We start from the raw sequence: 113,442 nt of genomic DNA, 5'->3' as shown, positions 1-113,442 counted from the left end.
CGGAGGTGGTCGATATCACCGGCGTCGTGCTCACCAAGCTCGACGGAACGGCCAAGGGTGGCATCGTCTTCCAGGTCCAGCACGAACTCGGCGTTCCGGTGAAGCTGGTCGGCCTCGGCGAGGGCGCCGACGACCTCGCTCCATTCGAACCCGCTGCCTTCGTGGACGCGTTGCTCGGATAATTCGGCGCGACCACTATGTCCTACTCGTCGGTAACCGCTGTCGATTTGCTCTGACACGCTCCTCACGGCTGCGATGAAACGCCGGTGTACGCCAGGAAACGTGGTAGCAACACAACTGCCCCACGCGTTCACTTAGGCGAAACATCACATCATCACGGATGAAACACCGAATGAGGACCCTTCTGTGCAGGTCCAATTGCCGGAGTCGGCTGGGCCCGAGATGAGGAGGACATTAAGGTGGCTTTTCCCCTTACCGGTGCACCGGACACCGGTGACACCGCCTGGATGCTGGCCAGTTCAGCGCTCGTATTGTTGATGACGCCCGGCCTGGCGTTTTTCTACGGCGGCATGGTCCGCTCGAAGAATGTGCTCAACATGATCATGATGAGCATCAGCGCCATGGGACTCGTCGGAGTGCTGTGGTCGCTGTACGGATACTCGACCGCTTTCGGCGACAACAAATTCGGCGTGATCGGTGATCCTGCGCAGTTCTTCGGCCTCAAGGGTCTGATCGGCGGCAATTCGGTTGCCGAGGTCAAGGACGCCAGCGGCGCCGTCACCACTGCCGCGGTGAACATCCCGCTCGCGGGCACGATCCCCGCGACCGTATTCGTCGCGTTCCAATTGATGTTCGCGATCATCACGGTTGCCCTCATCTCGGGTGCGGTCGCAGACCGCTTGAAGTTCGGCTCCTGGCTGCTGTTCGCGGGCATCTGGGCCACGGTCGTCTACTTCCCGGTCGCGCACTGGGTCTTCGACTTCGATGTCAAGGATGCCGACGGCAACCTCGTGCACGAAGGCGGCTGGGTCGCGAACAAGCTGCTCGCGGTCGACTTCGCCGGTGGTACCGCGGTCCACATCAATGCCGGTGCGGCGGGTCTGGCCCTGGTGCTGGTGCTCGGCAAGCGCAAGGGCTGGCCGAAGACTCCGTTCCGCCCGCACAACCTGCCGTTCGTCATGCTCGGCGCCGGTCTGCTGTGGTTCGGCTGGTTCGGCTTCAACGCCGGTTCCGCGGTCACCTCGGGTGGTCTGGCCGGTTCGACCTTCATCACCACCACCCTCGCGACCTGTGCCGCGATGCTGGCCTGGCTGCTGGTGGAGAAGCTCCGCGACGGCAAGCCCACCTCGCTGGGTGCGGCCTCGGGTGTGGTGGCCGGTCTGGTCGCGATCACCCCGTCGTGCTCCTCGGTCAACGTGCTCGGCGCGCTGGCGATCGGCTTCGTGGCCGGTGCGGTCTGTGCGCTCGCGGTCGGCCTGAAGTTCAAGTTGGGCTTCGACGACTCGCTCGACGTGGTCGGCGTGCACCTCGTCGGCGGCATCATCGGCACCCTGATGGTCGGCCTGGTCGCCGCTCCGGAGGCGGGCGCGGGCAAGACGGGCCTGTTCTACGGTGGCGGTTTCGATCAGCTGTGGCGTCAGGCCGTCGGTGCCGGTGCGGTACTTGCGTTCTCCTTCATCGCGAGCCTGATCATTGCCTATATCGTGAAGTTCACCATTGGGCTGCGCGCCAGCGAAGAAGCCGAGTCGGTGGGCATGGACGAGTCCGAGCACGCTGAAACGGCATACGATTTCGCTGCTGTGGGTGGCACGGCACGTACCGCCGTCAAGGAGGCATGACGACATGAAACTGATCACCGCAATCGTCAAACCGTTCACTCTCGAGGACGTGAAGACCGGGCTCGAGCAGGCGGGTGTGCTGGGCATGACCGTCAGCGAGGTACAGGGCTACGGCCGCCAGAAGGGCCACACCGAGGTCTACCGCGGCGCGGAGTACTCCGTGGATTTCGTTCCGAAGGTTCGGGTCGAGGTCGTCGTGGACGACGCCTCGGTCGACAAGGTCGTCGAGGTGATCGTCGAGGCTTCCCGCACCGGCAAGATCGGTGACGGCAAGGTCTGGGTCACCCCGGTGGAATCGATCATCCGAGTGCGGACGGGCGAGCGCGGTACCGACGCTCTGTAAGCGGACAGTCGAAATCGAGCGGCGGCCCCGCTCCCACCGGATAGCCCGGTTGGGGCGGGGCCGTACGCATTTGGATGGACGGTGGTTGTGGGTAGTCACGAGCAAGACGGCAGACAGGTAACCGAGGAAGTCGGCGCGAACGTCTCCAATGGCGCGGCCGACCTGGTCCGGGCACGCAATCAATTGCTCGAGGGCGGGCTGCCCCGAAATCCGCGGTTGGACGCCGAATCCCTGCGTTCGGCGCTGGTCGATCTGTTCGAACTGTGGCTGACCACCAAGGGCACCGAACTCGGCATCAGCGGTGATAGCGGTCTGGCCGTGGTGGCCGTCGGTGGTCTCGGCCGCAAGGAGATGCTGCCGTATTCCGACCTGGATCTGGTGTTGTTGCACGACGATGTCGACCCGGCGCGGGTGGCCGAGGTCGCCGACCAGCTCTGGTATCCGCTGTGGGACGCCCACATCAAACTCGATCACAGCGTGCGCACCGTCCCCCAGGCGCTGCGCGTGGCCTCCGACGATCTCATCGCGGCGCTCGGCATGCTCGAGGCCAGGCACATCGTCGGTGATATGGAGTTGAGCAATCTGCTGATCGGCGGGGTGCGCCGGGAATGGCGGACCGGAATCCGTTCGCGCTTCGACGAATTGATCGAACAGGCCGAGACCCGGTGGCAGCGTAGCGGCGCGATCGCCCATCGCGCCGAGCCCGATCTGAAGAACGGGCGCGGCGGTCTGCGCGATATCCAATTGCTCGACGCGCTCGCGATTGCCCAGCTGACCGACGCCATGCCGGGGCTCGGTCCGGACGTGCCGGGCGGCGGTCTGAAACAGGCGCGTCGAAGGTTGCTGGATGTTCGCACGGAGTTGCATCGGGTGGCGGGCCGATCGCGCGATCAGCTGCGCGCCCAGGACGCCGACGAGATCGGTGCGGCGCTGCGCATCGGTGACCGCTTCGATCTGGCCCGCACACTGAGTGATTCCGCGCGGACGGTCAGCTACTCCGTGGACGTCGGCCTGCGCACCGCGGCCAATGCGCTGCCGCGCCGTGGCCTCGCGCGACTGCGCCGCATGCCGGTGCGCAGACCACTCGATGAGGGCGTGGTCGAACATGCCGGTGAGGTCGTGCTGGCGCGGGACGCGCGGCCGCAGCGCGATCCCGGACTGATCCTGCGGGTGGCCGCGGCATCGGCGCAGACGGGACTGCCGATGTCGGCGACCACACTGAATCGGCTCTCCGAGGATGCGCCGGAGCTGCGCGAGCCCTGGCCCAAGGACGCCCTCAACGACCTGTTGATCCTGCTCGGCGCGGGCCGCGGCGCCATCGACGCGGTCGAGGCGCTGGACCGAACGGGCCTGTGGGGCAGGCTACTTCCCGAATGGGGTGCGGTGCGCGACCTGCCGCCGCGCGATGCGCTGCACATCTGGACCGTGGACCGGCACCTGATGGAGACGGTCGCCTACGCGAGCGCGCTGAGCACTCGCGTCGCCCGTCCCGACCTGCTGCTGTTGGGTGCGCTGCTGCACGATATCGGCAAGGGCCGGGCCGGCGACCACAGCGTCGTCGGGGCCGAATTGGCCACCCACATCGGGCGGCGGCTGGGTCTGTGGCCCTCGGACGTGCGGACCCTGAGCGCGGTCGTGCGCCACCATCTGTTGTTGCCGGATACCGCGACTCGACGCGACCTCGCCGATCCGGAAACCGTGCAGTTCGTCGTGGATATCCTCGACGGTGATGTGCAGTTGCTGGAACTGCTGCACACCTTGGCCGAGGCCGATTCACTGGCCACCGGACCCGGAGTCTGGGGTGACTGGAAGGCCTCGCTGATCGGTGAACTCGTGCGGCGTTGCCGCCTGGTGATGGCGGGGGATCAGCTGCCCGAGCCGGAGCCGATCGCGCCGGAGCTGCTGGCCAAGGCCGCCGCGGGCGGGGTGCACGTCGATCTGCGGCCCGGCGAGGGCAAGTACATCTACACCGCCACGGTGATAGCACCGGATACGCCCGGTCTGCTGTCGGATGCCGCCGGGGTGCTGGCCTTGCATTCGCTGCGGGTGCTCTCGGCCACCGTCGGCGGCGAAGGTGCCTCGGCCATCAATACTTTCGTGGTCTCGCCGAAATTCGGCAACCCACCGGACGTCGGGCTGCTGCGACAGGAGTTGATCCGGGCGACCGCGGGCGATCTGGATCTGCACGCGCTGCTGGCCAAGCGGGAGCGCGAGGCCACCGGTGCCGGGCCGAGCCCGTACGCGCAGGCCCAGCCCCGGGTTATCTGGTCGGCCACGCCGACCGGTCAGGTGGTTCTCGAGTTGCGCGCCGAGGACCGGATCGGGCTGCTCAGCAGGTTGGCGGCGGTATTTGCCGATGGTGGTGCCGATGTGCGCTGGGCCAAGGTGGTGACCATGGGTTCCGCGGTGGTCGACGCCTTCGGCCTCGACCTGGGCGATGACACCCCGGAACGTCGTGAGGCCATCGAAAAGGCGATTATGGCAGTGGTCCCTCGGCCCGCCCCGAAGCCGCCGGAGGGTGCCGGCCCACCAGGCTCCAACTCGGTCTCCTGACGCGGCCGAAACACAGTTGCAGATCATTTGCTGAAAGCGTAGGCAGTCGGCCCCTCGCACCCTAATATCAGAGCGTCTGGCTATCGCGAGCATGAGGGGAGCAGGTCGGTGGCAATTGAAGTCGTTTCAGCGTCGATGATGACGAGTGACGAGACCACGCATATGGCGCGCTGCGTCGGCGGTGACCGATGGGTGGTCTCGTGGCTGCCCGGCCGGACACTGACCGGACAACAGGCTGTGACCGCTATGACGATTGCCACTACCGTCGACACCCACGAAGTGCCGACCCGAGCCGAATGGGCCATGCTCGACGATCTAGCGCTCGAGCTGGGCCTGACCGCCCGCGAGGCGGTATTCATGGTTGCTCAGGAGAACCACGACTACCGTAAAACGGCCAGACCACGTCGCCGTTCGCTGGAATAACCCCTCGAAGAGCGCACCGCTTGCGCGAACAGGTGGGCCGTCCCATTACCCTGGGATACCAAGTGACGTCCCACGAGATCAGGAGCGCGATCGGTGTTCGAATCCCTGTCCGACCGGCTTACCGGTGCCCTCAAGGATCTTCGCGGTAAGGGGCGTCTGTCACCGGCCGACATCGACGCCACCTGCCGCGAGATCCGCCTCGCCCTGCTCGAAGCCGACGTCGCGCTGCCCGTGGTGCGCGGTTTCATCGCGAAGATCAAGGAGCGGGCCAAGGGGGCGGAGGTCTCCGCCGCCCTCAATCCGGCCCAGCAGGTCGTCAAGATCGTCAACGAGGAACTCGTCGGAATCCTCGGCGGCGAAACCCGCCGGCTGACGCTGGCCAAGAACCCGCCGACGGTGATCATGCTCGCCGGTCTGCAGGGTTCCGGTAAGACGACCCTGGCGGGCAAGCTCGCGAAATGGCTGAAGGGGCAGGGACATCAGCCACTGCTGGTGGCCTGCGACCTGCAGCGCCCCGGTGCGGTGACCCAGCTCCAGGTGGTCGGTGAGCGCGCGGGTGCGCCGGTCTTCGCGCCGCATCCCGGCACCTCCATCGGCGGCGGCGAGAATCCGCTCGGCATTTCGGCGGCCGACCCGGTCGGGGTGGCCGAGGCCGGTGTCGCGGAGGCGCGCAGCAAGCAATACGACGTGGTCATCGTCGACACCGCCGGTCGCCTCGGTATCGACGCCGAGCTGATGGCGCAGGCCGCCGGCATTCGCGATGCGGTGAAGCCGGACGAGACGCTGTTCGTGCTCGACGCGATGATCGGTCAGGACGCGGTCAATACCGCGGAGGCCTTCCGCGACGGCGTCGGCTTCACCGGCGTCGTGCTCACCAAGCTCGACGGTGACGCCCGTGGTGGTGCGGCGCTGTCGGTCCGGAATGTGACCGGCTCGCCGATCATGTTCGCCTCCACCGGTGAGAAGCTCGAGGACTTCGACGTCTTCCACCCGGACCGAATGGCCTCGCGCATCCTCGGCATGGGCGATGTGCTGAGCCTGATCGAGCAGGCCGAGCAGGTCTACGACCAGCAGCAGGCCGAGGAAGCCGCCCGCAAGATCGGCAGCGGCGAGATGACGCTCGAGGACTTCCTCGATCAGATGCTCGCCATCCGCAAGATGGGTCCCATCGGCAACCTGCTCGGCATGCTGCCCGGCGCGGGTCAGATGAAGGACGTGCTCGCCCAGGTCGACGACAAGCAGCTCGACCGGGTGCAGGCGATCATCCGCGGCATGACCCCGGCCGAACGCGCGAACCCGAAGATCATCAACGCATCGCGCCGCCTGCGCATCGCCAATGGTTCCGGCGTCCAGGTCTCCGAGGTCAATCAGCTCGTCGACCGCTTCTTCGAGGCCAAGAAGATGATGGCCATGATGGGCCGCCAGATGGGCCTGCCCGGCGCCCGGCGCGCCAATGCGAAGAAGGGCAAGAAGGGTAAGAAGGGCGGCCGCGGGCCGACGCCGCCGAAGGTGCGCGGTGGATTCCCGGGAATGCCCGGTATGCCGGCCGGGATGCCTGATCTGTCCGCGATGCCTGCCGGGTTGGACCAGTTGCCGCCCGGACTCGAGGGGTTCGACCTTTCGAAGCTGAACTTCCCCAAGAAGTAGGGCCGCGTTCGCCGATTGCCGTTGCGAGGCAGCGGACGCGTCGAGGGCTGGTCTGCGCGTGCACTTTTCGCGTGAATCCAGCCCGCGGCACCGGGTTCCGTCGAACGTAGTCGAATGGTGGTCGCCCAGGCCGTATTCGGCCGCCTTACGACTACGCTCGGCGCACAGCCGGAGTGGGTGTGCGCGGGCGGGGTGCCGTCAAGGGGCGTGGGCAGTAGGTTGGAGGGGGCCCACGACGTCGAGGAGGTTGCTGTGCATCTGCGGGGTGTGGTTCTCCCTGATGACGAGGTGCGCGACCTGTGGGTGCGGGACGGACTGGTGTCGTTCGAGCCGGTCGCGGGGGTCGAAACACTGTGCGGCGCAGGGTGGATCGTGCCTGGGCTGGTCGATGCGCACTGCCATGTCGGGATTCGGTACGGCGGGGGAGATGAGGATCGGGACGGCGCGATCGCGCAGGCCGAGACCGAGCGGGACGCGGGTGCGCTGCTGCTGCGCGACGCGGGGTCACCGATCGACACGCGCTTCATAGACGAGCATGAGGGACTGCCCCGGATCATTCGTGCGGGCCGCCATATCGCCCGGCCGCGGCGCTACATCCGCGAGCTCGGCATCGAACTCGACGATGAGCGCGATCTGCCGGAGATCGTCGCCGAGCAGGCTCGTTTCGGCGATGGCTGGGTGAAGATCGTCGGCGACTGGATCGACCGGTCGGTGGGCGATCTGCGGCCGCTGTGGAGCGATGCGATCCTGAAGGAGGCGATCGACGCCGCGCACGCCAACGGCGCGCGGGTGACGGCGCACGTCTTCGGCGAGGACGCGCTGCCCGGGCTGATCAACGCGGGCATCGATTGCCTCGAGCACGGCACCGGCCTGACCGACGACACCATCGAGATGATGGTCGAGCACGGCACCGCACTGGTGCCGACACTCATCAATATCGACACTTTTCCCCAAATCGCGAACAGCGCAGGCAAATTCCCCACCTACGCCGCTCACATGCGCGATCTGCACGCGCGCGTGCGCCGCACCGTCGCCGATGCGCACGATGCGGGCGTCCCGATCTTCGCGGGCACCGATGCGGGCGGTTCCATCCGCCACGGCCGTATCGCCGACGAAATCGCCGCGCTGTCCAGGGCCGGGCTGTCGAAGCACGACGCCCTCGGCGCCGCATCCTGGAATGCCCGCACCTGGCTGGGCCGACCGAGCATCGAGGCCGGTGCGCCCGCGGATTTCGTTGTCTACCGGGAAGATCCGCGCATCAGCCCGGCCGCCCTGGCCGACCCGCAGTACGTGATCCTGCGCGGCCGCCTCGTTAAAACCCACAACCCGGTCACCGGCCATCGCTGACCGCGCAGGCGCGCACGGTCTCGGCGTGGCGATCGGGCGGATCCAATGCCACCGAGAGGGTGCGCTCCCGGCCGCCGGTGAGACCTCGCCGGGGGCTGTCGCCTGCCGGGTGGGCATCTTGCAGGGGTTGAAGCTGGTGTGCGACGACGCGGCGGCCCGTCCGGACAGCTGCTGCCCAGGTCAGCGGGTTGATGTGGACAACAGCCCCGAGGACGCGGCCGGGCCCGCGTAGGGTCGGTTCATGACCATTCGCCTCGGTTATCAGATGCCCAACTTCAGCTATGGCCAGCCGGTAAGCGAACTCTTTCCGACCGTGGTCGCGCAGGCCAGGGAGGCCGAAGCCGCTGGCTTCGACGCCGCCTTCGTGATGGACCACTTCTACCAGTTGCCGGGTCTCGGCGCGCCGAGCGACCCGATGCTGGAGTCCTACACCGCACTGTCCGGAATCGCCGCGTCGACCGAACGGATTCAGCTGTCGGCGTTGGTAACCGGCAATACCTACCGCAACCCCGCACTGCTCGCCAAGACCGTCACCACTCTCGATCTGGTGAGCGGCGGCCGGGCGGTACTCGGCATCGGGGCGGGCTGGTTCGAACTCGAACACCAGTCCTACGGCTTCGAGTTCGGCACCTTCACCGAACGATTCCAGCGCCTCGACGAGGCGCTGCGGATCATCACGCCGATGCTGCGCGGCGAACATTCGACCTTCGACGGCAACTGGTACCACACCGACAACGCCATGAACGAGCCCCGGCTGCGCAATGACCTGCCGATTCTGCTCGGGGGCGGCGGCGAGAAGAAGACCTTCGCGCTGGCGGCCCGCTTCGCCGATCACCTCAATATCATCTGCAACGCCTCCGAACTCCCGCGCAAGATCGAGGCACTGCACCAGCGATGCGCCGAAATCGACCGCGACCCAGCGACTTTGGAAGTCAGCTTCCTGTGCTTCCTGATGATCGACGAAGACGGTGACCGCGCGCGCAAGCAACAGCAGGATCTGCTGCGCGGCATCGGCGTCGACCTGTCCACCCTGTCAGAGGACGAGCGCAAGCAGACCATCGCCGACCGCCAATTCGTCGGCAGCCCGGCCGAAGTCGCCGAGCAGCTGCAGACCAGGGTGCTCGATCAGGGGGTGCAGGGTCTCATCGTCAATATGGTGACCACCGGCCACGAGCCGGGTGCCGTGGATCTCGCCGGTCGCACCCTCGCCCCGCTGGTCCGCTGAGCCGTTGGCCTGAGCGCCTATTTTTCGGCGGATCCTGCGCGCCAAAAGTTGCACGGTGATCGTCGCGTTGATGCACGCAGGCTGCCTGGCCGAAGAGCAGCGGTCCGGTGGATCTCGACTCGGACTCGAACCACACCAGCTTCGCGTCCGAGGACCTCGTGCTTGCCGTCGAGGTGTGTTCTCCCGGCGATACCCACGAGGAGCGCGATACGAAGATCGCCGGATATGCGGCCGCGCGCGTCCCGTACCCGTTGATCGTGGAGTTGCCCGAGGACAAGCCGGCATGCTTCTGGGGCTATCGGCTCGGTGAGAGCGGATACCGCTGGGAGGTATACGTTGCGGCGGGCGAGACGGTCGTGGCCCCGGGTCCCCTTCCGATCACCGCCAACACGTCGGAGCTGCTGAGGCGCCGTCTGCACCGCGATTTCAGGAGCGGGGGACCGGTCTGGCAGAATGGACCATCGTCCTTCCTGGACAAGTGTCAGCCCGTCTCCGGTTACGTACCGCGCGGCGGTCACACACTCCAAGCGCAAAACCGGGCTCGCAGACCGTGCGGGTCGCTGAATTGCGCCGTGACCAACCACTGAAAGGCAGATCAGCACATGGCTGTTCGCATCAAGCTCACCCGCCTCGGCAAGATCCGCAACCCGCAGTACCGCGTGGTCATCGCCGACGCCCGCACCCGTCGTGACGGCCGCGCCATCGAGAACGTCGGCAAGTACCACCCGAAGGAAGAGCCGTCGCTGATCGAGATCAACTCCGAGCGCGTGCAGTACTGGCTGGGTGTCGGCGCGCAGCCGACCGAGGCCGTGCAGCGCCTGCTGGAGATCACCGGCGACTGGCAGAAGTTCAAGGGCCTGCCGGGCGCCGAGGGCACCCTCAAGGTGAAGGCCGCTAAGCCGTCCAAGCTGGACCTGTTCAACGCCGCGCTGGCCGCCGCCGATAACGAGCCGGTCGCCGAGGCCGTCACCCCCAAGAAGAAGGCCGCCAAGAAGGACGAGGCCGCTGACGCGGCCGCCGAGACCGAGGCTGCCGAGTAATGTCCGCTGTAGTCGCCGATGCCGTCGAACATCTGGTTCGCGGCATCGTCGCCAACCCGGATGACGTCCGGGTCGAGCTGATCACCGGCCGGCGCGGACGCACCGTCGAGGTGCATGTCAATCCCGAGGATCTGGGCAAGGTGATCGGTCGCGGCGGTCGGACCGCGACCGCGCTGCGCACCCTCGTCGCCGGTATCGGCGGCCGGGGCATCCGGGTCGACGTGGTCGATACCGACGCATAGATGGAACTCGTCGTAGGCCGGGTCGCCAAATCGCACGGTGTGCGGGGCGAGCTGGTCGTCGAGGTTCGCACCGACGATCCCGACGCGCGCTTCGCGCCCGGTGTGCGGCTGCGCGGTCGGGCGGCGCGGTCCAACGAAGTCCGTGAGTTCACCGTGGAGTCGGCCCGCGAGCATTCGGGCCGACTTCTCGTGCAACTCGTCGGGGTCTCCGATCGCACCGCCGCCGATGCGCTGCGCGGCACGCTGTTCGTGGTGGACAGCGCGGATCTGCCGCCGTCGGAGGATCCGGATGAGTTCTACGACCACGAGTTGGAGGGGCTGTCCGTCCAGCTCACCGATGGCACTGTTGTCGGCGAGGTCACCGAGGTGCTGCATTCGGCCGCGGGTGAACTGCTTTCGGTGCGTGCCGCGGATGACGGCCGCGAGATCTTGATCCCGTTCGTCACGGCCATTGTGCCGACCATCTCGCTGGCCGATCAGCTCGTCGTCATCGATCCGCCCGAGGGATTGCTCGATCCCGAGTAGCGGATCGTTGATCCATCTCCCGCCGGAAACAGAGGACAGCATGAAACTCGATGTCGTCACGATTTTTCCGGAGTATCTGGAGCCGCTGCGAACGGCGTTGCTCGGCAAGGCCATCGACAAGGGCCTGATCTCCCTGGACGTGCACGATCTGCGTCGCTGGACGCATGACGTGCACAAGTCCGTCGACGATTCGCCCTACGGCGGCGGGCCGGGCATGGTCATGAAGCCGACCGTCTGGGGCGACGCCCTCGACGAGGTATGCCCCGACGACGCGCTGCTCGTGGTGCCCACCCCCGCCGGAGTGCCCTTCACCCAGGCCACCGCCCAACGCTGGGCGAGCGAGAAACACCTCGTATTCGCTTGCGGCCGTTACGAAGGCATCGATCAACGCGTCTTCGACGACGCGGCCCGCCGGGTCCGCGTCGAAGAGGTCAGCATCGGCGACTACGTCCTGATCGGCGGCGAAGCCGCGGTCCTCGTCATGGCCGAGGCCGTGGTCCGCCTGCTCCCCGGCGTGCTCGGCAATCAGCAATCCCACCAAGAGGATTCGTTCTCCGACGGACTGCTCGAGGGCCCGAGCTACACCCGCCCGGTCTCCTGGCGCGGCCTGGAAGTCCCGCCCATCCTGTTGTCCGGCGACCACGCCAAGGTCGCGGCCTGGCGACACGAACAGTCCCTCGCCCGCACCCGCACCCGCCGCCCCGACCTCTTGCCCAACCCCGACGCCTGACCCGAATCCGCCCACCAACCGTCCGTCTGCCGCGAGTGGTTCCCCCGCTGCGCACGGTTCGCCACGTCGTACGGTTCTTCCTGTCGCGCACGGTTTCGCCCGCTGCGCACGGAATGGCTGGCTATTCGCAGCACGCCGAGGATGACGTTGGCCGCGGCCGCCCACAGGATGACCTCCTCTTCGGTGGGGCGCAGCGGAACAGTCCAGTGGACCTGCCGGTCCGTTTCCTCCAGGCGAAGTTCCTTGTCCTCCCGCAGCGTGCTGCTGTCCATCGCGAGTGCGGAACCGTCGCGCAGCGGGAAACGCCATGCGCTGTCCGGGCCGCCGCGCCGTCCGATGACGTGGCCGCTGACGGCGTCGACGGTCTCGATCTCGGCGCCCTGCCGAACGGTCGCCCTATTGGCCCGTCCTCGGGTGAGGATGCGGCGATCGGCGACCTGTCGCTTCCACAGCAGCGCCCCTTTCGAGGTAGCGCCGGTCAGGGCAGCAAACCGTGGCGGCGGGCGGTCACCACGGCCTCGTGGCGAGAGTGTGCGTCGAGTTTGGTCATCGCATTGCGCAGGTAGCTCTTGACGGTCTCGGGGCCGAGCGAAAGGCGTTGGGCGGCTTCTTGATTGGTGCAGCCGAGCGCGATCTGGGACAGGACGTCGAGTTCGCGGCGAGATAGGCGCGGGGCGTCCGGAGGTGGGGCGCCGACCAGGACTCGGCTGAGGCGTTCGCAGACGGTATGCAGGCGTTCGCGCAGCCGTTCGTCCTCGGTCGAGCGGGCGACGCCGCGCAGTTCGGCATTGATATCGCGGAGTTCCTCGGCGATGGCCGGTGCGGTGCCGGGTGCGGGGGTCGTCATTTCCAGCAGGCGCAGGCGTCGGTCGACCTCGTCGCGGATGGTGATCTCGGTGGCCAGTCGACGGCTGGCCTCGACGACCAGATCGGCGGTGCGGTCGCCGAGGGGCGTGCCGCCGCGGTTGGCGGCGTAGAGCACCGCACGGGAGCGGTTGTCCACCACCACGGGCACCGCGACGACCGAGCGGATGCGTTCGCCGGAGACCGGGCCGTCGTAGTGGTGGGTGATCGAGGAGGCGCTGTAGTAGTCGGCGACCGAGGCGGGGCGGCGCATATCCATGACCCGGCCGCCGAGGCCGGAGGTGCGCAGCACGGTCAACCCGCGCAGGCCATTGGTGACAGTGCCGACGAATTCGGTGAGCAGCAATGCGTCGCCGTGCACCTCGCCGCCGAACACCACCGGCACACCCGCCTCGGTCGCCACCCAGCGGATCTCGGCGCGCAGCGCGTCGCCGTCGCGCGGCCGCAGCAGGGCGGTGGTGTGGGTCAAAAGACTCACCCCTTTTCGGGGGTAGTGCCGGACGTGATGTGACCCACATCCTATTGGAGACGAGGTGGCCTGGATCACCGATGAGGAGAGGCGAGATGACTGCGGACCTGAACGCGCGCGTGCGCGAGCTACTGGAGACCTACGACGGACCCGCGGCGAGCGCGGCAGATCTGCTGTGCGACCGGCATCCGGCCGACCGCGTCGCGTTCACCATTGTCGATCCCGACCTGACCTCGACCGACCTCACCTACGGCGAGTTGCGCGAACGCTCACAGCGATTCGCCGCCGCACTCGCCGACCTGGGCGTGGCACCCGGTGATCGCGTCGCCACCCTGATGTCGAAGTCCGCCGACCTGGTGGTCGCGCTGCTCGGCATCTGGCGGCGTGGCGCGGTCCACGTCCCGCTCTTCACCGCCTTCGCCGCACCGGCCATCGCGTTCCGACTCGAGGCGAGCGGTGCGACCATCGTCATCGCCGACGCGGATCAGGCGACCAAGCTGGCGCCGGGCGATGACATCCCAGCCGATCCGCCGTGGCGCGTCATCATTGCGGGGGACGGCCGGCCAGTCGCTGGCGTTCGGGCGGCCGATGCGATCGCGACGCAGTCCGATGCCGATGGGCGCGCACATGACTCCGCCGATGGGCAGGGAATGGACAATCCGACGGTCGCCGGGTCTACCGCCGACCAACCGGAGGCACCGGATCGGACGGTCACCGAGGCCACGGCCGAGGGCCGGCCGGCGGCATTGCGGTTCGCGGATCTGCTTGCCGCGTACTCCGCCGAGGACCCCCGAGCGGCGGCCGTGACGGTCGGCGGCGATGGACTGCTGGTGCAGCTGTTCACCAGCGGCACGACCGGCACCCCGAAGGGGGTGCCGATTCCGGTGCGCGCGCTCGCGGCATTCCACGCGTACCAGGAGTTCTCGCTGGACGTGCGCGCGGACGATATCTACTGGAATGCGGCCGATCCGGGTTGGGCGTACGGGCTGTACTGGGCGATTCTGAGCCCGCTGGCCTCGGGTATCCGCAGTCTGCTGCTGCACGCGGCCTTCTCCGCACCGTTGACCTGGCAGGTGCTCGATCGGTTCGGCGTCACCAACTTCACCGCCGCACCGACGGTCTACCGTGCGCTGCGCGCCGACAGTGCCGCTGCCCCAGCGAATCTCCGGCTGCGGCGAGCCTCCTCGGCGGGCGAACCGCTGACCCCGGATGTGGTCACCTGGTCGGTCGAAACGCTCGGCGTCGCGGTGCGCGACCACTACGGGCAGACCGAACACGGCATGCTCATCTGCAATTCCTGGCATGACGCGCTGCGGGTGGACGCGCCCGCGGGCTCGATGGGCCGCACGATGCCCGGATGGCATTGCGCGGTGCTCGCCGACGATGCCGATGTCGAGGCACCAATCGGCGAACTGGGTCGGGTCGCCATCGATACCGAACGCAGTCCACTGCTGTGGTTCCTCGGCTACCTCGACGCGCCGGAGCGCACCGCGCAGCGCTACACCGCCGACGGCCGCTGGTATCTGACCGGCGATGCCGGATCGCAGGACGCGGACGGTTTCTTCCACTTCTCGGCCCGCGACGACGATGTCATCATCATGGCCGGATACCGCATCGGCCCGTTCGAGGTCGAAAGCGTGCTGGTGCTGGACGAGCGGGTGGTCGAGGCCGCCGTGGTCGGCATGCCCGACGAACTGCGCGGTGAGGTGCTGGAGGCATTCGTGGTGCTGCGCAACGGTTTCGAGGGGAACGCCGAACTAGCGGCCGAGTTGCAGACTCTGGTGAAGCGAAAGTTCGCCGCGCACGCCTATCCGCGCAAGGTGCATTTCGTGGATGCGCTGCCCAAGACGCCCAGTGGCAAGGTGCAGCGATTCATCCTGCGGCAGCAGGGGGTTCGGTGATGTCCGCACTACCGAGTTACGCCTCCGGCACCGCGGAAACCCCGCTGCTCGGCGATACCATCGGCGAAGACTTCGATCGTATGGCCGCCGCCTACGCGGACCGAGAAGCATTGGTGGACTGTCCAACCGGTCGCCGCTGGACCTATCGCGAGCTGGCGGCCGCGATCGACGCAATCGCCACCGGACTATCGCAGCGAGGCATCGGCAAGGGCGACCGAGTCGGCATCTGGGCGCCGAACTGCGCGGAATGGTTCCTCACCCAGTACGCCACCGCGAAACTCGGCGCGATCCTGGTCAATATCAACCCGGCCTACCGCACCAGTGAACTGGAATACGTACTGCGCCAAGCCGGAGTGTGCCTGCTGATCGCCGCGCCGGAGTTCAAGATTTCGAACTATGTCGCCATGATCGAGCAGGTCCGGCCGGAATGTCCGGGACTGGAGCAGGTGCTCGTGCTCGGCACTCCCGAATGGGAGGCGTTGGCGCGGACCGATATCGACGCCGAACGTCTCGCGACGATCGCCGCGACGCTGTCCATGGACGACGCCATCAATATCCAATACACCTCCGGCACAACGGGCTTCCCCAAAGGGGCGACGTTGAGCCACCACAACATTCTCAACAACGGCTACTTCGTCGGTGAACTCTGCGGATACACCGAACAGGACCGTATCTGCGTGCCGGTTCCCTTCTACCATTGCTTCGGAATGGTGATGGGCAACCTGGCCAGCACCAGTCATGGTGCGGCCGTGGTGATTCCGGCACCCGCATTCGATCCGGTCGCGACCTTGGACGCGGTCGCGGCAGAACGATGCTCCTCGCTCTACGGCGTGCCGACGATGTTCATCGCATTACTCGCGGAGCTGGATTCGGGCAGGGATGTCGACCTGTCGAGCCTGCGCACCGGCATCATGGCCGGATCACCATGCCCGGTCGAGGTGATGAAGCGGGTGATCGATCGCATGGGCATGAGCGAGGTGTGTATCTGCTACGGCATGACCGAAACATCCCCGGTGTCGACCCAGACCCGTCGCGACGACAGCATCGACCGCCGCACCGCGACGGTCGGCCGGGTGGGACCGCACCTGGAGGTCAAAATCGTGGACCCCGCAACAGGTTTGACGGTGCCGCGCGGCGAACCGGGCGAACTGTGCACCCGCGGCTATTCGGTGATGCTCGGCTACTGGTCCGAACCGGAGAAGACCGCCGAGGCCATCGACGCCGCCCGCTGGATGCACACCGGCGATATCGGCGTCATGGACGACGACGGGTACCTCGCCATCACCGGCCGGATCAAGGATATGGTCATCCGCGGCGGCGAGAACATCTACCCGCGCGAAATCGAGGAGTTCCTCTATACCCACCCGGATATCCTCGACGCCCAGGTGATCGGCGTCCCCGACCCGAAATACGGCGAAGAGCTCATGGCCTGGATCCGAATGAAGGCCGGCACAACACCATTGGACGCCGACGCGGTCCGCGCGTTCTGCACCGGCAAACTCGCGCACTTCAAGATCCCGCGCTACGTCCACATCGTCGAGGAGTTCCCGATGACCGTCACCGGAAAGATCCGCAAGGCCGAAATGCGTGAGTTGGCTTCGGAACTGCTCGCATCTTCCGACCGTGACGACTGATTTCGTGAGTACATGGGTAACTCGTCGGGACGTCCAATACTGCCAAGAGCTCGACCGCCGGCCCGCGGTGCAAGTCTTCGAGCACCCACGACCGGCAAAAGGCCCGGGGAGGCGGGGGAGCGTGAGTTGTCCAAGTCCATCCTCGAGCTTCCGGACCAGCGCTGACACCCCTTAATTCGGGCCACCAGCGTGCCGGTTTACCTGGGCGTGGGCCGTTTGTCAGGTGGCAACGGTAGTGTCTCGGGCGTGACGACAGCGCCCGAGATCGCCAGTTCAGCGACGAACACCGACACGACCGCCGCCGCACCGGCCGCGACCAGAGCTCTGGCCAGTGTCGGCCGGCGCATCGCCGATGAGCTCGGCGTGCGCGAGAGCCAGGTCGGGGCCGCCGTCGAGCTGCTGGATGCGGGCTCGACCGTGCCCTTCATCGCGCGGTACCGAAAAGAGGTCACCGGTGGCCTCGACGACGCCCAGCTCCGTCAGCTCGACGAGCGCCTGACCTATCTGCGCGAACTCGACGAGCGCCGCGGCGCGATCATCGAATCCATCAAGGGTCAGGGCAAACTCGATGACACGCTGCTCGGGCAGCTGATGACCGCCGAGACCAAGGCCCGCCTAGAGGACATCTACCTGCCGTACAAGCCGAAGCGGCGCACCAAGGCCCAGATCGCCCGCGAGGCCGGTCACGAACCCGTCGCCGACGCCCTGATCGGCGATCCGACCACAGATCCGGCGCAGTACAGCGCCGAACAGCTCGACGGCGCCCGCGCCATTCTGGTCGAGCGTTTCGCCGAGGACGCCGACCTGGTCGGTGAGCTGCGCGAGCTGATGTGGAATCGCGGCCAGGTCAGCTCGAGCGTGCGCGCCGGCAAGGAGGAGGCGGGCGCGAAGTTCGCCGACTACTTCGAATTCAGCGAGCCGTTCAGCAAGCTGCCCTCGCACCGGATCCTCGCGCTGCTGCGCGGCGAGAAGGAAGAGATCCTGCAGCTGCAGCTGGAACCCGATACCGAAGAGCCGGAGCCGGGTGAGCGTTCCGTCTACGAGGGCCGCATCGCCCTGAAGTTCGATATCGCCGATCGCGGCCGGGCCGCCGACACCTGGCTGCTGGACACGGTGCGCTGGGCCTGGCGCACGAAACTTCAAGTGAGCCTTGGCATCGACACCCGCATGCGACTGCGTCAGGCGGCCGAGAAGGACGCCGTCGACATCTTCGCCGCGAACCTGCGCGACCTGCTGCTGGCCGCACCCGCAGGCACCCGCACGACCATGGGCCTGGATCCGGGCTACCGCACCGGCGTGAAGGTCGCGGTCGTCGACGCGACCGGCAAGGTCGTCGCCACCGAGGTCATCTACCCGCACAAGCCGCAGGGCCAGACCGAGAAGTCCCTTGCCGTGCTCGGTGCGCTGGTCGCCCGGTTCGGGGTCGAGCTCATCGCCATCGGCAATGGCACCGCCTCGCGCGAGACCGATGCCCTTGCCGCCGAACTGATCTCGCGCATTCCGGAGAACAAGCCGACCAAGATCGTGGTCTCCGAGGCGGGCGCGTCGGTGTATTCCGCGTCGGCCTACGCCTCGCAGGAACTGCCGGATATGGACGTCTCGCTGCGCGGCGCGGTGTCGATCGCCCGCCGCCTGCAGGACCCGCTGGCCGAACTGGTGAAGATCGATCCGAAGTCCATCGGCGTCGGCCAGTACCAGCACGACGTCTCCGAAACCCTGTTGGCCCGCTCGCTCGGCGCGGTGGTCGAGGACGCGGTGAACGCGGTCGGCGTCGATGTGAATACCGCGTCCGTGCCGCTGCTGTCGCGGGTGTCCGGCATTGCCAACTCGATCGCCGAAAGCATTGTGGCGCACCGTGATCAGCACGGACCGTTCCGCAGCCGCAGCGCGCTGCTCGACGTGCCGCGCCTGGGCCCCAAGGCCTTCGAGCAGTGTGCGGGCTTCCTGCGCATCCGCGGCGGTGACGATCCGCTCGACACCTCGGCGGTGCACCCCGAGGCCTATCCGGTAGTGCGGCGCATCCTGGAATCGACCGGACGCGGCATGTCGGACTTGATCGGCAACACCACAGCGCTGCGCGCGCTACGGCCCGCCGAATTCACCGACGAGAAGTTCGGTATCCCCACCGTCACCGACATCATCACCGAACTCGAGAAGCCGGGCCGCGACCCGCGTCCGGAGTTCAAGACCGCCGAATTCGCCGCGGGGGTGGAGAAGGTCGGCGACCTGCAGCCGGGCATGGTGCTCGAGGGCGTCGTCACCAATGTGGCCGCGTTCGGTGCTTTCGTCGATGTCGGCGTGCACCAGGACGGACTCGTGCACGTCTCGGCCATGTCGCACAACTTCGTCAAGGATCCGCGCGAGGTCGTGAAGTCCGGCGATGTGGTCAAGGTGAAGGTGCTCGAGGTCGATGTGGCACGCCAGCGCATCGGACTGTCGCTGCGGCTGGACGACGAGCCGGGCACCGCGGCCAAGGGCGACGGCGGTCGTGGTCGTGGCCAGGGTGGTCGGGGCGGACCCGATCGCGGCGGACAGCGGCAGAATGGTCAGGGTAAGCAGCAGGGCCAGGGTCGGCAGCAGAATCAGGGCCGCAACCAGGGCAACCAGCGTCGCAATGCACCCGCGCCGAGCGGTTCGATGGCGGATGCGCTGCGGCGGGCCGGTTTCGGACAGTAGGGCGATACGGGCGGAGGTTTGTAGGCGGCCATGCGACGGTGGCTCGAAGAGGATGTGATCGCGCACGGTCGGCTGCCGCTGATGTGCTTTCTTCTCGGGTTCATCGTCGGCTTCCTGCTGATCCGGCTCAGCGTCCGGTTGATCCGCAAGCAGGTCCGCTGGTGGCCGGGCAACCTGCGCTCCGGCGGCGTGCACATCCATCACATGGTGTTCGGGGTCATCCTGGTGCTGCTGTCCGGCATCGGGATGGTCACGACGTATCAGAGCGCCGATACGCTCACCACGAGCCTGCTCGCCGCCGCCTTCGGTGTCGGCGCGGCCCTGACCCTGGACGAGTTCGCGCTGATCTTCTACCTGCGCGACGTGTACTGGGAGGAACAGGGCCGCACCTCGGTCGACGCGGTCTTCGTCGCGCTGGCGGTGACCGGACTGCTGCTGCTCGGAATTCACCCGCTGTGGTTATTGGATATCAACGACTTTCGTCGCGACCCCAGCACCTGGGTCCGGATCTTCATCGTCTTCTTCGCCATGGTGAACCTGGGGTTGGCGGCGATCGTCATCGCCAAGGGCAAGATCTGGACCGGGCTGTTCGGCATGTTCTTCCTGCCACTACTTGTGGTGGGCGCCCTGCGCCTGAGCAGGCCGGGCGCGCCGTGGGCGCGCTGGCGCTACCCGGGCAAGCGGCGACTGATGTACCGGGCGATCGTCCGCGAACGCCGCTATCGGCGGCCGGTGATCCGGGCCAAGATCTTCGTGCAGGATCTCGTCGCGGGTAAACCCGATGTTGTCCATGTGCGCGAGGCAGCGGAGGCGGAGTTGGCGCGCACAGTCGTTCCCGCCCCACCCGCACCGCTCCACCACCTTCACTGGCCCGGCGCGTCGGTGGGCGATCAGGCGCACGATGATTGACCCTGGTTTCGGCAGCTGAGCTGTCCGTTGTCGTCGGCGCTAGGGGCGTCAAAACGCGCAGTCATCGCGAGTTGCGTCGGATCACGCGGTCGGCGTGAGCTGCGCGAGGCGCGCCGGGTCGGAGAGCAGGTCGATGGCGGCGATCTTGTCGTCGACAATCGTGAACGCCATCAGCGAAACCGTCTTGCCGTCAATGGAATTGAGCAGGCCGGCTAGGCCGTTGACCAGGACCGGTCGCGAGGCAGCGGCATTGGCGGCCCGCCGGAAGACGTCGAGCTGACCGGCCACCGCCGGAGCGCCGCGCAGCACGCGCATGCCACCGGGCAGCCGGGCTCCAGGGTCGCCGCGTAGCACCACGTCGGGGTCGAGAATGGCCAGCAGCGCCTCGAATTCACCGCCGCGGGCGGCCGCGAGGAAGGCCGCGACGGCCCGGCGTTGACGCGACAGATCCCGATCGGGACGCGGCGCTTGCCCTTGGACGCGGCGGCGGGCGCGGCTGGCCATCATCTTCGCCGCGGCCGCGGATTTGCCGATGATCGGGCCGATCTGATCGAACGGCACCGCGAACATATCGTGCAGCACGAATGTCACGCGCTCCGCGGGATTGAGCGAGTCCAGCACGACCAGCAGCGCCAGTCCAACCGAATCCGCGAGCACCGCTTGCTGTTCCGGTTGGGTGCCGTCATCGATGGTGACGATCGGGTCGGGCAGATAGGACTCCTCACCCCGTATCTTGCGCGACCGCAACATATCCAGGCAGACGCGCCCGACGGTCGTGGTCAACCAGCCACCCAGATTGTCGATCTCGCCCGTGTCGACCCGGGACAGCCGCAACCAGGCCTCCTGCACCGCATCCTCGGCCTCGCTCAGCGAACCGAGCATGCGATAGGCCACCGCGATCAGGTGAACGCGGTGCGCCACGAATCGCTCGGCCAAAGAATCGTTTTCGTCCACCAAGGTCTCCTCGACAGCACTCGAAGAGATGACGGAACGAATGCCAAGGGTGTGACATCCGGCGGACGTGGCGTGGATCACGGCGCGGCCGTTACCTTCACGGGCCGCCATCCGTCACACAGATATGAACCTCCGAAAGACATCCCGCCCGGCCCGGTTGGCCTATCTCGGCGCCACCGGCATCCTGCTGACCGAATCGGTCGTCGGCTCCTACTGGGATCTCGCGCGAATCTCCTACGTCCGCGAGGTTTTCCAGCGACTCGAATATCCGATGTACTTCGCGACCATCATGGGCGTCGCCAAGGCCGCCGCGGTCGCCGCGATCGTGGCGCCGGGTTTCCCGCGCGCCGAGGAATGGGCCTACGCCGGACTGACCTTCGTCTACGGCGGCGCGGCCGCCTCCCATATCGCGGTCGGCGACGAGCCGAAGGCATGGCTCGGACCACTGGGTTTCGCCGGACTCACCCTCGCGTCGTGGGCGCTGCGCCCGGCGGCGCCGCCGCGGCCGGCCCCGCTGCGGCGCCCGACGGCCGCATGACCCGAGAGGAACCGATCATGGACAACACCATTGCGATAAATGGCACCGTCGCACCGGGATTCGACGCGGTGCGCGAGGAGTTCGCCGCGGTGGTCGCCGAGGAGAACGGCGAATCCGGCGCGCAGCTAGCCGCATTCGTGCACGGCACGCAGGTGGTCGACCTTTGGGCCGGACCGCGGGTCACCGGCGACACCCTGACCGGGCTGCTGTCTGCCACGAAGGGCGCGTCATCGCTGGTCGTCGCGCTATTGGTGCAGGAGGGTTGGCTCGACCTCGATCGCGCAGTCGCCGACTACTGGCCGGAATTCGGCGCCGCCGGAAAGTCCGGCATAACCCTGCGTCAGGTGCTGACCAACCGCCGCATCGCCGCGCGGGTCGCGACGCAGTGGCCCTACATCCGACCGAACTCGGCCCAGGCCTACGGCGGTTTCATCAGCTTCGCGATCGTCGGCGAGGTGGTCCGCAGGGCCGCGGGCGGTTCGATTCAGGAACTGTTCGAGGAACGCATCCGAGCGCCCTATGGGCTCGATGTCTACCTCGGCCTACCCGCATCCGACGATCGCTATCTGCCGATCCTGCCCTGGCTGGCCACACCGGAGATGCAAGCCGCGTTCGAGGCGAATTCGCCTGGCTCGCATAGTATTCCGGGTATCGCCTATAACCTGAACGCCGCTGACTTCACCCCGGCCGACGTCCTGACCCTGCCGAACGACCCCGAAGTCCGTGCGCTGGGACAAGGCTCGGCCGGAGGTGTTGGCAGCGCCCGCGGACTGGCCGCCATGTACGCCGCCGCGATCTCCGGCGTCGACGGGCGCGGCCCACTATTGAAATCCGACACCCTCGCCGTCGTGACCGCCATCCACAGCACCGGCCCTGACCTGGTTCGCGGCGAGCGCGCACCGTACGCACTCGGCTTCGAGGCCAAGGGGCTGTACTACCCGTTCCTGAGCGCGAACGCGTTCGGTCACACCGGTGCGGCGGGCTGCGACGGCTTCGCGGATCCGCGCAGCGGACTGAGCTATGGCTACACTCGGCGGCGCGCGGCCTTCGGGTTCAGCGCGCCGGAGAACGATCGGCTCGCGGCCGTGGTGCACCACGCGGCCGGCCGCTGAGCGGGGTCTCCGGGGCCGATTTTTCCGGCGACCCGCCGATCTGGCACAATGCACAGGTTGCCCTGGGTGCATTCGGCCCACGGAGCACCCCATATTCGGAGCATGAACCGGTCGAGCACGCGAGTGCCGCCAGGGTCCTCTGCTCGCGCGAACATCAGAAGGATGAAATGAACACCCTTGACTTCGTCGACGAAAAGTCGCTGCGCAGCGACGTCCCCGACTTCCGTCCGGGCGACACGCTCAACGTGCACGTGAAGGTCATCGAAGGCTCGAAGGAGCGCATCCAGGTCTTCAAGGGCGTCGTGATCCGGCGTCAGGGCGGTGGCATCCGCGAGACCTTCACCGTCCGTAAGGTGTCGTTCGGTGTCGGCGTGGAGCGCACCTTCCCGGTGCACAGCCCGAACATCGATCACATCGATGTCGTGACCCGCGGTGATGTCCGCCGGGCCAAGCTGTACTACCTGCGCGATCTGCGCGGTAAGGCCGCCAAGATCAAGGAAAAGCGCTGATCTGGTAGCACCCCGCTCGGCACGATAGTTCTTCAGTAGCCCGGCACCGGACGTGAGTCATGGTGCCGGGCTAATCTGTTCGGCGTGGCAGACGAAAGTGGGTCGATGACCGTGTCCGATTCGGACGACGAGGGCGCGGGCCGTCGCTCGCGACGCGCGAAGCGCAAGCAGCGCCCCTTCTGGCAGGAACTGCCGGTGCTCATTGTCATCGCCGCGGTCATCGCGGCTCTGATGGTCAGTTTTGTCGGACGCCCGTATGTCATTCCGTCTCAGTCGATGGAAGAGACACTGCTCATCGGCGACCGCATCTACGTGGAGAAGCCGAGCTACTACTGGGGCAATCCGGAGCCCGGTGACGTCGTGGTGTTCGTCGGCCCGCCGTCCTGGAATACCCGCTACCAGTCGATCCGGTCGAGCAATGTCGCCGTGCGCGGCGTGCAGAACTTCTTCTCCTTCTTCGGGCTCGTGCCGCCGGATGAGAACGACTTGGTGAAGCGGGTGATCGCCGTCGGCGGCCAGACCGTGCAATGCTGTGACGCACAGGGCCGAATCCTGGTGGACGGCAAGCCCTTGGACGAGCCGTACGTCAAGAACGACTACCCGTGGTACCCGGGCCAGCAGAACGCGACATACCCGGCGGGCCGGGTGTTCGGCCCGGTGAAGGTGCCCGAGGGCAATCTGTGGGTGATGGGCGATAACCGCAACCAGTCCGCTGACTCGCGCGCCCACGTCAGCGACAATCTGCAAGGCACCGTCCCGATCGACAATGTCCGCGGCAAGACCGTCTTCAAGATCTGGCCGCCCACCCGGATCGGTCCCGTGAAAGCACAGGATCCCCAGACGAACTGATCGGTGCGGGCCGCAGGATAATTGGATTATGGGGCAGGGTCGAGTGGCACAGGCTAAGGGCGCGACTCCGGGCAACGGGTGGCCGCCGCGTGTCGTTATGCGTCGGGCAGGCGGATTGCGCACCCTCGAGGCTGCGCTGATCCGCAGTGGATTGGGCCCCGTCGCCGGTGTGGACGAGGCCGGGCGCGGTCCCTGCGCCGGACCGCTGGTGGTCGCCGCCTGCCTGCTCGCTCCCAAGGCCTACGACAGGCTGGCCGGGCTCGATGATTCCAAGAAGCTCACCGAACCGGTGCGTGAGCAGCTGTATCCGATCATCACCCGGTTGGCGCTGGCCTGGAAGGTCGTGGTCATTCCGGCCTGGGAGATCGACTCGATCGGCATCCACGTCGCGAATATCGAGGGCATGCGCCGCGCTGTCGCCGGGCTCGGCCAGACGCCGGGGTATGTGCTCACGGACGGATTCCGGGTGCCCGGAATTCCGGTGCCGTCGCTGCCGGTCGTCGGCGGTGACGCGGCCGCGGCCTGCATCGCGGCGGCGAGCATTCTGGCCAAGGTGACCAGGGACCGGATGATGGTCGAACTGGACGAGCGCTTTCCCGGCTACGGATTCGCCGCGCACAAGGGCTACAACACGCCCGAACATATCGCCGCGCTCGAACGTCTCGGACCCAGCACTGAGCACCGCCGATCCTGGCGCAATGTGCGACTGGCGGCGGGTTTGCGGCCGGTCGCGGCCACCGAATACGCCGACGCGGTACTGGCCGATGAGATTTTGGCCGGCGCGGTTTTGGTCGAGGGGGCCGAACCGGATAGCCGAGTGGCTACCGACCCGGCGAATGCGAGATGATGTCTACATACGCAGTGCGGCGAGAAGGAGGACGTCCCACCCGATGAGTGCCGAGGACCTGGAGAAATACGAAACCGAGATGGAGCTCTCGCTGTATCGGGAGTACAAGGACATCGTCGGTCAGTTCTCGTACGTGGTGGAGACCGAGCGCCGCTTCTACCTGGCCAACTCCGTCGAATTGCGGCCGCAGAACGCCGACGGCGAGGTGTACTTCGAGGTGCGGATGAGCGATGCCTGGGTGTGGGATATGTACCGGCCCGCGCGCTTCGTCAAGCATGTTCGGGTGATCACGTTCAAGGACGTGAATATCGAGGAGCTGGAGAAGCCGGATCTGCGGTTGCCCGAGTAGGGCGCTGACTCCTGGGCGCAGATCTGGCTGCATAGCACGGGGTACCGACAAGAACGTCGGGTACGACGACCGGGCGCTGGAGTTGTGCACAGCTGAGCGGGTATCCACAGGTTTTCTGTTCGCCCTGGTCGCTGCCGTCGACCGGAGGTGCGGTCCGGGCACGCTGAGCCGGTGGCAGATAACCAGGCGCTGGGCGCACAAGGGGAAGAGCTGGCGGCACGATTCCTGCAGGCCGCCGGGATGGAGATCATCGGCAGGAACTGGCGGTGCAGATACGGCGAACTGGATCTGATCGCCCGCGACGCCAAGGTCACCGCCTTCGTCGAGGTCAAAACCCGAACCGGGTCGAAGTTCGGTACGCCCGCCGAGGCGGTCACCTTCGATAAACAGCAGCGGATACGGCGGCTGGCCCTGGTGTGGCTGGCCGAACAGGACGGTCCGTGGCGCGATATCCGGTTCGACGTCATTTCGGTGCTGCTGCACCGTGGCCACCGCCCGATCATCGATCACCTGAAGGCGGTGTTCTGATGGCGCTGGGGGTGGCGTATTCGGTCGCGGTGACCGGGGTGGACGGTCAGCTTGTCGAGATCGAAGCCGATATCGGACAGGGTCTGCCCTCGGTGCATCTGGTCGGACTGCCGGATACCGCGTTGCAGGAATCCCGCGACCGAGTGCGCTCGGCGGTGGCGAATACGGGGGAGAAGTGGCCGGACGGCCGCGTGATCCTGGCGCTGTCTCCGGCGACGTTGCCCAAGATCGGCAGCGTCTACGATCTTGCCCTCGCGGTCGCGGTACTCGACGCGGCGGGCGCGATTCCCTCCGATCGGCTCGGAAAGACCGTATTGCTAGGGGAATTGGCGCTGGACGGCCGGGTCCGCCGAGTGCGCGGCATCCTGCCCGCGGTGATCGCGGCCCGCAATGCGGGCTGGTCACGGGTGATCGTGCCGGAATCCGCACTGGCCGAAGCCGGTCTGGTGGACGGCATCGAGGTCTTCGGCGCCGCCAGCCTGCGCACTGTCGTCGCGTGGCTGCGTGGCGAGGGCGTGCTCATCGAACCCGACGGCATCCTGCCCGACACTGTTCGCTGCGGCGGCGATCTGAGCGAGGTGGTCGGCCAGGACGAGGCCCGGTGGGCACTGGAGGTGGCCGCCGCCGGTGGCCACCACCTGTTGCTCACCGGGCCGCCGGGAATCGGCAAAACCATGTTGGCGCAACGCCTTCCGGGCCTACTGCCGCCGCTCACCGAATCCGAAGCCCTGGAGGTGACGGCCATCCATTCGGTCGCTGGCGCACTCTCCGGTGACCACCCCTTGATCACCATGCCGCCCTTCGTCGCCCCGCACCACTCGACCTCTGCCAGCGCCATGGTCGGCGGCGGATCGGGGACCGCGCGCCCGGGTGCGGTCAGTCGCGCGCACCGGGGTGTGCTGTTCCTCGACGAATGTGCCGAGATAGGCGCCAAGGTGCTGGAAGCGATGCGAACTCCCTTGGAAGAGGGCGAAGTTCGCATCGCCCGCCGCGACGGGGTAGCGCGCTATCCGGCCCGATTCCAACTGGTGCTCGCCGCGAACCCGTGCCCCTGTGCCCCCGCCCGCGACGTCGACTGCATCTGCGCGCCGCTCGCCCGCCGCCGATATCTCGGCAAGCTGTCCGGACCGCTGATGGACCGCATAGATATCTGGGTCCAGATGCACGGCCACTCGGGCGCATCATTCGCCGCCGAGGAGGCCGAGAGCAGCGAGGTCGTGCGTGGCCGAGTAGCGGCGGCAAGGCAAGCGGCCGTACACCGTTGGAAGGAATACGGCTGGGCCACCAATGCCGAAGTCCCCGGCCACATCCTCCGCCAAAGATTCCGACTGCCCAACGAAGCAACCGCCCCCGTCGAGGCCGCCCTGCGCCTGGGTCGCCTCTCCGCCCGCGGCGCCGACCGCGCCATCCGCGTCGCCTGGACAATCTGCGACCTCCGCGGCGCCGACATCCCCAGCGCCCAAGACGTATTGGCTGCGTTGAACTTCCGGCAACGGGGGGCGCAGTGATTGCGGCGTGGGGACCGCCGGGCGTGCGGCCGACTGACTGTGGGATCGCTGTCCCGGGTTTCGCAGCGGCAGCAGTAGCCGGGGATGGGGGCGAAACGATGGGGGGTCCTCGCGTGGCGGGCGATGTCTCTGCCTCGGCGCGCGAGGAGGCGACGGGCGGTGGCTCGACTACTTCGGCGCATGGCGAGATGGCTTTCGCCGATGGTTCTGTGGCGGCGAGGGAGGTGGGTGTGGGAGTCGGAAGTGGTTCGTGTCCAGGCGCATTGGCGAGCGTGGGGGCGGGTGTGGCGGGGTGTGCTGATGGGGTGTTGGGTGGCGGAGCCCGTCACTCGAGGTATGGGGTTGTGGATTTGGACGATTGGGCCTCGGCGAATACCCAGGCGGTGGTCGTCGGTGCGGGCGCGGATGAGCGTCGGTTGGCGTGGGCCTATTTGTCGCGGGTGGTGCAGGGGCCGTGTGCGGCGTTGTCGTTGTTGATCGAGTCGGTTGGGGTGGTGGAGGCGGCGCGGGCGGTGCGGGAATGCGAGTTGCCGGAGTCGCTGCTCGGGCCGACCGCGCAGCGGCGGGAAATCGATACTGCGGCGCGGGATCTCGAGACGATGGAGCGGTTGGGTGGGCGTTTGGTGACTCCGGACGATCCGGAATGGCCTGCTTGGCGGATGTTGGGCCTGAGCCAGCTCGAGCCGGGGCGCGATCGGGACGGCGCGGTGCCGCTGGTGTTGTGGGTGCGTGGGCCGCGATCGCTGCTGGAGTCGAGTGAACGCGCCATCGCGGTGGTGGGGGCGCGGTGCAGTAGTGGATATGGCGATCACGTCACCGGTGAGATCGTCGGTGATCTGGCCGCACAAGGCTGGACGATCGTGTCCGGTGCCGCCTTCGGCATCGACGGTATGGCTCATCGCGCCGCGCTTGCAGTCGGTGCCCCGACCATTGCAGTGCTCGCCTGTGGCGTCGACCGTCCCTATCCCGCCCAGCATGAGCGGCTGCTGGCCGAGATCGCCGAAACCGGTTTGGTGATCAGCGAATACCCGCCCGGTACGGTTGTCCACAAGAACCAATTCCTGGCCCGCAATCGCCTGATCGCCGCCATGGCGGATGGCGTTCTGGTGGTGGAGGCCGGACTACGCAGCGGTGCCCGCAACACCGTCAAATGGGCCCGCCGCCTCGGCCGCCCAGCCCTCGCCATCCCCGGACCGGTCACCTCCGCATCCTCGGTCGGCTGCCATCGCATGATCCGCGAGGGCGAGGCCCTACTCGTCACTCGTGCCGAGGAGGTCATCGATGAAGCGGGCCCACTGCGCCTTTCGCTACCAACCCGGCAGTCGTGCGACCCCGGGGACCGATTGCTCGGCGACGAAGCGTCGGTCTACGCGGTACTTCCGAAGGTCGGCTCCCGTCAGCCACGCGCCATCGCCGAAGACGCCGGTCTGGAACTTTCCACCGTCCGTGCCGTACTCCCTGCCCTCGAACTCGCCGGACTGGTCGGCATGGACGAAAACGGCTGGTACCGAACCGTGCAGAGTTCGAACCGACGAGGGGTCGCGTTCTGAAGTGAGCTCGGCCGTCGGGGCATCCCGGATGCGGTGTGGAGAGGTGCGGGGACCGCGTGCAGTAGGGGAACCGATATCGGTACGGCGTGCTGACTTGCCAACGGCGGGTGGGGCGGTGACGGTGAGGAGATGGAGTTGCCGGAGGATCTCGAGGCGTTGCTGATGGAGTACGAGCGGCATCTGCGGCTGGGGCGGAATCGGTCGGCGCATACGGCGCGGGCGTATGTGGGGGATGCGCGGTCGTTGTTGGGGCATTTGGTCGCGCGGTCGGCGGATTCTGCGGTGCGGGAGATGGATTTGGCGTTGTTGCGGTCGTGGCTGGCCGCGCAGTCGGCCGGTGGCGCCGCGCGGACGACCATGGCGCGGCGGGCGTCCTCGGCGCGGACATTTACGGCATGGTTGACCAGTACCGGGCGGCTGGCGATCGATCCTGGCTTGCGCCTCGGATCGCCGAAGGCGCATCGGGTGTTGCCAGCCGTGCTCGGCACACAGCAGGCGGTTGCGGCCATGGATGCGGCGGAATCCGGTGCGATGCAACGTGATCCGATGGCACTACGAGATCGACTGATCGTGGAGCTGTTGTACTCGACCGGAATCCGGGTGAGCGAGCTGTGCGGGCTCGATCTCGACGATATCGATCGGGAGCGGCGGCTGGTCCGCGTGCTGGGCAAGGGCAATAAGGAGCGATCGGTGCCCTTCGGCGTTCCGGCCGACGAAGCGATCGCGAACTGGCTCCGGTACGGCCGCCCCGCACTCGCCATCGCAGACTCGGGCCGCGCCCTGCTGCTCGGCCGCCGCGGCAAACGCCTCGATCAGCGCCAGGCCAGAACGGTTGTCCACGAGGTCGTTTCGGCGATCCCGGGCGCACCGGATATGGGCCCGCACGGATTGCGGCATTCGGCGGCAACCCACCTGCTCGAGGGTGGTGCCGACCTACGCGTGGTACAAGAACTCCTCGGCCACGCCAGCATGGCAACCACCCAGCTCTATACCCACGTCTCCATCGAGCGCCTGAAGAAGGTCCACGACCAGGCCCACCCCCGCGCCTGACCATTCGCCGCGGTGCCGACCACGGGTTGCGGTGGTATGGCCCGGGGATGCTGCCCCCGGGATGGCGATTGCGGCCGAGGCATAGCCGAGACTGCGAGAGACCGTGGGCGGCCAGAGGCCACGACCCGATGGAGCTCCGAACAGAAAGGTGACCGGCCATCAGCTGTCGATACCGCGATATCGATGGCGAGCAGGTGGCGGCTGGGGACCGCGGTCGACCGGCCTTGACCGTGTGTGCATCCTTGCGGCTGCACACCAGTGCACGGAGGCGTGGACATCAAAGTGTGCGTTCGCGGCGTATGCAAGTCGGGTGGCGTTATGTGAACGGCTATCGACGGCTTCGTTGATCGGCCCAGTTCTGAAACCTGTTCATGTAGATGAAACTGCCTTGAAAGGCGCAAAATCATCGCTATTCTGAGACGAGTTCTAGTTTGGAGGATTCGTGAACGGCGCACGATTTGTCGACCGGTCTGTGGTCGGGTCCCGCTGTACGGACATCGCACAGGCGCGGCGATGAGTACGCACACCGTATTGGGCAAGGAAGTCCGGATGCCGGTGCGGATTCGGCTCGCGCATGCGTTTATGGCGACCTATGCGGTGTCCGCGGCTGCTGCGCAGCGAGTGATCGACTACTCCGGACTGGAGATCCTTCGGCTGCCCGGCGGCCGCGCGATGTGCACGCTTGTGTTCGTCGACTACGTCGACGGGGACCTGGGGCCGTACAACGAATTCGGTGTGTCGTTCATGGTCCGCCACCACACAGCCGGACCCGCTACCGCCTTCGGCGATCTGCGAGCCCTCGCCACGGGTGGGGCTGGCGTCTTCATCCATCGCCTGCCGGTCGATGGGGAATTCACCCTTGCGGCGGGCCGCGGGATCTGGGGATTCCCCAAGGAGATCGCGGATTTCGATGCACAGCACGACGGTGGTGTGCGTCGTGGCGCACTGCGCCAGAACGGCCAGCTGATCGTCGATCTCACCGTCCGCCCGGGCCTGTCGATCCCGGCGCGCCGCAACGGCGCCTCGTCATTCGACGCCTACTCCCATATCGACGGGATCACCCGGTGCACGCAGTGGCAGATGGAACCGTCCGGTATGCGCGCCCGGCCCGGCGGTGCCGAGCTATCCCTCGGCGATCATGCGTGGGCCGACGAATTGCGATCCATCGGCTTACCCAAGCGCGCACTCATGGCGTCCGTCGTGGATCGACTCGCGATGACCTTCCAGGACGCCGCACCTCTTTGACCGCCGCATCCACCCCGGTCGCGTGCACAAGCGGCGAACTTCATGGACGACCACATCGACGGCGGTTAACCTGACGTAGCGGATAGTTTGCTACGGCAGGAAACCGACCAGCGATGGAGAGGTGTCCGTGAATCCCGACGACCAGCGCGTTGCGGCTCCTGAACTGGAGCAACACCACGCTGCGGTCGCCGAGATATGGGGCAGGTTCCGTGCCATGCACGGTCCGCGGCACATTGTCGACGGGGCCACGCCCGCCATCGCGTTTCTGCTCGGTTATTCCATCGCGGGCGCTGAGGTGGGTGTTTTCATCGCCATCGTGATCGCCGTCGCATTGGCGGCGCTCCGGTTGATACAGGGCGATTCGGTCCGCGTCGTCGCGGTATCGGTACTGGTCATCCTGGTCCTCTCGCTCTTCGTCGAGATCACCGGTGAAGGCCGGGGCTTCTACCTACCCGAAGTGGCAGTATGCGTCGTGATGACCGTGCTGTTCGGCGCGACACTGCTCACCGGCGTACCGCTGACCTACACCGTGAGTCGCCGAATTCGGCTCGAACCGGCCGAACCCGCCGATCCCCAGGCCCGATTGCGCCTGCATCGCCGAATCACCTTGGCCTGGTTCGTGTTCTGGGCCGTACATGTGGCCGTCATGTTGCCGCTGTATCTGGCGAACAAGGTGGTTATCCTCGGCACCGTGGCCCTGATTCTCGGCAAGCCCGCATTGGTCGCCATGCTCGCGGTGACCTGGCTGTGGGTGCGCGCGAAGGAGCCCCGCCCTGGCGAAACCGAGGGGCCGGTAGTCGAAACCGAGGCGACATGACTCTGCCCAATCCCGCCGAGGAATCCGAAGAGGGCGAAGGGGAGATCGATTACCGGTTCACTCTCGCCAATGAACGGACCTTCCTGGCCTGGATCCGCACATCGCTCGGGCTGCTCGCCGGTGGTGTCGCGGTGCACACCCTGGTGCAACCGTTCCGGATGGGAGGCTTTCGGCGGGCGCTCGCGATGAGCTGCATCGTGCTCGCGGTGATCCTGGCGGTTGGTGCGTACGGACATTGGCGGCGCGTAGGCGCGGCGATGCGCAACGGCGAACCGCTGCCCAACACCATCATGGTGCCGATTCTGTCGCTGGGGATCGCGATTGTGTCGGCGCTGGCCGGTATCGCGGTGTTGCTGCGATGAGCAAAGCCGGCCCGAGTCTGGCCGCGGAACGCACCGCGCTGGCTTGGCGGCGCACTGCCATCAGCGCGATGGCGGTCGCTGGGCTGCTGCTCAATCATGCGGCGGGTAGCGGGTGGCGACCCGTGGCCGCCGCGCCGATCGCTGCCGCTATCGCGATGGCGGCACTTGCGGGACTGTGTTTTTCGCGCAATCGCGCCTTGCACGAAGGTCGCTTCGGTCACGGCCGCGGCGCCGTTGCCGCGACGACGGTGGTCGTTCTGGCCGTCGCTGTCGTCGCGGCCGCAATCGGATTGGCGGATCCACTGCTCTGAAGCACCGAGGCTCGACATATCAACGGCAGGCCCACGAAATTCAGCTGACGAGGAGGGTGGACATGACTACATCGACCGAGCCGAGCGAGTTGATCGTCGAGCGCCAGCGGCGGGCTGCCTCGACGCTGCCATTCGCGGACACCACCGATCTTGCGGACGCGGATCGAGGGTTCATCGCCGCGCTCGAACCGGGCATGGTCACTGCTCCCGATGGAACAGTTGTGTGGGACAACGACTCCTACGACTTCCTGCGTGAGCCGTGCCCGGCGTCGGTGCATCCGAGCCTGTGGCGCCAGTCCGGGGTGGTGGTCAAACAGGGTTTGTACGAGGTCGTCGAAGGGATCTATCAGATACGCGGCCTCGACATTTCGAATATGACGCTGGTCGAGGGCGCCGACGGCGTGATCGTCATCGATCCGCTGATCTGCGCGGAAACCGCCGCCGCCGGGCTCGCCCTCTATCGCGCGCATCGCGGCGCTCGACCCGTCACCGGACTCATCTATACCCACTCGCATGCAGACCACTTCGGTGGCGCGCTGGGCGTGACGAGCACCGAAGCCGTTGCGGTGGGACGCTGTCCGGTGCTGGCTCCGGCCGGATTCCTGGAACACGCGGTGGCCGAGAACGTCTACGCGGGCACCGCGATGGCGCGCCGCGCCGCCTATATGTACGGCGCGGCCCTACCACGCGGTCCGTTGGGCCAGGTGGGTGCGGGCCTGGGCCAGACCACCTCGTTGGGCACCGTGACGCTGATCACCCCGACCATCGATATCACCGCCACCGGTCAGCAGGAAACGGTGGATGGGGTGCGCATGATTTTTCAGATCACCCCGGGCACCGAGGCTCCGGCCGAGATGAACTTCTATTTTCCGGACCACCGCGCGCTGTGCATGGCCGAAAACGCCACGCATACCTTGCACAACCTGCTCACCTTGCGCGGCGCGCTAGTGCGTGACCCGCATGTGTGGGCCGGATACCTGACCGAGGCGATCAATCTGTATGCCCGCGATTCCGATGTGGTGTTCGCATCGCACCACTGGCCCACCTGGGGCACCGATCGGCTGGTGGAATTCCTTTCCCTGCAACGGGATCTGTACGGCTACCTGCACGACCAGACGATGCGGCTGCTGAATCAGGGCCATGTCGGCAGTGAGATCGCGGAGCTGATCGCGCTGCCGCCTGCCCTCGAAAATGCCTGGCACGCACGCGGTTACTACGGATCGGTGAGCCACAATGTGAAGGCCATCTACCAGCGCTATATGGGCTGGTTCGATGGCAATCCGGCGCATCTGTGGGAGCATCCGCCGGTCGAATCCGCCAGGCGGCATGTGGAATTCATGGGTGGCGCCGACGAAGTGCTCCGCAAGGCGCAGGCCTCCTACGATGCCGGTGACTACCGATGGGTCGCCCAGGTGGTCAATTACGTAATCTTCGCCGATCCGCACAATCAGACCGCGAAGACGTTGCAGGCCAAGACCTTCGATCAACTCGGCTATGGCGCGGAGAATGCCACCTGGCGCAACTTCTACCTCAGCGGTGCGTATGAGCTGCGCAACGGCTCGTTCGGCACGCCGACGAAGGTGGATGCTCCCACCATGGTCGCCGCCATGACCGTCGAGCAGCTCTTCGACGCCATGGCATTGCGCGTGGACGGCCCCAAAGCGTGGGATCTGCGGGTGGTCATCGACTGGCACATCAGCGACGAAAACCGCATCCACCGTGTCGAACTGCGCAACGGTCGCCTGACACACTACGACCGGCCCGACGGTGTCACACTTCCCGACCCCGACGCATTGTTCACCTTGACCCGGCCGATGTTGATCCGAGTTCTGGTGGCGGGCGAGGATTTCGGCGCTCTGGTCGCCTCCGGCGCCATCACACTGAGCGGCGACCCCACCAAACTCGCCGATATCGTCGGCGTCTTCGACGAACCGGATCCAGACTTCGCCATCGTCACGCCATGAATGGGAAGTTGGAATCGAACTCGCCGTGACCTCGCGCTCGAGTAAATCCCTCGACCCGCGAGGTCCCGGCGCGTACGGTCGGCGACCATGTCCACCGATGCCATCGACAAAGCAGTGCCCCTGCGCGATCGCCTACGCACCGCCCTGTCCGCCGCGATGAAGAGCCGCGATCGCAGCGCCATCGCCGGTCTGCGCTCCGCACTCGGCGCCATCGACAATGCCGAAGCCATCGACACCGTGGACATCAAGGCCGGTGCCATCGAACACAGCGCGGTCGGACTCGGCGCCGCCGAAGCCCGCCGTCGCGACCTCACCGAGGCCGATATCGAACAGATCGTCCGCACCGAGATCGCCGACCGCCACCGGGCCGCCGACGAATACGACACCCTCGGCCGCTCCGACCACGGCGACCTGCTCCGCGCCGAAGCCGCCGCACTGGTCGAACAGCTCTGATTTCCGCCACCAGGTCGTAGTGCCGCCTTTGCGCGAGCCGACTTGCGGATCCACACCCGGCAGAGGTTACCGACCAGGGGATCCGCACGGTCCGAGGTTGCCGACGGCTGAACGGCGCACAGCCCCGTTTGAACAGGGCCGCGGCCCGCAGCCAGACGCAATTAGTGCCGAGTTCAGCTGTGCCACAGGCGAATCCGTATGAGTCTGCCCGGATTCGCGCGGTGTGCCGCCGAGTCCGAGGTCGGTAATGCGTCTGTGCACTTCCCGCGGTGATGCGTTGGCTGGCGCGGTCCGTGGCGGCTGAGGTGTGCTGAGTATCGCTGTCCTGCAGTCGTATCCGTCTGTGTCGCCGTGCTGGGTTCGGTGCGATGCGCCCCTAGTTCGTGGTCGGTAGTGCGTCGATGTACTTCCCGGCGACGATGCGCTGGATGGCTCGGACCACGGGGCCGCCCAATCGGACGTACCAGGTTCCGGGGCGGGAGAAGGCTGTGACCAGGCCGTAGACGGCGTCGTCGGTGGGGTCGTATTCGGCGGCGAACAGTTCCTCGCCGATCTCCGGGTGACCGGGGAGCGTGCCGTATGCGAAGCCGCGCCGGTCGGGTTCGTCGAGGACGTATACGACTCGGCACGGTGCGGTTATGCCGACCGGGCCGACGCCGAGTCGCACTGTCAGCCGGGTCCCCGGCTGCGCGGTCGGGGTGTCGGCCTCCTGAAATATGCCGATGCCCTTCTGCATTCGGTATGCCAGGATCTCCGCGCCGGCGCGCTCGAACAGTGCACGTCCGTGCCCGATGCGGCGGCGCAGTCGAAACCGGTGGTAGCCCGACGGAAGTACATCGTTCGTCGCGCCGATCTCGGTGTAGGTGAACTGCGGATCCCCGAGTGCATCTCCCATGGGTCGATCCTCGCCCGCGAACCAGCGCGATGGAAGAGCGTCGTCCCACACAGCGGCCTGCACTGTCCGCCTTCAGGTCGCGTCATGCTTCTCGATCCCACAAATTCGTCGGTATTCAGGCCAGTACGCCCGGCCCGCACTCAGATCACCGGTTTCAACCGCAGCGGAGTCGGGTGCAGCAGCCCGAGCGGATCGATGTACTCGCGTCTGCTGTGCCCGCTCGCTTCTCGTCGTGCACCCCAATGCAGGCACGCGGCCGCCCCACAACCCTCGTGACCGGCCTCCAAAGTGCCGATTCGAGTCCCGCGACCGACCCGCAGCCCCACTGAAACCTCCGCTCGAACCGGCTCATATGTGGTCCTGAGCCCACCGGGATGGTCGATCGACACAACCGGTTGGCCCGCGACCGTCCCCGCGAAAACAACGATCCCGTCGCCGGCCGCGAGCACCGCCTGCCCCGGTGTACCCGCCAGATCGACCCCGCGATGTCCGGGCAGCCAGTCCTGTGCCGGTTTGTCGAACCGCCGCTGCACCGCGGGCCGCGGCTGTAGCGGCCAACTGAACTCCCCGTGCGGAGCGGCCGAAACCGACTGCTCCGCAACGAGTCCCAGCAGAGCGATGACCCCGATGATGATCGAAACCAGCCGCCGCCAACGCGGCCCGCCGACCCTGCTGACGCGCCTCATCCGAAATCAGCGAGGCAGGGGGAGTGGAACCTGCTGAACCAGATCCAGCAGCCGCGACAGCAGGTCACCGACAACCCGCGGCAACGAACTAGCCGACCCGCTGCCCTCCCTTCGCGCGATATCAGTGGGGAGCAGCGTTGCGCCGTCCCCGGAAATCGGTCCCTGCGGGCTGTCCGCCGAGCGCAGTTCGAGCGCGCCGTCCACCCGCACGAGGTTGGGCGCAAGGTCCACGCGCAGGACGTCAGGCACAAGGTCCAGGCGCAGTGCATCGGGCGTGACGTTCACACGGAGTGCATCGGGCGTGGGGGTTACGCGAAGCGCGGCGGGTGCCTCCTTCACGCGCAGCGGGTCTGGCGTGACGTTCACACGGAGTGCATCGGGTGTGGCGTTTGCGGGGAGCGCGGCGGGTGCGGCCTTCACGCGGAGCGCGTCGGGCGCGACGTTTATGCGCAGCGCGTCGGGCGCGACATTCACGCGCGGTGCATCAGGTGCGGCGTCCACACGGAGTGCGTCAGGCGCCACGACGAGCGGCGCAAGCCGGGGCGGATCCGGCATCCGCGCCGAACAAGACGAACCCGTGCACTCTCCGAACACGACTTCCGATGCGTCAGGTCGAACACCGTCAGGCGGAGCGGTTGCCGATGGCTCCCAGGGCAAGGCCACGGCGGCCGCGCCATCAGGCGGCGTGGCCGAAACCGGCTGCGCCACAGCCAGCGACAACAGGAACAGCGGCGGAAGGATCATGGTCATCGGGATAGCTATGTGATTCATGCCTTCAGCCTCGGCTTGCTGCGGCAGCCGCAGTAGCCGCGATCCGGCGAGTGTGGACAACTTCCGCGGTTGTGGACATCGCCCGTTTACGCCCGTGACAGGGCGATTTAGGAACTCACCCGCTCAGCCCGTAGACTGTTTGAGCGGTCTGTGCCTGCACGGACCGACTTCGCGCGCCACCCCGTGCTTGTTCGTAACGGCGCTGTTCGAACCGGAGCTCGACTTCGTGATCGGCAGTGCGCTTGCGGAGCAGGGAATCATCGGCTGGTCCTGATCCTCGTGATCGGGTCCGATGGTTCGGAGGCGCCAGGGCGGTGGATCACCGATTCGCCGCGTCAACCGGCAACGAAAGAGAGTACGAGAGCCATGGCTGTCGTAACCATGAAGCAGCTGCTCGACAGCGGCGCACACTTCGGACACCAGACCCGGCGCTGGAACCCGAAGATGAAGCGGTTCATCTTCACCGACCGCAACGGCATCTACATCATCGACCTGCAGCAGACGCTGACCTACATCGACAAGGCCTACGAGTTCGTCAAGGAGACCGTCGCCCACGGTGGCACCGTCCTCTTCGTCGGCACCAAGAAGCAGGCCCAGGAGTCGATCGCGGCCGAGGCGACTCGCGTCGGGATGCCCTACGTCAACCAGCGCTGGCTGGGTGGCATGCTCACCAACTTCTCCACCGTGCACAAGCGCCTGCAGCGCCTCAAGGAGCTCGAGGCGATGGAGCAGACCGGTGGCTTCGAGGGTCGCACCAAGAAGGAAATCCTCATGCTCACGCGTGAGATGAACAAGCTCGAGCGCACCCTCGGCGGTATCCGTGACATGGCCAAGGTGCCCTCGGCCATCTGGGTCGTCGACACCAACAAGGAGCACATCGCCGTCGGCGAGGCGCGCAAGCTGAACATTCCGGTCATCGCGATCCTGGACACCAACTGCGATCCCGACCTGGTCGATTACCCGATTCCGGGTAACGACGACGCGATCCGTTCCGCCGCGCTGCTGACCAAGGTCGTCGCCTCCGCGGTGGCCGAGGGCGTGCAGGCACGGGCCGGTATCGCCACCGGTGACGAAAAGCCGGAAGCCGGCGCGGGCGAGCCGCTCGCCGAGTGGGAGCAGGAGCTGCTCGCGCAGGCCGCCCCCGCCGCGACCGAGGTCGAGACCGCTGCCGAGGCCGAGATCGCCGAGGCCCCCCCGGCCAGCACTCCGGCCGATTTCTGATCGTCGCGACGGCGTCTGTTCACCTTGCCGACCTCTCCTGAACAGGAGTGGTCGGCAAGGTGGTGTTACCACCCGAGACAACACACAGGAGGATCGCCACCCATGGCGACTTACACCGCCGCTGACGTGAAGCGGCTGCGGGAGCTCACCGGCTCCGGGATGATGGACTGCAAGAACGCGCTCGTCGAGACCGACGGCGATTTCGACAAGGCCGTCGAGGTGCTGCGCATCAAGGGCGCCAAGGATGTCGGCAAGCGCGCCGAGCGCGCCACGGCCGAGGGCCTGGTCGTCGCCAAGGACGGCGTGCTGATCGAGATCAACTCCGAGACCGACTTCGTCGCCAAGAACGACGAGTTCCAGGGCCTCGCCGACAAGATCGTGACCGCCGCCGCGGCCGCCAAGCCCGCCGACCTGGACACGCTGAAGGCGCTGAAGCTCGACGGTCAGACCGTCGAGGAGGCGCTGCAGGCGCTCGCCGCCAAGATCGGCGAGAAGCTCGAGCTGCGTCGCGTCGTCGCCTTCGACGGCCCGGTCGCCGTCTACCTGCACAAGCGTGCCACCGACCTGCCGCCCGCCGTCGGCGTGCTGGTCGAGTACCAGGGTGAGGGTGACGCCGCCGCCGAGGCCGCGCGTGCCGTCGGCATGCAGGTCGCCGCGCTCAAGGCCAAGTACCTGACCCGCGACGAGGTTCCGGCCGACGTGGTGGAGAACGAGCGCCGCATCGCCGAGCAGACCGCCAAGGAAGAGGGCAAGCCGGAGGCCGCGCTGCCCAAGATCACCGAGGGCCGCGTCAACGGCTTCTTCAAGGACGTCGTCCTGCTGGAGCAGGCGTCGGTCACCGATTCGAAGAAGACCGTCAAGGCCCTGCTGGACGAGGCCGGTGTCACCGTGACCCGCTTCGCCCGCTTCGAGGTCGGCCAGGCCTGATAACGTCCGCGAACCCCTCGTGCCCGGATACGGTGTACGAGGGGTTTCGGCTGTCCGGACGCTGCTTGTTCACCCGCAATTCCCGATCCTGACCGGGCGCGTTCCTTGCGTCCGAGGGGGTCTTCTACCAAAGCCGAATCCGAGTAGGGCAGGATAAGGGCGCTCCGTGTTGAGCCTCCGCGTTGCCATCCGGCCCACGTGCTGTCGACAGAACGAAATCTATCGCCGAAGGAGACGAACACCCATGACGGACCCCGGGACCGACCGCCCAGGATATCGCCGGGTGCTCCTCAAGCTGGGCGGGGAGATGTTCGGCGGCGGCAAGGTCGGGCTCGATCCCGATGTGGTGCAGACGGTCGCCGAGCAGATCGCCGAGGTGGTCTCCACCGGAGTTCAGGTGGCCGTGGTGATCGGCGGCGGCAACTTCTTCCGCGGTGCCGAACTCGAGGAGCGTGGCATGGAGCGCGCCCGCTCGGACTATATGGGCATGCTCGGCACCGTGATGAACAGCCTCGCGCTGCAGGACTTTCTGCAGCAGCAGGGCATCGACACCCGGGTGCAGACCGCGATCACCATGGGGCAGGTGGCCGAGCCGTATCTGCCGCTGCGCGCCAAGCGGCATCTGGAGAAGGGCCGCGTGGTCATCTTCGGCGCCGGCATGGGCATGCCCTACTTCTCCACCGACACCACCGCCGCCCAGCGCGCGCTGGAGATCGGCGCCGAGGTGGTGCTCATGGCCAAGGCCGTCGATGGGGTCTTCACCGCGGATCCCCGGGTCGACGAGAGTGCGACCATGTACACCGAAATCACGCATAAAGAGGTCATCGAGCGTGACCTGAAGGTCGCCGACGCGACGGCGTTCAGCCTGTGCATGGACAACCAGATGCCCATGCTGGTGTTCAATTTGTTGATAAAGGGCAATATCGCCCGTGCGGTCGCCGGTGAGAAGATCGGCACATTGGTTCGGTCCTGACCCCGCGCCCGCGGATCATGACGATGACGACGCTGTGGAGGAAACGGTCGTGATTGAAGAAGCGCTCTTCGACGCCGAGGAGAAGATGGAGAAGGCCGTCTCGGTGGCGAAGGACGACCTCGGGTCCATCCGTACCGGTCGCGCGAATCCGGGCATGTTCCAACGGATCGTCATCGACTACTACGGTTCGCCGACCCCGATTACCCAGGTGTCGAGCATTACCGTGCCCGAGCCGCGGATGGTGGTGATCAAGCCGTACGAGCAGTCGACGCTCGGCGCGATCGAGACCGCGATCCGCAATTCCGATCTCGGTGTCAACCCCACCAACAACGGTGACATCATTCGGATCTCGGTCCCGCAGCTCACCGAGGAGCGACGCCGCGAACTGGCCAAGCAGGCCAAGGGCAAGGGCGAGGACGCCAAGGTCTCGATTCGCAATGTCCGCCGCAAGGCCATGGACGAACTGTCGCGGATCCAGAAGGATGGCGAGGCGGGTGAGGACGAGGTCGGGCGCGCCGAAAAGGAGCTCGACAAGACCACCGCCAAGTATGTCGGCCAGGTCGATGAACTGGTCAAGCACAAGGAAGCCGAACTGCTCGAGGTCTGAGCCAGATCCGAGGGCCCGCCCGGGCGGGGGACGAACGGAACGACGAGTTGAGCGACGGGACAATCGTGGCCGAGAACGCCGCCGCGACCGATGCGGCCGAGGAGCCGAGGCCGGTCAACAGCACCGCTGATGCGACGGAGGGGCGCGCGGGCGACGCCGCGATTCCCGACGCCGCACATCCTGAACCGGCGCTCGGCGAACCCGCGAACTCCGGGCATATGAACGATGAACCCCCGGCCCCGGCTTCGCGCGCCGGTCGCAATCTGCCCGCCGCGCTGGCCGTCGGCTTCGGCCTCGGTCTGTCGCTCATCGCGATTCTGCTGTTCGTGCCGAAGGTGTTCATCGGGGTGGCGGGCGCCGGGGTCGGCGTTGCCACCTGGGAGGTCGCCAAGCGGCTGCGCGAGGCCGATGTGCTGGTACCGCGGATTCCGCTCATCGTCGGCGGTCAGGCGGTGTTCTGGCTCGGCTGGCCGTGGGGCGCCAGCGGCGTCGCGGGCGCGTTCGCGGCGACCACGCTGGTCTGCATGGTGTGGCGGCTGTTCGACCACGGACTGCAGACCGCGCCGCGAAACTTTTTGCGTGACACCGCGATCGCCGTCTTCGCGCTGGCCTGGATCCCGCTGCTCGCCTCTTTCGCGACCCTGCTGCTGCTCGAACCCGACGGCAACCTGCGGGTGCTGACCTTCATGATTCTGGTGGTCTGCTCCGATGTCGGCGGTTATGTCGCCGGTGTGCTGTTCGGGCGGCATCCGATGGTGCCCGCGATCAGCCCGAAGAAGTCCTGGGAGGGCTTCTGCGGTTCACTGGTGTTCAGCGTTATCGGCGGTCTGCTGACGGTCACCCTGCTGCTGGATGCCAATTCGATGATCGGCGTGGTGCTCGGCGTCGGTCTGGTGTTGGTCGCGACCGTCGGCGATCTGATCGAATCGCAGGTCAAGCGGGAACTGGGCATCAAGGATATGGGCACGCTGCTGCCGGGCCACGGCGGCATTATGGATCGCCTCGATTCGATGCTGCCCTCGGCGTTCGTGTCCTGGTTGGTGCTTTCCACCCTGATCTGAGTGTCGAACCGATCCGGCCCCACCACTTCGCTGTGGTGGGGCCGGATCGTTTCGGAAACGGTGTCCCGCGTGGACTTCCGCAGATCAGGACAGCGCGCGAGCCGCTTCCTCGATCAGATCGCACACCGGACCCGGCTGCGACGCCAGCGACGCATGACCGGCGTCCAGCTCGATGAGCTTGCGCGGGTTGATCCGCTGCGCCATCCGGCGCTCGTTATCCGGGTTGATCATCCGGTCGGCCGTGGAGACCTGATACCAGCTCGGCTTGTTCTTCCATGCCGGCGCGGTCACGGTATCGCCGAAGGTCGAGGCCAGCGGCGCCTTCTGCGTGACGGCCATGACCAGTCCCTCGTCAGCGGGCAGATCCTGGCAGAAGCTCTCGTGGAACTTGTCCTGCCGCACCCAGAGATAGCCGTCGGAGTCGGGCGCGATGTTCTCGAACGCGGCGGGCGGCAGCTCCTGGCTGAGCTGGCCCGGGCTCTCACCCGCATCGGGTGCGAAAGCCGCGATGTACACGAGCCCGACCACATTGGGCAGGTCGCCCGCCACGGTGATCACCGCACCGCCGTAGGAGTGCCCGACCAGCAGTACCGGCCCGTCGATCTGTTCCACCATCTGCCGCGTGCGAGCCGCGTCGTCGGCCAGCGAGGTAAGCGGATTCTCGACCGCGTGCAACGAATCGAAACCGCGCTTGTTCAGTTCGACGATCACCTTCGCCCAGTGGGCGGCTCCACCCCAGAATCCATGCACCAAGACGATCGCCGGTTGTGCGGACATCGCAGGCATTCCTTTCCACATCATCGATTGGGTCGCTACGTTCCGCGGAGCTGTCCGCCGTCACCTCGAAAGGCGCCTGGTGATTGCGGCGAAATTCACGGTATGCGGATGATCGAGCAAAAGCTATGCTCCAAAATCCGAGTTAGTTTGCCGATACGCCAGGATTGCCGCCTTGTTCACCCGTACCGAAGAATTCGACGCGCTGTCGGAGATCCTGGACGCCGTCCGCCTGCACGGCGACGTGGTCGTCCGGTGCGCACCGCCGCCGCCCTTCCACGTGCGCATTCCGGGCGGTATCCGGATGCTGCACATCGTCGAGCAGGGCGCGATTCAGCTGCGATTGCCGGACACCGATGCGCCACTCGTGCTGGGGCCCGGCGATCTGGTGCTGCTTGCCCGCGGTGACGCGCATGCGATGTGCGTCGGCGCGGGCGCGATAGCGCGGCCGCTGCGCGATTCCGACTGTTTCCGCACCGAAGGCGAACTCGCACATCCGGATGCGCCGCGTTGGGTGACCGGAACCTTCGCGGTTCAGGACGCGATCGCGGGACCGCTGCTGTCGGTTTTGCCGCCGGTGCTGCACATTTCGGCCGCAAGCGCCGATCGGGAATGGCTCGCGGTGAGCACGCGCCTGCTGCTCGCCGAGGTTGCCGTTGCGAATCCAGGTGCGGCGGTGATGATCTCGCGGATCCTCGACCTGCTGTTCATCCACTCGCTGCGGACCTGGTTCGCGAGCAATGCGGCTTCGCCGGGCTGGCTGACGGCCGCGATGGACCCGGCGCTCGGTCCGGTGCTCGCGGCGATCCATCGCGATCCGGGCGCCGCGTGGACGGTGACGGCGCTGGCCGCCGATGCCAAGATGTCCCGTTCCGCATTCGCCGAGCGCTTCACCCGGCGGCTCGGTACGGCACCGGCGGCCTATGTCGCCGAGCGCCGCCTCGACCATGCCGCACATCTGTTGCGGTCGACCGCCGATCCGGTATCGCGGATCGGGCAGGCGGCGGGGTACAGCTCGGATGCCGCGTTCAGCCGGGCGTTCCAGCGGCGATTCGGTGCGCCGCCGCTGCGATGGCGTCGGCAGGGTCGGACCGACGGGGACAGAGCATGATGATGGCGCTTCCGATGACGGCGGAGCAAGGCTGATGCGGAGTGCACGCAGCTGAAAAGCCTTTCGGCGAGGGTGTGTCCAGAGCTGTTCGCGCTGCTGCGCGGTCCTAGCGCCGCGCGGCCCGGCGCAGCTGGAACATGCGCATGCCACCGACCAGTGCCATCACGAGTGCACCTGCGATCACCGAGAGCAGCACCAGGATGCCGACCGGCAGGGAGAAGTCCCAGAAGAACAGGTCGACCCGCTGCTGTTCAAGGTTCTGCAGGATGAAGATCAGCACCACGATCCCGATCAATGCCGCGACGATCAGCCCGACCCAGGTGCGCCCGGTCCGGGTCCTTGCCAGGGGCTTGCGGCCGGTCGGTTCCGTCTTGCGGCCGGTCGGCTCCGTCTTGGGGCCGGTCGGCTCGGTCTTGGGGCCGGTCGGCTCGGTCTTGCGGCCGGTCGGCGTCGACGGAGGTGTGGCATCTCCGGTGAGCTTCGATTCCGGCTCAGGCGACTCGGCGTGGCTGGTCATGGTCCGATCATTGCCGATCGCTATGGACGGTGCACGCATTTCGAAGCCGGGGATCGGCATAGCGTGACACCGATTCGAGGCTGCTCACCGTGCCGGTATCGGCCCGATCGAAGTGACCTTCGTCGCGTCGGGCATCGTGATGGTCACCTTCGGTCGGAAGCCGACGCCCGGGATGGGACACTGGAGAGACTATGACCGTCTCCCTGCCCCTCGTCTTCGATGCTCCGCGCCGTGGTATGCCACCGCGGCACCTCGCCGACCTCGATGCCGACGGGCGCAAGGCCGCGGTCGAGGAGCTCGGTCTGCCGAAGTTCCGCGCCGACCAGATCGCGCGCCAGTACTACGGACGTCTGCAGGCCGACCCGGAGCAGATGACCGATCTGCCCGCCACGGTGCGCGACCAGATCGGCGCGGCGCTGTTCCCGCCGCTGATGTCGGTGGTCAGGCATGTCGCCTGTGATGGCGGTGAGACGCGAAAGACCTTGTGGCGCGCGGGGGATGGCACCCTGCTGGAGAGCGTGCTGATGCGCTATCCGGACCGCGCCACCCTCTGCATCTCCAGCCAGGCGGGCTGCGGCATGGCCTGTCCGTTCTGCGCCACCGGCCAGGGCGGTCTCAACCGCAACCTTTCCACCGCCGAGATCGTCGACCAGGTCCGCGCGGCGGCCGCCGCCATGCGCGACGGCGAGGTCGCGGGCGGTCCGGGCCGCCTGTCCAACATTGTCTTCATGGGCATGGGCGAGCCACTCGCCAACTACAAGCGCGTAGTCGCCGCGGTGCGCCGCATCACCTCGCCCGCACCCGATGGCTTCGGCATTTCTCAGCGCAATGTGGTTGTCTCGACGGTCGGTCTGGCCCCCGCCATCCGCAAACTCGCCGATGAAGACCTCTCGGTCACCCTAGCGGTGTCGCTCCATACCCCGGACGACGAATTACGCGACACCCTCGTCCCGGTGAACAACCGCTGGCCGGTTGCCGAGGTGCTCGACGCGGCCCGCTACTACGCCGATAAGACCGGCCGACGGGTCTCGATCGAGTACGCCTTGATCCGCGATATCAACGATCAGCCGTGGCGTGCGGACATGCTCGGGCAGAAACTGCACAAGGCTCTCGGCTCGCGCGTACACGTGAACGTGATCCCGCTGAACCCGACCCCGGGCAGTAAGTGGGACGCCAGCCCGAAACCTGTTGAGGCCGAATTCGTTCGGCGCGTCAACGCGCAGGGTGTGGCCTGTACGGTGCGCGATACCCGTGGTCAGGAGATCGCTGCGGCCTGTGGACAGTTGGCTGCGGAAGGCTAGGGAACTCCGGCTCGTTGGGTGTGGCCGATTCGCGCAGGTCTGCGCCCTCACGGTCACTTCCCGCACCGCCTGCTAAGCGGCGGCGCACGGTCTGCAGCGACTACGATCATTCGCTCAGGTGCCACTGTCTTCCGGTGCGGGTGCCGAGATGTATTGGGCCTGACTACCTTCCGCGGTGTATCGACCACCTGCGCGATACCCTCGTCCCCACAACCGCTGGTCGGCGGACAGGGAGCGAGGTAGTGGGGTGGGTTGTGCTGCAAAGCGGTGAGGTTTTCGCTGGATACGCCATCGAACGGCTGCTCGGGCAGGGTGGTATGGGCGCGGTGTACCTGGCGCGGCATCCGCGCCTGCCCCGACTGCTCGCATTGAAGCTGCTCAATCGGGAGTTGTTCTCGGACAATGAGATTCGGGCCAGGTTCGAGCGGGAGGCCGATCTGGTCGCCCAGCTGGATCATCCGAACATCGTCACCGTTTTCGATCGCGGTATCGAGAACGGACAGCTGTGGATATCCATGCAGTATGTCGACGGGGTCGACGCGTCATCGGTGCCCGCGGCGACATTGCCGCCGGAGCGTGCGGTGCAGATCATCGCGGAGACGGCCAAGGCGTTGGATTTCGCGCACGGTAAGGGGGTGCTGCATCGCGATGTGAAGCCGGCGAACATTCTCCTGGCGCGGGCCACGGGGCAGGAGCGCGTGCTGCTCACCGATTTCGGTATCGCCCGGCCCCGGGACGATTCCAGGCACCTGACCCAAACTGGATCCTTCACCGCCACTTTGGCATTCGCCGCGCCGGAACAGCTCACCGGTGCGCCTCTGGATCACCGTTCTGATCAGTATTCGCTCGCCTGCAGTCTGTATTCCTTGCTGACCGGGGTCGCGCCGTTCGAGTCGCCGATGGCGGCGGCGGTGATCCAGGGGCATCTGCAGCAACTGCCGCCGATAGTGAGCCAGGTCCGCCCGGGTCTGCCGCCCGGGCTCGATGCGGTTGTGGTTCGGGCGTTGGCGAAGCGGCGGGAGGACCGGTTCGACTCGTGCGCGGAGTTCGCCGCGGCTGCTGGGCAGGCGCTGAGCGGATCAGGGCAATTCGCGACAGTGGCCACTCCGACCTATGTCGCCCCACGGCCCGCACCGCAGCAGGCCATGCCACCGCAGGGGCAGCCGCAGTACGCGGTGCCGCAAGCTGTCCCGCAGTACGCAGTGCCGCAGCCACACCGTCCTGCGCCTGGGATGGTCGGCGGTCCCTATCGTCGTCACCCGATCCCACCGCGACGGTCGCGCACTGGACGTGTCCTCGCCATCTGTCTCGGTGTGGTGGTCACCTTGGTGCTCGGCGCCGGCATCTTTGTGTGGCGCGATGATTCCACCTGGGTGGCCCAGATACTCGGTAGGTCCAAGGGCGACAAGGATATTCACGCGATGATCGAGGCGTTTCCGCGGATGCTCCCCAGCAGCGCGGACGGCGGCAACGGATACGACGACACGTCGTGCAAACCCACACCGCAATGGTATGACTTCTACGCCCGAAAGGGTGATGCCAAGGCCTTCGACCATTGGCGGGCGCGGTGGGAATGTCTGCTCGACAAGGGCGAGTTCGCCTTCCGGATCTACGCATACCCGAATGCCGCAGATGCGCAGGCGGTGATTCGGACTTTGCAACGGTCGGCGCACCCGGTCGGGACCGACCAGACCGGCACCCGCACCGACTACAAGTTCCTCACCAAGGACGAGTACAACACCGATGTCGACGAGATCGTCAGCAGCTTCAGCGATTCGCAGCGCGCTCGCTTCGTGCTGCGCTCGGGCTATCAGTTGAACCGGGGGATGGACAAGATAGCCGCGTGGCTGAAGACCGCTCCGCTGAATTGACCTGCGGGGGATTGTGGTGATCCGCGAGGGCTACCCTCGCCAACGACATTCCCTTCGACCCGGCAGCGCAGGCGCTGATCCTGTCTGGTGTTCACACTGGAGCGTCGCGACGAGGGCAGCGATCTCGTGGCGGCCGCGCGCAGGGCGCCTGGCCGCCGCCCCCGGCGCCCGCGTGCCCCTGGCGACGGCGGATGCTCCTAGCGGTCGGCGCGTGCGGACTCGCTGGACAGCACTGTCCCAGGAGGGGCTAGTCGGCGTGATCAGCGTTTGTCTCGCAATAGGTTTCGGGGTCGGTTGACCTGCGAGCGGGCGATTGCTGATGGTGGAGAAGCATCACAGACGGTCGCTGGTCTGGGCCTCGTGCGGTGCGGCGCGCAGCTCGGCGGTGCTGCCGGACTGGGTTCTGGCATCCGCATGCGGCATGCTTACGAGCGTCAAGCCGAGAGCATCCAGAATGCGCAGGGTGATCGCGAGGGTCGACCGTTGCATAGAGACAGTTAACGGTGCGATAACAACGAGAGTCTAGATAACCCGCGAAACATGTGACGTACCCTGAGCTAATCGTTGCAATTTCAGTGCTAACGCACGGAGATGTGGCGGTTTCGCTCCTTGGGGAACAGTCCAGCCGCCGGACAGCGTGTCAGTGGCCGTCCGGATCGACCAGTTCGCGGCCTTCGCTGGCCTTTACCCGGCGGTGTTCGGCGACGATGAGTCCGCCGCCGCAGATCAGGCATAGTGCGGTGGCGATACCGGCCACCACGGCCCAGCCCGCGAATCCGTAGCCCGCGGCCGTCAATGTCAGTGCGGCGCCCACGATGCCGACGAATATCAGGAGCACGCCGGGCCAGTTGCGAGTGTCTTCGATCAATTCGCCGGCGTGACTTCTGGTCGTGCGCGCGCGGTCCGGGAAGTCGGGGCGCTGCGGCCGGTTGCGCGGCCCGCTTTCGGGTCCATGGAACATGGCGTCCTCTCCGTTCGGACGGGACTTGTCGTTCGAGCGGATACCCGGCATATTCCGGGGCAATCAGCGCCGGATCGGGTGTATCGGCGGTCCTCACGGGTAATGCGAGCCTGGAATCTGTTTGCGAATGCCGGTGGCGAAGGCGGTCTCGACCGACTGGCCGAGGGCTGCGAACCGGTGTGGTGTGAGTACTCGGCCCGCGGGTATGGCGGTCGAGAGGAGTCGCGTTGGCTCCTGTCCCCCCGATGCAGGAGGTTCGCAATGACCACCCGTCAGAAGGAAGACGTCGTGACGCTGCTGCTCGCGCAGCACGAACTGATCAAGGGACTGATCGAGAAGGTCGAGCGCGCACAGGGCGAGGCCAAGCGTGAGCCGTTCGAAGACCTGGTTCGCATGCTGGCCGTGCACGAGAGCGCTGAGGAAGAGGTGGTGCATCCGGCGTCGCGGCGCGCGTCGGTGAGCGACAACGTCGTCGACAGCAGGTTGCACGAGGAGGAAGACGCTAAGCGGGTACTTGCCGAGCTGTACGAATTGGGCGTGCGGCACGAGGACTTCGATGCGAAGTTCCGGACCTTCGCCGCATCGGTGATCGAGCATGCGGAGTTGGAGGAGAAGGAGGAATTCGACCAGCTGCGCCAGCAGACCTCCGCCAACGACCGCGCACTGCTCGCCGATGTGGTGCACCTCGCCGAGGCGGTCGCCCCGACTCGGCCGCATCCGCAGGCCGGTGCGTCGGCCATCGCGAATATCGCCGCCGGGCCGCCACTCGCGCTCTTCGACCGGGTCCGCGACGCGGTGCGCGATTGGCGCCGCAAGACCGAGGAGTGAGCGATATGAGCGATGCGACGAATGCCGACGGCCAGTCGAACGCGAAGCAGCGGCAGCTGGACCGGCATCGGGTGGACCGCGAGCAGGGTTATCTGACCACTCAGCAGGGTGTTCGGGTGGACAGCACCGACGATGCCCTGAAGGTGGGCGAGCGCGGGCCGACACTGCTGGCGGATTTCCACGCCAGGGAGAAGATCACCCACTTCGATCACGAACGGATCCCGGAAAGAGTGGTGCATGCCAGAGGTGCGGGTGCCTATGGGCACTTCCGGCCCTATAACGACTGGCTCCGCGAGTTCACCACCGCTCGGTTCCTCATCGACTCGACCGTGGAAACGCCGGTGTTCGTGCGATTTTCGACCGTCGCGGGTTCGCGCGGATCCGCGGACACCGTGCGTGATGTACGCGGATTCGCCACGAAGTTCTATACCGCCCAGGGCAACTACGATCTGGTGGGCAACAACTTCCCGGTGTTCTTCATCCAGGACGGAATCAAATTCCCCGACTTCGTACACGCGGTGAAACCCGAGCCGCACAACGAGATTCCACAAGCCGCCTCCGCCCACGACACGCTGTGGGATTTCGTGGGCCAGCAGCCCGAGACATTGCACGCGATCATGTGGCTGATGTCGGACCGGGCGCTGCCGCGCAGCTACCGCATGATGCAAGGCTTCGGCGTGCACACCTTCCGGCTCGTCAACCAGGAGGGCCGAGGCACTTTCGTGAAGTTCCATTGGCAGCCGAAGTTGGGCGTGCATTCGCTGCTGTGGGACGAATGTCAGCAGATCGCCGGACGTGATCCGGATTTCAACCGCCGCGATCTGTGGGATTGCATCGCGGCTGGGCAGTATCCGGAGTGGGAACTCGGCGTGCAGCTGATCTCCGACGAACGCGAATTCAGTTTCGACTTCGACCTGCTGGATCCCACGAAACTCATTCCGGAAGAACAGGTCCCGGTGCAACCGGTGGGCACCATGGTGCTGGATCGCAACCCGGACAACTTCTTCGCCGAAACCGAGCAGGTGGCATTCCATACCGCGAATCTGGTGCCCGGCATCGATTTCAGCGATGACCCGCTGCTGCAGTTGCGCAACTTCTCCTACCTGGATACCCAGCTGATCCGTTTGGGCGGGCCGAATTTCGCGCAGCTGCCGATCAACCGACCGGTCGCCGAGGTGCGCAACCATCAGCAGGACGGGTACGGACAGCATGCGATCCCGCAGGGCCCGGCCGCGTATACGAAGAACACCATCGGCGGCGGTTGTCCGGCTCTGGCCGACACCGAGACGTTCCAGCATTTTGCCGAACCCCTCGAAGGATCGGTGATTCGCCAGCGTGCCAACAGTTTTCGGGAGTATTACCGGCAGCCGCGGATGTTCTGGCGGAGTATGTCGCAGCCGGAGGCCGATCACATCGTCGCCGCCTTCGCATTCGAACTGGGCAAGGTGGAGCGTGCGGCCATCCGGACCCAGGTGCTCGAGCATCTGGTGCTGATCGATCCGGATCTGGCCGTCCGGGTCGCGGGCGAATTGGGTATGCCCACCCCGGAGTCCGCGTCGGGCGCCCAGGATGCGATCGTGTCTCCCGCACTGTCCCAACTGAATACGGTCATCGATACCATCGCGACCCGCAAAATCGCCATTTTGGTCGCCGACGGTGTCGACGCGCTCGGTGTGCGCCGGGCCCGGTCCTGGTTGACTACCCACGGCGCGGTACCCGAGGTGCTCGCGCCGCATGCCGGTACGGTGCGCGCGGATGGTGCGAACGGCGAAACCCTAACGGTGGACCGGTCTTTGGCCACCGTCGCCTCGGTGCTCTACGACGCGGTGCTCGTCGCCGGTGGGCGGCGGGCCGCCGATACTCTCGCGGGTTCGGGATCGGCGGTGCATTTCGTACTGGAGGCGTTCAAACACGCCAAGCCGATCGGTGGCTTCGGTGACGGTGTCACGGTGCTGCGGATCGCCGGGGTCCTGCCCGATACACCGGTTGGTGCCGATAACGACGCGGAGAACGGTGTTTTCACGGTCGCTGCCGGCGTGGATGTGGCGGACGGATTTATCCAGGCATTCGCCGATGCGGTCGCGCGGCACCGGATCTGGCGACGCGCTACCGCCGCGGTACCGGCGTGATGACCACCTTCGACGACCAACCGCACCGCCTCGCAGGCGGCGGTGCGAAAGGCGCGGGTGCGGCCGAATACGTTCCCGCGGTGCTGGATCTGCCGCATCTTCGCGCGGCGGCCCGCAAGTGCCGCGGCTGCGGACTCTATCGGCAGGCCACCCAGACGGTATTCGGTGCGGGCCCGTCGAACGCGGCGGTCGTCATGGTCGGCGAACAGCCCGGCGATCAAGAGGACCAGCAGGGACAGCCGTTCGTCGGTCCTGCCGGTAACCTCCTGGACCGGGCGTTCGCGGAGGTCGGCATCGACAGGGACTCGGTCTATCTGACCAATGCCGTCAAACATTTCAAGTTCGTCGAGCGTGGCAAGCGGCGCATTCACAAGCAGCCGGGACGCACCGAAATCGTGGCCTGCTCCGCATGGCTGGCCGCCGAACTCGAGGTGGTCGGGCCGAATTTGGTCGTATGCCTGGGTGCGATCGCCGCGAAGGCGATCCTCGGCACGGACTTCAAGGTCAGCGAGCGGCGCGGGGAGCTGGTGACGCTGCCGGCGTATCGGGCCATCGCGACAATGCACCCGTCGTCGGTGCTGCGCGCGCCCGACTTCGAGTCCGCCTATGCGGATTTCGTCGACGATCTGCGGGCCGTGCACGACGCGATGTGAATTCCGTCCGCGGTGAATCCTTTCATCCGGTCCGCACCTCTCATACTTGTGTCGGCAACACCGTCGGCACGAGATCGGGAGGTTATCGTGGTCATTGCCGCAATTGTTGTTGGCCTGCTGCTTATTTGTGCGTGCAGCATCACTGTGCTGCGTCGGTGGAGCCGGTCCCGTGGCTGAGGTGTGCTGGCCCGACGAAAATCTGGTCGCCGCGGCGCGGGAAGGGGATTTCGAGTCCATCACCACGCTCGTGTCCGGATCGCATCCGCATGTGCGGCGGTTCGCCTATTCGCTGTGCGCGTCACCGGAGGATGCCGAGGATGCGGCGCAGGAGGCGCTGATCATCCTGTATCGCAAGATCGGGACGTTGCGGGCATCAGGGGCATTGGCGTCGTGGATGTTCCGGATCGTGCGGAACGAATGTCTGCGGCAGCTGCGGTTGCGGGTGCGGCGGGCCGAACCGATTCCGGATTCGGCCATCGCATCGGCGGAAGAGGAGGCGATCAATCGCTGGGAGGCCGAGCGGGTGGCATCGGCTATCGCGACGTTGCCCGCGGATCAGCGGCGAGTGCTGATCATGCGCGACGTGCAGGGCTACAGCGGTCGGATGGTCGCGGATCTGCTCGGACTGAGCACCGCGGCGATGAAGTCGCGACTGCATCGCGCTCGGGCCGCGGTGCAGCAGAGTCTGCGCGATCCCATCCTGGTGGCCGACGATGAGCGATGACTTCGCCAGCGCGTCGGTGCCGCGCCATTTGGCCCGTGGCGCAATCGGATTCGGCGCACTGCTCGGTTCTCTCGCGCTGATACCTGTGTTCGGCCCGGCCAGCCTGCTGCTCCTGCCGGTCGGTCTCGTCGCGCTGCGCGGATGCCCGACCTGCTGGGCGATCGGGCTGATCCAGACCCTCTCGCGGGGCCGGTTGCAGCGATCCTGCACAGATGGGACGTGCCGACTGGTCACCACGGAACCCGGTGCGAGATAAGTGATTGCAGTCACAGCCGGTATTCGCTCGACGGGAATGCCTGGCGTACAACGGTTCTGCTAGGTCCACATCCCCAGCGTTCACCGATGCGGCGAACGCTGGGGATCGTGGGCGACCATCGATTCCCGGTAAGGGTGGCTAGGTGCGGTTCTTGGCGGGGCGATTGGAGGCGGCGCGACGTTCGGCCTGCTGGGTCTTGATGCGCTCGTTCTCCTTGACGACCGCCGCGTAGTTCTCGCGTTCCTGGATCAGCCACTCGGGCGGATCGGCGAGCAGGGCGGCGATCTCCTCGGCGTTCATCGCATCGGAGACTTCGGCGCGAGCCAGGCCGGAATTGGAAACTCCGAGCTTGCGGGCGACGATATCGCGCGGGAACGGCCCGCTCTTGCGGAGTTCGGTCAGCCAGGCCGGGGGATTGGTGCGCAGTTCTTCGAGTTCGGCGCGTGAGATCGGGGAGTTTCGGAATTCCTCGGGCGTCGCCGGAAGGTAGATGCCGAGCTTGTTGGCCGCGGTCAGCGGCTTCATGGTCTGCGGTTTCTTATCCGGGCTCACCGGTATAGCGTATCCGGCCCGCCGGCGGGTCCCGACCACCCGCCACGCAAGTCCCGAGTACCGCGAGCAATACCCTCTAACCCATGAACCCCGAGTCCATCGATGTGACCCGCCTGCGCTGGTTTGTCGCGGTTGCCGAGGAACTGCATTTCGCGCGCGCGGCGAAATCGCTGCATATCTCGCGGCAGAAGTTGAGCCATACGGTGATCGACTTGGAGAACGAGCTCGGTGCCAAACTTTTCGTGCCGGGTGCCCAGCCGACCCAACTGACCGAGGCCGGACAGCAATTGCTGCGCGATGCCAGGGGCATCATCGCGCGCGCGAATGAGCCGGAACCGGTCGCCGCGGCGGATGTCGCCCTGCGGGTCGGTTTCGTCCCGGGCGTCACCGTGTCCAAATGGACGCGGATCTGGGGTGAGCGCTTCCCCGACACCCCGCTGGAGGTGGTTCCCATACCAATGGCCGAACAACTGGCGGCGCTGCGCGAGGGCCGGGTAGACGCCTGTTTCGTGCGCCTGCCGATCGACCGCGACGGCCTGAGCGCGATACCGCTCTATCGCGAGCTGCCGGTAGTCGTGGTGCCCAAGGACCACACTCTCTCGGTCTTCGACCAGGTGGGCATGGGCGATCTGGCCGACGAGCGGATTCAGGACGCCAGCGATATCGACGCGGTCGCGGGGACCATCGAACTGGTCGCGGCCGGTGTCGGCGTCGCTATCGTGCCGCATTCGATCGCGCGCCTGCACGCCCGCCGCGACCTCGTCTACCGGACCATGATGGGCGTCCCGGATACCGAAATCGCCCTGGCGTGGCCGACCGCGCGGACCACCGACCTGATCGAGGAATTCGTCGGAATCGTGCGCGGTCGTTCCGAGCGCAGCTCGCGGACCCCGGCCCAGCGCAAGAAGGTCGAACCGCAGCAGAAGACCGCGGCGAAACGCGCTCGTGCCGGGTCCGCGAAGAGCTCTACCAAGAACCCGGGAGCCAAGAAGAAGCCCGCCAAGCGTCGCGGGCGTTAGGGTGAATCCCTAACCGAGCCAATACCTTTCGGTGACGACTACCTGGGCTTGCGGCGCAGGATCGAGTCGCGGATCATGATGCCCGCGATCAGGACGGCGAAGCCGACGAGGAAGATGTCTTCGATCTTGCCCTTGTGGTTGCCGATCGTCATGGCCACCAGGATGAAGCAGACGACCCAGCCCGCGGCGCGGAAGGTGCGGCGCGACTCCCCGCTCCAGCCCCATTCGGCGGACGGAACCTCGGCGGTGTCCACGTGGGTGACGATTGCGCGGTCACTGGTGGGTTCGAGTTCCGTGGCGGCCACGATCGCTCCTTAGCTCGGTATGGGCGTTACTGTCGATATCGTGGCATACGACCGCCCGTCGTAGCCAGCAGGGCCGTGTTCGATCGGCAAGCAGCGCAAGGTTCGATCGGCAAGCGGCGCAAGCCACCACCTTCGGGCACGTTGCCAGCCCCGCTGCCACAATGGGGCCGTGTCCGACATCGTGAGAGTCCTTCTGCTCGGCAGCACCGGTTCCATCGGTACCCAGGCGCTCGAGGTGATTGCCGCCAACCCCGACAAATTCGAGGTGGTCGGCCTTGCCGCGCGCGGCGGCAATGCCGAGCTGCTCGCGGCGCAGATGGCCGCGACCGGGACTCGCAATGTCGCGGTGGCCGATCCGGCCGCCGGTGCGCGACTGGGCCTGGCATTGAGCGGTCCCGGCGCGGTCACCGAACTCGTGCGCCGCACCGAGGCGGATGTCGTGCTGAACGCGTTGGTCGGATCACTCGGTTTGGAGCCGACCCTGGCGACGCTGCAATCGGGCACCCGGCTGGCACTGGCGAATAAGGAATCGCTCGTCGCGGGCGGCTCCCTGGTGACCCGCGCCGCCGCACCCGGCCAGATCGTTCCGGTCGACTCCGAACACTCCGCACTCGCCCAGTGCCTGCGCGGCGGCCGGGCCGAGGAGGTGGATCGGCTGGTGTTGACCGCGTCCGGCGGACCGTTCCGCGGCTGGACCACCGAAATGCTGGAATCGGTGAATCCCGCCGAGGCCAAGGCGCATCCGACCTGGTCTATGGGCCTGATGAATACGCTGAACTCGGCGTCGCTGGTGAACAAGGGCCTCGAACTGATCGAGACGCACCTGCTGTTCGGGGTGCCCTACGACCGCATCGACGTCACGGTGCATCCGCAGTCGATCGTGCACTCCATGGTCACCTTCAAAGACGGCTCCACCCTGGCCCAGGCCAGCCCGCCCGATATGAAGCTGCCGATCGCATTGGCCCTCGGCTGGCCGGACCGAGTGCCGGGCGCGGCCGCCGCCTGCGACTTCAGCACGGCGTCGACCTGGGAGTTCGAACCGGTCGACAATGCGGTATTCCCGGCGGTCGAGCTGGCCAGGCAGGCCGGAACCGCGGGCGGCAGTGTCACGGCGGTCTACAACGCGGCGAATGAGATCGCGGTGCAGGCCTTCCTGGATGGCAAGATCCGATTCCCGGATATCGTGCGCACTGTCGCGCGCGCCGTCGAGGCCGCGGAGCAATGGCGCGGCGAACCGGAAGCGCTGCAGGACGTGCTCGCGGCGGACAGTTGGGCTCGCGATTTCGCTCGCACACTCGTCGGCAACTGAGTCGGAAACCCGGTGTCGACCGGATCGGGCGCGCCGCGGAACGACGGCCTGGCAGACTGACTGCTGAGGGTTGGTCGTGGTCCGGTTACTGTGGTCGGAGTGCTCGCGGCGCGGGACGGACGGGTCTGCGGGCAGTCGCGGCCGCTTCGAGCGGCCGCACTTCATTTGAGGCGAGCTGCGCAACGCAGGAGGGCTGTACAGCAAATGGTGTTCGCGTTGGGGTTCGTACTGTTCGCCCTCGGCATCACGATATCGATCGCGCTGCACGAATGCGGGCATATGTGGACCGCCCAGTCCACCGGCATGAAGGTGCGGCGCTATTTCATCGGCTTCGGACCCAAGGTGTTCTCCTTCCGACGCGGTGAAACCGAATACGGCCTCAAGGCGCTCCCGCTCGGCGGCTTCTGCGATATCGCGGGCATGACCGCGCTGGACGAACTCGCGCCCGAGGACCTGGACCGCGCCATGTACCGGCAGGCCACCTGGAAGCGCCTGGTGGTGATGTTCGGCGGGATCGGGATGAACTTCGTACTCGGCTTCATCCTGCTGGTCGTGCTCGCGGTCGGCTGGGGCCTGCCGCGCTTCGACCAGCCGCCCGCCACCACCATCGGCGCCATGAAATGCGTCGCCCAGCAGAATCCGGATAAGACGCTGGCCGATTGCGCGGGCACCGGCCCGGCGCAACGGGCCGGTATGCAGCGCGGTGACGTGGTGCAGGCCGTCAACGGCGTGAAGGTGACGACCTGGCAGCAGTTCACCGCCGAAACCCAGAAGCAGACCGGTCCGTTCAGCTACACCATCGAACGGGACGGGCAGACCGAGACCATCGAGGTCACCCCGGAACGCGTCACCCGCTATCCCGACGACGGCGGTCCGGGCCGCGAGGTCAGTGCGGTCGGCGTCGGCTCGGAGTACTACGAACCCCTGCAGTACAACGTGCTGGCCGCGATTCCGGCCGCCGGCGCCTACACCGGGCAGATGTTCGTGCGCACCGTCGAATCGCTGGCCCAGATGCCGCAGAAGGTCTCCGCGCTGTGGACCGCGGTCACCGGCGGCGAGCGCGATCCGGAGACCCCGGTCAGTGTCTACGGCGCGAGCAAAATCGGCGGCGAGACCGCGGAGCGCGGACTGTGGGGCGTATTCATCCTGGTGCTGGCCAGCCTGAATTTCTTCCTCGGCGCGTTCAATCTGTTGCCGCTGTTGCCGCTGGACGGCGGGCATATCGCAGTGGTGCTCTACGAGAAGATCCGCAATACCGTCCGTGGCTGGAAGGGACTGGCACCGGGGGGACCGGTCGACTATCTGAAACTGCTTCCGGTGACCTACGTCGCAGTGGTGATCGGTGGTGCCTATATGGTGCTGACGCTGGTCGCCGACATCGTGAATCCGATTCAGTTGTTCCGCTGACGCGCTAATCTGTCGCGGTCGTCCCGTGCTAAAAGCCGCGAATGCCGGATTGCTGGCATTTCGGGACAGGTGTGTGTCATGACCCATGTCATGGCCGTCACAGGGTGAGCGGTCGCGCGACGCGGCTAAGCTCGGTAGGCGAACGGCCAAATAGAACGTACGAAAGAACGCACGAAAGTAGGCAGCCGAAAGTGACCAGCACAATCGGATTGGGGATGCCGACCGCACCCGCGGCCGTTCTCGCGCCTCGACGCAAGACCCGCCAGTTGATGGTCGGCAATGTCGGCGTCGGCAGCGATCACCCGATTTCGGTGCAGTCGATGACCACCACCAAGACCCACGACATCAATGCCACCCTGCAGCAGATCGCCGAGCTGACGGCCTCGGGCTGCGATATCGTGCGCGTCGCCTGCCCGCGCCAGGAGGACGCCGACGCACTGGCGACCATCGCGCGCAAGAGCCAGATCCCGGTCATCGCGGATATCCACTTCCAGCCGCGCTATATCTTCGCCGCCATCGACGCGGGCTGTGCCGCCGTGCGGGTAAACCCCGGCAATATCAAGGAATTCGACGGACGCGTCGCCGAGGTCGCCAAGGCCGCTGGTGCGGCGGGCATCCCGATTCGTATCGGCGTGAACGCCGGTTCGCTGGATAAGCGGATGCTGGAGAAGTACGGCAAGGCCACTCCGGAGGCGCTGGTCGAATCGGCGCTGTGGGAGGCGAGCCTGTTCGAGGAGCACGGCTTCGGCGATATCAAGATCTCGGTCAAGCACAACGATCCGGTGGTCATGGTCGAGGCCTACCGGCAGTTGGCGGCCCAGTCCGATTACCCGCTGCACCTCGGTGTGACCGAGGCCGGTCCGGCGTTCCAGGGCACGATCAAGTCCGCCGTCGCGTTCGGCGCGCTGCTGTCCGAGGGCATCGGCGACACGATTCGGGTGTCGCTGTCCGCGCCGCCCGCCGAGGAGGTCAAGGTCGGCGGGCAGATCCTGCAGTCGCTGAACCTGCGCCCGCGCAAGCTCGAGATCGTCTCCTGTCCGTCCTGCGGCCGGGCCCAGGTCGATGTGTACACCCTGGCCAACGAGGTGTCCGCCGGGCTGGAGGGCATGGAGATTCCGCTGCGAGTGGCGGTGATGGGCTGCGTGGTGAACGGGCCCGGCGAGGCGCGTGAGGCGGACCTCGGCGTCGCTTCGGGCAATGGCAAGGGCCAGATCTTCGTGAAGGGGCAGGTCATCAAGACCGTGCCGGAGGCGCAGATCGTCGAAACGCTGATCGAAGAGGCCATGCGCATCGCCGAGGAGATGGGCGAGGAAGTCGGCTTGGGCGAACCCGTCGTCACGGTTGGTTAGTTCGGGTTCCGAGGTAGCCGTACCACATCCGGCCGATTCATGGCAGGCTGTCGATGTGCGGAGTCTGCTGGAGCCGACGCGACGGGCCAAGGATGCCCCCGCGCGACAGCTCGCCAATCGGGATCTGGCACAGGTGCTGCGGGTGCTCGACAGCGATCCGATCGCCTCGTGCATGGTGGCGGCTCGGCTGCAGGAATTCGGCTTGGATACCGGCCCCGGACACGGCGAACTGTGGAGCCGGGGTGGTCCGGCCGAATCGCTGTGCTTCTCCGGGGCGAATCTGGTGCCGTTGCGCGGCGATGAGAATGCGTTGCGCGCGTTCGCGACGCGAGCGGTGCGCTGGCCGCGGGTGTGTTCGTCGGTGGTCGGCCGCCAGGAGCTGGCGCTGCCGCTGTGGGAGATGTTGTCCGCGCACTGGGGACCGGCACGGGAGCTGCGCGGTGCGCAGCCGCTGCTCGCCCTCGCACAGCCCGCGCTGGCCACCGCCGACGCGCAGGTCCGGCGGGTCCGCCCGGAGGAGTTGGAGCGCTATCTCAACGCGGCGATCGCCATGTTCATCGAGGAGGTCGGGGTCGACCCGCGCGCCGGTGACGGCGGCCGCGGCTATCGGCGCCGGATCCAGAGCCTGATCGAATCCGGCCGCGCCTGGGCGCGTTTCGAGGACGGCGAAGTGGTGTTCAAGGCCGAGGTCGGATCGCTGTCCCGGCGCACCGGGCAGATCCAGGGCGTCTGGGTGCATCCCGAACGTCGTGGCGCCGGACTCGGCACTGGCGGCACCGCCGCCGTGGCCAATGCGGTGGTGGCCTCGGGACGCACCGCCAGCCTGTACGTGAACGACTACAACAAGATCGCCCGCCGCGCCTACAGCCGCGTCGGATTCCGGCAGATCGCCACCTTCGCCACCGTGCTGCTCGACTGAATACGGCGTGTCGAACATCGGTGTGCCACAGCCGCTTGCTCACCGTTGGCTATACCATCGGTGCCGATGTCGACTCGCATGTTTCTCACGCTGGCCGTCGCGGCGCTCGCGGCGGCGGGAACCGGCTGCTCGGCCAGCCCGCAGGGTCCGGTGCCCGCGGCCGACGCTTTCCTGGCCGCCTTCGCGAACCGTGAGGTGGATGCCGCGGCCGAACTCACCAGCCAGCCCGAGAAGGCAACCGCCGCACTGCGTTCCGCATGGGATCAACTGCAGGCCCAGGAGCTGATCGCGCATACCGGCGCGGCCAGGGTCACCGGCGATACCGCGACCGTCGACTACACCTACCAGTGGCGCCTGCCCAAGGACCGGATCTGGAAATACACCGGCCAGTTGCAGATGGGCCGCAGCGACGGTCGCTGGATGGTGCGCTGGACCTCCTCCGATATCCATCCCAAACTCGGCGACACCCAAACCATGGCCCTGCGCGCCAACCCGGCCCCGCGTGCGCGGGTGAACGAGCAGTCCGGTAGCGATGTGCTGGTGCCGGGCAAGGTATCTCGGGTCGCGTTCACCGTGGCCTCCGCACCGGACCCGGGCTACACGGCGACCGCATTGGCGGCGGCGCTGAACCGCTTCGACGACCGGCTCACGCCGGCGGCAATCCTCGGTTCGGCGCATGCCGCGAAGGGCGCGTACACCGTCGCAGTCTTGAGCGAGCACGAATACGACGAGGTGAGTGCCGATCTCATCGGTCTGCCCGGGGTGACGCTGACCCAGCAGTGGGATCTGGTCGCCACCGACCGCGATTTCGCGCCCGATCTGCTCGCGCAGGTGCGCAAGACGGTAATCGCCGAAGTGGACGGCAAGGCGGGCTGGAGCGTTGTCACCATGAACGCCAATGGCGCCGACACCGACGTACTCACCGAAGTGCCCTCGCAACCCGCGCCGTCGTTCTCGCTCAGCGTCGACCGCAATGTGCAGAACTCCGCGCAGCGCGCCGTCGACGGACGCCAGGAGCAGACCATGATGGTCGTGCTGCGGCCCTCGACCGGCGCGATTCTCGCTGTCGCACAGAACAGAGCGGCCGACCGCGACGGTCCGGTGGCGACCATCGGCCAGTATCCGCCGGGCTCGGTATTCAAGACGGTGACCGCCGCCGCCGCGATGTCGGCCGGAAAGGCAACGCCCGAAACGATTTTGCCGTGCCCGAGCCGAATTGTGATCGGGGAGCGGACAATTCCCAACTACAACCTCTTCCAGCTCGGTGATGTGCCGATGGCCACCGCCTACGAGCGGTCCTGCAATACCGCCTTCGCGCAGCTGGCCAGTGAGCTGCCGGGCGATGCCCTGCACGACACCGCCGCGAAACTCGGTGTGGGACCGGGATATACGGTCCCCGGCCTGCCGACCGAATCGGGTTCGGTGCCACCGGCCGACGATATGATCCAGCGCACCGAGGACGGTATCGGGCAGGGCAAGGTGGTGGTGAGTCCATTCGGCATGGCGCTGCTCGCCGCGACCGTCGCGCACGGCTCGGCGCCGGTGCCCTATCTGATCGCCGGACGTACCACCGAGATCAAGGGTGATCGTCCGGCGATCGACCCGCAGGTGATCGACGGGTTGCGTCTGATGATGCGCAAGGTGGTCACCGGGGGTACCGCCGAACGCATTGCCGACCAGGGCGAGGTGTACGGGAAGACGGGCGAGGCAGAGGTCGACGGTGGATCGCATTCGTGGTTCGTCGGCTACCGCGGGGATATCGCCTTCGCGACATTGCTCGTCAAGGGTGGCAGTTCGGATCACGCCGTCGCGGTGACACGCGACATGCTGGCGGCGCTGCCCGCAGGCTATTGACCACTGGCGTTCTCCGGCGGCGCTGGCCGCTCCGGCATCTCGTAACGCAATGTGGTGGAACCGATTCGGATGACATCGCCGTCCGAGAGCGCGGTATCGGCGCCGATCGGCACGCCGTTGACGTAGACGCCGTTGGCCGAATCCCGATCCCGGATGAAGATCCGGTTGTCGCGCGGCAGGATGCGCGCGTGTTTGCGGCTGACCCGGGCGTCGTCGAGCACGATGTCGTTATCCCATTCGCGACCGATCCGCAGCCCGATCGCCGGAATGGCGATCGCCTCACCGTCGCCGACCCGCAGCCAGGCCTGGCGCAGCACATCGGGCAGATCGCGTTTCGTCGCGCCGGGCGAGGAGGAGACCGTCGGCAGCGCCTGCTGGCTGCGGATCGCCTCCTCGAGCGCCAGGGTGCGCGGATCCGGATCGATGCCCTGCTGATCGGCGAGATTGCGGCGGATGCGCAGACAAGCGGCAAGCGCGTCGGCCTGGCGGCCCGCGCGGTACAGCGCGGAGATCAGTAGTCGCCAGAGCCGTTCGTTCACGGCGTGTTCGGCGGTCAACGCGGTGAGTTCGCCGAGCACGGCCCCCTCGCGACCGCATGCGATATCCGCGTCCAGGCGGTCGGCGATGGCATTCAACCGGCGTTCGTCCATATCGGTGGCGAAATTGTCGGCGAAGCGCAGGCCACGCAGCCCCGCCACCGCCTCACCGCTCCACTCGGCGAGCGCGTCGGCGAAGCATTCGGCCGCGGTTTCCAGATCGCCGGTGGTGAAGGCCAGCGAGCCCTGGGTCCTGGCCCGCTCGAAACGGCCGACATCGCACTGGTCCTCGGTGATATCCAGGAGATATCCGGCGTGCACGGTGCGCAGGACGGCCCGGTCGTCGAATCCGGCAGAACGCAGAATGGTGCGCAGATTCGAGATGTAGGCGTAGAGGCCGTCGACGGAGCGATTCGGCCTCTCGTCATCCCAAATACTGTTCGCCAGTGTGGTTTTCGCGACGGCATTGCGGCGGTTGATGACGAGCATGGCGAGCAGGGCGCGGAGTTTGGCGCCGGGCAACGGTATCGCGTGATCGTCGACCAGCAGGCGCACCGGTCCGAGCACTCGAAGATCGAGCGCCGGTCGATTCGAGCCCGCAGAGCCCACCTGATTCCCTCCGAACGCACTCTGCTTCCGGACCGCCGCTGCCCACGGCGTTTCGCCGACGGAAGCCGCACGCGCTGGATTCAGCATACGCACCGAAGCCGGTTGTTGTCCGTGGTGACCCGTCGCGACTACGCCGTGGGCGAAATGATTACTCGCCGTGCCGAATTCGGCTCCATAATGTGAGTCGTCCACCGCGGCGGTGGACCTCGTTTGCGATCTTGCTGGAGTGTTGACCGGATGGACGATGTACTGCTGACCCCGCCGGATGCGGCCGAAGTCGCGCTGCTCGCGAGCGGTGTGGTGGCCGCGGCGGGCGGCGATGACGGGCTGACCCCGCTGCAGCAGTTGCTGATTCCGTCGTTGTTCCTGTCGATGACCGGCCATCGGGTCGATCTGGAGACGCTGCGGCCCATCGATGCCGAGACCTTCGCGGACGGGCTGGCCAGGCGCAACCGGATCTTCCGGGAGCGGATCGTGCAGACCATGCTGCTGTCCGCGCTGGTGGTGCGGCCGTTGCCGCCCACGGTCGCGACCAAGCTGCGGGAGTTCGCCGACGCGCTCGAGGTCGACGACGACATGATCGCGGTGGCACAGAAGTACGCCGAGGGCGCGATCGAACTGGCCGCGGTCGACTTCGACCGCAACGGCTACCTCGGCGGACTCGATCCGAGCCGGTTGACCGCACTGCACACCGAGAGCCTGGATTCGTCGTGGGGACAGGTCAGCGACGATCCGGCCTTGGCCGCGCGCTGGGCCACCCTGCGCGATCTTCCGGTCGGCACGCTCGGACGCGGCGTCGCCGATTTCTATGCCGACCGGGGCTTCGTCACCCCGGGCCGGCCGGGTTCGGCGCCGCCGCTGTTGGCCCAGCACGATTGGGTGCATGTGCTCGCCGGATACGGCACCACGCTGGAGAACGAGATCGAGGTGTTCGCGTTCATGGCGCGCGCCAACGACGATCCGCGCGCGTTCAGCCTGCTGGCCATGGTGATTTCCCTGTTCGAGACCGGCTATCTGCATGCGGGCGCGGGGTTGTTCGAGGCCAACGAGGGGCATCTGAGCACCGCGGGGATGGCTACCCGCCTCGGCGATGCCATGCGGCGCGGCGCGCTCACCCACGGCAGCCACGACTTCCTGGACTTGGACTGGTTCTCGCTGGCCGACCGTCCGATCACGGTGGTGCGCAATGAAATCGGGTTGACGCCGAAGGGGGCCGAAGCGGTCGCGGCGGGTTCGGTGGGGGCTTGGGAGGCGGGCGGTATCACGCCGTACCAGTTGCATTCGGCCGCGACCGCCGCCGAGGCCGAAGGGCGGATCTATGTGCCCTGGCGTCCGGACCCGACCCGAGACTGACCCGGCTGGCAGCCGACCGGCCGGTCAGGCGCGGCGCAGCGTCGCGGCGAGGTGGTGGGTGAGTGGTTCGCCGACCGCCGCCATGCGCAGCGTGTAGTCGATGGTGTCCCCGGCCAGTTTGATCGAACGGCCGAGGGCGGTCACCACTTTCGCGGTGCTGCTGCGGCCGATGCTGGTCGATTCGAACTCCATACGCAGCTCACCATCGGTGATGGTGAGGCTGCCCTCGCAGATCTCGGTGATGCCGGTCGGGTGGGCCAGGATCAACTCGACGTGGTCCGGCCGCGGGCAACGCAGATAGCCGGTTTCGGCATGCATCGGCCGACTGCCGTCGGCGGCGCGGGTGCGCTGCCGGTAGGTGAGGAATGGTCGGCCGAGATGGCCGAACTTGATTTCCTCCACATAGTCGAAGGATTCGATGGTCGGGTACTCACCGTGCCCGGGACCGCGCCACGTGCCGAGTAGCCGTGCGAGCGGAGCGATATCGGGATGCGGGGCAACGGAAGGTTGGGGGGCGACCACGGGCGACAGCTTAAACCTGTCGATTGTGGGGTGTTCCGATACCGTCGAAATTCCGCCAAGCTAAGGTTAGCGTCGCCTAATCGCCAAATGAGGGTTGCGAAGGCTGAAAGGACGAAGAAGTTGAACGGACGCTGGAGTGAATTGCGCCGGGACGGTGCGTGGCGGTCGCGGACCCGCAATGGTCTGCTGCGCGCATCGGTGCTGGGTGCGGCCCTGGTCGTCGCCGCGGCATGCTCGGATTCGAAGTCGTCGAACGACGAAGTGCCTGCCCTGGACGGCAATCACTACGCGCAGACCAACCTCGCCGCCAACAAGGCCGAATACAAGGCGCAGTACACCTTTCCCGACCTGGTGAACGCCTGGGGCCTCGCCGATCGCCCCAAGGGCGCGGGCGGGCACTTCTGGGTGGGTGCGGGCGGTAAGTCCTTCCAGTTCGTCGGCGATGTCAGCGCGTCCGCGGACCCCAAGGTGCAGAAGCTGTTCCAGGATCCGCTGAAGATCGTCACGATTCCGGGCGCGGACGCCGACACCTCGGATAAGAGCATCGGCAAGACCACCGGTGTCGTGTTCAACGGCGCGCCGATCACCTCGGATCTGTTCGTCGTGCGTGATCAGCCGGTGGAGGCGGACGGCGCGCCGCTGTTGCTGACCGGTTCGTCGCGGTTCATCTTCGCCACCGACTCCGGCAAGATCTCGGCGTGGACCGAACTCGGTCCCGAGGGGGCGATCGTCCGGCACGACGGTCCCGCGAATCTGGTCTTCGACGGTGAATCGCAGGGCATGGCGTTCTTCGGCATCGCGCTGACCCCGTCCGCCGATAAGCTGCTCGCCGCCGACTTCGGCGAGAACCCGCAGATCCGCACGTTCGACAAGGACTGGCAGCTGATCCCGACCGTCGGCTTCGCCAACCCCTTCGCCACCGGCGACCAGCTCGACCCGGCGGCACCGGAAAAGGGGAAGAAGCCCAAGCCCGGCGATCCGGCCCCGTTCAACGTGACCACCATCGGCAACCGTGTCTTCGTCTCCTACGCGGACACCAAGCCCGATGAGAAGGATGCGACGAAGTTCGACAAGGCCGAAGAGGATTCGCTCGACAAGGACCAGGAGAAGGACGCCAACGGCAAGCCCGCCAAGGGCAAGGTCGCCGAATTCGACGCCAATGGCAAGTTGGTTCGCATCCTCGACGACGGCGGGCGCCTCAACGCGCCGTGGGGTGTCGCGGTAGCCCCCGCGAACTTCGGTCCGCTCAGCGGCAAACTGCTAGTCGGCAACTTCGGCGGCCTCGGCCATGTGCTCGCCTATGACGACGCCACCGGCAAGTTCGTCGACTACCTGCGCGATGAGCAGGGTAAGCCGGTCGAGATCGCGGGTCTGTGGGCCCTGATGTTCGGCAATGGCGAAAGCCTCGGCGACGCCGACTCGCTGTACTTCACCGCGGGGCCGGAGGACGAGAAGGAAGGTCTGTTCGGCAAGCTGCGGCTGAAGTAGAGCTGCTGGTCCCGAAGGCGGTTCCCGGATATGCGCCGGGGACCGCCTTCGTCGTATCTATTCGGCGGTGGGTGTTGGGGTCCAGCGTTTGGACCAGTCCCAGAGGGGGCGCAGGGCTTCACCGAGTTCGAGTCCGGCGCTGGTGAGTTCGTAGGTTTTGTCCGGATTCTTGACGATCACGCCCGCGGTCTGCAGGTGTTGCAGGCGGGTGGAGAGCATGCTCGACGAGCAATTGCCCATGCGCCGGCGCAGTTCGAGAAAGCCGAGTCGGCCGGGTTCGAGTTCCCAGAGGACGCGCAGTATCCAGCGTTGGCCGATGAGGTCCATGGTCGCCAGCATGGGCGCGTGCGCCGGGTCGGCTCGGCCCCTGGATGGTTTCGCTCCGCTTGCACTTCTCATTTCGAACTACCATAGTGATTCTAAATTAGAAGCATTGTTGTGGGCTGATGAGCGAGAGGGAGACGGTGGGCGACTCGACGGGACGACGGATTGTGCTGATCACCGGTGCTTCACGCGGGATCGGGGCCGAGACCGCGCGGGCGCTGGCGGCCGGCGGTGATCACGTGATCGTCAACTACCGCGAGAAGCGCAAGCGCGCCCAGACGATCGTCGAGGAGATCATCGAGGCCGGTGGCAGTGCTTCGATCGCGGGTGCGGATATCGCCGATGCCGACTCGACCGCCGCGCTGATCGCCGGTGTGGTGGCGGAGTTCGGGCGTCTGGATGTGCTGGTGCTCAACGCATCCGGCGGACTCGAGCGCAATGCCGGTCCCGACTACGCGATGGTGCTGAACCGCGACGCGCAGGTCCGATTGGTGCGCCAGGCGTTGCCGGAGCTACCTTCCGGGGGCCGGATCGTCTTCGTGACCAGCCATCAGGCGCACTTCCACGGCCGCAAACCCGTTCCGGCAGATTACGAGCCGATCGCCGCGAGCAAGCGGGCGGGTGAAGATGCCTTGCGCGCAATGGTTCCCGAGCTGACCGAGCGGGGGATCGGACTGAATGTGGTCTCCGGTGACATGATCGACGGCACGATCATCGTGCGACTACTCGAACGCCGCGATCCCGACGCGGTGTCGGCCCGCCGCGATCACGGCGCACTCCCGACCATCGCGGAGTTCGCTGCCGTTGTCGCCGAAGCCGCAAGTGCCGCAACCGAATCCGGCCGCACTTTCTATGTCGGCGGTCCGGACTATCTGGCCGACGGCGCGCAGGACATCCCCGCGTAGCCGATGGCCCAGTGGTAGCGCTGAAGGATCCGGCGCGACGTTGGTGTGCGCGCCTCCTGCCCGGCGGTTCGCGCCTATCGAGGCTGGTAGCGCTGCCACAACGGGTTTATAACAAACTGACATCGGCGGTTTCCGGTTGTGGGCGCGCTTCCGGACCGATAATCGGGGGGTGGGGTGCGGTCGTGCGGTGCGGCAACGACGTTGCTGGTCGGGAGGTTCGCCGACGGTGGCGGATTCCGGCGTCGGCGGGAGGCCGAGATGAGATATGTCGGAGACAACCGGATGATTCCGGGGCGGGATCTACTGCTCGCCGCATTTCGCGGGCTCCCGCACGAGGATCACCCGATGTTGGAGGCGGCGGGCGAGCTGGCGCATCTGCACGAGATGCGCGAGCGCACGCCGGTATCCGAGATGGCCAAGCTGGACCGGCGGCGCGCCCAGCTGGTCCGGACGATCGATATCTGGGTGACGCTGGCGATGCCGGTTCCCGGCACCGCCGCCCAGCTGCACGCCGAGACCGTCGGTCAGATCGTGGATCGACTGGCCAGGATGACCGCGTTGGCGTTCGTCCCGCTCGCGCAGGCGCCCGAGGCCGTCTTCTATGACGCGTGGGTGCAGCTCAACGAGCTGGCCGACGCCTACCAGGATCTCGTCGACGAGCTGCGCGCCGGAATTGGTCGGCTACCCGACGGCGGCTAACGGCCGCGCCCGAACAGGCGAAACGAACGGTCGCGGCGGCGCGGCAGCGTCGCGTAGACCATGGTCATATCGGCGAAGACCTCCGCGTCCCGTTCGCGGTCGGCGCCGAATTCATTGCGGCCCAGCACATGTTCGATGGAGGCCGGTGAAATGGAAGGCAGCAGTGCGGCCAGCTTCGGCGCGATCGGCGCGGCGGCATCGGTGTCCGCCCTGCCGTGTCCGAACAGCATGTGGCCGATCTCATGCAGGATGATGTGGTCCACATTGCGGTCGGTGGCCGAAGCGTCGTAGACGATGATGTCGTCGCGGCCGCGCGCCACCCAGAGTCCGCTACCGCGACAACCGATATCCGCTAGCGTGGCCGCGGGCACCGCCTGCAGCGAGATGGAACGGCCGCGGTGCGCGGCGACACTGGCGAGGTAGGCGGACAGATTCCAAGGACTGGGGAGGGGCACGGTCCGGGCGGCGTCACGGAAACGAGCTTCCATGCTGGTCATCGGGCCTCACCTTACTCACCCCGTGCGCGGTCGTCACCTCACGATTCGGACATTCCGCCGAGAGCGATAGCGACACGGCATCATTCGCGCATGCGCCGGGTGGGCGTGGTCGAAATAGGTTCTGGCCGAGGACATACACCTTGGTGCGGATTTTGTGCCCCCTCGGAGTCATCGTTCCGACACTCGGGGGCGGTATCGAAATGTGGTCGCGGCGACGAGATTTGACCACGCGATCGGCGCATGGTTGCGGTGGGCAGGGTGAAAGTGAGGGAGGGGACTGTGCGGTCTCGACCGGTGGAATCACGTATCGACGACGCGTGTGGGCGCGACATGGCGGCCCGGCCGCTGCTGTTGTCGGCCGCTCAGCGCGGCGCCTGGCTCACCCCGGCCAGGTCGGCGTCGATCTCCACGGTCCGGTACATCGAGAAAGTCGGCGATCTTGCTGTCGATGTGCTGGGCGAGGTCGGCCTGCGGGCTGGTCGCGAGATCGGCGCCGATCCGGCCGCGCGCCGCATCGGACCGCTCGATCCGCGCACGCCGGGCGAGTTCGGCCCGACGTCCGGCCGGTACGTCGATTCATTTGAGCTCAACACTGCGGCGGCGCTCCGCGAGAGCCGCACGGATGCCATCGTGATCGACGGCGACTGTCTGGAGTGCCTGACCGGCGCCAACAGCGCCTCGGCACGGATGGTGTCCGGCTATCGGCCCACTCGCGGCCTGATGTCCTGCACAGCCGCCCAAGAGCCCGACGCCACGGCCGAGAACGTTCCGGGCGCCGCGGCGCTGGCATCCGCAGGTCAACGGCGGCATTTACCCCCATGCGCTCGGCGCCATCCACGACGAGATGACGGCTCCAGGGGTGCTGCCGGAGATCGCCGCCATACCGGAGCGGCACCAAAAGCTAGACCGGCCACAGTTGCGTGCGAGATGCTTAGAACAGCCGATTCCCCGCCAACCGACACAGTTGACGCGCACGATTGGAGCGTGGAGATGATCGAGCGGAGCGAGCGAACATCCAGCGCGGCCATCTCGATGGCCATGCCGGAGTCGAGCGGCAGCGAGGTTCAGGCATGAGTATCGGCAGCGACATGGGGTCGACCACCCTCGGTGCGGAAGTCGGTGGCGAGGAGCTCCGCCGACTGAGTAGCGAGCGGCTGGTGGACGCGCCACCGCCGCGCATGTCGACCGTGGCGCAATGGTGGGCGCTGACCTGGCGCATGGTCCGGCCGTCCTGGCGCAATGGCGAACTGTTCACCGCACTGCTGGCGCCGGTGGTCTTCACCCTCGGCTTCTACGTCCCGCTGAAATTCGTAATGACGGTGCGAGCCGACTATCGGGGCGGGCTGAGCAGCTTCGCACAATTCCTCATGCCCATGATCGCCATGCAGGCGATCGCCTTCTGTGCCATCACGGCCGCATTCCGAGCGGCCGCCGATGCCAAGGACGGGCTCAATGTGCGGTTCGGATCGATGCCGATGTTTTCGTCGGTGCCGCTGGCTGCGCGAGTCACGGTCGGGCTGTACCGGGCCGGGGTCGCGCTGGCCGCTGCGCTGGTATGTGGCCATGTGATCGGCTTTCACTTCTATGGGAGCTGGTGGGGCACAATCGGTTTCATCGCGTTCGCGATGCTGATCGCACTGGCGCTGAGCCTGGGCGCCGATCTACTCGGCAGTCTGACCAAGAGCCCGGAGGCGACCACCCAGGCGCTCATCCTGCCGCAGCTCATCCTCGGCATGGTCTCCACCGGATTCGGCCCGGTCGAGAAGTTCCCGCACTGGATCCAGGGATTCGTACGCGTCCAGCCGGTTACGCATTTCGTGAACGGGCTGCGGGCGCTGGCCGGTGATCCATCGGGCAACGCGGGCGTGATCGGCTGGTCGATCTTCGGCCCAGCGCTGGCCTGGACGCTCGGCCTCGCCGTGGTGTTCGGCGCCGGGGCGGTATTCATTTCGATGCGGAGGTCGTCATGACTCAGGTACTGACTACCCACCGGGAGTTGCCCACGGTCACCGACTGGACCGAGACCTGGCGTTTGCTGATCCCACAGACGCTGATCCAGACCAAGCGGCTCTTGGTGCGCTGGTGGCGTGATCCGCTGACCGTCGTGCAGTCGCTCGTTTTTCCCGCGCTGCTGCTGATCGTACTGAATGTCGTTCTCGGAAGCCGGATTACGGAGACATCCGGTGGGGTGAGCGCGCTCTACGGTTTCGTGCCGATGGCGGCGCTGGTCGGCGTGATGTCCGGTTCGGTGGCCGGCGCCATTACCCTCGGCCGTGAACGCGACGAGGGTCTGCTGGCCCGTTTCTGGGTACTGCCGGTGCACCGCGCGTCCGGACTGGCCGCGCGCATTGTCGCCGAGGGGATCCGGATCCTGCTGTGCACGGTGGTGCTGTTCGCGGTGGGTGTGGCGCTCGGCTTCCGGTTCAAGAAGTCGCCCCTCGCCGGTATCGCGCTGTTCGGGGTGCCGCTGTTATTCGGCCTCGCCTTCGCCACCATGGTCACCGCAGTCGCCGTGTTCAGCGCGAAAGCCGCACTGGTGGAGGCGGTTTCGCTCGGCTCATCGCTGATGATGTTCTTCAGTACCGGGTTCGTGCAGCTGGCCTTCTTTCCGCGGTGGGCCCAGCCGATCGTGCGTCATCAGCCGATGTCCTATGCCATCGACACCATGAAGGGGCTATCCCTGGGCGGTCCGGTGCGCGGGCCGCTGCTGGGAACTATCGCCTGGTCTATCGGCGCGATCGTAGTCTTCGCGATTCCCGCGGCGGTGGGTTATCGGCGGGCCAGTCGCAGCTGATCAGCGCATCTCGTCGGAAGCTTGTGCGATAAGTGCCATGGAATCGCGCGGGCTCAATGCCATGGCCCGCAGCTGGTCGAAAATGATCCCGAAGCGGCGGATCTGCGGATGCCCCTCGATCAGCTGATCGCCCGCGATGCCCTCCACGTAGACCAGCTCCGGATCGGCCGGATCCTTGAAGTCCAGCAGGGTGAACGCACCGGCCATGCCGGGATGTACACCGGCGGTGAACGGAAGTATTTGCAGGATAACGTTTTTCATCTGGGAATCATCAATGAGCCGCTTCAGCTGCCCCTTCATGACATCGGCCCCGCCGACCTGGCGCCGGATCGCCGCCTCGTCGAGCACCACCCAGAGCTCGAGCGGGTCGGGCTTGGTGAGGTGCATGGCCCGATCCATCCGCGCCCGCACATTGTGCTCCGCCGTGGCCGTGTCCAGCTTCGGCATATTGGTGTCGATCACCGCCTCGGCGTACTCCGAGGTCTGCAATAGCCCTGGGATGTAAGAGGTCTGGTAGTGCCGGGCCGAGAGCGCCTCCGATTCGAAGTTGATGTAGGCCGCGTGCACCTCGGTCAGCGTCGCCTCGTAGGGCCGGGACATGCCGGGTTTGAGTGCATCCGACAACAACTCGAGCGCATCCGCGCGCTGCTGCTCGGTGACGCCGTAGAGATCCAGCATCGCCATCAGCGTGCGCCGCTGCGGCCGCGCCTGTGCCGTCTCGATTCGGTACAGCGTGGTGATATTTATCCCGGTCTTGCCGCTGACCTCTTCTTTGCTGAGTCCAGCGTGTTCGCGCATCTCGGTCAGCAGCACCGAGAGCCGCCGCAAACCGGCCGTGAGGACTGTGCGCTTGCCTGCCATAGCGCAGAGAATACCGCCTTTGCCAGCACGGAAGTTCGGAGTTTTCGGTGCGAGAAGGTGACGAATTCGAGGGTGCGTGGCCCCCACTTTCGCAGGGGACTTTCGGCAAGCTCGGCGCGATATGCCCACGGTGCCGACGAAGGTGTGCGAGGCGACCGAAAGAGACTGATCGGTATTCTTGGTGATCGGCTACGGTCGTGGCCTGCCATTGCGATCCGATGAGCGCTTCGATATCGCCCAGTTCGCCGACGATGCCGCCGCGGTACTCGACGCACTCGGCGTCGACCAGGTCGTGGTCTGCGGCTACTCGCTCGGCGGGCCGGTCGGGCTGGAATTCGCTCGGCGCCACCGGGATCGGGTGGCGGGTCTCGTATTCGGCGCCACCGCACTGTCTTTCGACAGCCGCGCGGACAAGATGGGGCGAATCGCGTTTCGCGCTTGTCCTCGATCGCCGGATTGCCCGCCGCCGCCGTCGTCACGGCCCGTGACGGCGCCGTCCCGCCAAAGGATCAGCGCGAGTTGGGCGAACGACTCGGCGCGATGGTGATCGAATTGGATGCCGGGCACGAGGTCTTCCTCACCGATCCCGACGCCTACGTCCGTGCGACACTCGCCGCTATCGAGCAGGTGCTGCGGAGGGCGTAATCACCCATCGTCACCGCGCTCACGCCCGCATGGCAGACGATCAGCACACAACTCTCAGCGGTCGACTCGGGCCATTGACAAAGGCCGAATTCACAGGAAATTCATCTGCGGCTAAACCGCCGACTACATCGAGACGCCGATGACGTCACCGGCATCCTGAATGCTTCTGCGGGACTTGAACTTCGATGCATGCCAGGGCTACCACGAAAACCTGGCAAACCACGTTCGGAATGCGGGAGTCGCTGTACCCTGCGCGGGTTGCTGCGGCTCGGCCTCGGCGTGCCACAGCTGACCGCGACGGACTCACGGTCGGCAGACTGAGCCGTCGCACCGATAGTGAGCTGCGGAAAGGCCGGGCAAAGTCAGCGGCGACACCACGCCCGTGACACATTGGTCGAGCGATACCGGTCGGTTGATCGCTGCACAGCCACGAGTGTGGGGGTAATTGTGGCACAATACCTTTCGTGTCTTATTCGGCTCATGGCAACTCTTCGGCTCCGGTGGGGTCGCGGTTTGGAGTGAGCACACGGCCGAATGAGCAGGACGCACAGATCGCTGAGTCGGCGGCCGAGATCGTCGAGCCGCAGCGTCGGCAATGGCCGAATTCGCAGGGTCTCACCGGCATGCCCGACAATGCCCGACGGTCCTGCGCCACACGGACATTCGACGCGCTGGCTACCGCGAGCTACCTCGCCGCGGCCCGGCGCCCGTCCACCGCCGACAGGTTGGCAGAGCGCCACCGCCAGTTCTGTGAACGCGATATCCGCTTGGCACCCGCAACCGCGCGGTGCATCCAACTCTCGACAGGTCGATCCTCCGGCCCCTGTGCCCCCGGTTTCCGGCGGCTCCCACACGCGGTGAAGGGCGGTTGGAGCTGGTAGCCCGTGGGCCACCAGGGTCTGGGTATCAAGGGCCGCATTATGCCAAGTGGCGCAAGACAAGTCGCTTGGAATCGGTAATGAGTGGAAGGCGGAGTTATGGTTTCGCACGAGAATCTCGCGGATCTGCTGTTCGGCGATCGCCGCGCCGCGGCCCAGCGGTACAACAAGATATTCGGCGAGGCAGTATTCGACCAGGATTGGTGGGCTGCCACACAGAACCCGGGAAAGCGAGCATACACACGGTATTTGGAGCTTCTGCCACATCTTTCGGCCATCGATACCGTATCCGATCTGCGGGAACTGGTGACGCTGCATGAGCAGGCCACGGTCGTGGATCCGCACCTCGGCGCTCTGCTCACAGTCCAGATCAACCTCGTGCTCGGCACTCTGCTCGAGCAGCACTCACGCACCGGCGAGGTCGCCGCGGCTCTGACGGAGCTGTTGGAAGGGCGCGCCGTGGGCGCGTACTGCTTGACCGAGGTCGGTCATGGCAGTGACCTGCACAATCTGGAGACAACCGCCACGTACGATCCGTCCGATGGTGGCGGGTTCATCCTGCACACTCCGACGGATACGGCGATCAAGTTCATGCCCACCACCGCTCCGCCGCCGGTGGACGGCGTGGCACGGTTCGGCATCGTCTTCGCCCGGCTGATATTGGACGGAGCCAACCGCGGTAATTATCCGTTCCTGGTGCGGCTGGTCGACGCGGATGGCACGGTTCGCCCGGGTATCACCATTCGCCCCCTGCCCGACAAGCCGGGCCTGGGGATGGACAACTCGCTGACGCGCTTCGATCACGTGCGCTTGTCACGCGAGTCCCTGTTGTCGCACACCGGAACTCACATCGACCAGAACGGCCAGCTGGTCTCGCCTATCCCCGCCGACAACCAGGTATGGCGAGCGATCAGTCGAGTGCGGGTGGGGCGGCTGTGCATTTCGGCCATGGCCGCGGCCGTTTCTCGGGCCGCCCTGTCTGTTGCTGTACGCCACGCCGCCCAGCGAGAGATCGCGAGCATGGTCGGCGGCCGCATCCCGCTCGCACAGGTCCCGGCGCATCACGCACCGCTGTTGGATGCTGTGGCCGACACCTACGTCGCCACCGCGGCGGTGGAGCTCGCCCTGGACGCCTTCGTACAAGCCACCACCGAACAGGCCGACGAGCAGGGGCCACAGCTCACCGACCTGGTGTCGTTGACAAAGCATTTCGCCACCTCCACGGCACTGTGGGTGTGTAACGAGGTGCGCGACAGACTCGGCGCCCAAGGGGTATTCGCCCATAACAAGATCGTGGAGTTCCGCATGCTGCGCGACGCCGCGGCCACCGCCGAAGGCGACAGCTATGTCATCGCCCTGCAAGCCGCCTACCGGCGTCTGTCTCTCCCGGACCAGTGGACACCGGGGTGCTGGGACAACCTCGAGCCCTGCGATATCGATACGCCCGACAACTGGCTGGGTTGGATGGCCGCCCGCGAGCTCTACCTCCAGCACCGAGCGGCCGAGAAATACGCACAGGCCAGCGGTGACCGGCAAGCGCGCTGGGACAGCGTCTACGACCTGGCCCTGGCCGCGGCCGAAGCACACATCGCGCACCGGGCAGCACAGGCCCTGGCTGAACGCGCCAGCCGACTACCCGTCGGCTCCCGACAGGTGGCGGAGCGACTACTCGTCCTGTTCGCCATCCGCCAGTGCCTGGCCCACGGTGCGGATATGCTCCCCGATGGACCGATCCCCAAGACGCCGAAACCCCTGGCGGACATGCGCCGCCAGCTACATGAGCTGCTGGCTCCGCAACTGACCGAGCTCGTCGCCGCATTCGAGCTCGAGACCGGATCCCTGCGCACGGCGTTCGAATCGGATGATACGTATATCGCCCAGTGCGCGAACGCTCTGAGGTCGGTGGCTGTTTCGGGAACCAGAGGATAGACGAGCACCGCCGACCTCGGGGTGCTGGATCGACATCCCGAGGTCGGCGGCGGGTCTGGTCAGAAGATGTTCAGCGGGCGGGATTTCGGAAAGACGACGGGCAGTGACGCCAAGGACCGGTGGAAAGGCCCTGGACGCCAGACCAATTGTTCGGCCGGGCAGGCGAGCACCATTTCGGGTAGTGCGTCGAATAGCTGATCGATGGCGTTATGCGCCACATGGAACGCGACGTTCTGCGCGGGGCAGGTGTGCGGCCCGGTGCCCCACGCCAGATGCGAATTGTTGGCGGTGAAGTCCCCCACGATCGCGGGGTCGTTGTTGCAGGCCGCCATGCTGGTGACCACCGGCTGGTTGGCGGGCAACCAGATGTTGTCGACCTGGATCGGCTGCCTGGGGTAGGTGATGCCGAAGTTCGCCAGCGGCGGGTCCTTGAACAACATCTCGTTCAGCGCATCACGCGTGGTCAGCGCTGCCACCGCGGAGAACCGCTCGTCGGTGAGCATCAGCAGCAAGGTATTGGCGATCAGGTTCGTCAGCGGCTCGATCCCCGCGCCATAGATAGTGACCAGCTGATGGACGAGCTCCTCGTCGTTCAGTTCGGCCTGATGCTGCACCAACCGCGTGGTCACATCGTCGCCGGGCCGTTCCCGCTTGAGGTGCACCAGATCGGCCAGCGCACTGGCGAACAGCGCGCTGCCCTTTTCGGCGTCGTTGCCCTCGAACATCATGGCCATGCCATTGGCGACCTGCTGTCCGATATGCGCCGGGCAACCGGTCATGGTGTTGAGATAGGCAAAGGTGACCGGGAATGCGTACTGGCTGATCAGATCTGCCTGCCCGTCACCGCAGAAGGTGTTGACCAAGGGGATGGCCATCCGCTCGATGTCGGTGTGCAGGCTCAACAGGTCGATCTTGTCGATGCTGTCGACACTGGCCTTCCGAAAGCGCGCGTGTTCCGGTCCCGCACTGCGCAGAGCATTCGGGCGATGCTCCATCATCGGTCGTACCGGACAGTCGAGGGGCACGTCTTTCTGCCAGGCGCGCGGGTCAGCCGGAAAATGCGCGGGATCGTTGTTGATCCGTACGGCGGTGCTGTAGCCGATCACGAGCGTGGCCGGAATACCGGGCGACAGCTCGACCGGCGCCAGTGAACCGTACCGGTGGCGCATCTCAGCGTAGATACGATGTGGGTCGGTGGCGAACTCCGGCGTGTACAGCGGAATCGGAACCCGGTAAGGCTCGGTCGGGGCCGGTGCCCCTGGCCCGCCGGTGGGGGATTGGGGCTGGGGTTCATATGGTGTTGTCAATGACATGACTCCAGGTATGGAACAGGATTACGACGACGTGCTGAGTGATCTCGGGCAAGTGTCTGCGCCCCGAGTGCGGCGTTATAGCTCCCGTCGACGGACAGCGCGGATGAAATCCACACAAACGCACGACGTTTCGTACAAAGGCAGGTGCTTGTGCCGGAGTGAAGATCTGTTGCCCGTCATGCGACGGTGACCGGTACGGCCCTTGACGCGTGCTGAATTCTTGTGCTGATGCATCGGCCGGGTAGCGCGATCGTCAACCCCGACGGAGACTCGACACCGAGATGTCCGCACATAACAGGCTCCACGTCGGCTGATCATACCCACTGTCTGTTTCCCTTGTGCGCCAACCAGTTTGCCGGGAGTCGGGTTGGGTGCGGTGGGCGTATGGCCTGCCGACGGTCCAGAGCGGTGGTCGACTGCCGCTGACCTCCCGGACCATGAGGTTGTGCATGTAACCGCGCGTCGCGCTGAAGGATCAGCGCGAGTTGGGCGAACGACTCGGCGCGACGATCGAACTGGCCGCTCGGCATGAGGTCTTCCTCACCGATCCTGACGTCTACGTCGGTGTGTCGCTCGACGCTATCGAGCCGGTGCTGCGGACGGGGTAATCGACCGGCATACCGGAGTGCTTCCTGCGCAATATTTTCTGGTCGACCAGGACGAATGGACCTGACATTTCGGCCTCACGGACCGTTTCCAGCCGCGAACCGGGTTGCGAGGATCGGGTCTATCGAGAGTTTCCGGCGACGCGGTATCCCGATGTCCTGCTTCCGGACTGGTGGCCGAGGACGAATCGGCGACGCGTTGCACACCTGTCGACAATCGTCGCTCGGCGTTGCGTCGCAACACCGGAGATCGCCGACGGGGAGGTGGCAAACACTTGGCCATCGGTCCAGATCCAGGGCGATACGGCAGCGTGAAAGTCGTTGTCACTAAGCGGTTGTGGGGGCAATGCTCGGTCAGCAGATCGTTACCCGCAGCAATGAGAACGCACTCTTGCGTTCTTGCATCTGTAAGAGCATGATCCAGCTACGCTAGTTGTGAAGAACCGATCCGATGACCGGGATTACCGAATCGAGAGCCAATCATGTTGGTACAAAGCGCGTTGGTGTCGGGTGAATTCGGGGTGTGGCGGTGAGCGCGCCGACGGTAGGTGTGCTGCCGACCGCTCCGCAGATTTTGTGTGCATTTCAGGGGCGCCGTTTCCAAGATCTTGAATTGTTACGTTCCGCGCACGCGCTGGCCGAGCTACATGCACGCCGTGCGCAGGTCCGCGATATGGACCTGGTAGCCGAAATTGATTGCCGGCGTACTGAACTCGTCGACGATATCAACGAATGGATTGCGCAAGAGGTCCCGCAGCATCGCAACGGCGCTTCGCTACATACCGAGAGCCTCGGTTCGGTGGTGGATCGGATGGCGCGCAGCTGGGTGGAGGCCAACACGGCCATCGATGTCGACGGCGCGCGCAGTGACAATACCCATAAACACTGGTATCACCTGGCAGAACTCGTTGACGGCTACACTGATCTGGTAACCGACGTGGCCGGTGGCCGCCGCCGTTTGCCTGAACAGTGAACTCCTGACGGCGACCTTCGTCCGCAATAGTGACACTGCCCCAACAGCGTCACTGCCCTATCGGCGACTTCCCGGGTTCGCGTTATCCGACCAATGACCCTTCCCGGGCAGTAACGTCGCCGAAACAGTGACGGCGGGCGCAACGGGGCGCCCCGCCCGGCGTGCCGCGTGGTCGACTGGCGCGGCACGCCCGTTACCGAATTCCACACTGCCAGAATTCATTCGGCAACAATCCAGACCGATGCCGCCGCGGCGCGAATATCGATCGTGTCGTGTGCGCGCAATGCGGTGAGAAGATCAATCCACGGTGCCGACCAGCCGAAATGGTTGCCGCAGTATTGGATCAGCGTCACCGCGGTGAGCAAGGTGGCTAATTCGCCGCAGCTGGATAGTGCACCTGCGATGGCGAGCATTGTCCCCGGCTGCGCGGTGCGCAGCGCGGTCGGCAATATCGCCTGCAGTCGCCGAGCCGGATGGTCGACCAGTGCACCACCGGCTATCGCGCCCGCCTGTTTAATCAACCGAGCGGTCGGTTCGCTTTCTGCCCAGCTGATTTGGGCCAGGTACAGATCGATCGCGGTCCTGCGCCAGCGGAGGTCGGTGGACAATCGGTCGGCGAGCGCACCGGCCGCGGATCTGGCCGCATCGGAGCGTTCGGCCGCCGAACTCAATGCGGTGGTCAGCCCGGCCAACCGCTGCACCGCGGGCACGTCGCGTCCATCGATGACGGTGTCGCAGGCGGCGAGCAGTTGCTCGACGGCGGTGGTCAATGCCGAAGAGTCGGACCCGAGATGGTCGACGAGTGCCTGCGCGGCGAGCCGCCACAGGCCGAATTCATCGAGGTCGCAGACCCTGTGCGCCAACATCATCGCGGTGTCGGGTGGACTCCACCGGCGCCAGCGGGTCAGCGCCGGGATCGCTCGGCTCGCGAGTTGGCTGTCGGTCTCGCCCGCGATCCGCCGGATCAGCGCGGCCATGCGGTGGCGCTGTGCGAGCGGCAGCAGTTCCGGTCGCAGGTTCAGGATTTCGTCGGCCACCGTGGGATCCGCTGCGGCATCGGCGAATATCAGCCAGGCCGCATCGCTGTCGAGCAGCCAGCGGCAGGCGAAGACCACGGCGCGTCGCACATCGCGGTGTTGATCCGGCTGCTCCCAGAGGGTGTGGATCGCGGTCATCGCATCGGGGGCATGCAGTTCGGCGAGCAGCCGGACGCCTTCCTTGCGGGCGGTGATCTTGGGCGAGTGTAGGAGCGGCACGACTGCGGACGTGATCTCATCGGGGGCAAGGCTTTTGGCGCAGGTCGCGATGCTGCTCACCGCGACGCGTGCACGATCGGAGTCGACGTGACGGGCGAGCAGTTCGATCGCGGCCGCTGGTTGGTCGCTGCGACCCAATGCGGTGAGTGCTGCCTCGGCGACCGGTATATCGGGGTGGTTCGTGTATTCCGCAAGGCGGTCGGAGTTGCCGGGGAGACGGCCCAATATCCTTACGGCCCCGACCTTCTCGTATAGCGACGACTTCTTCGACTCGGCGTGGGCACTCAGCAGCCGGGCATACGATTCGACCTGCCGTGGTGTCCAGCGATCGAATCCGGTCTGGAAGTCCGGTACCAGGCGCACTTTCGACGATGCGAAGCGCCCGGGCGTCGCGGAGCCGAGCAGTGAATCGAGCAGATCGGTTCGCCGGGTGGCGATCAGCCGCTGCACGATATCCATGGTGATCAGTGAGCGGTCCCGGTTCAGCAGGGTGCTGAGATTCTGGTCGCGGGTGGCCGGATTGCTCAGCGCCAACCGGACCGCTTGCCGGACCACCCCGTCGTTGTTGGCGCGGCACGCTCGCATCAGGAGTTGTTGCAGGGCGGGGATATTCCAGGCGCGCTTGTCCAGGCCAGCGGCGAGATCGAGGGTCAGGCGCCACTCGTCGCGGGCGGCATCGTTGTCGAGCCGTCGTCGCAGCGCCGCGAAGATCCGCTGTTCGGCGCCACGGGGTAGCGACCGGTCCAGATCGGCGAGGTCGGGTGCGATGGAATGTGCTGCGAGGCTTTCGATCAGTCGCAGCGCGGTGTCGGTGAAGGACGGGTCATCGATTTCGGCGCCACGACGGAGCAAGGTTCGCGCCAGTCCGGAGATCGTCGCCCTGGTCGCATACGAGCAGTCACGCGCCTGCAATGCGTCGGTGCCGAGTTGTTCCAGGGCGGGGAGGTGTTCGGCGCGCAGCAGCGACGGCGGGAGATGGTTGATCGCCTGGAGTGCGGTGTAGCGGACCGGGTCCTGTTCGTTGCGCAGTCGACGCAGGGATTCGAGCATGGTGGCGACGACGGCCGGATCGCGGGTGCCCGCGGCGGCGGTGATGAACAGCGGGTATGCCTGGCCGCGCTCCTCTGCGGTCGCGCGCCGAATCGCCTGAGCCAGTACCGGTTCGGCCTCGTTCCAGGGCAGTCGAGCCATCAGTCGTTCGCGGACTTGGCGCACGTCGGAGCCGCCGGTGCGGTTCAGGAGTTCCCGTGCCAGGACCGTGCGGTCCTGGCGTGGCAGGGCATCGAGAGCGGTCATCGGGACCTGGCCGGGATCGATGCCGGGTCGTGCGAACACCTGACGTACTACGGTGGCGCGGCGGGGCAGCGATAGCGCGCGCAGGAATCGGTCGCGCTGGTATCCGGAGTAGACGGCGCCCAGTGCCAGCAGCCGATCGTCGGGGAGTTCGCGCAGCGCGCGCCACAGGGCGGTTCCGCCCAGTCCGGTTCCATTGCCGGTCGGATCCAGGATCAACTCGACGACCCGGGTCCGGTCGTGCCGGGCGAGTTGTCCGGCTGCCTGATTCAGTTGGTAGATCGAGGTGTGCCGAATCGCCTTGGCGGCGAGGGCGAGCAGTCGGTCGGGGTGGCGGCGTGCGGCCGGGACCGCCCCCGCCGCGATCCACCGCCATAGACCCGGCCACTCCGATTCACCTGCTTCCACCGCGAGCCCTTCGATGTGGTCGAGGACCGCATCGATGTGCCTGCGGCCCAACGACGCCCAGTTCTCGACGGCGTAATCGAGGTCCGGCAAATACTTGGCGACCACGGGAGCTGAGCAATTCGGCAGCACCCGCGCGGCCTCGGCGTCGCCGAATCGGCGCCGCACTTCCGGCAGCAGCTGATCGGCCAGTCGGCAGCGCTGACCATAACCGAGGGCTCGGTACATGGTGCGCCTGATCCGGTGTGACATTCGAGGCAGCCGCTCGATCAACGCCTCGGGCTCGACGTCCGTCCGCACGAGCGCGACCACCGCGCGGCTGCCGAATTCGGGCCCGCCCGAGTCGAGTTCGGCCAGCAGATGCTCGTGTTCGGCGACGACGGCGGCCATGCGGATGGCGATGACCCGCTCGTAGTAATCGCGCCCCGCCAACTCGGCAAGTAACTCGCCGAATTCGGGCGTCCCCGCCAACCGCAGCGCCCCCGCCGCGATCGCATGCTGCCGATCCGGTGCCGCCAATGGCTCGATATCCCGCAACAGCTTTGTCGCCTGTGATGCCATGCCTCGATTTCCCCCTTTGTCGCGCGGCCGGTGCTCCGCTGTTCGGATGCTGCGAGGATATGTGCCCGCACCGGATAGTTCCGAATCTGAACGGGACCGGATCAGGCACTACCTCGAGGTAGCTCCCGCTCAACCGATGCTTCGAACACGCATTCGAATATAGGCCCAACATTCCTGGACCGGAAGCATTTTCAGATTGCTGCGGCAAGGAGGCTCGGTTTACGCTCCGAGCACATGAGCTGGGAACAAGACGGTCGGTGGCCTGGCTCGATGACAGCGCCGGCAACCAGACCAGCGGCAAGCCCGGGCAGGGCATCTGTGGGCAGAGCAATGCGGTTCGATCTGGCAGACTCTCGGGTATGGGATTTCGTGACCTCATGGCACGAGGTCGGGGGAGGGTCCGGTCCTGGCTTCGCGTGCGCATAATGCTCCGGATCGCGGCGGGCGCCGCCGCACTGGCCGCCGTCATCGGCCTGAGCTCGATCGTCTGGATCCGATACCAGGCCAGCGACTTCGAATACTCGGTCGACACCGTTCCCGCCGCGGAGGTGGCGTTGATTCCCGGCGCGCAGGTCTACGCGAGCGGTCAGCCGTCGCCGTATCTCGCGGCCCGTCTCGAACTCGGGCGCAGGCTACTGGAAACCGGGAAGGTCAAGGCGCTGCTGCTGACCGGTGACAACGGCCGCTCGACCTACGACGAGCCCACCGCCATGCGGAGCTACCTCGTGAGCAAGGGCGTGCCCGCCGATAAGATCGCCCTCGACTACGCCGGATTCAGCACCTACGAATCCTGCGTCCGGGCACACGAGATCTTCGGGGTGCGCCAGGCCATCGTCGTCACCCAAGACTTCAGCCTGCCCCGCACCATCGCGCTGTGCCGCGACGCGGGCATCGAGGCCACCGGAGTCGGCGACGACACCCAGCCGCACAACCTCACCTACAACAAGTGCTGGCTGCGCGACCAGATGGCCGCCACCAAGGCCGTCTTCGACATGCTCGTGCATCCGGACCCGAAATTCCTCGGCAATCAGGAATCCACGGTCCGCGACGCCATCGACGCGACACCGCGATAGCCGAGCCGGTGTGCATTCTTGACGTAGGACATCCAACATCGCTGGACCGGGATCATTTTCGGACTCCTGTGGCATGGTGTCCTCGATGAGCAAGTTCAACTGGAGTCACAACGCGTATTACCACCGGTTTCTGACGCGGCAGCTGCCCGACCGGTGTACCCGGGTACTGGACGTTGGTTGTGGGGCAGGGGCTTTCGCGGCGGAACTCGCCCAATATGTGGAGCATGTCGACGCCATCGATCGGTCACCGGTGATGATCGATGCCGCGAAGCAGGCAACCCCGGACAATGTCAGCTGCATCCTCGGGGATGTGCTGACGGAGCCGTTGTCAAAGGGAACCTACGACGCGATCGTATCGATCAGTACGTTGCACCATATGCCGCTCGATGAGGTGTTGCCGGTTTTGGCGCGGGCGTTGCGCCCGGGTGGTGTGATTGCGGCAGTGGCGTTGCCGCGGCGCGATCTGGTTCGGGAAGTGCCCGTCGAGTTGGTGGCGGCGATCGGGCATCGGGTGCTCGGGATCGTGTATCGGATCCTGCGTGCGCGGGGGCGGGGGCGTTGGTATGCGGTCGAGGCGACGCATGATGTTATGCCGGTCGTGCTCGATCCACCGCTGACCACGCGGCAGGTGCGGGAGCAGGTGGTCGCGATACTGCCCGGCGCGCGGGTGCGGCGGCTGGTCTTCTGGCGGTACTCGCTCGTCTGGCGCAAACCGGCCTGAATTGGCTGAAATCGCCAGCGCCACAGTAATTTCAGACGACCGGCGATAGTGCGCTCAGACGGCCGCCACGCGCTTGGCCGCACGGCGCTGCCTGCGGCGAATCAGATAGCGGCGGATCCGGCTCGCGAGCAGATACACCAGGATTACGCCGATCACCAGCAGTGTGCCAGCGCAGATGGCTGCCACGACCGGATGGAAGATCGCGATTGTGATGATGCCGGCGACTGCCAGGTCCTCGACAATGCTCATGACGATATTGCTCGCGGGCTCCGGCGAGGTGTTGATCGCCATGCGCGTTCCGGCTTTGACGAGGTGGCTTGCCAGGGCGGTGGTTCCGCCGACCGCCGCGGCCGCGAGTTGGGGGAGTGAACCGTCCTGCCCGGCCAGCAGTGCGGCGACGACGGCGCCGGATGCGGGACGCACGATGGTGTGCACCGCATCCCAAAAGGTGTCCAGGTAGGGGATCTTGTCGGCGACGGCCTCGATGAGGAACAACACTGCGGCCGCGATCAGCACATCGGTGCGTTGCAGCGCCGCCGGCACATCGTCGGATAGGCCGGTCACACCGAAGATACCGAGCAGCAGGACCACGGCATAGGCATTGACCCCGCTCGCCCAGCCCGCGGTGAAGATCAAGGGCAGTGCAGACATTGCGCCATCGTATGGTGTTTCGGTTCAGCGCAGGGCGGCGCGGCCACGCAGCCGACCGAGCACGACCAAGGCGAACAGCGTCACCACGAGCAGCAGGCACGTACTCGCCGCCGCGTCGAAGACCTCGCCGCGATCGGTGAGACCGAAAATGGTGACCGGCAACGTTTTCCAGGTGGCCGGATACACCATGATCGTCGCACCGAGTTCGCCCATGGACAGCGCGATGGCCAACCCGGCGGCAGCACCGAGCGCGGGCAGCAGCAGCGGCAGCGTCACCAGGAACAGAATCCGAACCGGTCCCGCCCCAAGGGATTGCGCGGCCTGGCGGTAGGCGGGATCGAGCCGATCAAGGGCGGCCGAGACGGCGCTGAAGGCATAGGCCAGTACGAGCACCGAATGTGCCACGATGACAATCCATTTGGTGCCGCCGAGCAGCAGCGGGCGCTGGTTGAAGGCGATCAGCACGCCGAGGCCGATGGCCACCGAAGGCACCGCCACCGGCAGGTGGAAGACCGCATCGGTGATCTTGCGCCACCAGCCGGGGGCCTCGCGGGCGGCGAGTGCGGCCCAGGTGCCGAGGATCAGCGCGAAGCCACCGGAGAGCACTGCGGTCTGCAGACTGACCGAAAGGCTCGCGGCCTCTTGGCCGGACAGTGCCGCACGGAAGTTGGTCAGGCCGAGATTCGACGGCAGCGGACCGGTCCAGCTGCCCGCCAGCGCGGCCGCGATAACCGTCGCGATCGGGGCAACGAACACCACCACCACGACGACGGCGAAAACCGCGAGCACCGCCGCCCGGCCACGACGCGTCCACACGAGCATGGTCAGCTCTCCTTTCCGGCGCGGCCGGTGCAGCGGGCGAAGATCAGCCGGTAGCCGATGTACAGGCCCAGCGACAGCAGCACCTGCACCGTGGCGAGGACCGCCGCGCCGGGAAGGTCGAAGGTGACGATGCCGCGGGTATAGATCAGTGCGGGCAGGGTTGTCACACCCTTCGCGCCGGTGAACAGCACGATGCCGAATTCGTTGAGCGTCAACAGCAGAACGAGACTGCCGCCCGCCGCCAGCGCGGGCCACGCTTCCGGCAGCGCCACCTGACGCAGCACCCGCCATGGCGAGGCGCCGAGGCTGGCGGCCACATCCAGTTGTTCGCGCGGCAGTTGGGCGAATCCGGCCAGTAGCGGGCGCACCACGAAGGGAGTGAAGAAGGTGATCTCGGCGAGAATCACGCCGAGCGGGGTGCTCAGGAAGTCGAGCACCGGGGTCTTATCTCCGGTGATCCGGGCGATCAGGGCGTTCACCGCCCCGGCGGTGCCGTAGAGGAAGGTGAAGGCCAGCGTGATCAAGAACGACGGCAGCGTGAGCACCGTATCGATCAACCTGCCGACCAGCGCTGAACCGGGGAACGGCACGAATGCCAGCACGATCGCGAGGAAGGTGCCGAGCACCAGGCATCCCGCGGTGGCACAGGCCGCGACGGAGATGGTGCGCCACAACGCATTACGGAAGGATTCCGAACCGAGCACCTGCGACCAGACCGCCGTGCCCCGGCCGTCCTCGGTCTCGGTCGATTCGGTGAGCACCCGCACGATCGGGTACACCGCGATGAGCAGCACGACGAGCAGTGGCGGCAGCGTCCACAACACCGGCCGCCGATTCCGCCGCCGCGCGGTGTCCGCGAGCGGCGCGTCGGTGATCGGTGGTTCTACCAGGATCGCACCGCCCCTCATATCGGCGCCCCTGGCTCCCATGCGACGGAAGTCTCTGCCGCAGAATTTGTTTCAGCACCCAGCCGCGGCGGGATCAATACGCCTGCCGGGTCGGGGAACCGCACACCGACCACCGCGCCGAGCTCGGTATCGAGATGGCCCGGCGCATCGGCGGTGATCTCGTCGGTCAATCCGTCGACGGTCAGGTGCAACCGCGTCGACGCCCCGCGCCACACGCTGGATACGACGGTGCCGCGCACCGCATTCCGCTCCGAGGTGGCTCCGATCTGCACGGTATGTGGACGTACACACAGCAATCCCGGCGCGTTCGCATCCCAGCCGCTGTGCCCGCCACCTGGCGCCTCTGCCCGCAACGTATGGGGGCCGACGGTCACCAGCGCCGAGGTTCCCGAAACTCGATTCACTATGCAGGGCAATAGATTCGCACCGCCGAGGAACGCCGCCGTGAAGTCACTCGGCGGCCGCCGCCACAAATTCTCCGCGGTATCGATATCGGCCAGGCGAGCATCGCGCATCACCGCGATTCGATCCGCCAAGGCCAACGCCTCGGCCTGATCGTGGGTGACATACAGCATCGCGGTGTCCGGCAAAGCCTTTCGCAGTTCCTGTAGCTCACCGAGCATCGACTGCCGCAACTGCGCATCGAGCGCGGCCAGTGGCTCATCGAGCAGCAGCACCTTCGGTCGGATCGCCAGCGCACGGGCGATCGCCACCCGCTGCTGCTGACCACCGGACAGCTCGCGCGGCAGCCGCTTCGCGTAGGCGGTCATGCCGACCATTGCCAGCGCCTCGGCCACCCGCTCGGCTATGTCCCTGCGCGGCACGCGATGTGCCTTCAACCCGAAGGCCACATTGTCGTGCACGCGCATATGCGGGAAGAGCGCATACGACTGCACAACCACACCGATCCCGCGCTTGGCGGGCGACAGATCGGTGACATCGCGCCCGGCCAGCCGGACCGCACCCGAGGTGGGACGGACGAAGCCCGCCAGCGCCTTCAGTGCGGTCGACTTGCCCGAGCCGCTCGGTCCGAGAAGCGCCACCGTCTCACCGGCAGCGACGCGCAGAGTGAAATCGGTCAGGGCGACCGTGGCCTTGCGGCCCCGGCCATAGCTGACCCCGACCCGGTCGAAGACGATCGCGGGTTCGGTTGCGGCCGTGGCCTTTCCAGATGCACTGGCCACGGCGGTCGTAATGGCCGATCTCGAATGCGTGTCACCGTCGGACATGATCGCGGCTCCTCACCTGTCGTGGATTCAGGACTACTGACCGGTCGCCTTCTGATAGGCGGCCACATCGCTGTCCAGCTCCGAAAGCACCTTGGTCCAGTCGACATTCACGACCTCGACACCCTCGAGCACTGCACTCGCCGAGGGGCCCGTACCGGTCGCGGGCGCATTACGCAGCTCCTTGCGGGCCGGCACCGCGAAGGTGTCGGGCAGCGACTTCTGCGCATCGGCCGAGAGCAGGAACTCCATGAGCTGCTTCGCCTCGTCCTGATGCGGTGCGCCCTTGGCCAGGCCCATCACGTAGGGGACGGCCACCGTGGAGCGCTTACCGTCGGCGGCCGCCGGGAAGAAGATATTGAATTTCGAACCCTTGTCCTTGACGGTGGTCAGATTCATCTGGACATCGCCATTGGCGACCACCAGCTCACCCTTGTCGACCTTGGCCTGCAGCTTGCCGGTGGACGAGGACGGGCCGACATTATTGGCCTGCAGCTTGCCGAGGTAGTCCAGTGCACCCTGCTTGCCGAGCAGGTTCTGCAGCAGGATCAGCACCGCGGTGCCGTCACCGGCCTGGCCCGGCGTCGAATACTGCAGCTTGCCCTTGAATTCCGGCTTCAGCAGGTCGTCCCAGGTGAGTTTGGTGGTGTCGACCGACGGGTTGGCGATGAAGGACAGATAGTTGCCCGCCAGCGTGACGTACTTGCCGTCGGCATCCTTATCGGTCGCCGCGACGAAGCTGGTGTCGATTCCGCTGTCCTGCAACAGGCCCGAGCTCTTCGCCTTCTGGATAAATGGCGGCAGCGTGACGAGCACATCGGCCTGCGGGTTGGACTGCTCCTTGTCCACCCGGTTGACGACCTCACCCGAACCGGCCTCGACCAGGTTGACCGAGATGCCGGTCTTCTTCTCGAATTCGGCGAATTGTGTGGTGTACCAGTTGCCGACGCCGTCGGCGGAGTAGACGGTGATGGTCTTGCCGTCGCCGGAGTCGGTGCCCGTGCCGCCGCAGGCCGCGGTGAGCGCGACGGCGGTGACAGAGGCGACGACCAGCGCGGTCCGGGAGATGGTGCGTGCCAGACGGCCCTGCGTGTTCGAAGTACGCACGATTACTGCAACTTTCGGTTCGTGTGGGTGTGGAATCGAAGGGGCGGGGATTTCCGTCATCTCGGCGAACGCCGGGATCCCGGTTCTGGGACCGGCTTTCGCCGGGGACAGTCAGGTTCGGCTGGCCAGGATCAGTTCCGCGAACTCGGAGACCGAGGCCACCACATGGGTGGCTCCGGCCGCACGCAATTGCTCTTCGTTGTGCGCGCCGGTCAGCGTGCCGGCGACGATGCGGGCACCGGCAGCCAACCCGCTGGCGATATCGCTCGTCGTATCGCCCAGCACCGCAATCTGATCCACGGCGCCGATGCCGAGGCGGAGCAGTGCGGTCAGGACCATGTCCGGGTAAGGGCGGCCGCGTCCGGCATCCGAGGGCGCCAGTGTCAGATCGGCGATCTCGTTCCAGCCCAACGTGTTGAGCAGCCGATCCTGGGTGGTGCGGCTGAAACCCGTGGTGAGAGCAACCTTGACGCCAGCGGCCCGCAGCGCGGTAATCGCCTCGGCCGCACCGGGAATCGGCGTGATCTCGACCTCGTCGATCAGCGCGTCGTAGGCGGCCTCGAAGGCGAGATTGGCGGCTTGCGCGCGATCCTCGTCGCCGAGTAATGCGCGAAACACCGCGATCTTCGACTGGCCCATGGTGTCGAGCACATACTGACGGGCCTTATCACGTTGCGGCCCTTCGGTTTCGATACCAGCGCTGGTCGCGGCGACATCGAATGCGCGCAGGACCAGCCCGCCGTCCGCGACCGTGGTGCCCGCCATATCGAGGACGGCGAGGGAAATATTCTTGTCCGGCACAGTGCTCCTCAGAGGTTCAGCAGGTCGGCCGTTTCCTCGCCGATCGCGGGGCCGAGGGTCATCCCGCGGCCACCCGGCCCGGTGACGACCCAGATGTGTTCATCGGCCTTCGCGCGGGTCGCGATGGTGGCCGGATCGATGCTCTGGCTGTAGACGCCTGCCCAGCGCCGAACCACCTGCGGCAGTTTGCGTCCGAGCAGTTCCTCGGTGACGGCGGTGAGGTGCTCGTAGGGCGCCTCGTCCAGGTCGAAGGCGAAGGGCTCCTCGTATTCGTGGGTGTCGCCGATGGTGAGTCCGCCGTGCAGGCGCTGCACGCACAGCAGTTGCATCTGGTGTTCGGCGGCGATGGCGGTCTGCGACTGCTCGGCGTTGAGGACGTTCAGTTCGGGACCGGCGAATCCCGGGTAGTAGCGGAAGCTGTCGCCGTCGGCGATCGCGGTGGTGAGCGGTTCGCCCAGCGGTGCGGTCTGCATCATCTGCAGCCGGACCCGGCGCACCGGGATAGCGCCGACGAGTTCGCGGGTCAGGCCGGTGTGCGCGGCGCCGGGGCAGTCCAGCACCAGATCGGCCTCGAAGGTGCGGCCCTGATCGTCGAGAACGGTTGCGCCGGAACCGGTATCGGTGACATTGCGGGCCTCGGTGCTCGCGTGGAAGGTGTAGCGGCCGGATGCGGTCATATAGGCGCGCAGCGCGGGCAGTGCCTGGCGGGACTCGACGGCGGCATCTGTCGAACAATGCAGTCCGGCGAGGAATTTGCCGCGCAGGGCCGGATTGATCGCGCGCACCTGTTCGGGCTCGAGCAGTTCGAAGCCGCGCGCCTCGGCGTACGGGCTCGCCGCGGCGGCCTCGGCGACCGCGAGTTCGGCGGGAGTGCGCACCAGGGTCATCGATCCGGCGGGTCGGAATCCGACACCGGGGACCCTGCCGCCGATTTCCTCCCATAATTGCCGGGAGTGCAGCGTGAAGTCCAGTTCGGCGGCCGAGCGCCCGGACACCCACACCAGGCCGAAGTTGCGCACCGTCGCGCCGCGCGCCTCGGGCTCCCGCTCCAGCTGTACGACCTCGTGACCACGGCCGATCGCGGCCAAGGCGTGTGCGGTGCCGAGGATTCCTCCTCCGATGATGACCAGTCGCATGGGTACATAGTGGGCAATGGTCTAGACCAAGGAGTGTTTCGTACGCGAACGCCAGGTTAATAATTGGTATAGACCAATGCCGGGTAGGCTGTCGGCATGGGTACATCAGGTGTGACGGGAGCCGAGGCCGATGAAATGCGCGGCGGGCGTATCGATTCGGCGCCGCGGCTGCCGAAGTCGTACCTGGTGCGCACCGAACTCGAGCAGCTGCTGACCGATCTGGAGGAGGGCGATCCGGTCCCCTCGGAACGGGATCTGGCCGTCCGATTCGAGGTCGCCCGCGAAACCGTGCGCCAAGCGCTGCGAGACCTGTTGGTGGAGGGACGAATCCGCCGCCAGGGGCGGGGGACGGTGGTGTCGCGGCCGAAGATGGTGCAGCCGCTGTCGCTGCGCTCCTACACCGAGGGCGCCATCAGTTACGGCCGGGTGCCGGGGCGTCTGCTCGTCGGTTGGGACGATGTACCCGCCGACGCCGATACCGCCCGCGACCTCGGGCTCACCATCGGCACTCCGGTTATGCACCTCGAGCGGGTGCTGCTCGCGGATGGCGAACGCATCGGGTTGGAGAGCACCTTTATGTCGCTCGCCCGTTTCGGCCACCTGCGCGGCACCTACGACCCGACCACCTCGCTATACGCGGCCGTGCGCGCCAGCGGCGTAGAGCTCGGCAGTGCCACCGAGCGCATCGAGACGGTGCTGGCCTCCCCCCGCGAGGCCGCCCTGCTCGAATGCACCACATCGTTACCGCTACTGCTGCTGCATCGGCGCACCGTCGACCGGCGCGGCGAGCCGGTCGAACGCGTCCGCTCCCTCTACCGCGGCGACCGCATCGCTTTCGAAGCACAACTCGGCAGCTAGGTTTCGAACCCCGGTCCACGGCCGCGATCGCGTCCGCCGCGTTGCCAATGGCCATGGCGCGCTTCCGACACCGCAGTCCCGGCATCAGCCGAACGCTCCGGAAGTACCGATCTCATGAATGCATGGCGCGTCGGGTTCTTCAGCGCACCTGGGGTGCGACCTTCTCGCCGAGCAATTCGATGTTGTGCAGCACCTTATCGTGCGGCAGGGTGCCGACGCTGGTGTGCAGCATGAAGCGGTCCAGGCCGAGGGTGTCGCGGACGTCGGCGACCTTCTCGGCGACGTAGTCCGGCGTGCCGACGAATAGCGAACCGCTTTGCGAGCGAAGGGCATCGAACTGCGCACGGGTCATCGGGCCCCAACCGCGTTCGCGCCCAATGGTGCTCATCGCCACGGCGTACGGCTCGTAGAAATCCGCAACGGCCTGCTCGTCGGTATCGGCGATATAGCCGTGCGCGTGCACCGCGACCGGCTGCTTGTCGTGCCCGCCTTGTTCGAGCGCGCGGTGGTACAGATCCACCAGCGGCTTGAACCGCGCGGGCTGGCCGCCGATGATCGCGATCGCCAGCGGCAGGCCGAGCAGTCCAGCGCGGATTATCGATTCCGGGCTGCCGCCCACCGCGATCCACACCGGCAGCGGCCGGTTGTCCGTGCGCGGGTAGATCACCGCATCGCGCAGCGGAGCGCGGAATTTCCCGCTCCAGGTGACCGGCCCGTCCGCGCGGATGTGCAGCAGCAGTGCCAGCTTCTCCTCGAAGAGCTCGTCATAGTCGCCCAGGTCATAGCCGAACAGGGGGAAGCTCTCGGTGAACGAACCGCGCCCGGCCATCAGCTCGGCGCGTCCGTTCGAGAGTCCGTCCAGTGTCGCGAAATCCTGGTACACACGTACCGGATCGTCCGAGCTCAGCACGCTCACCGCACTGGTCAGCTGAATGCGCTCGGTGCGCGCCGCGATCGCCGCGAGCACGACCGCGGGTGCGGAGGCCGCGAAATCCTTGCGGTGATGTTCGCCGACGCCATAGACGTCGAGTCCGGCCTGCTCGGTGGCGATCGCCTCGTCCACCACTTCGCGCAGACGTTCGGCCGCGGTGGGCGCCGGTCGGTCGCCGACCGGGTACAGCTCCGCGAAGGTCGTGAGTCCCAGTTCCACAGCTCGAGTCCTGTTCCTGTGTAGTTTCTACGTCAACCACTAGCTTAAACGGACCGTGGTCCGACACTATTCCGTCCGGGACGGCGGCCGGGCACGCGGTGCGCTGTGAGCGAGCGCGACGAGTGAACCAGAGCCGCAGCGCACCTGCGCGCACGACGGAGCCGAGCGCCAGCGAGACGCAATCGTGAGCCGTGCGGATACTCTTGTTCCATGTCAGTGCGTACCCGTCAGCCGCTTGTTCCCGGCACGCTCTCGCCCACCCGTGAGGTTCCGCGCTCGATCGAGCGTCCGGAGTATGCGTGGAAGAAGACCGTGAACGAGGGGCGCGAACCCTGGGTGCAGACCGCCGAGACGATCGAAAAGATGCGGATCGCGGGCAAGATCGCGGCGCAGGCGCTCGAGGAGGCGGGCAAGGCGGTGGCGCCCGGCGTCACCACCGATGAGCTGGACCGGATCGCGCACGAGTTCATGTGTGATCATGGTGCTTACCCATCGACCTTGGGGTACAAGGGATTTCCGAAGTCGTGCTGCACCTCGCTGAACGAGGTGATCTGCCACGGGATTCCGGACTCGACGGTGATCGAGGACGGCGACATCGTCAATATCGATGTCACCGCCTATATCGACGGCGTGCACGGCGATACCAATAAGACCTTCCTGGCCGGTGATGTCGACGAGGAGGTGCGGCTGCTGGTCGAGCGGACGCAAGAGGCGACCATGCGGGCGATCAAAGCGGTCCGTCCCGGCCGGGCGCTCAATGTGATCGGTCGGGTCATCGAGTCCTACGCCAACCGGTTCGGCTACGGCGTGGTGCGCGATTTCACCGGGCACGGCGTCGGCCCCACCTTCCACAGCGGCCTGGTCATCCTGCACTACGACCAGCCCGCTATCGAATCGGTCATAGAGCCCGGCATGACCTTCACCATCGAACCGATGATCAACCTCGGCGGCATCGACTACGAGATCTGGGATGACGGCTGGACCGTGGTCACCAAGGATCGCAAGTGGACCGCGCAGTTCGAACACACGCTGGTCGTGACCGATACGGGCGCCGAAATCCTGACCCTGCCGTGACGCGGGCCCGTGGCGAGCTGACGGGCGCGTTACTCGTCGCGGGGACCACCTCCGATGCCGGGAAAAGCGTTGTGGTGGCCGGACTCTGCCGGATGCTGGCACGGCGGGGGATACGAGTCGCGCCGTTCAAGGCGCAGAACATGTCCAACAATTCGGTGGTCACCCTCGACGGCGGGGAGATCGGCCGGGCCCAGGCGCTGCAGGCGGCGGCGTGTGGGTTGGAGCCGAGCGTGCGGTTCAATCCGGTACTGCTCAAACCCGGTAGCGACCGGCGCTCGCAACTCGTGGTGCGCGGCAAGGCCGTCGGCACCGTCGGTGCCCGCGACTACTTCCGGCATCGCCGAGATCTACGCGAAGTCGTTGCCGCGGAACTTGATTCGCTGCGCGCCGAATTCGACGTGGTGATCTGCGAGGGCGCCGGTTCGCCCGCCGAAATCAATCTGCGCGCCACCGATCTGGCGAATATGGGTCTGGCGCGGGCGGCGCGCCTGCCGGTGCTCGTGGTCGGCGATATCGACCGCGGTGGTGTGCTGGCACATCTGTTCGGCACCGTGGCCGTGCTGGAACCCGAAGACCAGCAACTGATTTCCGGTTTCGTGGTCAATAAGTTCCGCGGCGATGTCGAACTGCTGCGCCCCGGACTCGACCGGCTGACCGAGCTGACCGGACGCCCGACGCTCGGTGTCATTCCCTACGCGGACGAGCTGTGGATCGACGCGGAGGACTCGCTCGGCACCGTCGCCGACGCACCGGTCGGCCGCCCACGCCCGCCGATCGGCGCCGACTGGCTCACCGTCGCCGCCATCCGCCTGCCGCGCATCTCCAACTCCACCGATGTCGAAGCCCTGGCGTGTGAGCCGGGTGTCGCGGTGCGCTGGGTGAGTGACCCGTCTCGGCTCGCCGATGCCGATCTGGTGGTGCTTCCGGGCAGTAAGGCGACTGTATCGGATCTGGAGTGGTTGCGGCGCAATGGAATCGCCGATGCCCTGGGTGCCAGGGCCGCCGCGGGTCGCCCGATTCTCGGCATCTGCGGTGGCTATCAGATGCTCGGCGGTCGCATTTTCGACCGCGTCGAATCCGATGCGGGGACGGTCGCGGGATTGGGTCTGCTCGACCTGGAGATCGAATTCGCCGATCCGAAGATCCTGCGGCGCACCACCGGACGGGGTATCGGCAATGGAATTCCCGTGCACGGCTACGAGATTCACCATGGTCGCGTCGCGCGCAGCGGTGATCCGGCTTGGCTCGAGCTGAACAACTACCCGACAGCAGAGGGCAGTGCCCGCGGCGCGATCTGGGGCACCCACCTGCACGGCCTGCTGGAATCGGATGGGTTCCGCCGCTCATGGCTACGCGAGGTCGCCGCACACGCCGGACGTCACGATTTCGTCGTCGCCGAGAACACTTCGGTAGCCGCGGTCCGCTCGTCCCAACTCGACCTGCTCGCCGACCTGATCGAACAGCACCTCGACATGGCCCACATCGAACGCCTGCTCACCGACGGTGCACCCGCCGATCTTCCCCCCATCGTCTCCGGCCTGGGAGTCGCGAGCACAGTGCTCTGACCAGCCCCGACAACCGCCGAAATGCTCACGTTCCTGACTCGCGGGTAACTGACACGCGGTTCCGTTCAATTGGGGCGTGTACCGTACTCCGGCATGAAATCTCGGCGGATCACGGTCGGTGACCGGGCATGGACCGTGCGGGTCGACGGCCCGGACTCTCGGCACAGCGTGCTGCTGTTGCCCGATGCCGGTGATCCGGTCGACGTCTATGACCAGGTCTGTGCCCGTTTGCACACCTCGGACCTGCGCACGATAGCGGTGGAATCGATCGCTGACCTGGACCCGGCGGGCATCCACGCCATCCTCGACGAGCTGGGCGTGCCGTGGGTGAACGTCGCCGGACGCGGTGCTGGCGCGCAGTTGGGGTGGCAGGTCTGCGCGGGCGGTTTCGGCCGGTTCATCAGCCTTGTCGTCGCCGATCGCGGCCATCCCGCGGTGCCGGCCGCCGACGGCACCGTCGCGGACCCGACGTGTCGGCCGGTGGAGGTCGCCGCCACGGTGCTGGTGACCAAGAATCTGCCGCGATCGGTCGCGGACGCCTCCGGACGCTACGTCTACGGCGAATTCCGGGTCGTGCAGATCGACGTCGACAACGTGGCGACCGAGGCCGACCACGAGCTGGCCACCGAGATCGTGCTACGCACCAGCCTCTGGTGAACCGGCGGTCTTCTTGCGGAAGACCACCAGCCAGTCCAGCCAGCTGTCGAGTTCGGCGAAGGCCTTGCCCAGCGGTACGGCCGAGGACAGGAACACATCGTGGCGCGCACCGTCGATCGGGACGATATTGGTCCGATCACCGAGGCAACCCGACCAGCGCTGAATCTGCCTGACGTCGAGCACCGCATCGGCGACGTCCACGGCCGGACCATACTGACGCGCGAACTTCGTGATGCGCGAACGCAGAATCAATGCGGGCACGCCGACCGACAGACCCGCCTGCAGCTTGGCGTGCCCGTTGCGGATCGCGCGCAGCCAGCCCAATTTGACCGGGAACCCCTGAAGGGGTTTCCAATCCAGGTTGTAATGCCATTCGCCCGCGACGCTGTGGTGCAGGCTGTCGCCGTAGGAGCTGATCTTTGCGCCGGGTAGCTCGAACATCGACCGGAACCGGCCGAGCGCCTTGATCACCGGGGTGCCGATGGTCCGGTAGTAGGCGGGGCCCTGCAGGTCGAACCAGGGGCTGTTGAGGACCAGGCCGACAATGCCCGACTTGGCCGAGCCCTTCGCCTTGTTGAGCCGGTCCAGCCACAGCGACACGATCAGTCCGCCGGTCGAATGCGCGACCAGCAGCACATGCTCGCCCGCCTCTTCCTGAATGATCCGCAGCGATTCGTTCAGCTCGGCGTCGTAGAGCGCCAGATCGGTCACGTAGTGCGGCGTCTGGCCGTCGCGCAGCGAGCGGCCGCACTTGCGCAGATCGAGCGCGTAGAAGCGATGTCCGCGCTCGGCGAAGTGTTCGGCGAGATGCTGCTGGAAGAAGTAGTCGGTGAATCCGTGCACATAGAGCACCGCGGGTTCGGTGGCGGCGGCGCCGGTATCGGGGGTGTGGCGGACCAGTGTCGCCACGGCCTCGCCCTCGCCATCGGGGTCCGGGCCGAGCGGCAACGTCCGCTGCTCATAGCCGGCACCGAGGACATCGGGCTTCCATCGCTCGGCGGCCGGAGCCGTGATATCGGACACGCTGAGCGAGGCTTCATTCGTCACAAGGATCAATGTAGGCGACGTCAGCGCCGTTTCGAAGATCGAACCCTGGAAGGAATCTATGTCACATTCGGCAAGTTCGTTGCCGGGCTTCGAACAGGTGAGGTGCACAATTGGGCTTAGGTGAACGGCGGGTAACCTACTCCCGCCGAGTCACGCAGGACTCGCAACAACCACATAGCGCCCGTGCCCAGCAGGCCCACCGTGGGGGTGGGCGTGCGCAGAAGGACAAGGAAGTCGATCTACCCGTGCCGAACGCTGCCATGACTGAAAAGACCGATGTAGTACTCATCGGTGCCGGGATCATGAGTGCCACCCTCGGCGCACTGCTTCGGCAGTTGCAGCCGGAATGGTCGATCTCCCTGTTCGAGCGGCTCGACGCCGCCGCCGCCGAGAGCAGCGATCCGTGGAACAACGCTGGCACCGGACACTCCGCACTGTGTGAACTGAACTACAGCCCGCAGAATCCGGACGGCTCGGTCGATATCAGCAAGGCCATCGACATCAACGAGCGCTTCCAGGTCTCGCGGCAGTTCTGGTCCTACGGCGTGGAGAACGGCATCCTCGGTGATCCCTCCGCCTTCATCAACCCCATCCCGCACGTCAGCTTCGTGCACGGCGCGGACAACGTGGACTACCTGCGCAAGCGCTACGAGGCGCTGTCGCGGCATCCGCTGTTCTCCACGATGGAATACATCGACAGTCCGGACGAGTTCGCCAAGCGACTGCCGCTGATGGCCAGGGGCCGCGACTTCTCCGATCCGATCGCGCTCAACTGGACCAATGAGGGCACCGATATCGACTTCGGCTCGCTCACCAGCGAACTGCTGGCCTACCTCGGCCGCACCGGAGTGGATCTGGCCTTCGGTCACGAGGTCCGCAACCTGACCAAGCAGGCCGACGGCTCCTGGCTGGTCAAGGTGCGCAACCTGCGCACCCGCCGGACCCGCACGCTCATCAGCAAATTCGTCTTCGTCGGCGCGGGTGGCGGTGCGCTGCCGCTGCTGCAGAAGTCGGGCATCAAGGAGGCCAAGGGTTTCGGCGGCTTCCCGATCAGCGGCCAGTTCATCCGTTGCACCAACCCGGAGCTGGTCTACAAGCACGAGGCCAAGGTCTACGGCAAGGCCGCGGTCGGCGCGCCGCCGATGTCGGTGCCGCACTTGGACACTCGCATCATCAAGGGCAAGCCCGGACTGCTGTTCGGGCCCTACGCCGGGTGGACGCCGAAGTTCCTCAAGGACGGTAAGAACACCGACCTGTTCAAGTCGGTCAAGCCGAACAATATCTGCTCCCTGCTCGGTGTCGGCGTCACCGAACTCGGCCTGACCAAGTACCTGATCAGCGAGCTGCTCAAGTCCGAGGCGGGCAAGGTGGCCACGCTGGAGGAGTTCATGCCGCGCGCGGACGGCCACGACTGGGAGCTGATCACCGCGGGCCAGCGCGTGCAGGTCATCCGGCGCAAGGGTGCGGGCGGTGTGCTCGAATTCGGCACCGCGGTTATCACCGCCGAGGACGGCACCATCGCGGGTCTGCTCGGCGCGTCGCCCGGCGCGTCGACCTGTGTGAGCGCCATGATCGATGTGCTGCAGCGCTGCTTCCCGCGCGAGTACGCAGACTGGACGCCGAAGCTGAAGGAAATGGTGCCCTCGCTGGGCGTAAAGCTCTCGGAGAACCAGGCGTTGTTCCAGGAAGTCTGGGATTGGTCGACCAAAACCCTGAACCTGAACGGCGTGTCGGGCAACACGCCAAAGCACGCAGGGGTCGCGCCGATCGCATAGTTGTGATAGCAAGACGCGATGATGTCAACGGTTGCACTCAAACGGTCCTGGGCGCTCGATCTCGACACCGCCACCCTGTATCAGCTGTTGAAGCTTCGCGTCGAAGTCTTTGTGGTCGAACAGAAATGCGCGTACCCGGAGCTGGACGGACTCGACCTGCTGCCGGAGACGCGCCATTTCTGGCTCGATGACGAGGGCGAGATCATCTCCACGCTGCGGTTGCTCGAGGAGCACGAGAACGGCGTGAAGTCCTTCCGCATCGGCCGGTTGTGCACCTCGGTTCCGGCGCGCGGACACGGCTACACCACCCGGCTGGTGCAGGCGGCGCTCGCCGAGGCGGGCTCGGCGACGGTGCGCCTGAACGCGCAGACGTACCTGGTCGATATGTACGCCAAGTTCGGGTTCAAGCCCGACGGCGAGGAGTTCATCGACGACGGCATCATGCATCTGCCCATGCGCAAGGGGTAGATCCAGCGCGGTTCCTGGCCGGTGGAGGGTGCTGCCGGTCGGCGGTTGCGGCGCGAATACAGTTGGGGCGTGTCCCTGGCCCATACGGAAACCGCGCCGCATGCCCCTTCGCTGACCGGTTCGCGTCCCGGCGCGGACGGTGATGCGGGATTCCCGTTCTCGGCGGTGGTGGGGCAGGAGCGATTGCAGCTGGCACTGATTCTGTGCGCGGTGCATCCCGGGATCGGTGGCGTGCTGGTGCGCGGGGAGAAGGGGACCGCGAAATCGACTGTGGTGCGGGCACTTGCGCAGTTGCTGCCGCCCGTCGTCGATGAAACCGGTGCGCGGCCCGCTCGGCTGGTCGAACTGCCCGTCGGCGCCACAGAAGACCGGGTGGTCGGTTCGCTGGATCTGGAGCGGGTGCTGCGCGATGGCGAGCAGGCGTTCCGGCCCGGACTGCTGGCGGCCGCGCATCACGGCGTGCTCTACGTCGACGAGGTGAATCTGCTGCACGACCACCTCGTGGACGTACTGCTCGACGCCGCCGCGATGGGTCGGGTGCATATCGAACGCGATGGGGTCTCGCATTCGCATCCGGCGCGGTTCGTGCTGGTCGGCACCATGAATCCGGAGGAGGGTGAGCTGCGGCCGCAGCTGCTGGACCGGTTCGGGCTCACCGTCGACGTCGCGGCCTCGCGGAATGTGGACGTGCGGATGGCGGTGGTGCGCCGTCGGCTGGACTACGAGGCGGATCCGGCCGGATTCGCCGGGCGCTATGCCGGCGCCGATCGGGAGGTGGCCGAGCGGATTCTCACCGCGCGCGATCGGGTCGCGTCCGTCGCGCTCGACAATGTCGAGCTGCGGCGGATTGCCGCGCTGTGTGCGTCGTTCGATGTGGATGGGATGCGGGCGGATCTGGTGGTGGCCAGGACCGCCGCCGCGCATGCGGCCTGGCGTGGGGCGGCAGCGGTGGCCGAGGAGGATGTGCGCGTAGCCGCTGAGCTGGCGTTGCCGCATCGGCGGCGTCGGGATCCGTTCGATGAGCCGGGGATCAGCGAAGAGCAGTTGGATGAGGCGATGCGTGCGGCGGGGGAGGAGGCTGCGCGGGCCGAAAAGTCCGGTGAGCGTTCGGAGTTGGAGCAACGGGCTGGGGATCTCGACGACGGCAGTTCGAATGATGGCGGTCTGGACAGTCACCCCAACGATGACGCAGGTTCGGATCGGGCACTGAACAACGAGGACGATCCGGATGGTGGCCCCAGCGATGGCGGCCCGGATGGTCGTGGCCCTGAAGACGATCCGGATGGCACTCCCGGCCCCGACGGCGATGGCCCGGATTCGCCGGGCGGAGGGCGATCGCCGTCCGCGCGCGAGGGGCGTACCGGTACACCCGCGACATCCGTTGTGACACCCCCACGTTGGGAGGTCCCCGGCGTCGGCGAGGGCGCGGCGGGTCGTCGCTCGCGCGCACAGACCAGGCAGGGCCGCACCGTCCGTTCCGGCACCGACACCTCCGCGGGTCTGCATCTGCTCGGCACCGTCTTCGCCGCCGCACCGCACCAGCGTTCCCGGGGCCGCGCCGACGGACCGTTGAAACTGGCCGCCGATGACCTGCGCGGCGCGTATCGCGAAGGGCGCGAGGGCAATCTGGTGATCTTCGTGGTCGACGCCTCCGGATCCATGGCGGCCCGGGACCGGCTCTCGGCCGTCACCGGCGCCGTCGTCGCCTTGCTGCGCGACGCCTATCAGCGGCGCGACAAGGTCGCCGTGATCACCGTGCGCGGCCAGGAAGCCGAACTCGTACTGCCGCCGACGTCCTCGGTCGATATCGCCGTGCGCCGCCTGTCGGGCATGCGCACCGGTGGCAAAACCCCGCTCGCCGCAGGACTGCTGAAGGCCCGCGAGGTCGTACACCGCGAGCGCGTCCGCGACCCCCGCCGCCGCCCGATGCTGGTGCTGCTCACCGACGGCCGCGCCACCGGCGGCGCCGACCCGGTACCGCGGGCCCGCGCCGCGGCGAATCTGCTTGCCAACGAAGCGATCACCTCGATCGTCGTCGACTGCGAACGCGGCATGATCCGCCTCGGCCTCGCCGCCGATCTGGCCCGGACGCTCCGCGCCGGATACCTCCAACTCGCCGAACTGACCGGCGACTCGGTGGCCGATGTCGTCCGCGCCGGATCCGGTCGCCCCAACGTGACCCGAGCCGCCTGATCGTGGCGGATATGCCTGTGCAGGTGCGGTCCGGCAGCTTCGATCGCATGGCGCATGGCGGTGCGACCGATGTTGACGTTCTGATCAATGGACTACCAAGGAGATTCGATGCCTAAGGGTGTGCCGGAGACGGTTCCGGATGATGGGCTGACCACGCGGCAGCGGCGCAATCAGCCGGTGCTTGCGGTGCATACCGGGCCGGGCAAGGGGAAGTCGACGGCCGCGTTCGGGATGGCATTGCGGGCGTGGAACCAGGGATTCGATATCGCGGTATTCCAGTTCGTGAAGAGCGCCAAGTGGAAGGTGGGGGAGGAGGCGGCCTTTCGCACTCTCGGCCGACTGCACGAGGAGACCGGCACCGGTGGGCCGGTCGAGTGGCACAAGATGGGGGAGGGCTGGTCGTGGACCCGCAAGCAGGGTAGCGACGAGGACCATGCCGCCGCCGCGCTGGCGGGCTGGCGCGAGATCGCGCGCAGGCTACAGGCCGAACAGCACCGGTTCTACGTCCTCGACGAATTCACCTACCCGCTCAAATGGGGCTGGGTCGATGTCGACGAGGTCGTCGAGACGCTACGCGATCGTCCCGGCAATCAGCATGTGGTCATCACCGGCCGCGACGCCGCACCGGCTTTGCTGGACGCCGCCGATCTGGTCACCGAAATGACCAAGGTCAAACACCCGATGGACGCGGGCCGCAAGGGCCAGCGAGGCATCGAATGGTGAGTTTCCTATCGCCGGGCGCGATATGGCTGCGGCAGACGACGAGAATGAGCCAATTCGGCAACAGGCTCTCGCGTCGACCTCTAGAAAGTGTGCGGCTGCCGTGAGCGAGGGGCGGGTTCCGGCCGTAGTGATCGCGGCTCCTGCTTCTGGGAGTGGGAAGACGACGCTGGCGACGGGCTTGATCGGGGCGCTGCGGCGGGCCGGGCATCGGGTGGCGCCGTTCAAGGTGGGGCCGGACTACATCGATCCGGGCTATCACGGCCTGGCTGCCGGGCGGCCGGGACGCAATCTCGACCCGGTGCTGGTCGGCGCGGAACGTGTTGTGCCGCTTTATCGCCACGGTGCGCAGGGATGCGACCTGGCGGTGGTCGAGGGTGTGATGGGTCTGTTCGACGGCCGCATCGATGAGCACCACTGCGCACCGATCGCCGAGGGCTCCACCGCCCAGGTCGCCGGATTACTCGGCGCCCCAGTGATTTTGGTCGTCGACGCCCGCGGCCACAGCCAGAGCCTCGCCGCCCTGCTGCACGGTTTCGCGACCTTCGACACCGCGATCCGCCTCGGCGGCGTAATCCTCAACCGCGTCGGCAGCGACCGTCACGACCAGGTCCTGCGCGCGGCCTGCGACCGAGTCGGCCTCCCCGTCCTCGGATCACTGCCGCGCATGCGCGAACTGGAAGTCCCCTCCCGCCACCTCGGCCTGATCCCCGCCGTCGAACACGGCCCCGCCGCCACCGCCGCCGTCCAAGCTATGACCAACCTCGTCGCTGCCCACGTAGACCTGGCAGCCATAGCCCGCCTCGCCCACTCGACCGTCACGGGTCCAGCCTGGGATCCAGCGACCGCGATCCGTGCTGCCGAGGAGCCGGTGTCCGACCGAGATGCCCTCGCTCAGACAAACATGCCGCAGTCGAGCGCGGGCACCTCTCATGCGGCTGCGGCGAGCTCGGTTCGCGGGGCTGTGGTTGCGCCGGAGGCGGGGGGTGCGGTTGCGGGGGTGGGATTCGAGCCGGTGATCGCGATGGCGGGTGGGGCTGCCTTCACGTTCGGGTATGCGGAGCATCGGGAGTTGTTGGTGGCGGCGGGGGCGCGGGTTGTGGTTTTCGATCCGCTGCGCGATGAACTTCCCCCCGGGACAGCGGGTTTGGTGTTGCCCGGTGGGTTTCCGGAGGAGCATGCGGCGGCGTTGGCGGCCAATACCCGGCTCTTGGCGCAGGTGGCCGAGCAGGCGCGGGCCGGGCTCCCGGTGCACGCCGAATGCGCTGGGCTGCTGTATCTCACGCGCTCACTCGACGGCCATCCGATGGCGGGTGTGGTCGACGCGACGGCGGAGTTCGGCCCGCGCCTGACCCTCGGCTATCGAGATGGTGTGGCGCTCGCCGATTCCGCGCTGTGGCGAGCGGGCGAGCGCGTACGCGGTCACGAATTCCACCGCACCCAGCTGGTAACCCCCGGCGACGTCACCCACGCGTGGGGCTGGCACACCGCAGGAGACCGCATCCGCGAGGGCGCTCTCATCCATCAGGTACACGCCTCCTACCTGCACACCCACCCCGCCGGAAACCCCCGAGCCACAAGCCGTTTCGTCACCGCAGCCGCCCACTGTGCCCGCACTCGTGCCAGCGTCTGACACCCCCGCCGCACCGGCGAGACGGCCCAACTCGCCCGCGGCCCTCGCCTCGCCGTGCGGCCCCGTGAGCCTGCGCCCCGTGGTAGCGGCTGCCCGCCCGGACGCGTCTTCGACGCATTCCGATCCCCTTGCGACACAGCCGGATTCGGTGGTCGCGCCGCCCGATCCGGTGGCAGCATCGCGTGATGTGGTCGCGGTGTCGCCCGAGGGCCGACCGCGACCGCCCGAGCTGGCTGTCGGCCTCGGGTTTCGGCCGGGCACATCGACGCAACGCCTCCTTGGTTCGCTACGAGAAGTGCTGGGCGACAAGCCCATTGCCTGTCTAGCGACCATCGATCGTCGTGCCGACGAACTCGGTCTCCGTGGTGCCGCCACCCGCTTGGACGTCCCGGTCCGTACCTACACGGCAGCCGAACTCGCCCAGGTCGACGTCCCCAACCCCTCCGCGCGCACCGATGACGCGCTCGGCACCGCCAGTGTCGCCGAGGCTGCTGCGCTGCTCGCTGCCGGTGGGCCGCTCGTTATCCCCAAGCGCACGGTCGACGGAATTGTGATCGCGGCCGCGCTCACCGCACACCAGCATGTGCCCGCATCGCCCCAAACCTAGGGCGCGACCGAACCCCAATCGGCGAACCCGGTCGGATCGTGACGTCCAAGGCTCGCGTGCTCGAACAGACCCCACCCCTCGGACTCGCCGCAGCGTGCGTGCGCGACGTGATCGATGACCCCGAACGGGATACGGCCCGCAATGGCCGGGTCGGTCAAGTCGTAGCTGCTGGTCGAGGACCAGTCGCGGCCCATCCACCGGCCGTGCAGCCAGTCCGGGTCGCCGCCGTAGCCGCAGCCGACGTGCAGGGGGATATTGGTGACGGTCCGGATCTCGACGTCGAGCGGCTTACCGTCCGGGGTGCTGAGTTCCAATCGAGCGCCGACGGGATGCCTTGTGCCCGAGCGATATTCGATGTGATAGCGCGGCCAGCCCAACTGTTCGGTGCGCCCGTCCGGGAAGATGCGGACGGCGTCGTTGAGGGTGCGCTTGCCATCGGGCTCCTCCTGCAGGATCACCACGATGGCGAAATCGTCGAAGCGAATCGGCACGTACATCCACCAGAACCCGCCGGAGGGTTCGGCGGCGGCGCGGCCCGGCGGTTCGGGTTCGCCGACCGGGCGGATGCCCCAGGAGCGGTCCCGGGTGCCCATCCATACGGCCGGGTCGACGGTGAGGTCCGTGCCGTCGACGTGCAGCGTCCCCTCCCACGAGCCGACCTGCGCGAAGCGGGTCGCCTGGATGATCGGGCGATTGCCGTTGAGGATCAGGTGCGGTTGTTCCTCGACGGTGGGAAACGACCCGTGCCAGGTGAGGTCGAAGCCGAGATCATCGTGCTCGCAGACCACCCGGACCCGCTGCAGCGGCTCCTGCACCTCGATCCGGTAGCCGCCGACCCGCAGGTCGACGCCGCGATCGCCCAGGGCGTCGGAGAAGCGGACCGTGCGCTGGATATCACCACGCCGAACGCAGGCGTACGCGTCGATCACCCCGAGGTTCGGATAGACGCCGCCGCCGGTTACGAAGAAGGTGCCGCCATCGCGGTCGTGACCGTTGAAATAGCTTCGGTCGTAGAAGTTCCGGTCGCTGCTGGCCACTCGGGCCATCGACAGGTGAGTCTGGTGGATGGGGTATTCATCAAGGGGCGAAGGCATATTCAATCCCATTCATAGGTTCCGTCGAGCAGCGCCTCGAGGCTTGCCCGGTGCATCACGTAGTCATCGCGATCGGGAGTATCGGTGTCCTCGCCGAAATGGATCATCCGGCGCTTGACCCTGGCCATCACGATCGCGTGCCGCAGCGCGGCGTAGACGATGTAGAAGTCGAGATCGCGGACCGTATAGCCGGTGATCTCTTGGTATTTCGCGACAACGTCCGCGCGCCGCAGGAAGTCCGGCAGCCCGGGCTGATCGAACCGGGTGGCGATGTCCTGGAAGAAGCGGTGGATGAAGATGAGCCAGGCGATATCCAGTTCACGCGGGCCGAGTCCGGCCATTTCCCAGTCGAGTACGCCGACCGGGGTGAAGCCGTCGTAGAGCACATTGCCTGGCCGCGAATCGCCCCAACTCAGCACGTCCGGACCGGGATCTGCGGGCCAGTGCGCATCGAGCCAGTCGAAGGTCCGCTCGATCAGCGGGATCGGGTAACCGTCATCGGCCAACGCCCAGCGGTACCAGTTGCGGTGCCATTCGACATGGCGGCGCAGTGCCTGCCCGGGACCGTCCAACATCGGGAATCGCGTTGTCGGGTCCGGGATTTCGTGCACCTTCGCGATGACCTCGACGGTCTTCGCGGTCAGTTCCGCACGCTCTTGCGGACTCGCGTCGAACAGCCAGCCGATGAACACATACGGCGGATTATCGGCGGGCACCCGGCCCTCGATCCGCCGCATTACGAAAAACTTCGAGCCGAGCGGCTTCTCGTCGGTCTCCAGCCAACACAGTTCGGGGACGGGCACCTCCGATGCCGCCGCGACCCCTTCCATGATCCGGTATTGCAGTTCCAGGTCGTAGTTTTCGAAGACCGGGAACGAATCGGCCTCCGGTGTCATCCTGGCCACGAACGAGCCGCGCTCCGCTCGCCCGTCCACACTCCATTCGGCGTCGAACAGCACCGTCGGACTCGACATCCCGGCGCCCTGTGGCCGCGACAGCGCCGAGATGGTCGGCGGATGGTCCGCGCCGACCTTGCCGTCCAGCCACCGGGACAGATCCTCGGCGAGCGTGTCGAGGTCCCGCGCGCTGACGGTCAGCTGCCGCCGCGCGGTGGGGTCGGGATCTTCGGCCATTCTTTGTCCTCCTGACGCATGTGCCTGCGGAAACTGTAACGCGTTCTAGTCGGTGCTTACCGCAAAAATTCGAAGAAAACGCGCGACCCTCACTGGGTGATATTCGGTATTGACAAACCGCTGCACCGGGGCGCCCCAGACGGCGGGTGGTCATACTTCCGACGGAGCCGCATACTCCGACGGGTAGGGGTGTAAATCGGGGTTTTCCTGGAAGCGGGTCCGGCGATCGCGCGGATACCGTCGGCTGACGTGGAGTCTTCGGGTGAGAGTGAGGGGATCGGTGTGAGCGCGGTCGGTACGGAGGTTCTCGATCGGGAAGACAGCGTCGTATCATCCGGGCCGCCCGCAGGGTGGAATCCGTTGTCCAGGATCGCTTTCCGGTTCTGCTTCACCTATTTCGGCCTTTTCTGCCTGTTGTTTTCACAGATTCCCTTCGCGTTCGCCGGGCTGCTCACCGAATCGCTGCCGGACAGCGCGGTGCTGTGGGAATTGCGCGTGCTGAGCCCGGTCGTCGAGTGGGCCGGGCGACTGTTCTTCGACGCCGATATCGTGCTGCGGGAGGATTCGGGCAGCGGCGATCAGTGGTTCATGTGGTCGTTCGTCTACTGCCTGCTGATCGTCGCGGTGGTGGCTGCGCTCATCTGGACGGTACTGGACCGGCGCAGGCGCGACTATCAGAAGCTGCAGGCCTGGTTCCTGATCTTCATCCGGATGTGCCTGGGCGGACAAATGCTGTTGTACGGATTCGCCAAGGCCATTCCGTCGCAGATGCCGCAGCCTTCGCTCGCCAAATTGCTGCAACCATATGGTGAGTTCAGCCCCGCCTCGGTGCTGTGGAACCAGGTCGGAAGCTCACCCACCTACGAGATCCTGCTCGGCTGCGCCGAAGTGCTCGGCGGCCTATTGCTTTTCGTGCCGAGGACCGCGACGCTCGGCGCGATGTTGAGCCTGGTGAGCTTGGCGCAGGTGTTCGTGCTCAATATGACCTTCGACGTTCCGGTCAAGATCCTGGCATTCCACCTCATGCTGCTGAGCATGGTTCTGCTGGCGCCGCAGACGCGGCGGCTGGCGAATGTGCTGCTGCTGAATCGGCCGTCCGAACCGGCCACGCAGCCGGATCCGTTCCGCGGCAACCGAACTCGCTGGATCGCGATCGCATTGCAGGTCGCGCTCGCGGTGTGGATGACATTGGGCTTCGTGCACACGGGTCTGAAGTACTGGAACGAAGGCGGTGGCGGCAGCCCGAAGCCGCCGCTGTACGGGATCTGGACGGTATCGGAGTTCACCCAGGACGGGGTGCCGGTGCCGCCGCTGACCACCGACGAGACACGTTGGCAGCGCGTCGTTTTCGATGTGCCCGGGATGACCTATCAGAAGATGGACGGCACGCTCGTGCCTGCCGTCCCGGCTGTCGACACCGCCGCGCATACCCTCGCCGTATCCGCGCCGCCGGAGCAGCCGGACGCGCAACCGACGCCGATTGCCGCCTTCACCTTCGAACAGCCCGCGCCCGACCGTCTGACGCTGAACGGGCAGCTGCACGGTCGCCCGGTGACCATCTCCTTGCAGCAGGTCGATCTCGACAGCTTCCCGCTGCGCGGCCGGGGATTCAATTGGGTGCAGGACTACCCGTACTTCCGCTGAAATCCCTTGCCGGAGTAGATCAACCGATGGTGATCGCATCAAGTCGGGTGCGCAGGAATGCCGCCGACACCACCGGTGCCAGCCCGCCGACCCGGCCGATCGGCGGCTCGAGCGGGGTGACCACGGCATCGTGATCGAGTTCGTAGAAGTAGATCAGCGAGACCAGATCCTCCTCGGGCGCCTGCGGCTGCGGCGGCAGCACCCGATGCCTGCCGGACGGCCAGCGCGCACCGCTCCAATAGGCGAGTAGGTCACCGATATTCACCGTCAGCGCCGCCGGATCGTAGGGTGCGTCGGCCCAGCCTTCGGCCTCGGTGTAGATCTGCAATCCACCCGCGCCGGGCTCGCGATCGAGCACGGTGACGGTGCCGAAATCGGTGTGTGGGCCGATGCGGAACTGACCGGGTTCGGGTGCGCCGACCACGGTCAGCGGCGGGTAGTGGTTGATATTGCAGGTCCAGGTCGGACGGGCGGCCAGATCCTGGAAAGGGTTGGCGGGCAACTGAATTGCTGCGGCGAACAGGGCGAGCAGTTCGTCGGAGAGAGTGCGCATGGCGGCGGTGTAGGTGGTCATCAGCTCGCGCAGTTCGATCACCTCCGCGGGCCACACGTTGGGCAGGAACCAGACGTCGTCGACCTCGGGATCGCCGACCGGGGTATCCGCGCCGACGGCGTAGGTTTCCTTGAGATCGGGCGGTGTCTCGGTGCCCTCGGCATAGCCGTTGGCCTCCTTGCCCGGGCCGATCCAGCCCCGACCGCCCACGGTGACGGCATAGCGTTGCTTGACCTCGTCCGGCAGCGCGAAGAAGCGGCGGGCGGCCGCGCGCACGGCGGCGGGCAGGCCCTCGGGGACGCCGTGGCCGTAGACGAGCAGGAATCCGGCGCGGCGCAACCCCTCGTCCACGGCTAGTTCGACTTCGGTGGCGGCCGGCCCGCCCGCACGCCACCGTGCGAGGTCGATCGAGGCAATCGCGTTCATGCTTCGGTCCTTTCCGGTTCGGCCACCGATCTGCGGCTCGGTTCGTCCGAATGTCGTTGGCAACGTGGGAGTTCCGTCACTGTGCGGCGCTCTCGTCCGGCACGCCGATATCTTCGTTCCAGAGCTGCGGCTGCTCGGCGATGAATTCGGTCATCAGGTCGATGCAGCGCTGGTCCTCTAGCACGGTCACCGCGACGCCGTGCTCGGCCAGCCAGTCGTGTCCGCCGTGGAAGGTCTGCGATTCCCCGATGATGACCGCCCCGATCCCGAACTGTCGTACCAGGCCGCTGCAGTACCAGCACGGCGACAGGGTGGTCACCATGATGGTCGAGCCGTAGTCGCGGCGGCGGCCCGCATTGCGGAACGCGTCCGTCTCGGCGTGCATGCTGGGATCGCCGGACTGCACCCGGCGGTTGTGCCCGCGCCCGAGCAGGGTGCCGTCGGCCGCGAACAGCGCGGCGCCGATCGGGATCCCGCCCTCGGTCAGGCCGCGCAGTGCCTCCTCATAAGCCACCTCTAGCAGTTGCCGTGCCGGTATCGCCTGCGTCATGGCTCCAACCTCCAGGAACCGGGCGGCCACCGCAACAACTGACGAACCGTATGTCATTGCGGGCACCGCTGCTGACAGCGTCACCCGCCACCCGATCCCCGCAGGACCATCCGACCCGGGCGATCCGCCGAATTATCGCCGACCGCGCGACCCGAAGTCCGATTAGGCTGAGCCGATGTCGGCGAGCGCGCTGTACTACCCGTGGATGCACTTCCAAGATGACAACTGGTTGAAGCTGGCCCTGCTCACTTGGGACAAGATGGTCCGCATTCGGCCGAGAGCCATTGATCGCGACGGTCCGCTGGTCCGTCAATTGCGCAGGGAATCGGATTTCGTAATCGATATCGTTCCGCGTGAGGCCGAGCTGGAATCGGTCGCGTCGCTGTTCTACAACGTTCTGGGGCACCACCGCGACGAACTGATCCGCCGGTACGCGCCGTATCGGGCGACCGATCTGAGTCTGGGGTCGCCACCGGCCCAAGCGCCGGTATCGAATCAACCACCGCGGTCGAATCCGAATCTCGTGTGGGTGTACTCCGGGCGGCAGTCGAAGATGAGTAGGGCTCTGCGCGACAGATTGCTCCGCAGCGGACTCGCGGAGGCGGCCGCGGATGACGAGCCGTGGATCGGCCTGCATCCGACGCTGGGATCCATTTATCTCGCGGCGCTGACCGATGTGGTTGCCCGCGAAAACATGCTCTCGCCCGCCACCGACGAACCTCGAATACACAATGCGATCGGTTCGACCGCCATGCTGACGGATCTGATGCTCGGACAGGACGAGGAAAAGCGGCTAGAGGATGCCACGGCCGCGTATCTCCATATCGCGGTGCGCTCGGTAATCCAACCGAATCACCTTGCACAGCTGCCGATTTCGAAGCTGATCAGGTTCCGCGAGCGGAATCGAGCCGAACTCGCCGCATTCCGGGAGCACGTCGATGGCCTGGGTGACGAGCTGCGCGACGCGGCCCGGGCCGCCAACCTCGAAGTGGCCGTGGCACATCTGGAGAACTTGTATCAGGTCAAGACACAACCGCGACTGGCCGAACTCCAGCGCGGTCTGCGTGGGCTCGGCGTCGAATCGACGACCGGCGCGATGGGGCTCAAAGTCGATCTGAGCGCCGCCGCCGGAACCCTGGCCGGTGGTGTCGCCGCGGCGGGTGGGCAACTGGTGCTCGGTGGCGTCGCGGTCGCGGTGACCGTTGTCCCGTATCTGGCCGGGCAGTTGCGGTTGCGGCATAGAGCGCGGGCCGACTCTCCGGTGGCCTATCTGCTGGCCGCGGACCGCCGACTCGCGGGCAATGCCTTGCTGCGCACCCTTCGCCGTGGCGGGTGATTGCTGAGAGCGCGCGTGCAGGACGTAGGCTCGAACATTGTGCCGAACACGCCAGTACCCACCGATGACCAGTCGGAACGCGATTCCGATGTCCGTCCCGCGAGTGACCCGAACTACCTGGTCGGGCTAGATCTCAATGGGCGGCGTGTCGTTGTGGTCGGCGGCGGGACGGTCGCGCAGCGCAGGCTCGGGCTGCTGATCGCGTCGGGGGCCGACGTACATGTGATCAGTCGCGAAGTCACTCCGGCCGTGGAGGGGATGGCGACGTCCGGGCAGCTCACGGTGACGTTGCGCGCCTACGTCGACGGCGATCTGGATGGCGCTTGGTATGCGATCGCGTGCACCAACGAACCGGAGACCAATGCGGCCGTGGTCGAGGAGGCCACCCGGCGGCGGATCTTCTGCGTGCGCGCCGACGTGGCCAGGCTCGGCACCGCGGTGACTCCCGCGACCGCTCGCTACGACGGACTCACCCTCGGTGTGCTGGCCGGTGGTCAGCATCGGCGCTCTGCGGCGGTGCGCAATGCGCTGCTCGAGGCGCTGCAATCGGGTGTGGTGAACGATGATTCGACGCCGATCGCCCCGGGTGTCGCGCTGGTCGGTGGCGGTCCCGGCGATCCGGATCTGATCACGGTGCGCGGCCGCCGCCTGCTGGGGCGCGCGAATCTCGTTGTCGCCGACCGGCTCGCACCACCGGAGCTGCTTGCCGAACTCGGACCCGATGTCGAGGTGATCGATGCGGCGAAGATCCCGTACGGGCGGGCGATGGCGCAGGAGGCGATCAATTCCGCGCTGGTCGAGGGCGCGAAGGCGGGCAAGTTCGTGGTGCGGCTCAAGGGCGGCGACCCGTACGTCTTCGGCCGCGGCTACGAGGAACTCGAGGCCTGCGTCGAGGCGGGCGTCCCAGTGACCGTGGTCCCCGGTATCACCAGCCCGATCTCCGTCCCCGCCGCCGCGGGCATTCCGGTGACCCACCGCGGTGTCACCCACGAATTCGTCGTGGTGAGCGGTCACGTCGCACCCGACCATCCGGATTCGCTGGTCGACTGGCCCGCCCTGGCCCGGCTGCGCGGCACCATCGTGCTGATGATGGCGGTCGAGCGCATCGAACAATTCGCGACCGCGCTCATCGAGGGCGGCCGCCCCACCGACACGCCCGCGACGGTCATTCAGGAAGGCACCCTGCGCACCCAACGCGTCCTGCGCGCCGACCTCGGCACGGTCGCCGCCCGCGTCCGCGAAGAAGGCATCCGCCCACCCGCGATCGTCGTCATCGGCCCCACCGCGGGTTTCTCGGCCGACTCCGACGAGCCACCAGCCGAGTCCTCCGCCGGGTAAGGCCCGCTCGCGACGAGCGTCGAGTTCGGCCGCTGATCGCCGAGCACTACCCGCCGTTGGACTCCGTCACAACGCATAGTGACTTTCGCTATGACTCGGCGAATCGCCCCCGCGCGGAGGCGGACCCTCGTTCCGCATCAATTACAGTGGCTCATCGTGCTCGATAAACCCGCTGCGACGATGCAGTATCCGGTGACGCAGCGGGCCTTCGGGCTCGCGATTCTCGTGCTGAGCGGGCTGCAGCTGATGGTTGTGCTCGACGGCACCGTGGTGATCTTCGCGCTGCCGCGGCTGCAGCAGGAGATGGGAATGACCAGCGCGGGGGCCGCGTGGACGGTGACGTCCTACGGGCTGACCTTCGCCGGTCTCATGCTGCTCGGCGGGCGACTGGGTGATGCGTTCGGACGTAAACGCATGCTGATTCTCGGCGTCGGATTGTTCACCGTCGCATCGCTGCTGTGTGGGCTCGCCCAGAGC

112 protein-coding genes (2 of these 112 only partly in view) are annotated in these 113,442 nt (G+C 66.5%); 81 read left to right on the top strand and 31 right to left on the bottom strand.

The annotated features are described in order from the left end of the window. From ftsY to trmD, 14 genes are all read left to right on the top strand, one after another. Positions 1–182: the end of a signal recognition particle-docking protein FtsY gene (gene ftsY / locus ACHQ4I_RS19855; protein WP_420773275.1), read on the top strand. The gene continues 1,351 nt to the left of window position 1, outside the view; the window shows 182 of its 1,533 coding nt (coding positions 1,352–1,533); its start codon lies beyond the left edge, outside the window; it ends in the stop codon at positions 180–182. A 237-nt stretch (positions 183–419) separates the two neighbouring features. Next, complete coding sequence (locus tag ACHQ4I_RS19850; protein WP_420773274.1) at positions 420–1,799, top strand: ammonium transporter; 1,380 nt, start codon at positions 420–422, stop codon at positions 1,797–1,799. Between the two features lie 4 nt (positions 1,800–1,803). Continuing rightward, positions 1,804–2,142, top strand: coding sequence for a P-II family nitrogen regulator (locus tag ACHQ4I_RS19845; RefSeq protein WP_040780799.1), 339 nt, complete (start codon positions 1,804–1,806; stop codon positions 2,140–2,142). Positions 2,143–2,229: 87 nt separating this feature from the next. Continuing rightward, the gene (locus ACHQ4I_RS19840) at positions 2,230–4,695 is read left to right on the top strand and encodes a [protein-PII] uridylyltransferase (protein WP_420773273.1); all 2,466 of its coding nucleotides are present in this window, start codon (positions 2,230–2,232) and stop codon (positions 4,693–4,695) included. A 108-nt stretch (positions 4,696–4,803) separates the two neighbouring features. Continuing rightward, entirely contained in the window at positions 4,804–5,118 is a 315-nt protein-coding gene (locus tag ACHQ4I_RS19835; RefSeq protein ID WP_420773272.1) for a hypothetical protein, read from the top strand. 93 nt (positions 5,119–5,211) lie between these two features. Next, on the top strand, positions 5,212–6,765 hold the full coding sequence (gene ffh, locus ACHQ4I_RS19830; RefSeq protein ID WP_420773271.1) for a signal recognition particle protein: 1,554 nt from the start codon (positions 5,212–5,214) through the stop codon (positions 6,763–6,765). A gap of 252 nt (positions 6,766–7,017) precedes the next feature. Further along, on the top strand, positions 7,018–8,112 hold the full coding sequence (locus tag ACHQ4I_RS19825) for a metal-dependent hydrolase family protein (protein ID WP_420773376.1): 1,095 nt from the start codon (positions 7,018–7,020) through the stop codon (positions 8,110–8,112). A gap of 25 nt (positions 8,113–8,137) precedes the next feature. Beyond that, positions 8,138–8,344, top strand: a complete 207-nt coding sequence (locus ACHQ4I_RS19820; RefSeq protein ID WP_420773270.1) for a hypothetical protein — start codon at positions 8,138–8,140, stop codon at positions 8,342–8,344. A gap of 9 nt (positions 8,345–8,353) precedes the next feature. After that, entirely contained in the window at positions 8,354–9,337 is a 984-nt protein-coding gene (locus ACHQ4I_RS19815) for an LLM class F420-dependent oxidoreductase (protein WP_420773269.1), read from the top strand. 107 nt (positions 9,338–9,444) lie between these two features. Beyond that, positions 9,445–9,924 carry a Uma2 family endonuclease gene (locus ACHQ4I_RS19810; protein WP_420773268.1) on the top strand — a complete coding sequence of 160 codons (480 nt, stop codon included), beginning with the start codon at positions 9,445–9,447 and terminating at the stop codon, positions 9,922–9,924. 15 nt (positions 9,925–9,939) lie between these two features. Continuing rightward, the gene (rpsP, locus tag ACHQ4I_RS19805) at positions 9,940–10,377 is read left to right on the top strand and encodes a 30S ribosomal protein S16 (protein WP_420773267.1); all 438 of its coding nucleotides are present in this window, start codon (positions 9,940–9,942) and stop codon (positions 10,375–10,377) included. After that, on the top strand, positions 10,377–10,619 hold the full coding sequence (locus tag ACHQ4I_RS19800; protein WP_327101130.1) for an RNA-binding protein: 243 nt from the start codon (positions 10,377–10,379) through the stop codon (positions 10,617–10,619). The genes rpsP and ACHQ4I_RS19800 overlap by 1 nt, the downstream gene beginning before the upstream one ends. Beyond that, positions 10,620–11,144, top strand: coding sequence for a ribosome maturation factor RimM (gene rimM / locus ACHQ4I_RS19795; protein ID WP_420773266.1), 525 nt, complete (start codon positions 10,620–10,622; stop codon positions 11,142–11,144). A gap of 40 nt (positions 11,145–11,184) precedes the next feature. After that, complete coding sequence (trmD, locus tag ACHQ4I_RS19790; protein WP_420773265.1) at positions 11,185–11,874, top strand: tRNA (guanosine(37)-N1)-methyltransferase TrmD; 690 nt, start codon at positions 11,185–11,187, stop codon at positions 11,872–11,874. A gap of 478 nt (positions 11,875–12,352) precedes the next feature. Here the strand turns inward: trmD and ACHQ4I_RS19785 are convergent, their stop codons facing one another. After that, entirely contained in the window at positions 12,353–13,207 is an 855-nt protein-coding gene (locus tag ACHQ4I_RS19785) for a helix-turn-helix transcriptional regulator (protein ID WP_420773264.1), read from the bottom strand. Between the two features lie 95 nt (positions 13,208–13,302). On the opposite strand from ACHQ4I_RS19785, the gene ACHQ4I_RS19780 reads away from it, so the two are divergent. The 4 genes from ACHQ4I_RS19780 to ACHQ4I_RS19765 all read left to right on the top strand — a co-directional run bounded on the left by ACHQ4I_RS19780 (position 13,303) and on the right by ACHQ4I_RS19765 (position 20,327). Next, positions 13,303–15,108 carry an AMP-binding protein gene (locus tag ACHQ4I_RS19780; RefSeq protein ID WP_420773263.1) on the top strand — a complete coding sequence of 602 codons (1,806 nt, stop codon included), beginning with the start codon at positions 13,303–13,305 and terminating at the stop codon, positions 15,106–15,108. Then, positions 15,108–16,742, top strand: a complete 1,635-nt coding sequence (locus tag ACHQ4I_RS19775; RefSeq protein ID WP_420773262.1) for an AMP-binding protein — start codon at positions 15,108–15,110, stop codon at positions 16,740–16,742. The genes ACHQ4I_RS19780 and ACHQ4I_RS19775 overlap by 1 nt, the downstream gene beginning before the upstream one ends. Positions 16,743–17,006: 264 nt before the next feature. Further along, positions 17,007–19,418 (top strand): Tex family protein, encoded by a 2,412-nt coding sequence (locus ACHQ4I_RS19770; RefSeq protein WP_420773375.1) that lies wholly within the window; start codon positions 17,007–17,009, stop codon positions 19,416–19,418. A gap of 30 nt (positions 19,419–19,448) precedes the next feature. Beyond that, positions 19,449–20,327, top strand: coding sequence for a hypothetical protein (locus ACHQ4I_RS19765; RefSeq protein WP_420773261.1), 879 nt, complete (start codon positions 19,449–19,451; stop codon positions 20,325–20,327). A gap of 81 nt (positions 20,328–20,408) precedes the next feature. Here the strand turns inward: ACHQ4I_RS19765 and ACHQ4I_RS19760 are convergent, their stop codons facing one another. Continuing rightward, the gene (locus ACHQ4I_RS19760) at positions 20,409–21,281 is read right to left on the bottom strand and encodes a sigma-70 family RNA polymerase sigma factor (RefSeq protein WP_420773260.1); all 873 of its coding nucleotides are present in this window, start codon (positions 21,279–21,281) and stop codon (positions 20,409–20,411) included. A gap of 124 nt (positions 21,282–21,405) precedes the next feature. Between ACHQ4I_RS19760 and ACHQ4I_RS19755 the strand changes: the two genes are divergently transcribed. The 16 genes from ACHQ4I_RS19755 to ACHQ4I_RS19680 all read left to right on the top strand — a co-directional run bounded on the left by ACHQ4I_RS19755 (position 21,406) and on the right by ACHQ4I_RS19680 (position 35,273). Next, positions 21,406–21,819 (top strand): DoxX family protein, encoded by a 414-nt coding sequence (locus ACHQ4I_RS19755; RefSeq protein WP_420773259.1) that lies wholly within the window; start codon positions 21,406–21,408, stop codon positions 21,817–21,819. A gap of 17 nt (positions 21,820–21,836) precedes the next feature. Then, the gene (locus ACHQ4I_RS19750) at positions 21,837–22,931 is read left to right on the top strand and encodes a serine hydrolase domain-containing protein (protein ID WP_420773258.1); all 1,095 of its coding nucleotides are present in this window, start codon (positions 21,837–21,839) and stop codon (positions 22,929–22,931) included. Positions 22,932–23,098: 167 nt separating this feature from the next. Continuing rightward, a complete protein-coding gene (gene rplS, locus ACHQ4I_RS19745; RefSeq protein ID WP_011210681.1) occupies positions 23,099–23,440 on the top strand; it encodes a 50S ribosomal protein L19 in 342 nt (113 codons plus the stop codon). A gap of 105 nt (positions 23,441–23,545) precedes the next feature. Further along, on the top strand, positions 23,546–24,289 hold the full coding sequence (gene lepB / locus ACHQ4I_RS19740; protein ID WP_420773257.1) for a signal peptidase I: 744 nt from the start codon (positions 23,546–23,548) through the stop codon (positions 24,287–24,289). Between the two features lie 28 nt (positions 24,290–24,317). Beyond that, the gene (locus ACHQ4I_RS19735) at positions 24,318–25,136 is read left to right on the top strand and encodes a ribonuclease HII (protein ID WP_420773256.1); all 819 of its coding nucleotides are present in this window, start codon (positions 24,318–24,320) and stop codon (positions 25,134–25,136) included. Positions 25,137–25,179: 43 nt separating this feature from the next. Beyond that, positions 25,180–25,485 carry a DUF2469 domain-containing protein gene (locus ACHQ4I_RS19730; RefSeq protein WP_011210678.1) on the top strand — a complete coding sequence of 102 codons (306 nt, stop codon included), beginning with the start codon at positions 25,180–25,182 and terminating at the stop codon, positions 25,483–25,485. Between the two features lie 171 nt (positions 25,486–25,656). Next, positions 25,657–26,013 (top strand): YraN family protein, encoded by a 357-nt coding sequence (locus tag ACHQ4I_RS19725; RefSeq protein WP_420773255.1) that lies wholly within the window; start codon positions 25,657–25,659, stop codon positions 26,011–26,013. After that, entirely contained in the window at positions 26,013–27,521 is a 1,509-nt protein-coding gene (locus ACHQ4I_RS19720; RefSeq protein WP_420773254.1) for a YifB family Mg chelatase-like AAA ATPase, read from the top strand. Before ACHQ4I_RS19725 ends, ACHQ4I_RS19720 begins: the two co-directional genes overlap by 1 nt. Positions 27,522–27,937: 416 nt before the next feature. Continuing rightward, positions 27,938–29,071 (top strand): DNA-processing protein DprA, encoded by a 1,134-nt coding sequence (gene dprA / locus ACHQ4I_RS19715; RefSeq protein WP_420773374.1) that lies wholly within the window; start codon positions 27,938–27,940, stop codon positions 29,069–29,071. 129 nt (positions 29,072–29,200) lie between these two features. Continuing rightward, positions 29,201–30,121, top strand: a complete 921-nt coding sequence (locus tag ACHQ4I_RS19710; RefSeq protein ID WP_420773253.1) for a tyrosine recombinase XerC — start codon at positions 29,201–29,203, stop codon at positions 30,119–30,121. 513 nt (positions 30,122–30,634) lie between these two features. Further along, positions 30,635–31,366, top strand: a complete 732-nt coding sequence (locus tag ACHQ4I_RS19705; RefSeq protein ID WP_420773252.1) for an acetoacetate decarboxylase family protein — start codon at positions 30,635–30,637, stop codon at positions 31,364–31,366. A 127-nt stretch (positions 31,367–31,493) separates the two neighbouring features. Then, complete coding sequence (locus tag ACHQ4I_RS19700; RefSeq protein ID WP_420773251.1) at positions 31,494–32,183, top strand: DUF3159 domain-containing protein; 690 nt, start codon at positions 31,494–31,496, stop codon at positions 32,181–32,183. Next, positions 32,180–32,545 carry a YidH family protein gene (locus tag ACHQ4I_RS19695; RefSeq protein WP_420773250.1) on the top strand — a complete coding sequence of 122 codons (366 nt, stop codon included), beginning with the start codon at positions 32,180–32,182 and terminating at the stop codon, positions 32,543–32,545. Before ACHQ4I_RS19700 ends, ACHQ4I_RS19695 begins: the two co-directional genes overlap by 4 nt. Continuing rightward, positions 32,542–32,856: a DUF202 domain-containing protein gene (locus ACHQ4I_RS19690; RefSeq protein ID WP_420773249.1), complete on the top strand. Its 315-nt coding sequence runs from the start codon at positions 32,542–32,544 to the stop codon at positions 32,854–32,856. The genes ACHQ4I_RS19695 and ACHQ4I_RS19690 overlap by 4 nt, the downstream gene beginning before the upstream one ends. A 62-nt stretch (positions 32,857–32,918) precedes the next feature. Then, positions 32,919–34,820, top strand: a complete 1,902-nt coding sequence (locus ACHQ4I_RS19685) for an alkyl/aryl-sulfatase (protein WP_420773248.1) — start codon at positions 32,919–32,921, stop codon at positions 34,818–34,820. An 87-nt stretch (positions 34,821–34,907) separates the two neighbouring features. Beyond that, complete coding sequence (locus ACHQ4I_RS19680) at positions 34,908–35,273, top strand: GatB/YqeY domain-containing protein (RefSeq protein ID WP_420773247.1); 366 nt, start codon at positions 34,908–34,910, stop codon at positions 35,271–35,273. A gap of 376 nt (positions 35,274–35,649) precedes the next feature. Here ACHQ4I_RS19680 and ACHQ4I_RS19675 read toward each other — a convergent pair whose 3' ends face one another. From ACHQ4I_RS19675 to ACHQ4I_RS19665, 3 genes are all read right to left on the bottom strand, one after another. Further along, positions 35,650–36,168: a DUF1990 family protein gene (locus tag ACHQ4I_RS19675; protein WP_420773246.1), complete on the bottom strand. Its 519-nt coding sequence runs from the start codon at positions 36,166–36,168 to the stop codon at positions 35,650–35,652. A gap of 140 nt (positions 36,169–36,308) precedes the next feature. Continuing rightward, positions 36,309–36,854: a M23 family metallopeptidase gene (locus ACHQ4I_RS19670; RefSeq protein WP_420773245.1), complete on the bottom strand. Its 546-nt coding sequence runs from the start codon at positions 36,852–36,854 to the stop codon at positions 36,309–36,311. Positions 36,855–36,860: 6 nt separating this feature from the next. After that, positions 36,861–37,604, bottom strand: coding sequence for a hypothetical protein (locus tag ACHQ4I_RS19665; RefSeq protein WP_420773244.1), 744 nt, complete (start codon positions 37,602–37,604; stop codon positions 36,861–36,863). A gap of 387 nt (positions 37,605–37,991) precedes the next feature. Here ACHQ4I_RS19665 and rpsB point away from each other — a divergent pair, with 387 nt between their 5' ends. From rpsB to ACHQ4I_RS19640, 5 genes are all read left to right on the top strand, one after another. Continuing rightward, positions 37,992–38,846 carry a 30S ribosomal protein S2 gene (rpsB, locus tag ACHQ4I_RS19660; protein ID WP_420773243.1) on the top strand — a complete coding sequence of 285 codons (855 nt, stop codon included), beginning with the start codon at positions 37,992–37,994 and terminating at the stop codon, positions 38,844–38,846. A 102-nt stretch (positions 38,847–38,948) separates the two neighbouring features. Beyond that, positions 38,949–39,773, top strand: a complete 825-nt coding sequence (tsf, locus tag ACHQ4I_RS19655) for a translation elongation factor Ts (protein ID WP_420773242.1) — start codon at positions 38,949–38,951, stop codon at positions 39,771–39,773. Between the two features lie 244 nt (positions 39,774–40,017). Then, positions 40,018–40,746 carry a UMP kinase gene (gene pyrH, locus ACHQ4I_RS19650; protein WP_420773241.1) on the top strand — a complete coding sequence of 243 codons (729 nt, stop codon included), beginning with the start codon at positions 40,018–40,020 and terminating at the stop codon, positions 40,744–40,746. Between the two features lie 49 nt (positions 40,747–40,795). Beyond that, positions 40,796–41,353 carry a ribosome recycling factor gene (gene frr / locus ACHQ4I_RS19645; protein ID WP_040693344.1) on the top strand — a complete coding sequence of 186 codons (558 nt, stop codon included), beginning with the start codon at positions 40,796–40,798 and terminating at the stop codon, positions 41,351–41,353. Positions 41,354–41,418: 65 nt separating this feature from the next. Next, positions 41,419–42,414: a phosphatidate cytidylyltransferase gene (locus ACHQ4I_RS19640; protein WP_420773373.1), complete on the top strand. Its 996-nt coding sequence runs from the start codon at positions 41,419–41,421 to the stop codon at positions 42,412–42,414. Positions 42,415–42,498: 84 nt separating this feature from the next. On the opposite strand, the gene ACHQ4I_RS19635 is transcribed toward ACHQ4I_RS19640, so the two are convergent. Next, a complete protein-coding gene (locus ACHQ4I_RS19635) occupies positions 42,499–43,191 on the bottom strand; it encodes an alpha/beta hydrolase (protein WP_420773240.1) in 693 nt (230 codons plus the stop codon). Between the two features lie 172 nt (positions 43,192–43,363). On the opposite strand from ACHQ4I_RS19635, the gene ACHQ4I_RS19630 reads away from it, so the two are divergent. Next, positions 43,364–44,299, top strand: coding sequence for an AraC family transcriptional regulator (locus ACHQ4I_RS19630; protein WP_420773239.1), 936 nt, complete (start codon positions 43,364–43,366; stop codon positions 44,297–44,299). A gap of 106 nt (positions 44,300–44,405) precedes the next feature. Here ACHQ4I_RS19630 and ACHQ4I_RS19625 read toward each other — a convergent pair whose 3' ends face one another. Beyond that, positions 44,406–44,816 carry a LapA family protein gene (locus tag ACHQ4I_RS19625; RefSeq protein WP_420773238.1) on the bottom strand — a complete coding sequence of 137 codons (411 nt, stop codon included), beginning with the start codon at positions 44,814–44,816 and terminating at the stop codon, positions 44,406–44,408. 191 nt (positions 44,817–45,007) lie between these two features. On the opposite strand from ACHQ4I_RS19625, the gene rlmN reads away from it, so the two are divergent. Both rlmN and ACHQ4I_RS19615 read left to right on the top strand, forming a co-directional pair. Continuing rightward, a complete protein-coding gene (gene rlmN / locus ACHQ4I_RS19620; RefSeq protein WP_420773237.1) occupies positions 45,008–46,117 on the top strand; it encodes a dual-specificity RNA methyltransferase RlmN in 1,110 nt (369 codons plus the stop codon). 242 nt (positions 46,118–46,359) lie between these two features. Then, positions 46,360–47,988: a protein kinase domain-containing protein gene (locus ACHQ4I_RS19615; RefSeq protein WP_476445397.1), complete on the top strand. Its 1,629-nt coding sequence runs from the start codon at positions 46,360–46,362 to the stop codon at positions 47,986–47,988. A 333-nt stretch (positions 47,989–48,321) separates the two neighbouring features. On the opposite strand, the gene ACHQ4I_RS19610 is transcribed toward ACHQ4I_RS19615, so the two are convergent. Both ACHQ4I_RS19610 and ACHQ4I_RS19605 read right to left on the bottom strand, forming a co-directional pair. Further along, positions 48,322–48,477, bottom strand: a complete 156-nt coding sequence (locus ACHQ4I_RS19610; protein WP_420773236.1) for a hypothetical protein — start codon at positions 48,475–48,477, stop codon at positions 48,322–48,324. 151 nt (positions 48,478–48,628) lie between these two features. After that, positions 48,629–48,949, bottom strand: a complete 321-nt coding sequence (locus ACHQ4I_RS19605; protein WP_420773235.1) for a hypothetical protein — start codon at positions 48,947–48,949, stop codon at positions 48,629–48,631. Positions 48,950–49,210: 261 nt separating this feature from the next. Here ACHQ4I_RS19605 and ACHQ4I_RS19600 point away from each other — a divergent pair, with 261 nt between their 5' ends. The 5 genes from ACHQ4I_RS19600 (at position 49,211) to ACHQ4I_RS19580 (ending at position 53,539) form a co-directional block, all read left to right on the top strand. After that, the gene (locus tag ACHQ4I_RS19600; protein WP_420773234.1) at positions 49,211–49,777 is read left to right on the top strand and encodes a hemerythrin domain-containing protein; all 567 of its coding nucleotides are present in this window, start codon (positions 49,211–49,213) and stop codon (positions 49,775–49,777) included. 5 nt (positions 49,778–49,782) lie between these two features. Next, positions 49,783–51,906 carry a catalase gene (locus ACHQ4I_RS19595; protein WP_420773233.1) on the top strand — a complete coding sequence of 708 codons (2,124 nt, stop codon included), beginning with the start codon at positions 49,783–49,785 and terminating at the stop codon, positions 51,904–51,906. Continuing rightward, positions 51,906–52,559 (top strand): UdgX family uracil-DNA binding protein, encoded by a 654-nt coding sequence (locus ACHQ4I_RS19590; RefSeq protein ID WP_420773232.1) that lies wholly within the window; start codon positions 51,906–51,908, stop codon positions 52,557–52,559. The genes ACHQ4I_RS19595 and ACHQ4I_RS19590 overlap by 1 nt, the downstream gene beginning before the upstream one ends. Positions 52,560–52,728: 169 nt before the next feature. Then, positions 52,729–53,283, top strand: a complete 555-nt coding sequence (locus ACHQ4I_RS19585; protein WP_420773231.1) for an RNA polymerase sigma factor — start codon at positions 52,729–52,731, stop codon at positions 53,281–53,283. Next, the gene (locus ACHQ4I_RS19580; protein WP_420773230.1) at positions 53,273–53,539 is read left to right on the top strand and encodes a hypothetical protein; all 267 of its coding nucleotides are present in this window, start codon (positions 53,273–53,275) and stop codon (positions 53,537–53,539) included. Before ACHQ4I_RS19585 ends, ACHQ4I_RS19580 begins: the two co-directional genes overlap by 11 nt. 138 nt (positions 53,540–53,677) lie before the next feature. On the opposite strand, the gene ACHQ4I_RS19575 is transcribed toward ACHQ4I_RS19580, so the two are convergent. After that, complete coding sequence (locus ACHQ4I_RS19575; RefSeq protein ID WP_420773229.1) at positions 53,678–54,091, bottom strand: DUF5997 family protein; 414 nt, start codon at positions 54,089–54,091, stop codon at positions 53,678–53,680. Positions 54,092–54,174: 83 nt separating this feature from the next. Here ACHQ4I_RS19575 and ACHQ4I_RS19570 point away from each other — a divergent pair, with 83 nt between their 5' ends. Continuing rightward, entirely contained in the window at positions 54,175–55,110 is a 936-nt protein-coding gene (locus ACHQ4I_RS19570; RefSeq protein WP_420773228.1) for a LysR family transcriptional regulator, read from the top strand. Between the two features lie 38 nt (positions 55,111–55,148). Here ACHQ4I_RS19570 and ACHQ4I_RS19565 read toward each other — a convergent pair whose 3' ends face one another. After that, positions 55,149–55,415: a DUF2631 domain-containing protein gene (locus ACHQ4I_RS19565; protein ID WP_420773227.1), complete on the bottom strand. Its 267-nt coding sequence runs from the start codon at positions 55,413–55,415 to the stop codon at positions 55,149–55,151. A 169-nt stretch (positions 55,416–55,584) separates the two neighbouring features. Here ACHQ4I_RS19565 and dxr point away from each other — a divergent pair, with 169 nt between their 5' ends. The 5 genes from dxr (at position 55,585) to ACHQ4I_RS19540 (ending at position 62,253) form a co-directional block, all read left to right on the top strand. Continuing rightward, positions 55,585–56,724 carry a 1-deoxy-D-xylulose-5-phosphate reductoisomerase gene (dxr, locus tag ACHQ4I_RS19560; protein ID WP_420773226.1) on the top strand — a complete coding sequence of 380 codons (1,140 nt, stop codon included), beginning with the start codon at positions 55,585–55,587 and terminating at the stop codon, positions 56,722–56,724. Between the two features lie 204 nt (positions 56,725–56,928). Continuing rightward, on the top strand, positions 56,929–58,131 hold the full coding sequence (locus ACHQ4I_RS19555) for a M50 family metallopeptidase (protein ID WP_420773225.1): 1,203 nt from the start codon (positions 56,929–56,931) through the stop codon (positions 58,129–58,131). A 191-nt stretch (positions 58,132–58,322) separates the two neighbouring features. Further along, positions 58,323–59,480, top strand: a complete 1,158-nt coding sequence (ispG, locus tag ACHQ4I_RS19550) for a flavodoxin-dependent (E)-4-hydroxy-3-methylbut-2-enyl-diphosphate synthase (RefSeq protein ID WP_420773224.1) — start codon at positions 58,323–58,325, stop codon at positions 59,478–59,480. Positions 59,481–59,535: 55 nt separating this feature from the next. Continuing rightward, positions 59,536–60,399 carry a GNAT family N-acetyltransferase gene (locus ACHQ4I_RS19545; RefSeq protein ID WP_420773223.1) on the top strand — a complete coding sequence of 288 codons (864 nt, stop codon included), beginning with the start codon at positions 59,536–59,538 and terminating at the stop codon, positions 60,397–60,399. A 66-nt stretch (positions 60,400–60,465) separates the two neighbouring features. Then, the gene (locus ACHQ4I_RS19540) at positions 60,466–62,253 is read left to right on the top strand and encodes a penicillin-binding transpeptidase domain-containing protein (protein ID WP_420773222.1); all 1,788 of its coding nucleotides are present in this window, start codon (positions 60,466–60,468) and stop codon (positions 62,251–62,253) included. Here ACHQ4I_RS19540 and ACHQ4I_RS19535 read toward each other — a convergent pair. Continuing rightward, positions 62,247–63,356 carry a BTAD domain-containing putative transcriptional regulator gene (locus tag ACHQ4I_RS19535; RefSeq protein ID WP_420773221.1) on the bottom strand — a complete coding sequence of 370 codons (1,110 nt, stop codon included), beginning with the start codon at positions 63,354–63,356 and terminating at the stop codon, positions 62,247–62,249. The genes ACHQ4I_RS19540 and ACHQ4I_RS19535 overlap by 7 nt on opposite strands. Before the next feature lie 279 nt (positions 63,357–63,635). On the opposite strand from ACHQ4I_RS19535, the gene ACHQ4I_RS19530 reads away from it, so the two are divergent. Beyond that, positions 63,636–64,751, top strand: coding sequence for a hypothetical protein (locus ACHQ4I_RS19530; RefSeq protein WP_420773220.1), 1,116 nt, complete (start codon positions 63,636–63,638; stop codon positions 64,749–64,751). A gap of 24 nt (positions 64,752–64,775) precedes the next feature. Here the strand turns inward: ACHQ4I_RS19530 and ACHQ4I_RS19525 are convergent, their stop codons facing one another. After that, the gene (locus tag ACHQ4I_RS19525; protein WP_420773219.1) at positions 64,776–65,273 is read right to left on the bottom strand and encodes a peroxynitrite isomerase; all 498 of its coding nucleotides are present in this window, start codon (positions 65,271–65,273) and stop codon (positions 64,776–64,778) included. Between the two features lie 183 nt (positions 65,274–65,456). Here ACHQ4I_RS19525 and ACHQ4I_RS19520 point away from each other — a divergent pair, with 183 nt between their 5' ends. Further along, a complete protein-coding gene (locus tag ACHQ4I_RS19520; RefSeq protein WP_420773371.1) occupies positions 65,457–66,761 on the top strand; it encodes a TIGR03118 family protein in 1,305 nt (434 codons plus the stop codon). 57 nt (positions 66,762–66,818) lie between these two features. Here the strand turns inward: ACHQ4I_RS19520 and ACHQ4I_RS19515 are convergent, their stop codons facing one another. Beyond that, a complete protein-coding gene (locus ACHQ4I_RS19515; RefSeq protein ID WP_420773218.1) occupies positions 66,819–67,160 on the bottom strand; it encodes a winged helix-turn-helix transcriptional regulator in 342 nt (113 codons plus the stop codon). Between the two features lie 47 nt (positions 67,161–67,207). Here ACHQ4I_RS19515 and ACHQ4I_RS19510 point away from each other — a divergent pair, with 47 nt between their 5' ends. After that, positions 67,208–67,990 (top strand): SDR family oxidoreductase, encoded by a 783-nt coding sequence (locus ACHQ4I_RS19510; protein WP_420773217.1) that lies wholly within the window; start codon positions 67,208–67,210, stop codon positions 67,988–67,990. 258 nt (positions 67,991–68,248) lie between these two features. Next, positions 68,249–68,689, top strand: coding sequence for a DUF4254 domain-containing protein (locus ACHQ4I_RS19505; protein WP_420773216.1), 441 nt, complete (start codon positions 68,249–68,251; stop codon positions 68,687–68,689). Here ACHQ4I_RS19505 and ACHQ4I_RS19500 read toward each other — a convergent pair. Beyond that, positions 68,686–69,186 (bottom strand): hypothetical protein, encoded by a 501-nt coding sequence (locus tag ACHQ4I_RS19500; protein ID WP_420773215.1) that lies wholly within the window; start codon positions 69,184–69,186, stop codon positions 68,686–68,688. The two genes, ACHQ4I_RS19505 and ACHQ4I_RS19500, sit on opposite strands and share 4 nt — an antisense overlap. A gap of 294 nt (positions 69,187–69,480) precedes the next feature. On the opposite strand from ACHQ4I_RS19500, the gene ACHQ4I_RS19495 reads away from it, so the two are divergent. The 3 genes from ACHQ4I_RS19495 to ACHQ4I_RS19485 are packed head-to-tail and all read left to right on the top strand — an operon-like array spanning position 69,481 to position 71,980. Next, on the top strand, positions 69,481–70,260 hold the full coding sequence (locus ACHQ4I_RS19495; protein WP_420773214.1) for a hypothetical protein: 780 nt from the start codon (positions 69,481–69,483) through the stop codon (positions 70,258–70,260). Beyond that, positions 70,257–71,156 carry an ABC transporter permease gene (locus ACHQ4I_RS19490; RefSeq protein WP_420773213.1) on the top strand — a complete coding sequence of 300 codons (900 nt, stop codon included), beginning with the start codon at positions 70,257–70,259 and terminating at the stop codon, positions 71,154–71,156. Before ACHQ4I_RS19495 ends, ACHQ4I_RS19490 begins: the two co-directional genes overlap by 4 nt. Next, entirely contained in the window at positions 71,153–71,980 is an 828-nt protein-coding gene (locus tag ACHQ4I_RS19485; protein WP_420773212.1) for an ABC transporter permease, read from the top strand. The genes ACHQ4I_RS19490 and ACHQ4I_RS19485 overlap by 4 nt, the downstream gene beginning before the upstream one ends. Here the strand turns inward: ACHQ4I_RS19485 and ACHQ4I_RS19480 are convergent, their stop codons facing one another. Then, positions 71,981–72,841, bottom strand: a complete 861-nt coding sequence (locus ACHQ4I_RS19480; protein ID WP_420773211.1) for a helix-turn-helix domain-containing protein — start codon at positions 72,839–72,841, stop codon at positions 71,981–71,983. A 181-nt stretch (positions 72,842–73,022) separates the two neighbouring features. Here ACHQ4I_RS19480 and ACHQ4I_RS19475 point away from each other — a divergent pair, with 181 nt between their 5' ends. The 3 genes from ACHQ4I_RS19475 to ACHQ4I_RS19465 all read left to right on the top strand — a co-directional run bounded on the left by ACHQ4I_RS19475 (position 73,023) and on the right by ACHQ4I_RS19465 (position 76,293). Further along, positions 73,023–73,388 (top strand): alpha/beta fold hydrolase, encoded by a 366-nt coding sequence (locus ACHQ4I_RS19475; RefSeq protein ID WP_420773210.1) that lies wholly within the window; start codon positions 73,023–73,025, stop codon positions 73,386–73,388. Continuing rightward, positions 73,361–73,486 carry a hypothetical protein gene (locus tag ACHQ4I_RS19470; protein WP_420773209.1) on the top strand — a complete coding sequence of 42 codons (126 nt, stop codon included), beginning with the start codon at positions 73,361–73,363 and terminating at the stop codon, positions 73,484–73,486. The genes ACHQ4I_RS19475 and ACHQ4I_RS19470 overlap by 28 nt, the downstream gene beginning before the upstream one ends. Positions 73,487–74,463: 977 nt before the next feature. Next, positions 74,464–76,293: an acyl-CoA dehydrogenase family protein gene (locus ACHQ4I_RS19465; RefSeq protein WP_420773208.1), complete on the top strand. Its 1,830-nt coding sequence runs from the start codon at positions 74,464–74,466 to the stop codon at positions 76,291–76,293. A 59-nt stretch (positions 76,294–76,352) separates the two neighbouring features. Here the strand turns inward: ACHQ4I_RS19465 and ACHQ4I_RS19460 are convergent, their stop codons facing one another. Then, positions 76,353–77,606, bottom strand: coding sequence for a cytochrome P450 family protein (locus ACHQ4I_RS19460; RefSeq protein ID WP_420773207.1), 1,254 nt, complete (start codon positions 77,604–77,606; stop codon positions 76,353–76,355). Positions 77,607–78,091: 485 nt separating this feature from the next. Between ACHQ4I_RS19460 and ACHQ4I_RS19455 the strand changes: the two genes are divergently transcribed. Further along, the gene (locus ACHQ4I_RS19455; RefSeq protein ID WP_420773206.1) at positions 78,092–78,214 is read left to right on the top strand and encodes a hypothetical protein; all 123 of its coding nucleotides are present in this window, start codon (positions 78,092–78,094) and stop codon (positions 78,212–78,214) included. A gap of 610 nt (positions 78,215–78,824) precedes the next feature. Continuing rightward, positions 78,825–79,184 (top strand): DUF4254 domain-containing protein, encoded by a 360-nt coding sequence (locus ACHQ4I_RS19450; protein WP_420773370.1) that lies wholly within the window; start codon positions 78,825–78,827, stop codon positions 79,182–79,184. Between the two features lie 218 nt (positions 79,185–79,402). On the opposite strand, the gene ACHQ4I_RS19445 is transcribed toward ACHQ4I_RS19450, so the two are convergent. Continuing rightward, positions 79,403–82,699, bottom strand: a complete 3,297-nt coding sequence (locus tag ACHQ4I_RS19445; RefSeq protein ID WP_420773205.1) for a hypothetical protein — start codon at positions 82,697–82,699, stop codon at positions 79,403–79,405. A gap of 425 nt (positions 82,700–83,124) precedes the next feature. Between ACHQ4I_RS19445 and ACHQ4I_RS19440 the strand changes: the two genes are divergently transcribed. Continuing rightward, positions 83,125–83,772 carry a SanA/YdcF family protein gene (locus ACHQ4I_RS19440; RefSeq protein WP_420773204.1) on the top strand — a complete coding sequence of 216 codons (648 nt, stop codon included), beginning with the start codon at positions 83,125–83,127 and terminating at the stop codon, positions 83,770–83,772. An 85-nt stretch (positions 83,773–83,857) separates the two neighbouring features. Beyond that, complete coding sequence (locus ACHQ4I_RS19435; RefSeq protein WP_420773203.1) at positions 83,858–84,493, top strand: class I SAM-dependent methyltransferase; 636 nt, start codon at positions 83,858–83,860, stop codon at positions 84,491–84,493. A 54-nt stretch (positions 84,494–84,547) separates the two neighbouring features. On the opposite strand, the gene ACHQ4I_RS19430 is transcribed toward ACHQ4I_RS19435, so the two are convergent. The 7 genes from ACHQ4I_RS19430 to ACHQ4I_RS19400 form a co-directional block, all read right to left on the bottom strand. Beyond that, a complete protein-coding gene (locus tag ACHQ4I_RS19430; RefSeq protein WP_420773202.1) occupies positions 84,548–85,144 on the bottom strand; it encodes a DUF4126 domain-containing protein in 597 nt (198 codons plus the stop codon). Between the two features lie 24 nt (positions 85,145–85,168). Next, entirely contained in the window at positions 85,169–85,966 is a 798-nt protein-coding gene (locus tag ACHQ4I_RS19425) for an ABC transporter permease (RefSeq protein ID WP_420773201.1), read from the bottom strand. A gap of 2 nt (positions 85,967–85,968) precedes the next feature. Next, on the bottom strand, positions 85,969–86,874 hold the full coding sequence (locus ACHQ4I_RS19420; protein ID WP_420773369.1) for a 2-aminoethylphosphonate ABC transporter permease subunit: 906 nt from the start codon (positions 86,872–86,874) through the stop codon (positions 85,969–85,971). Then, a complete protein-coding gene (locus ACHQ4I_RS19415) occupies positions 86,871–88,103 on the bottom strand; it encodes an ABC transporter ATP-binding protein (RefSeq protein ID WP_420773200.1) in 1,233 nt (410 codons plus the stop codon). Before ACHQ4I_RS19415 ends, ACHQ4I_RS19420 begins: the two co-directional genes overlap by 4 nt. Before the next feature lie 33 nt (positions 88,104–88,136). After that, positions 88,137–89,207, bottom strand: coding sequence for a 2-aminoethylphosphonate ABC transporter substrate-binding protein (locus tag ACHQ4I_RS19410; RefSeq protein WP_420773199.1), 1,071 nt, complete (start codon positions 89,205–89,207; stop codon positions 88,137–88,139). A gap of 111 nt (positions 89,208–89,318) precedes the next feature. Beyond that, positions 89,319–90,008: a phosphonatase-like hydrolase gene (locus ACHQ4I_RS19405; protein WP_420773198.1), complete on the bottom strand. Its 690-nt coding sequence runs from the start codon at positions 90,006–90,008 to the stop codon at positions 89,319–89,321. Positions 90,009–90,016: 8 nt separating this feature from the next. Next, positions 90,017–91,144: a TIGR03364 family FAD-dependent oxidoreductase gene (locus ACHQ4I_RS19400; RefSeq protein ID WP_420773197.1), complete on the bottom strand. Its 1,128-nt coding sequence runs from the start codon at positions 91,142–91,144 to the stop codon at positions 90,017–90,019. A gap of 135 nt (positions 91,145–91,279) precedes the next feature. On the opposite strand from ACHQ4I_RS19400, the gene ACHQ4I_RS19395 reads away from it, so the two are divergent. Then, positions 91,280–92,002: a GntR family transcriptional regulator gene (locus tag ACHQ4I_RS19395; protein ID WP_420773368.1), complete on the top strand. Its 723-nt coding sequence runs from the start codon at positions 91,280–91,282 to the stop codon at positions 92,000–92,002. A gap of 139 nt (positions 92,003–92,141) precedes the next feature. On the opposite strand, the gene ACHQ4I_RS19390 is transcribed toward ACHQ4I_RS19395, so the two are convergent. Then, complete coding sequence (locus ACHQ4I_RS19390; protein WP_420773196.1) at positions 92,142–93,152, bottom strand: LLM class flavin-dependent oxidoreductase; 1,011 nt, start codon at positions 93,150–93,152, stop codon at positions 92,142–92,144. Positions 93,153–93,362: 210 nt separating this feature from the next. Between ACHQ4I_RS19390 and map the strand changes: the two genes are divergently transcribed. From map to ACHQ4I_RS19375, 3 genes are all read left to right on the top strand, one after another. Then, positions 93,363–94,226 carry a type I methionyl aminopeptidase gene (gene map / locus ACHQ4I_RS19385; protein WP_420773195.1) on the top strand — a complete coding sequence of 288 codons (864 nt, stop codon included), beginning with the start codon at positions 93,363–93,365 and terminating at the stop codon, positions 94,224–94,226. Between the two features lie 17 nt (positions 94,227–94,243). Further along, positions 94,244–95,791, top strand: a complete 1,548-nt coding sequence (locus tag ACHQ4I_RS19380; RefSeq protein WP_420773367.1) for a cobyric acid synthase — start codon at positions 94,244–94,246, stop codon at positions 95,789–95,791. A 93-nt stretch (positions 95,792–95,884) separates the two neighbouring features. Then, the gene (locus tag ACHQ4I_RS19375) at positions 95,885–96,448 is read left to right on the top strand and encodes an alpha/beta hydrolase (RefSeq protein WP_420773194.1); all 564 of its coding nucleotides are present in this window, start codon (positions 95,885–95,887) and stop codon (positions 96,446–96,448) included. Here the strand turns inward: ACHQ4I_RS19375 and ACHQ4I_RS19370 are convergent. Then, entirely contained in the window at positions 96,428–97,495 is a 1,068-nt protein-coding gene (locus ACHQ4I_RS19370; RefSeq protein ID WP_420773193.1) for an alpha/beta hydrolase, read from the bottom strand. The genes ACHQ4I_RS19375 and ACHQ4I_RS19370 overlap by 21 nt on opposite strands. 260 nt (positions 97,496–97,755) lie before the next feature. On the opposite strand from ACHQ4I_RS19370, the gene mqo reads away from it, so the two are divergent. The 6 genes from mqo to ACHQ4I_RS19340 all read left to right on the top strand — a co-directional run bounded on the left by mqo (position 97,756) and on the right by ACHQ4I_RS19340 (position 104,891). Then, positions 97,756–99,270, top strand: coding sequence for a malate dehydrogenase (quinone) (gene mqo, locus ACHQ4I_RS19365; protein WP_420773192.1), 1,515 nt, complete (start codon positions 97,756–97,758; stop codon positions 99,268–99,270). A gap of 18 nt (positions 99,271–99,288) precedes the next feature. Further along, entirely contained in the window at positions 99,289–99,738 is a 450-nt protein-coding gene (locus ACHQ4I_RS19360) for a GNAT family N-acetyltransferase (protein WP_420773191.1), read from the top strand. Positions 99,739–99,849: 111 nt separating this feature from the next. After that, positions 99,850–101,931, top strand: coding sequence for a VWA domain-containing protein (locus ACHQ4I_RS19355; protein WP_420773366.1), 2,082 nt, complete (start codon positions 99,850–99,852; stop codon positions 101,929–101,931). 108 nt (positions 101,932–102,039) lie between these two features. Then, positions 102,040–102,654 (top strand): cob(I)yrinic acid a,c-diamide adenosyltransferase, encoded by a 615-nt coding sequence (gene cobO, locus ACHQ4I_RS19350; protein WP_420773190.1) that lies wholly within the window; start codon positions 102,040–102,042, stop codon positions 102,652–102,654. A 100-nt stretch (positions 102,655–102,754) separates the two neighbouring features. Further along, on the top strand, positions 102,755–104,284 hold the full coding sequence (locus ACHQ4I_RS19345) for a cobyrinic acid a,c-diamide synthase CobB (protein WP_420773189.1): 1,530 nt from the start codon (positions 102,755–102,757) through the stop codon (positions 104,282–104,284). 79 nt (positions 104,285–104,363) lie between these two features. Then, the gene (locus ACHQ4I_RS19340; protein ID WP_420773188.1) at positions 104,364–104,891 is read left to right on the top strand and encodes a cobalamin biosynthesis protein; all 528 of its coding nucleotides are present in this window, start codon (positions 104,364–104,366) and stop codon (positions 104,889–104,891) included. Here ACHQ4I_RS19340 and ACHQ4I_RS19335 read toward each other — a convergent pair. Together ACHQ4I_RS19335 and ACHQ4I_RS19330 are read right to left on the bottom strand one after the other, a co-directional pair. Next, positions 104,888–105,985, bottom strand: coding sequence for an Rv3169 family protein (locus ACHQ4I_RS19335; RefSeq protein ID WP_420773187.1), 1,098 nt, complete (start codon positions 105,983–105,985; stop codon positions 104,888–104,890). The two genes, ACHQ4I_RS19340 and ACHQ4I_RS19335, sit on opposite strands and share 4 nt — an antisense overlap. 2 nt (positions 105,986–105,987) lie before the next feature. Further along, positions 105,988–107,118 carry a phosphotransferase family protein gene (locus ACHQ4I_RS19330; protein ID WP_420773186.1) on the bottom strand — a complete coding sequence of 377 codons (1,131 nt, stop codon included), beginning with the start codon at positions 107,116–107,118 and terminating at the stop codon, positions 105,988–105,990. Between the two features lie 360 nt (positions 107,119–107,478). On the opposite strand from ACHQ4I_RS19330, the gene ACHQ4I_RS19325 reads away from it, so the two are divergent. Then, positions 107,479–108,762 (top strand): DoxX family protein, encoded by a 1,284-nt coding sequence (locus tag ACHQ4I_RS19325; RefSeq protein ID WP_420773185.1) that lies wholly within the window; start codon positions 107,479–107,481, stop codon positions 108,760–108,762. Positions 108,763–108,781: 19 nt separating this feature from the next. Here the strand turns inward: ACHQ4I_RS19325 and ACHQ4I_RS19320 are convergent, their stop codons facing one another. Both ACHQ4I_RS19320 and ACHQ4I_RS19315 read right to left on the bottom strand, forming a co-directional pair. Further along, positions 108,782–109,741 carry an isopenicillin N synthase family dioxygenase gene (locus ACHQ4I_RS19320; RefSeq protein WP_420773184.1) on the bottom strand — a complete coding sequence of 320 codons (960 nt, stop codon included), beginning with the start codon at positions 109,739–109,741 and terminating at the stop codon, positions 108,782–108,784. Positions 109,742–109,817: 76 nt separating this feature from the next. After that, positions 109,818–110,291: a nucleoside deaminase gene (locus ACHQ4I_RS19315; RefSeq protein WP_420773183.1), complete on the bottom strand. Its 474-nt coding sequence runs from the start codon at positions 110,289–110,291 to the stop codon at positions 109,818–109,820. Positions 110,292–110,466: 175 nt separating this feature from the next. On the opposite strand from ACHQ4I_RS19315, the gene ACHQ4I_RS19310 reads away from it, so the two are divergent. The 3 genes from ACHQ4I_RS19310 to ACHQ4I_RS19300 form a co-directional block, all read left to right on the top strand. Beyond that, a complete protein-coding gene (locus ACHQ4I_RS19310; RefSeq protein ID WP_420773182.1) occupies positions 110,467–111,627 on the top strand; it encodes a DUF6236 family protein in 1,161 nt (386 codons plus the stop codon). Between the two features lie 117 nt (positions 111,628–111,744). Then, positions 111,745–112,965 (top strand): uroporphyrinogen-III C-methyltransferase, encoded by a 1,221-nt coding sequence (cobA, locus tag ACHQ4I_RS19305; RefSeq protein ID WP_420773365.1) that lies wholly within the window; start codon positions 111,745–111,747, stop codon positions 112,963–112,965. Positions 112,966–113,145: 180 nt separating this feature from the next. Beyond that, positions 113,146–113,442, top strand: the beginning of a protein-coding gene (locus ACHQ4I_RS19300) for an MFS transporter (RefSeq protein WP_420773364.1). It continues 1,230 nt past the right edge of the window; only the first 297 of its 1,527 coding nucleotides appear in the window; the start codon lies at positions 113,146–113,148; its stop codon lies off the right edge, out of view.

Source organism: Nocardia nepalensis (genome assembly GCF_048910785.1).
GTDB lineage: Bacteria > Actinomycetota > Actinomycetes > Mycobacteriales > Mycobacteriaceae > Nocardia > Nocardia nepalensis.
The sequence above is the reverse complement of the archived record's forward strand: the minus strand, read 5'-3'. Positions and strand labels throughout refer to the sequence as shown.

What these genes read in the sequence shown, in the direction of transcription:
- ACHQ4I_RS19845 (WP_040780799.1), top strand. Translation starts at nt 1,804, where the DNA reads ATGAAACTGATCACCGCAATCGTCAAACCGTTCACTCTCGAGGACGTG.
- ACHQ4I_RS19815 (WP_420773269.1), top strand. Translation starts at nt 8,354, where the DNA reads ATGACCATTCGCCTCGGTTATCAGATGCCCAACTTCAGCTATGGCCAG.
- rpsP (WP_420773267.1), top strand. Translation starts at nt 9,940, where the DNA reads ATGGCTGTTCGCATCAAGCTCACCCGCCTCGGCAAGATCCGCAACCCG.
- ACHQ4I_RS19800 (WP_327101130.1), top strand. Translation starts at nt 10,377, where the DNA reads ATGTCCGCTGTAGTCGCCGATGCCGTCGAACATCTGGTTCGCGGCATC.
- rimM (WP_420773266.1), top strand. Translation starts at nt 10,620, where the DNA reads ATGGAACTCGTCGTAGGCCGGGTCGCCAAATCGCACGGTGTGCGGGGC.
- trmD (WP_420773265.1), top strand. Translation starts at nt 11,185, where the DNA reads ATGAAACTCGATGTCGTCACGATTTTTCCGGAGTATCTGGAGCCGCTG.
- ACHQ4I_RS19780 (WP_420773263.1), top strand. Translation starts at nt 13,303, where the DNA reads ATGACTGCGGACCTGAACGCGCGCGTGCGCGAGCTACTGGAGACCTAC.
- ACHQ4I_RS19775 (WP_420773262.1), top strand. Translation starts at nt 15,108, where the DNA reads ATGTCCGCACTACCGAGTTACGCCTCCGGCACCGCGGAAACCCCGCTG.
- ACHQ4I_RS19765 (WP_420773261.1), top strand. Translation starts at nt 19,449, where the DNA reads ATGCGACGGTGGCTCGAAGAGGATGTGATCGCGCACGGTCGGCTGCCG.
- ACHQ4I_RS19755 (WP_420773259.1), top strand. Translation starts at nt 21,406, where the DNA reads ATGAACCTCCGAAAGACATCCCGCCCGGCCCGGTTGGCCTATCTCGGC.
- ACHQ4I_RS19750 (WP_420773258.1), top strand. Translation starts at nt 21,837, where the DNA reads ATGGACAACACCATTGCGATAAATGGCACCGTCGCACCGGGATTCGAC.
- rplS (WP_011210681.1), top strand. Translation starts at nt 23,099, where the DNA reads ATGAACACCCTTGACTTCGTCGACGAAAAGTCGCTGCGCAGCGACGTC.
- lepB (WP_420773257.1), top strand. Translation starts at nt 23,546, where the DNA reads ATGACCGTGTCCGATTCGGACGACGAGGGCGCGGGCCGTCGCTCGCGA.
- ACHQ4I_RS19735 (WP_420773256.1), top strand. Translation starts at nt 24,318, where the DNA reads ATGGGGCAGGGTCGAGTGGCACAGGCTAAGGGCGCGACTCCGGGCAAC.
- ACHQ4I_RS19730 (WP_011210678.1), top strand. Translation starts at nt 25,180, where the DNA reads ATGAGTGCCGAGGACCTGGAGAAATACGAAACCGAGATGGAGCTCTCG.
- ACHQ4I_RS19720 (WP_420773254.1), top strand. Translation starts at nt 26,013, where the DNA reads ATGGCGCTGGGGGTGGCGTATTCGGTCGCGGTGACCGGGGTGGACGGT.
- ACHQ4I_RS19710 (WP_420773253.1), top strand. Translation starts at nt 29,201, where the DNA reads ATGGAGTTGCCGGAGGATCTCGAGGCGTTGCTGATGGAGTACGAGCGG.
- ACHQ4I_RS19705 (WP_420773252.1), top strand. Translation starts at nt 30,635, where the DNA reads ATGAGTACGCACACCGTATTGGGCAAGGAAGTCCGGATGCCGGTGCGG.
- ACHQ4I_RS19695 (WP_420773250.1), top strand. Translation starts at nt 32,180, where the DNA reads ATGACTCTGCCCAATCCCGCCGAGGAATCCGAAGAGGGCGAAGGGGAG.
- ACHQ4I_RS19690 (WP_420773249.1), top strand. Translation starts at nt 32,542, where the DNA reads ATGAGCAAAGCCGGCCCGAGTCTGGCCGCGGAACGCACCGCGCTGGCT.
- ACHQ4I_RS19685 (WP_420773248.1), top strand. Translation starts at nt 32,919, where the DNA reads ATGACTACATCGACCGAGCCGAGCGAGTTGATCGTCGAGCGCCAGCGG.
- ACHQ4I_RS19680 (WP_420773247.1), top strand. Translation starts at nt 34,908, where the DNA reads ATGTCCACCGATGCCATCGACAAAGCAGTGCCCCTGCGCGATCGCCTA.
- ACHQ4I_RS19675 (WP_420773246.1), bottom strand. Translation starts at nt 36,168, where the DNA reads ATGGGAGATGCACTCGGGGATCCGCAGTTCACCTACACCGAGATCGGC.
- ACHQ4I_RS19670 (WP_420773245.1), bottom strand. Translation starts at nt 36,854, where the DNA reads ATGAGGCGCGTCAGCAGGGTCGGCGGGCCGCGTTGGCGGCGGCTGGTT.
- ACHQ4I_RS19665 (WP_420773244.1), bottom strand. Translation starts at nt 37,604, where the DNA reads ATGACCATGATCCTTCCGCCGCTGTTCCTGTTGTCGCTGGCTGTGGCG.
- rpsB (WP_420773243.1), top strand. Translation starts at nt 37,992, where the DNA reads ATGGCTGTCGTAACCATGAAGCAGCTGCTCGACAGCGGCGCACACTTC.
- tsf (WP_420773242.1), top strand. Translation starts at nt 38,949, where the DNA reads ATGGCGACTTACACCGCCGCTGACGTGAAGCGGCTGCGGGAGCTCACC.
- pyrH (WP_420773241.1), top strand. Translation starts at nt 40,018, where the DNA reads ATGACGGACCCCGGGACCGACCGCCCAGGATATCGCCGGGTGCTCCTC.
- ACHQ4I_RS19635 (WP_420773240.1), bottom strand. Translation starts at nt 43,191, where the DNA reads ATGTCCGCACAACCGGCGATCGTCTTGGTGCATGGATTCTGGGGTGGA.
- ACHQ4I_RS19625 (WP_420773238.1), bottom strand. Translation starts at nt 44,816, where the DNA reads ATGACCAGCCACGCCGAGTCGCCTGAGCCGGAATCGAAGCTCACCGGA.
- rlmN (WP_420773237.1), top strand. Translation starts at nt 45,008, where the DNA reads ATGACCGTCTCCCTGCCCCTCGTCTTCGATGCTCCGCGCCGTGGTATG.
- ACHQ4I_RS19610 (WP_420773236.1), bottom strand. Translation starts at nt 48,477, where the DNA reads ATGCAACGGTCGACCCTCGCGATCACCCTGCGCATTCTGGATGCTCTC.
- ACHQ4I_RS19605 (WP_420773235.1), bottom strand. Translation starts at nt 48,949, where the DNA reads ATGTTCCATGGACCCGAAAGCGGGCCGCGCAACCGGCCGCAGCGCCCC.
- ACHQ4I_RS19600 (WP_420773234.1), top strand. Translation starts at nt 49,211, where the DNA reads ATGACCACCCGTCAGAAGGAAGACGTCGTGACGCTGCTGCTCGCGCAG.
- ACHQ4I_RS19595 (WP_420773233.1), top strand. Translation starts at nt 49,783, where the DNA reads ATGAGCGATGCGACGAATGCCGACGGCCAGTCGAACGCGAAGCAGCGG.
- ACHQ4I_RS19590 (WP_420773232.1), top strand. Translation starts at nt 51,906, where the DNA reads ATGACCACCTTCGACGACCAACCGCACCGCCTCGCAGGCGGCGGTGCG.
- ACHQ4I_RS19580 (WP_420773230.1), top strand. Translation starts at nt 53,273, where the DNA reads ATGAGCGATGACTTCGCCAGCGCGTCGGTGCCGCGCCATTTGGCCCGT.
- ACHQ4I_RS19570 (WP_420773228.1), top strand. Translation starts at nt 54,175, where the DNA reads ATGAACCCCGAGTCCATCGATGTGACCCGCCTGCGCTGGTTTGTCGCG.
- ACHQ4I_RS19555 (WP_420773225.1), top strand. Translation starts at nt 56,929, where the DNA reads ATGGTGTTCGCGTTGGGGTTCGTACTGTTCGCCCTCGGCATCACGATA.
- ACHQ4I_RS19540 (WP_420773222.1), top strand. Translation starts at nt 60,466, where the DNA reads ATGTCGACTCGCATGTTTCTCACGCTGGCCGTCGCGGCGCTCGCGGCG.
- ACHQ4I_RS19530 (WP_420773220.1), top strand. Translation starts at nt 63,636, where the DNA reads ATGGACGATGTACTGCTGACCCCGCCGGATGCGGCCGAAGTCGCGCTG.
- ACHQ4I_RS19515 (WP_420773218.1), bottom strand. Translation starts at nt 67,160, where the DNA reads ATGAGAAGTGCAAGCGGAGCGAAACCATCCAGGGGCCGAGCCGACCCG.
- ACHQ4I_RS19510 (WP_420773217.1), top strand. Translation starts at nt 67,208, where the DNA reads ATGAGCGAGAGGGAGACGGTGGGCGACTCGACGGGACGACGGATTGTG.
- ACHQ4I_RS19505 (WP_420773216.1), top strand. Translation starts at nt 68,249, where the DNA reads ATGAGATATGTCGGAGACAACCGGATGATTCCGGGGCGGGATCTACTG.
- ACHQ4I_RS19500 (WP_420773215.1), bottom strand. Translation starts at nt 69,186, where the DNA reads ATGACCAGCATGGAAGCTCGTTTCCGTGACGCCGCCCGGACCGTGCCC.
- ACHQ4I_RS19490 (WP_420773213.1), top strand. Translation starts at nt 70,257, where the DNA reads ATGAGTATCGGCAGCGACATGGGGTCGACCACCCTCGGTGCGGAAGTC.
- ACHQ4I_RS19485 (WP_420773212.1), top strand. Translation starts at nt 71,153, where the DNA reads ATGACTCAGGTACTGACTACCCACCGGGAGTTGCCCACGGTCACCGAC.
- ACHQ4I_RS19480 (WP_420773211.1), bottom strand. Translation starts at nt 72,841, where the DNA reads ATGGCAGGCAAGCGCACAGTCCTCACGGCCGGTTTGCGGCGGCTCTCG.
- ACHQ4I_RS19465 (WP_420773208.1), top strand. Translation starts at nt 74,464, where the DNA reads ATGGTTTCGCACGAGAATCTCGCGGATCTGCTGTTCGGCGATCGCCGC.
- ACHQ4I_RS19460 (WP_420773207.1), bottom strand. Translation starts at nt 77,606, where the DNA reads ATGTCATTGACAACACCATATGAACCCCAGCCCCAATCCCCCACCGGC.
- ACHQ4I_RS19445 (WP_420773205.1), bottom strand. Translation starts at nt 82,699, where the DNA reads ATGGCATCACAGGCGACAAAGCTGTTGCGGGATATCGAGCCATTGGCG.
- ACHQ4I_RS19440 (WP_420773204.1), top strand. Translation starts at nt 83,125, where the DNA reads ATGCTCCGGATCGCGGCGGGCGCCGCCGCACTGGCCGCCGTCATCGGC.
- ACHQ4I_RS19435 (WP_420773203.1), top strand. Translation starts at nt 83,858, where the DNA reads ATGAGCAAGTTCAACTGGAGTCACAACGCGTATTACCACCGGTTTCTG.
- ACHQ4I_RS19430 (WP_420773202.1), bottom strand. Translation starts at nt 85,144, where the DNA reads ATGTCTGCACTGCCCTTGATCTTCACCGCGGGCTGGGCGAGCGGGGTC.
- ACHQ4I_RS19425 (WP_420773201.1), bottom strand. Translation starts at nt 85,966, where the DNA reads ATGCTCGTGTGGACGCGTCGTGGCCGGGCGGCGGTGCTCGCGGTTTTC.
- ACHQ4I_RS19420 (WP_420773369.1), bottom strand. Translation starts at nt 86,874, where the DNA reads ATGAGGGGCGGTGCGATCCTGGTAGAACCACCGATCACCGACGCGCCG.
- ACHQ4I_RS19415 (WP_420773200.1), bottom strand. Translation starts at nt 88,103, where the DNA reads ATGTCCGACGGTGACACGCATTCGAGATCGGCCATTACGACCGCCGTG.
- ACHQ4I_RS19400 (WP_420773197.1), bottom strand. Translation starts at nt 91,144, where the DNA reads ATGCGACTGGTCATCATCGGAGGAGGAATCCTCGGCACCGCACACGCC.
- ACHQ4I_RS19395 (WP_420773368.1), top strand. Translation starts at nt 91,280, where the DNA reads ATGCGCGGCGGGCGTATCGATTCGGCGCCGCGGCTGCCGAAGTCGTAC.
- map (WP_420773195.1), top strand. Translation starts at nt 93,363, where the DNA reads ATGTCAGTGCGTACCCGTCAGCCGCTTGTTCCCGGCACGCTCTCGCCC.
- ACHQ4I_RS19375 (WP_420773194.1), top strand. Translation starts at nt 95,885, where the DNA reads ATGAAATCTCGGCGGATCACGGTCGGTGACCGGGCATGGACCGTGCGG.
- mqo (WP_420773192.1), top strand. Translation starts at nt 97,756, where the DNA reads ATGACTGAAAAGACCGATGTAGTACTCATCGGTGCCGGGATCATGAGT.
- ACHQ4I_RS19360 (WP_420773191.1), top strand. Translation starts at nt 99,289, where the DNA reads ATGATGTCAACGGTTGCACTCAAACGGTCCTGGGCGCTCGATCTCGAC.
- cobO (WP_420773190.1), top strand. Translation starts at nt 102,040, where the DNA reads ATGCCTAAGGGTGTGCCGGAGACGGTTCCGGATGATGGGCTGACCACG.
- ACHQ4I_RS19335 (WP_420773187.1), bottom strand. Translation starts at nt 105,985, where the DNA reads ATGCCTTCGCCCCTTGATGAATACCCCATCCACCAGACTCACCTGTCG.
- ACHQ4I_RS19330 (WP_420773186.1), bottom strand. Translation starts at nt 107,118, where the DNA reads ATGGCCGAAGATCCCGACCCCACCGCGCGGCGGCAGCTGACCGTCAGC.
- ACHQ4I_RS19320 (WP_420773184.1), bottom strand. Translation starts at nt 109,741, where the DNA reads ATGAACGCGATTGCCTCGATCGACCTCGCACGGTGGCGTGCGGGCGGG.
- ACHQ4I_RS19315 (WP_420773183.1), bottom strand. Translation starts at nt 110,291, where the DNA reads ATGACGCAGGCGATACCGGCACGGCAACTGCTAGAGGTGGCTTATGAG.
- ACHQ4I_RS19310 (WP_420773182.1), top strand. Translation starts at nt 110,467, where the DNA reads ATGTCGGCGAGCGCGCTGTACTACCCGTGGATGCACTTCCAAGATGAC.